Below are 84,833 nucleotides of genomic sequence, written 5' to 3'. Positions count from 1 at the left end.
AAGGTCGAATCTCCAACAGCAGGCGGCCGGCTTCCGCCGGCCACCCGCTGCATCCCGATCAGGCCAGCGACCGGAACAACCAGTAGAGCCCGCCCGCAAGTGCGATCGACGCCGGCAGCGTCAGCACCCACGCGAGTACGAGGCTGCGCACCGTGCTCCATTGCAACCCGGACCCGTTCGCCGCCATCGTGCCCGCGACGCCCGACGACAGCACGTGTGTCGTCGAAACGGGCAGCCCGTACACGTCGGCGGCGCCGATCGTCAGCATCGCGACGAGTTCGGCCGACGCGCCCTGTCCGTACGTCAAATGCTGCTTGCCGATTTTCTCGCCGACGGTCACGACGATCCGTTTCCAGCCGACCATCGTGCCGAGGCCCAGTGCGATCGCAACGGCAACTTTCACCCATGTCGGAATGAACTTGGTCGCGTGATCGAGTTGCTTGCGATAGTTGTCGATCGCGAGCTTGTCGTCAGCGGCAAGCGCGGGCTGGCCCGACTTCTCGATCAGGCGAATGGCTTCGGATACCAGATACATCGTGTTGCGCACGTTGTCGACGTCGCGCTGCGGCACGGCTGCCATCGAGCCCGACGCGCCGACCGCGGTCGCGAGCGACGTCGACAACTGCTGTACGGCCGGCAGCACGGCGGGCGTCAGTTCGCGACGCTGCACGTAGTGTTCGACGTCGGCGCGCGGGTTCGCGGACGGCGCGACGCCGTTCGTGTATTTCCCGAAGGTCGCGGCGGCCTGGTTCGCGACCGCAACGAAGGTCTGCGATTCGGCAGGCGTAACGGCCTTGTTCAGCGCATACGCGGTCGGCACCGTGCCGATCAGGATCAGCATGATGAGGCCCATCCCTTTCTGCCCGTCGTTCGAACCGTGCGCGAACGACACGCCCGTGCAGGTCAGGATCAGCAGGCAGCGAATCCAGAACGGCGGCGGCTGGTCCTTCGGCGGCTCCTTGTACAGCTCGGGAATCCGCACGACGGCCTTCAGCACGAGCAGCAGCAGCGACGCGCACAGGAAGCCGACGATCGGCGAGAGCAGCAGCGACTTGCCGACGCCGAGCGCCTGGCCCCAGTCGACGCCGCTCGTGCCCGACGGCCCGTGCATCAACTGGTTCATCAGCCCGACGCCGATGATCGAGCCGATCAGCGTATGCGAGCTCGACGAAGGCAACCCGAAATACCAGGTCGCGAGGTTCCAGACGATTGCGGCGATCAGCAGCGCGAACACCATCGCGAAGCCCGCGCCGCTGCCGACCTGCAGGATCAGCTCGACCGGCAGCAACTGCAGGATGCCGAACGCGACAGCGCCGCTCGAGACCATCACGCCGAGGAAGTTCCACATGCCGGACCAGATCACCGCGACGTTCGGCGTCAGCGAGTGCGTATAGATCACGGTGGCGACCGCGTTCGCGGTATCGTGGAAACCGTTGACGAATTCGAAGCCGAGCGCGATCAGCAGCGCGGCGCCGAGCATCAGGTACGGGAACAGCGATCCTTCGCGGACCGGCGACAGATCGGCGATCAGGTGCGTGGCGATATAGACGGCGCCGATCGCGAGCACCAGCAGGAAGAAGGCATAGCCGACCTGCCGGTTGCGCTCGACGGAGCCGCGATTGTTCGCGGCGGACGAAGCGGGTTGATTCATGGCGGCATCTCGTAAGGGAACCGCGTCCGATCCTAGCTGCGGCCAGCAGTCAGTTTGATGACAATCTAGACGACGAACGGTATGTCTTGCAGCGATGTAAGGTGAACGTCGGCATGCGACCGAGATGGGACACGTCGGCTCGCATCTCTGTCCACATAGTGAACACGACACGGCAGGGACTTACGCACCGGTGCCGCGCCGATCGTCGTTCGTCGTCAACGTCCAGCCGCGCGGCGATGCAACGAAGGTCGTGCACGACAGCGGCGCGACGTCGATGCGGGCTGCAGCGTAGGGAGCCATCCGCAGTGCGTGTGCGACGGCCGCGCGAACGATCGCCGCATGCGTGATCGCGACGATGTCGCGGCCAGGCGGCAGCGCGTTCAACCATGCGCCGACGCGGCGAGCGGCGGCTTCGAACGACTCTCCGCGATGCGGTGACGCAGACGGATCGGCGATCCATGCGCCCAGTTCGTCCGGCAGGTCGCGCGCGAGGTCGTGCAGCCGCTTGCCGCGCCAGTTTCCGTAGTCGATGTCGCGCAGCGCGTCATCAATGTCGGCAAGCAACCCGAGCGCATCGGCGGTCTGCCGCGCGCAGCGTGCGGGGCTGCACAGCACGAGCGAGCCGGCGACGCCTGCCCATCGGTTGCGCAGCGCGGCGGCGTCCGCGAGCCCGCGTGCATCGAGCGGATCGTCGTCGGGAAACGTGCCGGTGCGCATCGCTCGGGTCGATGCGTGTGCGATCAGGCGCAGCGAGGCATGCATGTTCATGTCGGTTTCCGGAGGGGCCGGAGCGGGTGCGCGGTCGTCCGCGGGCTTTCACTCCTTCAATACGCGGACGTTCGCGCGTACAATTCGCCCGATACGAAACGCGGAAGCCGGTGCAATCCCGGCGCGGTCGCGCCACTGTAACCGGGGAATCCCGATCCCGGAAGCCAGACCTGCCTTCGTACCCATCCAACATTTGCCGGGGCGCGATTCCCCTGAGGTGCATCCATGAGCGAAGCAGTGCTGAAGCCGGTTGTCGTGCCGGCACCCATCCCCGTCCGTGAACTGCTGCCGTGGGCCGTGTTCGCCGGCCTGATCCTGCTGCTCGCACTCTATTTCGTCGGCGCGGAACAAGGCGCGACGTCGCTCGTGCCGGGCATGGTCGTTCATGAATTCGTCCACGACGGCCGCCATCTGCTCGGCTTTCCCTGCCACTGACGCGGAGTACACGATGGTCGGAAAGCTGCTCATGCGCGGGATGCTCGCAGGCATCGCCGCGGGCCTCCTCACGTTCGGTTTCGCGAAAATCGTCGGCGAACCGCAAGTCGATCAGGCGATTTCCTTTGAAGAAAAGCTCGAGGCCGCCAAAGGCGACGTGCCGGAGCACGAGCACGAACTGGTCAGCCGCGACACGCAGGCCGGCCTCGGCCTGTTGACGGGTGTCGTGACCTACGGCGCGGCATTCGGCGGGCTGTTCTCGCTGGTCTTTGCGTATGCATACGGGCGAGGCGGCCGCCTTCCGGCACGGCCGCTGGCCGCGTGGCTTGCGCTGGCGGCATTCGTCGCGCTCGTGATCGTGCCGAACATCAAGTACCCGGCCAATCCGCCGTCGGTCGGCGATCCCGACACGATCGGCTATCGCACGGGCCTGTTCTTCCTGATGATCGCGATCTCGATCGCGACGATGGCGTTCTCGGTCAGCGTGCGCCGCCATCTGCTAGCGAAGCTCGGCCAATGGAATGCGTCGATCGTCGCGGGCCTCGTATTCATCGCGATCATCGCGGCCGTGCAGTTCGGACTGCCGTCGATCGACGAAGTGCCGGCCGCGTTCCCGGCCGCCGTGCTGTGGAAGTTCCGCGTCGCGGCCATCGGCATGCAGGCGATCATGTGGACGACGATCGGCCTGCTGTTCGGCGCATGGGTGGAACGCGACGAACGCATCGGCATGCGCGCCGCCTGACGCGCATTGCAACGGGCGTGCCTAGCGCAGCATGCGCGGCGCGCTCCACGTCGATTCGCGCGCCAGCGCGACGAACGCGGCCAGATAGTCGATCGATGCATCCGCTTCGCGGATGCCGAGGAAGATCTGCTTCGCGATCCCCTGCTTGCCGAGCTTGACCGGCACGACCGGCATCCGGTCCGCGTATTCGTCGGCGAGCCATCTCGGCAGCGCGGCCACGCCGCGCCCACTCGCAACCATCTGCAGCATGATGTCGGTCGTCTCGATCGACTTGTGGCGCCTCGGCACGATGCCGGCCGGCGTCAGGAACTGGTTGTAGATGTCGAGCCGGTCGGTTTCGACCGGGTACGTGATCAGGATCTCGTCGGTCAGTTGCTCGGGCGTCACGTAGTCGGCGTTGGCGAACCGGTGCGAGTCGGCGACCACCAGCACCTGCTCGTAGTCGAACACGGGATCGAAGCGCAGGCCCGGCTTGTTCAGCGGATCGGGCGTGACGAGCACGTCGATGTCGTAGCCGAACAGCGCACCGATGCCGCCGAACTGGAAGCGCTGCTTCACGTCCACGTCGACGTCGGGCCAGCGCGACAGATACGGCGACACGACCTTCAGCAGCCACTGGTAGCACGGGTGGCACTCCATCCCGATGCGCAGCGTGCCGCGCTCGCCCTTCGCGTACTGCCTCATCCGCTCCTCGGCGAGTTCGAACTGCGGCAGCAGCCGGTTCGCGAGCTTCAGCAGATATTGCCCGCCTTGCGTGAGCCGCAGGCCGCGGCCTTCACGATCCCAGATCGGCGTGCCGAGCTGCTGCTCGATTTTCCGGACGGTATGGCTGAGCGCCGACTGCGTGAGATGCAGCGCATTGGCGGCCGCGGTCAGCGAGCCCTGGCGCTCGACTTCACGAATGACGACGAGATGGAATCGTTCCAGCATGGATATCGCTCGCCCAACAGATGCATGAACAAATTTAATGGATGAATGAAATAATGCCATTTTATTTCATGGTTTGAAATCCCTATCATGGCTGCCGGACATTCACTACATCTGGACGGCAGCTTCATGGTCAGGACACACAACCTCGGTTTTCCGCGCATCGGCGCGAAGCGCGAACTCAAGTTCGGTCTCGAACGCTACTGGAAGGGCGAATCGTCGCGCGACGAGCTGAAGGCGCTCGGCGCCGAGCTGCGCCAGCGTCACTGGAACGACCAGCGCGATCTGGATCTGGCACCGATCGGCGATTTCGCGTTCTACGACCAGGTGCTCGACATGAGCTTCACGCTCGGCAACCTGCCGAAGCGCGTGCAGGGCTTCCACGGCGACGTGCTCGACAACTATTTCCGGGTTGCGCGCGGCCGTTCGGCGCAGTCGGCGCAAGAGCATGCGGCGTGCTGCGGCGGTGTCTCGGCCGGCGAAATGACGAAGTGGTTCGACACGAACTATCACTACATCGTGCCGGAATTCCACGCGGACACGAACTTCTCGCTCGACCCGTCGCGCCTGCTCCAGCAACTGGCCGAGGCGAAGGCGCAGGGTGTGAATGCCAAGCCGGTGATCATCGGCCCCGTCACGTACCTGTGGCTCGGCAAGGCGAAGGACGATTCCGATCGTCTCGCGCTGCTGCCGAAGCTGCTGCCCGTGTACGGCGCGCTGCTCGACACGCTGACCGCGCAGGGCGTCGAATGGGTGCAGATCGACGAACCGATTCTCGTCACCGAGCTCGACGCCGAATGGCGGCAGGCGTTCCGCACCGCGTATGCGGTGCTGGAGACGCGTCGCATCAAGCTGCTGCTTGCCACGTACTTCGGCCAGCTTCAGGACAACCTGACGCTCGCGAGCTCGCTGCCGGTCGACGGGCTGCATGTCGACGCGATCAATGCACGCGACGAAATCGACGCTCTGGTGCGCGAACTGCCGGCCGAGCGCGTGCTGTCGGTCGGCGCGATCAACGGCCGCAACATCTGGAAGACGGACCTGAGCGCGACGCTCGACTGGCTCGAACCGCTCGCGAAGCAACTGGGCGATCGCCTGTGGCTCGCGCCGTCGTGCTCGCTGTTGCACGTGCCGGTCGATCTCGCGAGCGAGGAGAAGCTCGACGCGGAGATTCGTTCGTGGCTCGCGTTCGCGCTGCAGAAGCTCGACGAGCTGAAGGTGCTCGCGACCGCGCTGAACGGCGGCCGCGACAAGGTGGCCGATGCGCTTGCCGCGAACGCCGCCGCGATCGACTCGCGCCGCCGCTCGCCGCGCGTGAACAACCCGGCGGTGAAGGCGGCGATCGCGCGCATCGACACGCAGCTCGGCAACCGCGTGAGCCCGTATACGCAGCGCGCGCCGAAGCAGTCGGCGCGACTGAACCTGCCGGCCTTCCCGACGACGACGATCGGCTCGTTCCCGCAGACCGCCGAAATCCGCCAGGCGCGCAGCCGGTTCAAGGCAGGTGCGCTCGATGAAGCCGGCTACCGCACGGCGATGAAGGCTGAAATCGAACGCAGCGTTCGCGAACAGGAGTCGCTCGGGCTCGACGTGCTCGTGCACGGCGAAGCCGAGCGCAACGACATGGTCGAATACTTCGGCGAGCAGCTCGACGGCTACGCGTTCAGCCAGTTTGGCTGGGTGCAGTCGTACGGTTCCCGCTGCGTGAAGCCGCCGATCCTGTTCGGCGACATCAGCCGCCCGAAGGCGATGACGGTCGAGTGGATCACGTATGCGCAGTCGCTGACGAACAAGCCGATGAAGGGCATGCTGACCGGCCCCGTGACGATCCTGAACTGGTCGTTCGTGCGCGACGACCAGCCGCGCTCGGTGTCGTGCTACCAGCTCGCGCTCGCGATCCGCGACGAAGTGCTCGATCTCGAGAAGGCCGGCGTGCGCGTGATCCAGATCGACGAGGCCGCGCTGCGCGAAGGGCTGCCGCTGCGCCGCGCGCAATGGAGCGAGTACCTGAAGTGGGCGGTCGAGTCGTTCCGGATCACCGCGAACGGCGTGCAGGACGATACGCAGATCCACACGCACATGTGCTATTCGGAGTTCAACGACATCATCGCGTCGATCGCCGACATGGACGCGGACGTGATCACGATCGAGACGTCGCGCTCGGACATGGAGCTGCTCGACGCGTTCGACAGCTTCAGGTATCCGAACGAGATCGGGCCGGGCGTGTATGACATCCATTCGCCGAACATCCCGACGCAGGATCACATCGTCGGCCTGATGAAGAAGGCGGCGGAACGGATTCCGGCGGAGCGTCTGTGGGTGAACCCGGATTGCGGCCTGAAGACGCGCCAGTGGGCGGAAGTGATTCCGGCGCTGACGAACATGGTCGCGGCGGCGAAGGCGCTGCGCAGCCAGGTGCAATAGCAAGCGCTGCGCCTGTCGCGACGACTGCATCCGTCCGCACGGCCGGTTCTGCAGCGTGTTCGGCGACAAGCGCAACGCGATGCTCACCGTGCGCTCGGCCTTTCGGCGGCGAAATGAAAAAGGGCGGCGTGGTTGCGCCGCCCCTTGCATGCGATGACCGGGCAGGCGAGTGAAGCAGCCTGTCCGTTGCGAACGTTACGCGGTGCGCGCGCCGCGCGGCAGCGGCTCGTTCGCCTTGCCGGGCGCACCGGCATCGTCGATGCCGACGCGGCGCGAGATCAGCCACACGCACAGCGACGACAGGATCGCGGCACTCGTGTACTGGATCGCGAGCGGCCACCATTGCGGTGCGGTGTTCTGCGCGATGATGGTCGCGACGAGCGGCGTGAGGCCGCCGGCGAGCGCGCCGCACACCTGGTATGCGATCGAGATCGCCGTATAGCGGATCCGCGCGACGAAGATGCCGCTGACGAAGCCCGCGACCACCGAGTAGTAGCCCGATTCCGCGAGCGTCGCGAGGCCGACGCCGACCGTGATCGACAGCGGCGTGCCCATGTGTACGAGCGGCAGCATCGCGAACGGGACGATCGCGGCCCATGCGCCGGTGATCAGCAGCACGCGCGTCGTGCCGAAGCGCTGCGCGAGGAACGCGGCCGCGAGCTGTACGACGAACTGCAGCACCGCGACGATCGCCATGCAATGCAGCACCATCGACCGGTCGAGCGACAGGAACTGCGTCGCGTAGCTGATCATGAAGATGTTGCTGAAATACACGCCGGCGATGCCGTACACGTTCGCGCCGATCGCGAGCAGCAGCAGCGGCCAGTACTTGAGCGCTTCGCGCACCGGGTTTTGCGCGGTGTTGCCGCTCTTCCTGACTTCCTCGAACTCGGGCGACTCGGACACGCTCGCGCGGATCACGAAGCCGACCACCAGCAGCACGGCGCTCGCGAGGAACGGCACGCGCCAGCCCCAGCTCATCATGTCGTCCTTCGACAGCGTGCTGATCGCGCCGAACGCGAGCATCGACAGGATCAGGCCGCTCGCGCTGCCGAGCTGCGCGAACGACGCGAAGAACGTGCGCTTGCCTTCGGGCGCATGCTCGCCGGCGAGCAGCACCGCGCCGCCCCATTCGCCGCCGACCGCGATGCCTTGCAACACGCGCATCAGCACGAGCAGGATCGGCGCGATCACACCGGCTTGCGCATGGGTCGGCAGCAGGCCGATCGCGACCGTCGACACGGCCATCAGCATCAGCGTCGCGAGCAGCGAGCGCTTGCGGCCGAAGCGGTCGCCGAGATAGCCGAACATCACGCCGCCGAGCGGCCGCGCGAAGAAGCCGACCGCGAACGAGCCGAACGACGCGAGCAGGCTGACGAAGCGGTTTTCGCCGGGAAAGAACAGCGGCCCGAACACGATGGCGGCGGCGGTCGCGTAGCTATAGAAGTCGTACCACTCGATCGTGGTGCCGACGAACGAAGCGAGCGCCGCTCGCTTCGGTTGCTTGACGGAAGTCCCCATCTTTATGTGTGCTCCTCTGGAATCCTCTGATTTGGAATAGGTGGCGGCGCGGGATCAGTCGCGGTACTTGACGCCCGGCAGCACGCACAGCAGCTCATACGCGAGATTCGCGCCGAGCAGCGCCGTGGTGCCGAACGGGTCGTACGGCGGCGCGACTTCAACGAGATCGCAGCCGACGATGTTCAGCCCCTTCGCGCCGCGGATGATCTCGAGCGCCTGCGGCACCGTGAGGCCCGCGATTTCCGGCGTGCCCGTGCCCGGCGCGTAGGCCGGATCGATGCCGTCGATGTCGAAGCTGATGTAGACGGGCGTGTCGCCGACGCGGGCGCGCACTTCTTCCATCAGCGGCGCGAGCGACTTGTTCCAGCATTCCTCGGCCTGGACGACGCGGAAGCCCTGCTCGCGGCACCAGTCGAAATCCTCGGCCGCGTAACCCGTGCCGCGCAGGCCGATCTGCGTGACCTTGTCGCCGTGCAGCAGGCCTTCCTCGACCGCGCGGCGGAACGGCGTGCCGTGGGCGATCTTTTCGCCCATCATCGTGTCGTTCACGTCGGCGTGTGCATCGACGTGGATCAATGCAACCTTGCCGTGCTTGCGGTGGATCGCGCGCAGGATCGGCAGCGCGATCGTATGGTCGCCGCCGAGCGTGATCGGCTTGCAGTCGTGCTCGAGGATCGCGTCGTACGCGGCTTCGATGCGCGCGATGGAATCGTGCAGGTTGTAGGGATTGATCGCGACGTCGCCGATGTCGGCGACCTGCAGCGAATCGAACGGCGCGGCGCGCGTGGCCATGTTGTACGGGCGCAGCAGCACGGATTCGGTGCGGATCTGGCGCGGGCCGAAGCGCGCGCCGGTGCGGTTGGACGTGCCGAGATCGAACGGCACGCCGACGAAGCACGCGTCGAGGCCTTCGGCGTTCGCCACGTGCGGCAGGCGCATCATCGTCGCGATGCCGCCGCAGCGCGGCATCTCATTGCCGCCGAGCGGCTGGAAATGGGGGTGGTCGTTCATGGGGCGCCTCTTCCGATGTGGGGTTGCCGTATCATTCGACGCGGCTTGGCGCACAGTTTTACGCGCTCCGCCGGGAAAGAAGAATGCGAAGATATCGACGTTAACATCGATTCCCATCGATGTATGGAAGGGGAAGAGCGTGCTGGGGAATCTGTCGACCCTCGATCTGCGGTTGATCCGCGTGTTTCTCGCGGTCACGGACGCGGGCGGCGTATCGGCCGCGCAGGCCGTGCTGAACGTCGGGCAGTCGACGATCAGCGCGCAGTTGGCGTCGCTGGAGACGCGGCTCGGCTACCGGCTCTGCGAGCGCGGCCGCAGCGGTTTCCGGCTCACGCCGAAGGGCGAACGGTTCCATGCGATGAGCCGCAAGCTGCTCGCGGCGCTCGACGAATTCGGGATGGCCGCGCGGCACATGGACCGCCAGCTGGTCGGCACGCTGAACATCGGCCTGATCGGCCATACGCCGGTGAGCCAGAACGCGCGGATCGCCGAGGCGATCGCCGCGTTTCGCACGCGCGACGAGGCCGTGCGCTTCTCGATCTCCGTGCGCGCGCCGGGCGATCTCGAGGAGAAGCTGCTGAGCGACGAGATCCAGATCGCGGTCGGTTATTTCTGGCACCGCGTGCCGTCGCTGCACTACACGCCGCTGTTCGTCGAGCGCCAGGTCGCGTACTGCGGGCGCGGCCATCCGCTGTTCGACGGCGCCGGCACGCTGACGCCGGCCGACGTCGCGGGCTTCGAATGGGCGTGGCGCTCGTATCCGCTGCCGGAAGCGCAGCTGTCGACGACGCCCGACCGCGTGACCGCGACCGCCGACAACATGGAGGCCGTCGCGCTGCTGATCCTGTCCGGCCACCACCTCGGCTACCTGCCGCAGCACTTCGCGGCGCCGTACGTCGCGCAGGGGCTGCTCGCGCCGCTCAATCCGGAGCAACTGCGCTACGACGTGACGTTCCACATGGTCGTCGCGCGCAACGGGCGCGGTAATCCGCTCGTGGAGGCGTTTCTCGAGGATCTCGAGCGCGCGCACCAGGCGCCGGACATCGCGTGACGCCAGCGCCGCCGGCAATGTGAACGAGCGTTACATCGGCGCGGGCCGCCGCGCGCGTCACGGCACCGGCAACCCCGCGTCGTGCTTCACCTCGCGCAGCGACAGCGCCGATTCGATCGACGTCACGCCGGGCAGCATCCGCAGCGAGTCGCGCAGGAACGTGCCGTAGTCGTCGAGGTCGCGCGCGACCACCTGCAGCAGGTAGTCGGCCGTGCCCGCGACGTTGTGGCACGCGAGGATTCGCTCGATGCCCAGCACTTCCCGTTCGAACCGGTCGGCGACCTTGCGGTCGTGCGTCGCGAACCGCACCAGCACGAACGCGACGACGCCGAAGCCGAGCGCCTGGCGCGACAGTTGCGCGCGGTAGCGCTCGATGTAGCCGTCGCTTTCGAGACGTTTGAGGCGCCGCGCGCAAGGCGTCTCGGACAGGCCGACGGATTCGGCGAGACGCGCGATCGGCAGGCGGCCGTCGCGCTGCACCGCAGCGAGGATCGCGCGATCGGTTTTGTCGAGTTCGGTCATATTGGTGGAATCCTTGTTCTGATTTAGAGATTGTGGCGGATTCCGCTATGGATCGCCAATTCAGCGATAAAGATGGCCAATAATCCCTCCTTCTTCAGCGGCAACATATCGTCATTGAAGGACGGGGGCAGAACATGATTTCCACGCATTTGCTGTTGATCTATCTCGCCGCGCTGGCGGCCATTTATGCGGTGCCGGGGCCCGACATGGCGCTCGTGCTGCAGACCAGCATCGGCCGCGGCGTGCGGCCGGGGATGGCGGCGGCGGCCGGCCTGTCGCTCGCGCGCACCGCGCACGTGACGCTGTCCGCATGCGGCGTTGCGGCGCTGATCCGCAGCGCGCCGTGGCTGTATGAGGTGATCCGCTACGGCGGCGCGCTCTATCTCGCGTATGTCGCGATCCAGGTGTTCCGCTCGCCGGTGTTCGCGCTCGGCGACGGCGACGCGGCGGCGGGCGAGCTGCGGCAGTCGTTCGTGAAGGGGCTGCTGACGAACCTGCTGAACCCGAAGGCGCTGCTGTTCTGCTCGGTGCTGCTGCCGCAGTTCGTGCGGCCCGAGGCCGGGCCGGTCGTCTGGCAGATGTTCGAACTCGGCGCGCTGCTGGTCGCGGCCGGCGTGTGCTTCGACCTCGCTTGCGTGTTCGGCGCGTCGCGCATCGCGGCGTGGATGCGCGCGCATCCGCTCGCGCAGACGGTGCAGCGCTGGACGTTTTCCGCGGCGCTGATCGGTTTCGCGCTGCGCCTGTCGATGGACTGAGCGCCGCCGCTGCGTTGCCGCCGCGCAGGTCGACGGGCCGCGCGGCGCCGCTGCGCCGATCGGCGAAGGCCGCGTGCAATGCCGGCCTTCGCGCGCATGCCCCGCCGCAGAAGGGCGCGCGCGCAAATCATCTGACTGTTCTAAACTCCTTTTAACTTCGCGCTGCTGCGAACCGACTGACCGAACGGAACCGACTTCCGCCGGCTATGTCCGATTTCCTGGCTGTTCCGTGCAACGCGGTACCAAGGAGGGTCTGAACATGGCAAGGCATCTTCACGCCGACCGTGAACCCCGAATCGTCGCCGAGTCCAAGTGCCTCGGCCCGTGCGATCCGGCAGAACGCATTCACGTCACGATCATGTTGCGGCGGCAGGAAGAAGGGCAACTCGATACGTTGGTCCACCAGCTCGCCACCGGCGACGCACAGGCGAAACCGCTGTCGCGCGATGCGTTCGCGCAGCGTTTCTCCGCCAATCCCGACGACATCCGCAAGACCGAGGACTTCGCGCGCCGTCACCAACTGACGGTCGATCGCGTCGATCCCGTCGAAAGCGTCGTCGTGCTGTCCGGCATGATCCAGCAGTTCGAAGCAGCGTTCGGCGTGAAGCTCGAGCGCTTCGAACATCGTTCGATCGGCCAGTATCGCGGTCGCTCGGGCCCGATCACGCTGCCCGACGATCTCGGCGACGCCGTCACGGCCGTGCTCGGCCTCGACAGCCGCCCGCAGGCGCGGCCGCACTTCCGGCTGCGCCCGCCGTTCAGGCCCGCGCGCGGCGGCATGGCGGGCGTCACGTTCACGCCGATCCAGCTCGCGTCGCTGTACGGCTTCCCGGCCGGCGACGGCGCCGGGCAGTGCATCGCGATCGTCGAACTCGGCGGCGGCTACCGTGCGGCCGACATCCGGCAGTATTTCAGCGGGCTCGGCATCAAGACGCCGCCGACGCTCGTCGACGTGAACGTCGGCACCGGCCGCAACGCGCCGTCCGGCGACCCGAACGGCCCGGACGGCGAAGTCGCGCTCGACATCGAGATCGCCGGTGCGATCGCGCCGGCCGCGAAGATCGCGGTCTACTTCGCACCGAACAGCGACGCGGGCTTCATCCAGGCCGTCAACGCGGCCGTCAACGACAAGACCAACAAGCCGTCGGTGATCTCGATCAGCTGGGGCGGCGCGGAAGCGGTCTGGCAGGCGCAGTCGGCGCAGGCGTTCAACCGCGTGCTGCAGGCGGCGGCGGCGCAGGGGATCACCGTGTGCGCAGCGTCGGGCGACAGCGGCTCGGGCGACGGGCTGCAGGACGGCGCCGATCACGTCGACTTCCCCGCATCGAGCCCGTACGTGCTCGGCTGCGGCGGCACGCAGCTCGACGCGCTGCCCGGGCAGGGCATCCGCAGCGAGGTCACGTGGAACGACGAGGCGTCGGGCGGCGGCGCGGGAGGCGGCGGCGTCAGTATGCTGTTCGACCTGCCAGCGTGGCAGCAGGGGCTCGCCGTCACGCGCGCCGACGGCAGCCGCACGCCGCTCGCGAAGCGCGGCGTGCCGGACGTCGCCGGCGATGCGTCGCCGCAGACGGGCTACGAGGTATCGGTCGCCGGCACGGCTACCGTGATGGGCGGCACGAGCGCGGTCGCGCCGCTGTGGGCCGCGCTGATCGCGCGGATCAATGCGGCGGCCGGCGCATCGGCCGGCTGGGTCAATCCGGTGCTGTACAAGAATCCGGGCGCGCTGCGCGATATCACGAAAGGATCGAACGGCACGTATGCGGCCGCGTCGGGCTGGGACGCATGCACGGGCCTCGGCAGCCCGGACGGCGCGCAGCTCGCCGCGATCCTTGCGCGCAAGCCGTCGAGCTGACGCGTCGGCACACGCCTTTCCGTTCGACGCGGGTTTCCTGCCCGCGTCTTTTTTCACCTCCAGGAGCAGCACGATGGGCATCGATTCCGCATCTTCCGGCGGCGTTTATCCGCTGCATCACGGCGACCACAATTCGCATGGCGTGCCGCCGACCATCAATCCGGTCGCGCTGAGCCACGGCCGCGACCAGCCGTTCTTCGATCCGGTTGCGTACGGCAACGGCCCCGACGATTCGGTGACCGACACGACCGAAGCGGCCGCGGTCACGCATCACTCGATCCTGATCGACGGGAAGCGCATCGCGTACACGGCGACGGTCGGCCACCTCGTGACGGTCGACCCGAGCAGTTCGCAGCCGGCCGCGAAGATTTTCTACGTTGCGTTCACGGCCGACGGCGCGAAGGAGGAAACACGGCCCGTGACGTTCTTCTACAACGGCGGGCCCGGTTCGTCGTCGGTGTTCGTGCTGCTCGGCTCGTTCGCGCCTAAGCGGATCAAGACGTCGATGCCGGGTTTCACGCCGCCCGCGCCGTACCAGATGGAAGACAACCCGGACAGCATGATCGACCACAGCGACCTGGTGTTCATCAACCCGGTGGGCACCGGCTATTCGGCGGCCGTCGCGCCGAACAAGAACCGCAACTTCTGGGGCGTCGACCAGGATGCGGATTCGCTGAAGCAGTTCATCAAGCGCTACCTGACGAAGAACAACCGCTGGAATTCGCCGAAATACCTGTTTGGCGAATCGTACGGCACCGCGCGCAGCTGCGTGCTCGCATACAAGCTGCACGAGGACGGCGTCGACCTGAACGGCGTCACGCTGCAATCGTCGATCCTCGACTACCGGCAGGCCGGCAACCCGGTCGGCGCGCTGCCGACCGCCGCGGCCGACGCGTGGTATCACAAGAAACTCGGCGTCACGCCGGCGCCGGCCGATCTCGGCGCGTTCGTCGAGGAAGTCGCGCAGTTCTCGCGCACCGACTACCTGAACGCGCTGCGCAAGGCTCCGCATGCAGACCCGGCCGCCGTGCAGAAACTGTCGCAATACACGGGCATCGACACGGCGACGCTGCAATCGTGGCGCCTCGACATCGCCGGCTACGACGCGCGCGGCAATTCGCTGTTCCTGACGACGCTGCTGCATGCGCAGGGGCTCTCGCTCGGTTCGTACGACGGCCGCGTGACCGCGATCTCGACGGGCATCGCCGGCAAGATCGACCCGAACTCGGGCGGCAACGATCCGACGATGACGGCCGTGACGGGCGTCTATACGGCGATGTGGAACAGCTACCTGAACGAGCAGTTGAAGTTCACGTCGAATTCCGCGTTCACGGACCTGAACGACCAGGCGTTCCGGAACTGGGATTTCAGCCACATCGACCCGACCGGCGCGCAGCAGGGCATCGATGCGCAGGGGAACGTGATCCTCTATACGGCCGGCGATCTCGCCGCGGTGATGGCGTTGAATGTCGACCTGAAGGTGCTGTCGGCGAACGGCTTGTACGATTTCGTCACGCCGTTCTACCAGACCGTGATCGACCTGCAGCAGATGCCGCTCGAGGATCAGAAGGTGCGGCAGAACCTGTCCGCGCGTTTCTATCCGTCGGGGCACATGGTGTATCTCGACGGCGGCTCGCGCACCGCGCTCAAGCGCGATCTCGCGACGATGTACGACACGACGGTCAGCGATACGGGCGCACGGATGCGGATTCGCGCGCTGCAGGCGAAGAAGACGGGCGGGCACGCATAGCGGTGCCCGTCGTTTGGTTGCCGCGCGTAGCCGCTACGGTGCGCGCGGCGGTCGGGTTCCGGCGCGGCCGGCCGGTCACGCGGCCGCAGCGCCGGATTGCGACGCGGCGGTATTTTCGCGCTGGTGGCCGGCTTGCGCGGTCGGCCAGTCGAACGGCGTGTACGGCAGCGCGCGCTTGTGGCGCGAACCGTCGTAGAAGCGCAGCACCGTTTCGTACACATGGTCGCTGACCGGCTTGCCTTCGAGGAAATCGTCGATCTCGTCGTAGCTGACGCCGTATGCGTGCTCGTCGGGGCGCAGCGGGCGCAGTTCCTCGAGATCGGCCGTTGGCACCTTCATCACGATCGTTTCCTCGCCGCCGAGCGCGCGGGCAACCGCGCGCACGCGGCGCTTGCTCAGGCCCGCGAGCGGCAGGATGTCCGCGCCGCCGTCGCCGAACTTCGTGAAGAAACCCATCAGCGATTCGGCCGCGTGATCGGTGCCGATCACGATGCCGCGCCGTGCGCCGGCCACCGCGTACTGCGCGATCATGCGCTCGCGCGCCTTGATGTTGCCGTGCACGAAATCCTGTTGTGCGGGCGTGTCGAACGCATGGCCGGACGCGACCAGCGAGCGGAGCATCGCATCGGCGGCCGGCTTCACGTCGACGGTCAGTTCCTCGTCCGCGCGCACGAACGCGAGCGCGCGCTGCGCATCGGCTTCGTCGTTCTGCACGCCGTTCGGCAAGCGCATCGCGATGAAGCGCGCATCGTAGCCGCCGGCGCGCAGGTGTTCGACCGCCAGTTGCGCGAGCCGCCCGGCCGTCGACGAATCGACGCCGCCGCTGATGCCGAGCACGTAGGTCCGCAGGCCGGTCGAACGAAGGTATTGCGCGAGGAAATCGACGCGACGGGCGATCTCGGCCTCGGCGTCGAAGTGCGGGGCGACGTTCAGTTCGGCAATGATCGCGCGTTGGCGGCTGGCGTAATCGGCGGATGTCATGAAGGTGGTTCCGGAACGAAATGCAAGGCGCTCATCATAAGCGCAATCGCGGCGGGGCGCCGCGCCGGGCGTGCGATCCGGCCGCCTTGCGTTGCTTCGGCGAGACGCGCTGCGTCGCCGTGGTGCATGGTGCGCCGGGCGGGTGCGGGATGCCGCGGGAAGGGGGCTGTGAGGCAGGTCTCGATGCGCTTGGAGGCAAGTGCCGGCGCGATCGCACGACCGCGCCGATGTGCGCCCGCGTCAGCGCCGCGCGAGCACGACGCCCGCCAGCGCGAGCGCGAAGCCGAATAACTGGATCGCCGCGAGCGTCTCGCCGAACAGCAGGTAGCCCTGCAGCGCGGCAAGCGGCGGCGCGAGGAACAGCAGCGACGTCGCGCGCGCCGCGTTGCCGCGCCGCAGCATCCACATCAGCATCGTGACCGCGCCGCCGGACAGGAACACGACGCCCCACACGAGCGATACCCACAGCGCCGGCGCGCCGATCCAGCGCGTTTCATGCAGCAGCGCGACGAAGATCGCCGCGACGATCGCCGCGCCGAAGTTCTGCACGGCGACCGCGGTGCGCAGGTCGCTCTGCGCGAGCTTGCCTTTCTGGTACAGCGAACCGGCGGTGATCGACCCGACCGCGAGCACCGATACGACGACCACGAACCACGCAGGCGCCGCGCCCGGCGGCGGCGCGACGCCGCCCGCGACCTTCGGCGCCAGCACGAGCGCGACGCCGGCGAGCCCGAGCGCCATCCCGAACCAGCCGCGCGCGGGCAGGCGCTCGTTGAACAGGGGGACGGCGAGCACGGCGGTGGCGAGCGGCTGCAGCGCGCCGAGCAGCGCCATCACGCCCGCGTTCAGCCCTTGCGCGACGGCCCAGTAGCTCGCGCCGAGATAGACGCCCTGCAGCAGCGCGCCCGCGATCAGGTGGCGCGGCCATTCGCGGCGGGCCGGCCACGGCGCGCGCGCGACGAGCGCAACCGCGCCGAACAGCGCGGCCGTGCCTGCGAAACGCGCGAGCAGGAACAGGTTGGGGTCGGCGTAGGGCTTGATTGCCCGTGCAACGATGAAGCCGGTGGACCACAGCGCGACGAAAGCGGCGGCAACGATCGAGGTAAGCATGCGAGGCGGGCCGCGACGCGGCCGGACGGAATCGTAAAGTCGGCCAGTATCGCGGGAAGCGGCACCGGCGTCTTGTCGAATCCTGCACTCGTACCGCGCATCGTGGGAATGCGCCGACGGTCGTTGGGTGCCGGGCATCCGGCTTCCGGCACGGGCCGGCTATCGGCGGGCGCGAGCGGGGCACGGACGGGAAGGGCGCCGCACCGCTCGCGGGGCGGGCAAGCGCGAAGCTGCGGAGATCAGTCGATCGAGAACGTGTCGAGCGGCTGGTTGGCGCGCGCGTCGGTCGCGAAGCGCGCGGCGAGCTGCTCGTAGAGCCGGCGCGCCTCGTCGAGCGTCAGGTCGATCCAGTACGGATCGCCGGCCGCATCGTTGAGTCGTTCGGGCGGAAACTGGATTTCGATCACGCTGCCTTTGCGATACATGGTGCGAGCCCCTTTGCTTGGTCTGTCGTTCGGCGAAGCGCAAAGTGTAGCAACCGGCGTCGTGCCGATTCGCGCGCGTCAGGCAATACAGAATTTCGCTTTCGGGGAATGCGGCCGGCCGCCCGGCCGCGTTTTGCGCCGCAGTCAAATACCGGTAAAGCGGCCGTAATACAATGGCCAGCTTACCCATTACCAGTCGCCCCGGGCGCACACGCGATGCTGGCGGAACAACGTCATCAATACATCCTGTCGGAGCTCGGACGGTCGGGCGCGTTGTCGGTCGCGGAACTCGTGCGCTCGCTCGACGTATCGCGCGAGACCGTGCGGCGCGACCTGAACGCGCTTGCCGCGCGCGGCCTGCTCGTGATGACGCACGGCGGCGCACTGGCCGCCGACCGCCGCGAACCGAGCCTGTCCGAGCGCGAAGCCGCGAACGCCGAAGCGAAGCGCACGATCGGGCGGCGCGCGGCCGAATTCGTGCCCGACGACGCATCGGTGCTGATCGATTCGGGCAGCACGCCGCATGCGGTTGCGCTTGCGCTCGCCGACCGGCACCGGCTGTCGATCTATACGAACGACTGGCGCACCGCGTTCGTGCTCGCGCGGCGCAACGGCAACCGCGTGACGCTGCTCGGCGGCGAACTGTCCGACGACGAGGACGCAACCTTCGGGCTCGACACGATCCACCAGCTCGCGCAATACCATGTCGATTTCGCGTTCGTCGGCGCCGGCGGCATCACGGCCGACGGCGAGTGCACCGACTACTCGCGGATCGCGGCCGAAGTGCGCAGCCGGATGATCGCGGCGGCAGGCACGGCGATCATCGTCGCCGACCATTCGAAATTCGGCCGCGTGACGCCAGTGCGGATCAACGGCGCGGCGGCCGCGCGCTATCTCGTGACCGAACGCGCACCCGACAAGGCCGTGCGCCGCGCGCTGACCACGCGCGGGATCGAGCTGCTCGTGTGCGACTGACGCGCGTCCGACATACAAGGTTCATCGAACCGTCATTCCGCGGGAAGAACCTCTGCCGACACTGACCCATTCATTTCGACCGGCCTCGCGGCCAGGGAGCAACGAATGTCCGTCAGCGTGCGCAGCTATCTTTCCCCCACTCTCGTCCTGCTGGCCTTCGACTGGGCCGATGCGCAGTCGCGCAACGATTTCCTCGGCTTCGCGATCCGGCGCACGCCGGGCTTCTGGTCGGCCGACGGCAAGACGCGCGCGCCGAACAGCTGGCTGCCGAACCGCCTGACGTTCGACGGCCCGGCCGCCGACACGCAGGGCGACGCGCCGACCGACCAGGCGCCGATCCAGAAATTCATGTGGTGGGACGCACGCATCGATCCACAGGACCGCGGCGCGTCGTTCCGCTACGACGTGTATCCGGTCGTCGGCACGCCCGACGACCTGCAGGTGCTCGACGCGCAAGCCGGCGTGTGCGACGTCGTGCTGCCCGAGCATATCGAGGACGGCATCGGCACCTGGTTCAACCGCGCGGTGGTCAGTTCGCAGGCGTTCGCGAAGCAGGTCGCGGCGCTGGGCCTCGCGCCGAATGCGGCACCGAGCGACGCGCAGGCGCTGAAGCTGCGCACGTGGCTCGCGAACGACATGGAGCAGGTGTTCGCGAAGATGCTCGACCCCGCGTCGCGCGCGGTGTCGGCCGTCTATCACCTGACCGACACGCTGTGGGCGCTGCCCGCGTTCGAAGCGTTCGGGCGCAAGCATGGCGACGCGTCGCTCGCGATCGTCTACGACGCGCACACGACGACGCGCAAGGGCAAGCCGCCGCTGCCTTCGCCGAACCAGCCGGCCGTCGACGCGTTGCAGGGGCTCGCGACGCTCGCGCCGCGCGACAGGACGCACATCATGCACGACAAGTTCATCGTGACCGACGCGCCGACGAACCCGGCGCCTGCACGCGTGTTGACCGGTTCCGCGAACTTCACGACCGAAGGGCTGACGGAGCAGGCCAACGTGCTGCATGCATTCGACTCGCCCACGCTTGCCGCGCTGTACAACGATCGCGCGCATGCGCTGGCCGGCAATCCGTCGATCGCGGAGACGGCGCGGCTGTCGCCGGGCTGGTCGGCGCCGATGACGATCGGCAGCGCACAGGTGAGGCTGGCGTTCTCGCCCGAACCGGCGGGGCAGCGCACCGAGATCGACACGATCGTCGCCGCGATCGCGGCCGCGAAGCATTCGGTGTCGTTCTGCCTGTTCATGCCGACCGACGCAGCGTTGCGCGACGCGTGCTTCGCGGCCGGCGACCGCGGACTGATGATGTTCGGGCTGGTAAACAAGATCAACATCGGCAGCGCGACGAAGGCCGACGCCGCGCGGCAGGCCGGCCAGTCGCTCGATGCGGCGACGCTCGCGAACCTCGAGCTGTATCACCGCAGCCGCGACAACCACGACGTGATCGACGCCGAGTACTTCTCGCCGGCGACGGTGCCGCAGGGTTTCGAGCCGGAAATGCGGCAGTTTCCGGGCGAACCGGCGCCGGCCTATCCGCCCGTCGTGATCCACCACAAGTTCATCGTGATCGATGCGGAAGGCGCGAATCCGGTCGTCTATACGGGTTCGGCGAACATGAGCCGCAATTCGGAGCAGTACAACGACGAGAATCTGCTCGAGATCCGCGACAAGCGGATCGCGGCGATCTATCTCGCGGAATTCCTGCGGCTCTACGAGCACTATCGCGCACGGGCGCTGGCGATCAGTGCGAAGCAGCGCGGCACGAGTACCGGCACGGGCGCGCATGCGCGGCTCGCGCTTGCGCCCGATTCGAGCTGGGCGAAGAAGTATTACGTGGCGGGAAGCCCGGAAGAGAAGGCGCGGATCGCGCTGGCGTCGACCGCGCCGACGGATTGAAGTGCTGACGCGCGAAGGGCACGAACGCTGCGTGCCCCCGGCGACTACCCAGCCGCCGCTTACGCGGCGACGTAGCGCAGCACGGCGTCGGCGATCGTGTCGCGATGCCGCGCGCGCAGGCGCGGCGCCGACGGATCGCGGCCGAACGCGGCGCCGAACGTGTAGCGGTTCGCCACGCGGTGGAAGCAGAACGAACTGATCAGCAGGTGCAGGTCGAACGCGTCGATGTCCTTGCGGAACGCGCCGCTTGCCGCGCCGCGCTCGACCAGTTCCTCGAGCGTCTTGATGATGCTGACGTTGCGGTTCTTGAACGACTTGAGCTGTTCGAGATACTTCGCGCCGTGGATGTTCTCGATCGACACGAGGCGGACGAAGTCGCGATGCTTGTCGTGATAGTCGAACGTGAATTCGACGAGGCGGCGCATGCCTTCGCGCGGCTCCATGTCGCCGACGTGCAGTTCCTGCTCGAGCGCGCGGATGTCGCCGTACACCTTCTCCAGCACGGCCTCGTACAGGCCTTCCTTGCTGTCGAAGTAGTAATAGAGCATCCGTTTCGTCGTGTTCGTGCGCTCGGCGATCGCGTCGACGCGCGCACCGGCGAGGCCCATCGCGGAAAATTCCTGCGTGGCGACATCGAGGATGTTGCGCTTGGTTTGCTCGGGATCGTATTTGCGCCGCGCGTCGGACGCAAGCGCGCGGCTTTCGGACATGGCGGCTTTGCTTCCTGCTTTCATGTGACTTTGTTGTGGGTTCGCGGCGGCTTGGAAAAGGCATTCTAGCATGTGGAAAATCCCCGCCCGGCCGACCCTCCGCTCTAATCGGCAGGGTCGTTTCGGCCGCCGCGGCCGCTCAGCGGCGGCAGGACGCGAGCGCGTCGCGGGCCTGATATGCCGTGTACGTGAGCTGCGCGGCGGCGAGGCCCGCCAGCCCGAACGTGCGCGTGAGCCCGAACGCGGCGAAGCCGTCCGGCACCGGCCGGCCTTCGGCCAGCGCGGCCGCGAGCGCTTCGCCGGCGACCGTGGTCGGCGCCATCCCGTGGCCGCCGAACGCGATCGCGTGCCACACGCCGTCCGCGTCGCGGCCGATCTGCGGCATCTTGTGGCGCGCGTAGCTCATCAGCCCGCCCCACGCGTAGTCGACCTTCACGTCTTCGAGTTGCGGATACACGCGCAGCAGGTCGCGCCGCAGCAGGCGTGCGATCGCGTCCGGGCCGCGGTCGAGCACCGAGATCCGGCCGCCCCACAGGATGCGCGTGTCCTTCAGCGGGCGGTAATAGTCGAACGCGAAACGCGTGTCGTAGATCGCGTACGGCGCGTCGATCGCGTCCGGCAGCCGCGCGCCGAGCGGTTCGGTCGCGATCACGTAGGTGGCGATCGGCAGCACCGCGCGTTCGATGCGCGGCGACACGCCGCGCGCGTAGCCGCCGCCGGCGAACACGACGTCCTTCGCGCGCACCGCGCCCTGCGCCGTGCGCACGACGTACCCGGCGCCTTCGCGCGCGATGCCGAGCGCGGCCGAGCGCTCGTACACGCGCGCGCCGCCGCGCGACGCGGCTGCGGCGACGCCGAGCACATACTTGAGCGGATGGAAGTGGAATGCGTTCGGCTCGAACAGGCCGCCGTAGTAGCGCTGCGTCTTCAGCCGCGTGCGCAGCGCGTCCGTCGACACGGGTTCCCAGTCGACGCCGAGTTCGCGCTTCATCAGCGTACGCACGCTGTCGAGCCGGGAAGGATCGTCGAACCAGTTCGCGAGCATCACGCCCTCATCGACGATGTCGCAGTCGATCCCGTAGCGCGCGATCCGCGCGCGGATCAGGTCGACCGCATCGACGGTGAGCCGGTACAGCCGGCGCCCTTCGTCGCGGCCGAGCGTGCGCAGCAGGTCGGCGTTGTCGAGGCTGTAGCCGCCGAATACGAAGCCGCCGTTGCGGCCCGATGCGCCGAAGCCGACCCGTTCGCTGTCGAGCACGACGACGTCGCGCACGCCACGCTCGACGAGGCCGAGCGCCGTGCACAGGCCGGCGAGGCCGCCGCCGACGATGCAGACCTGCGCATCGATCGTGCCGGTCAGTTGCGGGTAGGGCTGGCGGGTAACGGTGGCTTCGTAGAAGTTCTGCATGCGATTTCGTTGACTCGTAACGGCGGAAAAACGGACGGCGCGCGTCGATCTTGCCTGAACGCGCGCGCCGCGTCGAATGGGGGCGCAGGGCGCCGGCTGCCGCGGCCGGGCGGCGGCCGGCGCGAGGCGGGCCGTCAGGCGCCCGGCGCCGGGTTGGCCGGGCGCGCGACGTAGCCCGCGTAGCCGGTTTCGGCCTGCGGTGCCGCTTCGGGCGTCGCGTTGCGTTCGATCCACGGCGCGATCTCCATGTCCTCGTAGCGCACCAGGCGGCATTTGCGCACGAGCGCGTAGCCGAGCCAGATCGCGAGGAAGAACGGCAGGCCGATGTAGGTCGCGGCGATACTCGCCCAGTCGACCTTGTCGGCGAGGAAGGCCTGGTAATCCTGGCCGAGCGCGACGACCGCACACAGCGCGAACGCGAACAGCGGGCCGAACGGGAACCACTTCGACCGGTACGGCAGCTGGTCGAGCCGGTAGCCCTGCTTCAGGAAGCCCTTGCGGAACCGGTAGTGGCTGACCGCGATGCCGAGCCACGTGATGAAGCCGGCCATGCCCGACGTGTTCAGCAGCCACAGGTAGACCGTCTTGTCGCCATACAGCGACGTGAGGAAGCACAGTGCGCCGACGGCCGTCGTCGCATACAGCGCGTTGCGCGGCACGCCGCCCGGCGACAGCTTCGCGAACAGCCGCGGCGCGCGGCCTTCGACCGCGAGGTTGTAGAGCATCCGCGTCGACGCGTACATGCCCGAGTTGCCGGCCGACAGCACGGCCGTCAGGATCACCGCGTTCATCACGCCGGCCGCGAATGCAAGGCCCGCGTGGCGGAACACGAGCGTGAACGGGCTCACGCCGATGTCGGTCACGTCGCTCTTCAGCAGGCTCGGGTCGGTATAGGGAATCAGCACGCCGATCACGAAGATCGCGAACACATAGAACAGCAGGATGCGCCAGAAGATCTGCTTTACCGCGCGCGGGATCGTCGTGCGCGGGTGCTCCGATTCGCCAGCCGCGACGCCGATCATTTCGGTGCCCTGGAACGAGAAGCCCGCGATCATCGCGACGCCGAGCATCGTCGCCCAGCCGCCGGCGAACGGCGCGTCGCCGATCGTGAAGTTGCCCCAGCCCGCGCTCGGGCCGCCCTGCATGATCCCGAAGATCATCAGCAGGCCGACGCCGACGAACGCGAGCACCGTCAGCACCTTGATCAGCGCGAACCAGTATTCGGCTTCTCCGAAGCCGCGCACCGACAGCGCGTTGAGCGCGAAGATCAGCGTGAGGAACAGCGCGCTCCACCAGACGCCCGGCACATGCGGAAACCAGTAGTGCATCACGAGCTGCGCGGCGACGAGCTCCACCGCCAGCGTCACGGCCCAGCTATACCAATAGTTCCAGCCGAGCGCGAAGCCGAAGCCTTCGTCGACGAACTTCGCGCCGTAGGTCGCGAACGAACCCGACACGGGCATGAACGCGGCCATTTCGCCGAGGCTCGTCATCAGGAAATAGACCATCAGGCCGATCACCATGTACGCGAGCATCGCGCCGCCGGGGCCGGCCTGCGAGATCGACGCGCCGGACGCGACGAACAGGCCCGTGCCGATCGAGCCGCCGATCGCGATCATTCGCAGATGGCGGGCCTGCAGCGCGCGGTGGAGGGACGGCTTCGCGGGCGGCGAGCCGGACGGACGGGGCGAATCGGGGCGGGCATCTGAATGCATGGCGGGTGCTGGGCGCTGTCTCCGGGATTGTTTTTCGGCGACGAAGCGCGACGCGTTGCCGGCCGGGCAGCGGTGGTGCTTCGCGGAACGTGCCGGATGAACCGGGCCGCGATCCGTGTCGCGTTCGTCTGTCGTCCGGCTGCCGTAGTGGCGGCCGGCGGCGCGCCGGGTGCGTTGCACCTCGACGTCGCACCGATTGTGTGTGCCCGATGCACGGGCGGCAAACGATATTTCCGAACAGGGTGATGCGGCTTTGTCATCAACTTGCGTCGCGTCGGGACGCGTCTGGCCGCCCTGCTACGGGCTTTGGAAACGTCCCGTATCGGCACTAAAAAGCATCGGTTGGGGTCGCCGAGGTGTTGCGTTTTGGGAATGAAGTCGTGAGTTAATATCAATAGCGGCCCGACTTGTGGCCGCCGACAATGTGTTTCATGGATCGTGCCTCGCGAGGCTGGGGCGCGCCGTCCGGCCGGGCTTGTCGGCGGCGGCGCAGCGCGATGCGCCGTGCGGCGCACCGGGCCCGCCGAGCTGCGCATCCGCTTGCACAGGGCGCGCGAACGCGCTCCAATCGAATCACGCGGGCGGCGCTGCCGCCGCACCGATCAATCTGTCCCTGAAGAGGAAGTGATGCAATTCAACGACATTCTTGCCGCGCTCGATATCGATCTCGCCCAGTGGAAAGGCAATGCGCTGACCGCGCGTTCGCCGCTCGACGGCGCGACGCTCGCGACGCTGGCCGTCGACACGCCCGCCGACGCCGAGCGCAAGATCGACGCCGCGCACGACGCATTCCTCAAGTGGCGCACGGTGCCGGCGCCGGTGCGCGGCGAACTCGTGCGCGTGTTCGGCAACGTGCTGCGCGAGCACAAGGCCGCGCTTGGCCACCTCGTCACGCTCGAGGCCGGCAAGATCACGTCGGAAGGCCTCGGCGAAGTGCAGGAAATGATCGACATCTGCGATTTCGCGGTCGGCCTGTCGCGCCAGCTTTACGGCCTCACGATCGCGTCGGAGCGCCCGGGCCACCGGATGATGGAAACGTGGCACCCGATCGGCGTATGCGGCGTGATCTCGGCGTTCAACTTCCCGGTCGCGGTGTGGGCGTGGAATGCGGCGCTCGCGTTCGTGTGCGGCGACCCGGTCGTGTGGAAGCCGTCGGAGAAGACGCCGCTTACCGCGATCGCCTGCCACGTGCTGCTCGGGAAGGCGCTGCGCGAGTTCGGGAAGACGCATCCGGGCGTCGCGCCGGAAGGGCTGAGCCAGCTGGTGCTCGGCATGCGCGATGTCGGCGAGGTGCTGACGGCATCGAAGAAGGTGCCGGTCGTCAGCGCGACGGGCAGCGTGCGGATGGGCACGGAAGTCGCGAAGGTGCTGAGCCAGCGTCTCGCGCGCGGCATCCTCGAACTCGGCGGCAACAACGGGATGATCGTCGCGCCGAGCGCCGATCTCGACCTCGTCGTGCGCGCGGTCACGTTCGCGGCGGTCGGCACGGCCGGCCAGCGCTGCACGACGCTGCGCCGCCTGATCGTCCATCGCAGCATCGTCGATCAACTGCTGCCGCGCATCGAGAAGGCCTACACGTCGGTGAAGGTCGGCAGCCCGCTCGAGGAAGGCACGCTGGTCGGCCCGCTGGTCGATCGCGCGTCGTTCGACGCGATGCAGAAGGCGCTGGCCGATGCACGCGAGCAGGGCGGCGAAGTGAAGGGCGGCGAGCGCGTGGACATCGGTCACGCGGATGCGTACTACGTGCGTCCGGCCATCGTGCGGATGCCGAAGCAATCGGCGGTGGTCGAGCGCGAAACGTTCGCGCCGATCCTGTACGTGATGATCTATGACAACTTCGACGATGCGATCGAGCTGCACAACGCGGTGCCGCAAGGCCTGTCGTCGGCGATTTTCACGAACGACATGCGCGAGGCCGAGCAGTTCATGTCGGCAGCGGGCAGCGATTGCGGGATCGTCAACGTGAACATCGGCACGAGCGGCGCGGAGATCGGCGGCGCGTTCGGCGGCGAGAAGGAAACGGGCGGCGGGCGCGAGTCGGGTTCGGATGCGTGGAAGGCTTATATGCGTCGTGCGACGAATACGATCAATTACAGCCGGCAGCTGCCGCTGGCGCAGGGGGTGAAGTTCGACGTGTGATGTCGCGCGGCGCGCGTTGCGCCGCTTGACGATGAAACGGGCCGGTTGCCGCGATGCGGGTCCGGCCCGTTGTGTTTGGGGCTATGGGGGTATCGTGCGCATCGGCGTCGATCAGGATTCCTGACGCGGGCCGGCGACGAACGAGCGGTGTCCGGGGACGATGTCGTGAGCCTTCGCATCGAGCGCAGACAGCCTGTTCAAGTCGAATACGCGCTGGCGCGCAACGCCCGTTACTTTTCCACCGCCGGCATGTTCTGCACCACCAGCATCTGCGGGCTCGACAGCGTGATCCCCGCCGCGCGCAACTGCTTCAGGATCTCGAACAGCAGATCGCTCTTCGTCGAACTCGCGATCCGCGGGCTCGACACGTAACCCGTCACGCTCAGCGTGATCCCGTCCGGCGCGAGCTGGCTGAACGTCACCGACGGCGCCGGTTTCTCGAGAATCGCCTCATGCGTGCGGTACGCATCGAGCAGCAGGTCGCGCACCTGCTCGGGATCGGTGTTCAGCGGGAACGTCAACACCAGCGTCGCGACGCCCTGCGTGCTGTTGCCCATCGTCACGTTGCGCAGGTTCTGCGAGATCAGTTGCGAATTCGGCACGATCACGGTCGAGCGGTCGCTGAGCTGGATCTCGGTCGCGCGCACGTTGATGCGGCGGATGTCGCCTTCGACGCCCGCGATGCTGATCATGTCGCCCACCTTCACCGGCCGCTCGGTCAGCAGGATCAGCCCCGACACGAAATTCTTCACGATCTCCTGCAGGCCGAAGCCGATACCCACCGACAGCGCACTGACGATCCACGCGAGGTTGTTCCACCTGACGCCGAGCAGCCCGAGCGTCATCAGCACGAGCAGCACGTAGCCGACGTTGGTGAACAGCGTGATCAGCGACACGCGCATCCCCGTGTCCATGCCGAGCGCGGGCATGAACTCGCCGTCGAGCCAGCGGCGCAGCGAACGCAGCAGGTAGAAGCCGATCGCGAAGCCGATCACGGCGTTCAGGATCCGGTCGGGCATGATGTTCAGGCTCTGCAGCCGCTGGCTGCCGATCATCGCGACCGCGCTGTCGAGCAGGTCGCCCGGCGTCGTGCCGAAACCGCCCGTCAGTAGCGCGATGGCCGCGATCAGCATCAGCAGGCTCGTGCCGAAACCGGACAGGACCGTGCGGGCCTGGTCGAGGTGCCGGTCTTCGAGCGCGAACAGGTTCTTGATCTGCTGGCCCGTCGACAGGCTCGCGGAGAACAGGCTTTCGCTCGCATCGCGCGTCAACTGGATCAGGATGTAGGTGGCGCACAGCACGATCTCGAACCATACGAGCTCGTAAGTGATGAAGCGCGCGACCGTGACGTAGCCGATCAGGAGTGCAATCAGCGACACGACGATTGCCAGCGTGACGCCGGCGTGGATCAGCCCGGCGAGCGTCGAGCGCTGCTCGGGCGCCTCGCCGGCCGCCGCGAGCACGCTGCGCGCGCGGTTCGAACGCAGCAGCGACGCGCCGACCGTCAGCGCGACGACGAGCGATACGATGCCGCGGCCGAACAGCGTGACCGACAGGCTGGTGTCGACGATCCGGTTGATCGATTCGAGCGTGCCGGACATCAGCAGCAGCGCGGCCAGGATGCCGGGGAACGGCTTCATCGCGAGCGCGACGGGGTCGGCGAGCGCCGGCAGGCGCCACGACGGATGCTTGGTGCAGAGCAGCGCGCGGCCGAGCCCGGCGATCAGTGCGCAGGTCGCCGCGAGCTTCGCGAACTGGTCCCACAGATCGGTCAGCGCCGGCGTGAGCTCGTAGTGGCGCGCGACGGCGAGGTAGAGGATCTGAACGGCAAACGCGGTTGCCAGGAATGTCGACAGCGCGGTCGACAGCGCCAGCGCGCTGCGGCGCAAGCGGGTGGGCGGCAGGCGGTTCAGGCAGATCCACGCGAGCCCGCGCTCGATGAGCCGGCGGCCGCCGAGCCACATCGCGAACGAGGCGATCAGCAGCAGCGCGGTGATCGGCCGTTGTCCGGGTACCCACGACGAGCGCAGCATGTCGCGCAGTTCGTCGTTGAAATCCTCGAGCCGCTGGACGTCATCCGGCGGAAGGTGAAACAGCGGCAGCCAGAACTGCGCGCTGAAGATGCCGCCCGAACGGAATGCGAGCTGGTTCTTCAGCAGGCCGCGATGCAGCTTCGCGAACTGTTCGGTCAGGTTCGCGAGGTTGGTCTTCTGGTCGGCGGCCTGTTTCAGCGCCGCATCGAGCTGCGTCTTGCGCGCGGTCAGCGTCGCGCGCTGCTTCGCGACGGCCGGCGTTTCCGGCGCGGCGCCTTCGGCAGGCGCCGGGCCGAGCACGTCGAGTTGCGCCTGGACCTGCGCGCGCTGCGGAACGAGCTCGCTCTGCAGCTTCGCGACGTCGGTGCTCAGCTCCTGCGTCGCATCGCCGAGCGCGTCCAGTTCCTTGCTGTTGGACGCGGTCGAGGTCTGCTGCTTGATGCGATCCTGTTCGGCCTGCATCTGCTTGAGCTGCGCGACGGCGTCGTTCAGCGAGATGGCCGGCACGGACGCGTCGGTGCCGCTCGCGCCCGGGGCGGAAGCAGCCGCCGGAAACGCCGATGCGGTCGCGATCGCCGCGAACTGCAGCAGCGCAATCAGTGCGATCCGGCGGGCGTACGTGGATAGTCGTTGTATGAACATGGAATGCTTACGATTTGCCGACAATGCCGGTCGCCGAAAGGCGCCCGGAAGCCGGTAGTTGGCCCGGTAGCATGTTACCGGGGCGCGGAACGCGTGGTTGTACCGATTGCGTACCCCGTTTTCGGCGATCCCGACGGTGCGCGCCCGCGCGAAACGGCGCGGCAGGCCCGTACCGTCGGGCCGCCGCCGCCCGGACGCGGCGCGGGCGGCGCCGGATCGTCGTTCCGACGCGTTTTCCGTACCCGACAGACGGTTACGCAATTTACACATTGTCCGGCGCGAAATAGGGGTGTCCGAATCGGCTCGGTGCACGCAGCGCGGCCGGACCGCAGGACGGGTGTGCCGGTACAATGCAGCGATTCGCCCGACGGCGGCTCGACGGTCGCCGGACAACAACACACAACACGACACGATCAGGAGACGCGCCCAAGATGGCCTCAACGGACAGCCTTTCGCAGGCATCTTCCCAATCCCCATCCATCGACCCCGGCTCCATCTCGGCCCGCCTGGACCGCCTGCCGCCGACCCGCAGCGTCTGGAAACTCGTCGTACTGCTGAGCCTCGGCTTCTTCTTCGAACTCTACGATCTGCTGTACAGCGGCTACGTCGCGCCCGGCCTCGTGAAAAGCGGCATTCTTTCGGCGACGACGCACGGCTTGTTCGGCACCACCGGCGTCGCGAGCTTCATCGCCGCACTGTTCTCCGGGCTGTTCATCGGCACGATCGCGTGCGGCTTTCTCGCCGACCGCTTCGGCCGCCGTGCGATCTTCACGTGGTCGCTGCTGTGGTACACGGCCGCCAACGTCGTGATGGCGTTCCAGGACACCGCGGCCGGGCTGAACTTCTGGCGCTTCGTCGTCGGTCTCGGGCTCGGCGTCGAGATGGTGACGATCGGCACGTACATCTCCGAACTCGTGCCGAAACAGATCCGCGGCCGCGCATTCGCGTGCGAGCAGGCGGTCGGGTTCGTCGCGGTGCCGGTGGTCGCGTTCCTCGCGTATCTGCTCGTGCCGCATGCGCCGTTCGGCCTCGACGGCTGGCGCTGGGTCGTGCTGATCGGCGCGCACGGCGCGCTCTTCGTGTGGTGGATTCGCCGCGAACTGCCGGAAAGCCCGCGCTGGCTCGCGCAGCAGGGCCGGGTCGACGAAGCCGACCGCATCATGCGCGCGCTCGAGGCGAAGGTCGAAGCCGAATACGGGCGGCCGCTGCCGCCGCCCGCGCCGGCCGAGCCCGTGCCGCCGCGCGGCAGCTTCCGCGACATGTGGGTGCCGCCGTATCGCAGCCGCACGATCATGATGACGATCTTCAACGTGTTCCAGACGGTCGGCTTCTACGGCTTCGCGAACTGGGTGCCGACGCTGCTGATCAAGCAGGGCATCACGATCACGTCGAGCCTGATGTATTCGAGCGTGATCGCGCTCGCGGCGCCGATCGGCCCGCTGATCGGCCTCGTGATCGCCGACCGCTTCGAGCGTAAATCGGTGATCGTCGCGATGGCGGCGGCGATCGTCGTCTGCGGGCTGCTGTTCAGCCAGACGACGGTGGGCGCATTCCTGATCGCGCTCGGCATCGGCCTCACGCTCGCGAGCAACATCATGTCGTACAGCTTCCACGCGTATCAGGCCGAGTTGTTCCCGACGTCGATCCGCGCACGGGCCGTCGGTTTCGTCTATTCGTGGAGCCGCTTCTCGGCGATCTTCTCGTCGTTCGTGATCGCGGCCGTGCTGAAAGGCTTCGGCACCTTCGGCGTGTTCGCGTTCATTGCGGGCGCGATGGCGATCGTGATGACCGCGATCGGACTCATGGGGCCGCGCACGAAGGGCATCGCGCTCGAAACCATTTCGAAGTAGCCGGTGGTTGCGCCCGCGTGTCGCATGGTTCGTGCGGCATGCGTGCGATGCGGTTTTCTCGGGCGAGACTGCACGCCAAAATGATTTGGCGTGCGAATTTGTTTGGTGGAAAACATCGTTGCGGGCGGAACGCACCAACCTGCCGGGCGCATGCTTTGAAACGTCCGACTTATAAGGTTGCCACGCGACGAAGCCGCAAGCGGCAACGAGTTGAAACAAAGCGTGACGAAGCGAAAATTCGCCGCGAAACTGCGACTTTCGCCGCTGCCGATTCCTGCGCTGGCGCGTAGAATGAAGGGCCTGACGACTCATTAGCCGCCATCGGACCGCACGCGGTGCATCAGCGAACGGCTCCACCGCGAAGAGGCGTCGGCGCCGGGCGCACACGATGTGCCGGACGTGTCGATGGCTCGTGCGGAAGATGCGCCGCTCGCAACAGCAGCATGCGGCGGCCGGATCGGCCGATGGCTTCGAACGTATGATGCTTTCCAGCCTGACGCGGCGATTTGCGAAGCCGCGTTGCCGTACCCGCGTAGTTGCCGCGTATGTGTGGCTCGCTGCCGCGCTGCCGATTGCCGTTCTTGCCTGGCGGCCTGCCTTTGCGGCATCCGGCGCCCCGTCGTCCGCTGCTACGTCATCCTCATCGGTTGCGTCGCCGGCGTCGGCGGCTTCCCATGCGCATCCGGCTTCGTCCGCGCATGCGTCGTCGAGTGCGTCGTCCGCGCAGCCCGCGACTGCGGCATCGTATGTGCATCATGCGGAGCCTGCCGGCGCGGCATCGGGCGCATCGGCGGCTTCCGCCGCGTCCGCCGCAGCGCCTGCGTCGGCGGCTTCCGCTGCGTCCACCGCCGAACCTGCGTCGGCCGCATCCGCCGTACCGGCCAGCGAGGCCGAGCCGCCCGTGCCGACCCCGCCGCGCCGGCATCCGCCGCTGTCGGCCGACGAGGCGAAAAACGCGACGGCACGCGCGATCGACCTGCGCAAGCGCTTCACGCAGGAAGTCACGCGGCGCCTGAACGTACCCATCAGCGAGCAGCGCGCATACGGCGAGCGGCTCCAGAAGGCGCTCGCCGATGCGGACCTCGGCGACCTGGCCGGCGAATACGTCGCGATGGTCGATCGCGCGCCGAACGTGCAGGCGCTTTTCATTTACTTCCGCGCGACGCCGGCCAATGCGTGGCTGATGATCGGCGCATCGCCGGTCGGCACCGGGCTGCCGGGCAAGTACGATCATTTCGTGACGCCGCTCGGCGTGTTCCATCACTCGCCCGACAACATGGATTTCCGTGCGGAAGGCACGACGAACGACAACGGCATTCGCGGCTACGGCCGCCGCGACATGCGCATCTACGACTTCGGATGGGAGGACGGCGAGCGCGGCTGGGGCAAGGGCGGCGTGTCGCCGATGCGCTTCCAGATGCATGCGACCGACCCCGACCGCCTCGAACCGCTGCTCGGCATCCGGCACTCGAAGGGATGCGTGCGGATTCCCGCGTCGCTGAACCTGTTCTTCGACCGGCACGGCCTGCTCGACGACGACTACCAGGCGCGCGTCGAGGCCGGCAAGTCGCTGTGGGTGCTGCGGCGCGATCGCGACATCACGCCGATCGCGGGCCGCTACCTGGTCGTGATCGACAGCGCACGCAAGACGCGCCCGGCGTGGTCGCCGCTGCCGGGGCGCAACGCGTGGTCGAAGCTGCCGAAGGGCGGCGATACCGCCGATTGACAGCTGCTCCGGCGGGCGCGGGAGATGTGACGATGAGAATAAATCCGTTTTATTGATACATAAGAAAAGCAAACTTTTATTATCCGATCCGGGTTCGTATAGTCGAGGCCAGTTTCGCGGAACCCTGCCGCGCCTGGACCACCACCGATCACACGACCCGCATGAAAACTCTCTACAAGCTCGCTCCGCTCGCGATGCTCGGCGCCTTCGCGACCCATGCCGGTGCGCAAAGCAGCATCACGCTGTACGGTCTGATCTCGGCCGGCGTCGGGTTCGCGACGAACCAGGGCGGCAAGAACGCCTGGCAGGCGCTGTCCGGCACGAACCAGAACCCGCGCTGGGGGCTGAAGGGCAAGGAGGATCTCGGGCAGGGGCTGTCCGCGATCTTCCAGCTCGAGAACGGCTTCAACGTGATGACGGGCACGGCCGCGCAAAACGGCCGCGAGTTCGGGCGCATGGCCTACGTCGGCCTTGCCGACCGCACGTACGGCTCGCTGACGTTCGGCCGCCAGTACGACGCGATCCACGACTACATCGGGCCCGTGATCATCGCGAGCAACGGCGTGAACATCGGCGACAACGACAACGGCTACAACGACATCCGCGTGCAGAACTCGGTGAAGTACGTGAGCCCCGTCTACTACGGCCTGAAATTCACCGCGCTGTACGGCTTCAGCAACGCGACGGGCTTCGCGAACAACAGCGCATACAGCTTCGGGCTCGGCTACGAGCGCGGCCCGCTGCGCTGGAGCGCGGTCTACGCGCAGTACAACCATCCGTACAGCAGCACGAACCAGGACGGCGCGATCGCGAACGACTATGCGTCGCCGTTGCTGATCTTCAGCAAAAGCGCGATGACGCCGGCGGCGTACGCGAGCCGGCAGCGGATCGCGGGCACGGGCGGCTTCTACACGATCGGCCGCGCGCAGTTCGCGGCGATGTTTACCGACGTGCGCTACGATTACCTCGACAATTCGCACCTGCACCTGCAGAACCTCGGCGTGAACATCGTCTACACGATGACGCCGCAGCTCTTTCTCGGCGCCGCGTATGCGTTCACGAACGGCAGGTACGACGTGATCGACAAGCGTCCGAAGTGGCACCAGGTGAACCTGCAGGCCGACTACTTCCTGTCGAAACGCACCGACGTCGCGCTGACGGTGATCGCGCAGCAGGCGGCCGGCGACGCGGACCATGCGCAGATCTTCGCGTACGCGCGCTCGACCGGCACGCGCCAGATGATGGCGACGCTCGGCGTCCGGCACGTTTTCTGAATCCGACCATGACCCATCCGATCGCATCGCGCCGCACCTTCCTGAAACTGTCCGCCGCGCTGGCCGGCACCGCGCTGCTGCCCGAAACGGGGGCGTTCGCCGCCGGCGGCGACGCCGCGCGCCGCACGGTGATCATCGATACCGACCCGGGGCAGGACGACGCCATCGCGATCCTGTTCGCGCTCGGCGCGCAGGATCGGCTCGACGTGCGCGCGCTGACCGCCGTCGCGGGCAACGTGCCGCTCGACCTGACCGAACGCAATGCGCGGATCATCCGCGACTGGGCCGGACGCACGAAGACGCTGCCCGTCTACGCGGGCTGCCCGCGCCCGCTCGTGCGCGAGCTCGTGACGGCCGCGAACGTGCACGGCAAGACGGGGCTCGAAGGCGTCGAACTGCACGAGCCGCGCGCGCCGCTCGCGACCGGTCACGCGGTGTCGTACCTCGTCGATACGCTGAGCCGCGCGGCGCCCAACAGCGTGACGCTGTGCGGGCTCGGCCCGCTGACGAACATCGCGACCGCGCTGGTCGAAGCGCCGCAGATTCGCGGCGCACTGCGCGAGATCGTGCTGATGGGTGGCGCGTTCTTCGAGCGCGGCAACATCACGCCGGCCGCCGAGTTCAACATCTACGTCGATCCGCAGGCGGCGGAAGTGGTGTTCGGCAGCGGCGTGCCGATCGTCGTGCTGCCGCGCGACGTCGCGGTGAAGGCGCCGATCACGCCGGCGCGCGTCGCGCCGTTTCGCGCGCTCGGCAACCGCTGCGGCGCGATCGTCGCGGACATCATGACCGCCGAGCTCGCGTACAACAAGAAGCGGCGCGGCGTCGACGACGCGCCGATGTACGACCCGACCGCGGTCGGCTATCTCGTCGATCCGACGATGTTCAACGGACGCAAGGTGAATGTCGCGATCGAGACGACCGGGCAGTGGACGCTCGGCGAGACGATCGTCGACTGGAACGGGCGCAGCGGCCGCGCGGCGAACGCGACGTGGATCAACGAGGTCGACGCGGACCGCTTCTACGCGGCGCTCGTCGAGCGCATCGCGAAGCTGCCCTGAGCGCGTGACGTCGCGCGGCGAACGGAATCAGATGTGCTTCGCAATCCACTCGCGGCACGCGCGCACGTGCGGGCCGCGATCGTCGGCGGCGAGCGAGATCAGCGAGATCGCGCGCGTGACGCGCGGTTTGTCGACGCGCAGCGCGACGAGTTCGGGATCGTGCAGATGCATCGTGTAGAGGCTGGGCAGCACCGCGGTCGCGAGGCCGTTGCGTGCGAGCGCGTAGAGCGGCTCGGTGTATTCCATCCGGTACGTGACGTTCAGGCGCAGCTTCCCGGCGCCGCCGGTGCGGTGCAGCGATTCGCTGACGCTGCCGCGCACGAACACGGCCAGCTCGCGATCGACGAGCTTCGCCCACGTGATGCTCTTCGCGCGGGCGAGCGGATCGTCGTGCCGCACGACGATCACGATCTCGTCCTCGAAGAGCTGCCGGTAGCGCAGCGTGCCGTCGTCGCTGTCCGGTTCGAGCACGCCGATGCCGAGATCGGCGACGCCGTCGCGCACGGCTTCGACGAGTGCGCTGTTCGGCAGGTCGGTGAGTGTGAAGCGCAGCGTCGGATGCGTGCCGCGCAGTGTATTGAGCGCGGGCAGCAGGCGGCCCGCGACCGACGGGATGAACGCGATCCGCACGGTCTGGATGCGTTCGCCGATGAGCCGCGTCATGTCGTCGAAGGTGCCGCGCGCCTGGTTGAGCAGGCGTTCGGCGAGCGGCAGCACGGCAACGCCCGCGGACGTCAGCGTGAGCCGGTGCGCGGAACGCGCGAACAGGCGCCCGCCGAGCAGGAACTCGATCTGGCGGATCGACGCGGTGAGTGCTGGCTGCGTGAGCGACAGCGCCTGCGCGGCCTGCGTGAAGCTGCGTGCATGGGCGAGCACGACGAAGTGCTGGACCTGCCGCAGCGTGAGCGCGGGCAGCAGCGACGAGCGGTCGGACGACATCGGGCAATAACGGTCGGGGTGCGGTACGCGGCAGTATAAGACCGCGCTGCGTGAATCGGCACAGGACAATATTCGGAATCACAGGAGAACCACCATGTCAGCGACTGACACGATGCCGGCGCGAGCGCCGGCCAACTGGCTCGAACGCCGCTTCGCGCTCGCCGCGCGCGGCACGAGCGTGCGCACCGAGACGATCGCGGGTATCACGTCGTTTCTCGCGGCCGCGTACCTGCTCGTCGTGATCCCGTCGCTGCTCGCGACGGGCGGCATGGAGCGCGGCGCGGCGACGACCGCGACGATCGTCGTGTTCGTGCTGTTCACCACGCTGATGGGGCTCTACGCGAACCTGCCGTTCCTCGTCGGCCCCGGCATCGGCGGCTCGGTGATCGTCGGCGTGACGCTCGCGACGACGGAACACGTCGGCTGGCAGACGGGCCTCGGCATCGCGTGCGTGTCGGGCGTGCTGTTCTTCCTGCTGACGATCCTCGGCGCGCGCGGCGTCGTGGTGCGGCTGATTCCGGTGCAGATCAAGCTCGGGCTCGGCGCGTCGATCGGGCTGTTCGTGACGATGCTCGGGCTGCGCAATGCGGGGATGGTCGTCGCGAACGCGAAGACCAACGCGTTCGCGCTCGGCGACTTCTCGCGGCCGGGCGCGCTCGTCGCGCTGGTCGGCCTCGCGGTTGCGGTCGTGCTGCAGGCGCGCAAGGTGCCCGGCGCGATCCTGATCGCGATCCTCGCCGCGGCTGCGGCCGGCGTGCCGCTCGGCGTCACGCACCTGCCCGCGTCGTTCGTGTCGCTGCCGCACAGCATCGCGCCGATCGCGTTCAAGCTCGATATCGGCAGCGCGTTGAGCCTGGCGGCCGCGCCGTATCTGTTCGCGTTCTTCGCGGCGGAATTCTTCTCGACGCTCGGCACCGCGCTCGCGGTCGGCGCGAAGGCGAACCTGCTCGACGAACACGGCAACCTGCCGGACATCAACCGGCCGTTCCTCGTCGATTCGCTCGCCGCGACGATCGGGCCCGTGTTCGGCATCCCCGCGCTGACCGCGCTGATCGAATCGGCGGCGGGCGTCGAGGCCGGCGGCCGCAGCGGGCTGTCGTCGCTGGCCGCGGCCGTGCTGTTCGCCGCGATGCTGCTGTTCGTGCCGGTCGCGCTCGCGATCCCGAAGGAGGCGACCGCGCCCGCGCTGATCCTGATCGGGCTGTCGATGTTCGCGACGATCCGCCATACGCATTTCGACGACTTCACCGATGCGCTGCCCGTGATGTCGATGGTGCTGCTCACGCTGATGTCGAACAGCTTCGGCACCGGCATCGCGGGCGGGCTGCTGTGCTACGTGCTCGTCAAGCTGCTGGCCGGCCGCTGGCGCGACGTGTCGTGGGGGCTCGTCGTGCTCGCGATTCCGCTCGGTTATTACTTCTGGACCGTCGTGAAGCCGCACTGAGAGACGGCTTTCGCGACGTATCGGCATTACCCCAAAAGAGACTGACATGAAGGGAACACCAGGCAACGTCCCGGCCGCGCGCACGGGCATCGAGATCACGCCGGCCCATAGGGCCTTCTTCCACGCGCTGCCGAAGGTCGAGCTGCATTGTCACCTGCTCGGCGCGGTGCGGCACGACACGTTCGTCGCGCTCGCGGAACGCAGCGGCGCGCCGATCGAGCGCGCGGAGATCGACGCGTTCTATGCGCGCGGCGACAAGCCGGTCGGCGTGCTGCACGTGCTGCGCGCGCTCGACAAGTATCTGCTCGCGCAGCCTGACGATCTGCGAAGGATTGCATACGAGTATCTGGAGGATGCGGCCGCACACAACGTGCGGCATGCGGAATTCTTCTGGAATCCGACCGGCACTGTGCGCGTATCGGGCATCGCGTATGCGGACGCGCAGGCCGCGATCGTGACGGCGATCCGCGATGCCGCGCGTGATTTCGGGATCGGCGCACGCCTGATCCCGAGCATCGACCGCGAGCAGGATCCCGACGAGGCGGTAGCGATCGTCGAATGGATGAAGGCGAATCGCGCGGACGAAGTGGCGGGGCTCGGGATCGACTATCGCGAGAACGACCGGCCGCCGGAACTGTTCTGGAAGGCGTACCGCAACGCGCGCGCGGCCGGTTTCCGCACGACCGCGCATGCGGGCGAGTTCGGGATGCCGTGGCGCAACGTCGAGACGGCCGTCGACCTGCTGCAGGTCGACCGCGTCGATCACGGCTATACGATCGTCGACAACCCCGAGCTGTGCGCGCGCTATGCGGAACGCGGGATCGTCTTCACCGTCGTGCCGACGAATTCGTACTATCTGCGCACGCTGCCGCCGGAGCAGTGGGCGGAACGGCATCCGATGCGCAAGATGCCGGGCCTCGGGCTGAAGATCCATCCGAACACCGACGATCCGACGCTGCACAAGGTCGATCCAAGCGAGGCGTGGGAGCTGATGTTCAGCCATTTCGGCTTCACCGTTGCCGAGCTGAAGCAGTTCATGCTGAACGGGATCGACGGCGCGTGGGTGGACGACGCGACGAAGGCCGCGTGGCGTGCGGCGTGGACGCCGGAGTTCGATGCGCTGGCGGCCGCGCTCGCGGCGGGCTAAGCGCAGTTGTATGTATATGTTCCGCCGACGGCGCGCTCAGCGGAACAACTTCAGCCAGTCGAACAGGCCGGGATGCGGGCGCCGCCTCGGCGCCGGCGCGCTGCGCGGCCGGAAGTCGGGCGAGAACTGCGCACGCGGATCGATCGCACGCGCGCGCAGCGCCGCATCGTAGAAACTGCCGACGATCGGCAGCGCGCTGTGCGCGCCCGCGCCCCAGTAGTCGCTGCGAAGCGTCACGCTGCCGTCGTCGAAGCCGACCCATGCGCCGGCCACCAGTTGCGGATGCATCAGGATGAACCAGCCGTCCGTGTTGTCCTGCGTCGTGCCCGTTTTGCCGGCGACATCCACGCGAATCCCGTAGCGCGAGCGGATGTCGGCGCCGGTGCCGCGGTCGACGACATCGCGCATCACGTCGACGAGCGTCTGTGCGGCAGGCGCCGGCAACGCGCGTTCGGGCGGTGCGCTGCCGAATGCGGCGAGCACCTTGCCGTCGCGATCCTCGATGCGCGTGATCGTCTGCGGCGCGACGTACACGCCGCGGTTCGCGATCGTGCCGTATGCGGACACCATCTCCTTCAGCGTGACGGGGCTCGTGCCGAGCGCGAGCGACGGCACCGCGTCGAGCGGACTGTCGCGCACGCCCATCGCGCGCGCGAGCTGCGCGACCTTCGCGGCGCCTTCCTGCTGCATCACCTGCGCGGTGATGCGATTGCGCGACAGCGCGAGCGCGTCGCGCAGCGTCATCGGCTCGCCCGTCGGCGGCTCCTCGTCGGTCGGGCGCCAGACCGCGCGGCCGTCGATCGGGATCGCGACCGGGCGGTCGATGAACGTATCGCCCGGCCGCATGCCGTCCGCGAACGCGGCGCCATAGACGAACGGCTTGAACGTCGAGCCCGGCTGGCGCCGCGCCTGCGCGACGTGATCGAACGGCTCGCTGCCGAAATCGGGGCTGCCGACCCATGCCCTGATCGCACCGTTGCGCGGATCGATCGCGACGAAGCCGGCCTGCACCTGCGTCTTGCGTTCGCACAGCGCATGCATGAACCCGCGATTCGCGCCGAGCTGCTTCAGCGCCGCCGCATCGGCGAGCCCCGCTTCGCGGGCACTGCGATAGTCGGGTGTCTGGCGGATGAAGCCGCGGAACAGGTCGTTGCGCAGCCCGCAGCCGGACGGGCCGCGCCATGCGTTGTCGGCGATCGCCTGCAGCCGCTCGGTCTGCTGCGTCAGCGCCTGCGTCGCCATGTCCTGCAGCCGCGCATCGAGCGTCGTACGCACGACGAGGCCGTCCGAGTAGAGGTCGTAGTTGTTGCGGTCGGCCCACGCGATCAGCCACTTGCGAAGCTGCACCGCGAAGTGCGGCGCGAGGCCGGGCTGCGCCGTCTGCGGCTCGAAGTCGACGCGCAGCGGCTGGCGCTGCAATTTCGCGAGCTGCCGCGGCGACAGCATGCCCATCGTCGCCATCCGGTCGAGCACGATGTTGCGCCGCTGTACCGCGCGTTCCGGATTCAGCACCGGGTTGTAATAGCTGTTGCCCTTCAGCATCCCGACGAGCGTCGCGCTTTCGGCGATGTCGAGCTGGTTCGCCGATTTGCCGAAGTAGGTGCGCGCGGCCATTTCGACGCCGAACGCGTTGTACAGGAACGGCACGGTATTCAGGTAGGTTTCGAGGATCTCGTCCTTGCTGTACACCGTCTCGATCTTGAACGCGGTGATCAGCTCCTTCACCTTGCGCGTGAGCGTCAGCGAACGGCCGACTTCGTCCGGATACAGGTTGCGCGCGAGCTGCTGGGTGATCGTCGAGCCGCCCTGGCGCGCGCCCGAGAACGTATGCAGCCCGGCCGCGATCGTGCGGCGCCAGTCGATGCCGTGATGCGCGTAGAAGCGGTGATCCTCGGTCGCGATCAGCGCGTCGACCATGTGCGGCGAGATCTGCTTGAGCGGCACCCATTCGCGGTTGACGGGCCGGAACTCGGCGATCAGCTCGCCGTCGGCGGACAGCACGCGCGCGGGGCGGTCGATGCGCGCCTTGCGGATGTCGCCGATGCTCGGCGTGAACGGGACGAACGCAAGCAGGACCAGCAGGCCCAGCGCCGGTATCGCGGCGAGCGTCAGCGCCACGCCGCGCCGCGTCGGATGACGCAGGCGATGCAAGGCGCCTGCGCACAGCACGCGGGTGCGCGCACGGCAGGCGGCGGCGAGCGGTGCGACACGGGCGCGGCAACGGAGCCACGCGTCTCGAAGAAACGGCACGAAGCGATTCACGGCGGCAGGGGCGTGGACGGAAGAGGCGCGATCCTAGCAAATGGCGCACGCGTGCCGGCGGCCGAAACGGCCTTTTGCTTGCAGGAGTTACAGACGATTACGTTTGTTGCCCGCGGACAACCTTTTGCGGCGCGACCGGCCGTGATTCTCCCGACGAAACCACGTCCGCGAGCCGCTGCGCGGCCGCCTCCATCTGCGCGCGGCCGAAGCCGCCGAAGCCGAGCACGAGCCCCGGCCTGGCCGTGCCCGGCGCGAACATCGGCGACACCGCGCGCACCGCGACGCCGGCCTGCGCGGCGCGCGCGACCACGTCGAGATCGTCGATCCCTTCGGCGAGCCACAGCACGACGTGCATCCCTTGGTCGCCCGGCTGCACCCATGCGCGTTCGCGCGGCAGCCGCGCGCCGAGCGTGTCGATCAGCAGCGCGCGCTGCTCCGCGTACACGCCGCGCACGCGGCGGATGTGGCGGTCGAGATGGCCTTCCGCGATGAACGCGGCCAGCACGTGCTGGTCTGCCGTCGGCGCATGGCGATCCATCAGCACGCGCGCGCCGCAGAACGCGGGCACGAGATCGTCGGGGGCGATCACGTAGCCAAGCCGCAGCGACGGAAACAGGATCTTGCTGAACGTGCCGAGATAGATCACGCGGTCGGGCGCGAGCCCCTGCAGCGACGGGAACGGATAGCCTTCGTAGCGTAGTTCGCTGTCGTAGTCGTCCTCGACCACCCACGCGCGCCGTGCGCGTGCCCATGCAAGCAGCGCGTTGCGCCGCGCCATGCTCAGCGGCATGCCGAGCGGGTACTGGTGCGACGGCGTGACGAATGCGGCACGCGCATGCGGTGCCAGGCGGATGCCCGCGTCGACGTCGATGCCGTCGGCATCGACCGGCACGCGGACCATCGCGTCGCGCCGCCCGGTGCTTTCGAGCAGCGCGGTGATGCCGCGATAGGCCGGATTCTCGACCCACGCCTGGTCGTCCGCGCCGAGCAGCACCTGGCTCGCGAGATGCAGCCCCTGCTGTGTGCCGCTCGTGATCACGACCTGATCGGCCGTGCAGCGCACCGAGCGCGACCGGCGCACGTAGTCGGCGATCGCCTCGCGCAGCGGCAGCGCGCCTTGCGGATCGGCATAGCCGGACGGCGCGCCGGCGCCGCGTGCGCGCAGGCGGTTGCCGAGCCGGCGCCAGATGTCGTCGGGCGCGGTGAGGCCGACCGGTACCGAGATCGCGAACGGCAGCGCCGGCAGCGGACGGAATTCGCGGGCGATCCGTGCGAAGGTTGCGGCCGGCTCCGGCAGTCCGGCGTGGGCCGGGCGCCTGCGTTTGGCGGGCGGTTCGGGTTCGTCGGCGGGCGGCGGCTCGGCGAGCGCGTGCGCGACCCGCGTGCCCGCGCCGCCGCGCGATTCGAGGAAGCCTTCGGCGACAAGCTGCGCATACGCGTCGACGACGGTGCCGCGCGCGACTTGCAGCGCGGCCGCCAGCAGCCGCGTGGACGGCAGCGCATCGCCCGGACGGACGTCGCCGCGGCGCACGGCGTCGCGCAGCGCCTGCGCGAGCTGGCGACTCAGGTCGCCGGCCGCGCGGTCGAGCGCGCCGAGCGACGGGATTTCGACGTTCCGGGCCGTTCTTGCCACGATTCTGGTCTGCTAAAAATGTTCCAAACCGGCTCTACAGCATAAACCAGTTTGGGGTAACAATCTGCGCAAGACGGGCCCGCGCCCGAGCCATTTCAACCGCCGCACGACCGTGGAGCCGACATGTACGTCCCCGCCGATTTCAACGAGCCCAACCCCGATGCGCTGCGCGAGCTGATCGTGCAGCATCCGTTCGGCAGCCTGATCACGCACGGGAAGCACGGGCTCGACGCGAACCACCTCCCGTTCGAGCTGCTGCCCGGCGACGGCGGGCTCGGCGAGCTGCACGCGCACGTGGCGCGCGCGAATCCGGTCTGGCAGGACGTCGCGAACGGCGACGAGGTGCTCGTGATCTTCCGCGCCGGCGACGCGTACATCTCGCCGAACTGGTACCCGAGCAAGCACGTCGCGCACCGGCAGGTGCCGACCTGGAACTACGTGGTCGTGCATGCGCACGGCCGCATCACGGTGCGCGACGACGAGAAGTTCGTGCGCGGCGTGGTCGCGCGGCTGACGCGCACGCACGAGGCGTCGCAGCCGGTGCCGTGGAAGATGGGCGACGCGCCGGCCGATTATCTCGACACGATGCTGCAGGCGATCGTCGGGCTGCAGATCGAGATCACGCGGTTCGTCGGCAAGCGCAAGCTCGGGCAGAACAAGGCGGTCGAGGATATTCGCGGCGCCGGCGACGCGCTGATCGCCGATGGGAAGCTCGCGATCGGCGAAGCGATGCTGGCGGCGGCCGACGCGAAGCGCAAGTGAGCGCATGACGCACGCGCGAGGGCGGGTGCCGTGCCCGTGCGCCGGCCCGGTTACTGCGTGCGCGTCGTTCCCGCCATCCCTTCTCCCGCCTGCGCGAGCGCAGCGCGAATCGCCGCCTCGGTCTTGTCGTACCCGCCTTCGCCATAACGCGTATAGACGACCTTGCCGTTCGCATCGATCAGGTACAGCGCGGGCCAGTACTGGTTGCCGTACGCGCGCCACGTGTCGTAGCGGTTGTCCTGCGCGACCGGATACCGGATGCCGAAGCGCTTGATCGCATCGGCGACGTTGCCCGCGTCGCGCTCGAACGGATATTCGGGCGTATGCACGCCGACCACGACGAGCCCCTGGTCGCGATACTTCCGGTACCAGTCGTTTACGTACGGAATCGTATGAATGCAGTTGATGCACGAGTACGTCCAGAAATCGACCAGCACGACCTTGCCGCGCAACTGGTCGAGCTTGAGCGGCGCGCTGTTGTGCCAGCGGTCGATGCCGGTGAAATCGGGCGCCGGCGTGCCGGCCAGCGAGGTCGTCATGCCCGCGTCGTCGCGGGTGCCGGCGAAGGCGGCGAGCCCGGCCGTGGCGGCGAGGGCGATGACGAGGGCGGCGGTCTTGAGGCGGGGCAGCATGGCGTTCTCCTGATCGGGAGGCCGCCGCTCGGAGCGGCGGCCGGACGGGTTTCGACAGGCCCCATTAGGCTGCGCCGACGTATCTGCGATGTGTCCGGCGAGCCGCGCGTGTGCAATGTTGTGTGTCGTCGCGGCCGCGCGATACATTGGGATACAAACGCGTGTCCGCCGTGCGGTATAAATGCGGACATCGCCAGCCCGAACCACCCGACACCGACAGCGACACCGACTCATGGACAAGATCGACCACGTGCTGATCGTCGACGACGATCGCGCGATCCGCGAACTGATCGCGGGCTACCTGGAGAAGAACGGCATGCGCGTGTCGCTGGCCGCGAACGGCCGCGAGATGCGCAACGCGCTGGACGACGGCGCGCCCGACCTGATCGTGCTCGACCTGATGCTGCCGGGCGAGGACGGCCTCACGCTGTGCCGCGACCTGCGCGCCGGCAAGTTCCGCACGGTGCCCGTGCTGATGCTGACCGCGCGCGGCGAGGAAACCGACCGCATCATCGGCCTCGAGATGGGCGCCGACGACTACCTGGCCAAGCCGTTCGCGGTGCGCGAGCTGCTCGCACGGATTCGCTCGGTGCTGCGCCGCGCGCGCATGCTGCCGCCCGGCATGCAGGTGACGGAAACGGCCGAGCTGCTCGCGTTCGGCGAATGGCGGCTCGACACGACGGGGCGCCACCTGCTCGACGCCGAAGGCACGCTGGTCGCGCTGAGCGGCGCCGAATACCGGCTGCTGCGCGTGTTCCTCGACCATCCGCAGCGCGTGCTGACGCGCGACCAGCTGCTCAACCTCACGCAGGGGCGGCAGTCCGACCCGTTCGACCGGTCGATCGACCTGCTCGTGAGCCGGCTGCGCCAGCGGCTGCGCGACGGCGCGCGCGAACCGCGCTACATCAAGACGCTGCGCAACGAGGGCTACGTGTTCTCGTCGGCCGTGACCGCCGTCGACGGTACGTCATGAGCGCGCGCACGCTGTGGCACTGGCCGCGCTCGCTGTTCGCGCGGCTCGCGCTGATCCTGTGCGTGGGCCTCGCGCTCGCGCAGACGCTGTCGTTCTGGCTCACGGTGACCGAGCGCGACCAGGCGACCACCAACCTGATGATGGGCTACATCGAGCGCGAGGTCGCGAGCACGGTCGCGCTGCTCGATCACCTGCCGCCCGCCGAGCGCGCCGCGTGGCTGCCGCGCCTCGCGCGGCGCAGCTATACGTTCATCCTCGGGCCCGGCGAAACGGGCACCCCGCCGGAAGCGCGGCTGTCGGCGCGCGTCGAGCGGTCGATTTCCGACGGCATCGGCGGCGACTACCCGCTGACCGCGAACGCAATCCCCGGCGACCGCGAACATCTGCAGGTGCACCTGCGGCTGACCGACGGGTCGCCGCTGACGATCGACATTCATCCGATGTCGACGGTGCCGCTGTCGGGCTGGCTGCCGGTCGTGCTCGTGCTGCAGCTCGCGGTGCTGGCCGCGTGCTGCTGGCTCGCGGTGCGGCTCGCGACGCGTCCGCTCAAGCAGCTCGCGCAGGCCGCCGACGCGCTCGGCCCCGACCTGAAGGGCGAACGCCTGAACGAAGACGGGCCGTCCGAGGTCGCACGCGCCGCGCGTGCGTTCAACGCGATGCAGGATCGCATCGCGCAGTACATGGCCGAACGCATGCAGATCCTCGCGTCGATCTCGCACGACCTGCAGACGCCGATCACGCGGATGCGGCTGCGCGTCGACGTGATGGACGACGACGTGCAGGGCACGAAGCTGCGCCAGGACCTGCTCGAGATGGAGCATCTGGTGAAGGAGGGCGTCGCGTATGCGCGGACGCTGCACGGCACCGAGGAAGCCGCGCGCCGCATCGATCTCGATGCGCTGCTCGACAGCATCGTGTGCGACTACACGGATGCGGGGCAGGACGTCGCGCTGCACAGCCGCGCGCCGCTCGCGCTCGTCACGCGGCCGAAGGCGCTGCGCCGCATCGTCGGCAACCTCGTCGACAACGCGCTGAAGTTCGCGGGGGCGGCCGAGATCGACGTGCACGCCGCGCCGGATGGCGGCGCGGTCATCGCCGTGCTCGACCGCGGGCCCGGCATTCCGGACGATCAGCTCGACGCGGTGTTCGAGCCGTTCCGGCGCGTGGAGACGTCGCGCAACCGCGAGACGGGCGGCACGGGGCTCGGTCTTGCGATCGCACGGCAACTGGCGCTCGCGATGGGCGGCACGCTCACGCTGAACAACCGGCCGGACGGCGGCGGGCTGGAGGCGAGGCTGATGCTGAGGAATGCGGGGTGACGGGGTGGCGCGGGCGCGTCAGCACCGGCCGGTGCGCAGTGCGACGGCCCAGTCGTCGCGCCCGCGCGATGCCGCGGTGGCGGCGGCCGTGTGCCAGTCGTATTCGACCGCATGGAATTCGACGCTCCAGCCGGCCGCCGTGCGCGACACCGTTGCATAGCGCGCATGCGGCGAGCCGGTTTCGATCCGGTGCGGATGCGGCAGGTCGTCCGCGTACGCCTGCAGCCCGACGCTGCCCGGGTTGACGATCAGCCGGCCGTCGGCGAGCTTCGCGGTGCGCGGCACATGCGTGTGGCCGCACAGGATCAGCGACGCCGGCGCGTCGCCCGCGCGCTGCGCGATCTCGTCGGGCGTGGCCGCGCGGCAGCCGTCGGGCGTGACCGTTTCGAGGAAATAGACGAGGTCGCTGGCCGGCGTGCCGTGCACCATCAGCACGTCGTCGTCGAGCGTCACGCGTTCGGGCAGCGCGGCGAGCCAGTCGAGATGGTCGGCGCGCAGCGTGTCGTGCGCCCAGCGATCCGACAGCCCCATCGACTCGCGATCGCCGGCGAGCAGTTGCCGTTCGTGATTGCCCTTGATGGTCGGCAGGTCGAGCGCGATCAGGCGGTCGGCCGTTTCGGCCGGATGGAGCGCGCCCGACACGATGTCGCCGAGATTGACGATCACGTCGGCGCCGCGGCGGCGGACGTCGTCGAGCACAGCGTCGAGCGCGGCGAGATTGCCGTGGATGTCGGAGAGCGCGGCGATTTTCATGGCGGACCGTCGAGGCAGGGAACGGCGATTGTCGTCAATTCGGCGCGGGCTGTCCAATCGCGCCCGCGGTATAGCCCGGTGCGGCGCGTCAGTCGGTCGCGAGCCGCGCGTACATCGCGAAATCGCCCGGCGTGCCGCGCACCATCCGGTACGCGCGCAGCAGCCCTTCGTAGCGGTAGCCGCACTTCTGCAGCACGCGCGCGGAGCCGGCGTTGCTGGTCAGCACGACGCCCTGGACGCGCATGAAACCGCCGTCGGCGAATGCCCACGCTGTGACGGCTTCGCACACTGCACTCGCGATTCCGCGCCCCCAGTGCGCCGGCGCAAGGTCGTACGCGATTTCCGCCGAGCGGTTCGCGGTGGACACCGTATGCAGCCCGATCGTCCCGGCGAGCGCGCCCGATGCGGTGTCGACGATCGCAAGACGCCGGATCGAATCGGGGCCGGCCGATTCGATGTTGTCGAACAGCGGCAGCAGATCGTCGCGCGAGCGCAGGTTCCAGCTCGTGTGGCGGATCACGTCGGGGTTCGACAGGTGCGCGTACCACGCGTCGAGATCCGCGCGTTCGAGCTGCCTGAGCGACAGGCCCGGAAAGCCGGAGTGGGGCGGTGCGTCGACTCTCATCGGAACCCGCCCCTACGCGGCATGGCGCCGGTACAGCGCCAGCGAACCGGCGAGCGCGAGCAGCATCGCGCCGCATGTGCGCTCGAGCCACAGCGCGCCCGAGCGCTTCAGCAGCCGCACCGCGCGTGCGCCGAGCAGCGCATAGCCGAACATCACCGCGCCGTCGAGCAGCGCGAACGTGACCGCGAGCGCGACGTATTGCGGCGCGAGCGGCGCGGACGGATCGAGGAATTGTGGCAGGAACGCGGAGAAGAACAGATAGCCCTTCGGGTTCGTCACCGCGGTCAGGAAGCTCTTCGCGAAGATCGACGCGTTGCGCCCGGGCGCCGCGCCGCGATGCGCGGCGGCGACGTCGAGCGAACCCTTCGACGTCAGCAGCCGGATGCCGACATACGCGAGGTACGCCGCGCCGAGCCACTTCACCACCGAGAACCAGAACGCCGACGCCATCAGCAGCGCACCGAGGCCGAGCGCGACCGCGACGATCAGCACGAAGTCGGACAGCATCGCGCCGGCGAAACCGTACGCGGCGCGGCGCACGCCGTAGCGCGAGCCGTTGGTCAGCGCGAGCAGCACGGTCGGGCCGGGTGTCGCGATGCCGACGAACGCGACGGCGGCGAAGATCAGCAGGGTCGTTTCATTCATGAAGGAACTCCCGATGGAAGGCGTGCGTTCGATTATCGGGGGCGCGCACCCGCGCTGTACAGGCACGGCAGCCGTGCGGCCCGTCGCGCTTTCGACTATCTCGATTCTGGCAAGAAACTGTTTTCACTATTGCGCTTTAGTCCGGGACCGGTTCCATCTACCATGGCGGCCGCAGCGGGCCTGCCCGCCGCGACGCCGCGCGCGGACGCCGCCGGCCTCGCACTGCCGGCGGATCTCGCCGCCCGCGCGCCACTCGCAACATCAAGCCAGAACAACGGGTTCACCGCCCGGAGACACAGAACCATGAACAAGCAACTGATCGCAGCACCGCTGATGCTCTCGCTCGCGGGCAGCGTTTTCGCACAAAGCTCCGTCACGCTGTACGGCATCGTCGACGCGGGCGTGACCTATCGCAGCAACGAACGGGTCGGCTCGGCGGGTGCATACGCCGGGCATTCGAGCGTCGGGCTCACGACCGGCAACCTGTCCGGCAGCCGCTGGGGCATCAAGGGGTTCGAGGATCTCGGCGGCGGGATGCGCGCGCTGTTCGTCCTCGAGAACGGCTTCGACATCGCCAACGGCACGTCGGGCCAGGGCGGCCGCCAGTTCGGCCGGCAGGCGTTCGTCGGCATCGGCAGCGACCGCTACGGCTCGGTCACGCTCGGCCGCCAGTACACGTCGCTCGACGACTTCGTGAGCCCGGTCGGCCCGTCGTCGTTCATCGGCGGGTTCGGCGCGCACCCGGGCGACATCGACGATCTCGACCAGACCGCGCGCGTCGACAGCTCGATCAAGTACACGAGCGCCAATTACGCGGGCTTCACGTTCGGCGCGCTGTACGGCTTTGGCGGCCAGCCGGGCAGCATGAAGCAGCGCAACACGTGGAGCGTCGGCGCGGCGTACGCGGCGGGCCCGCTGCGTGTCGGCGTCGGCTACGAGCGCTCGGACAACAGCAAGACGGGCGCGACCGACCCGACGACGGGCAAGTGGCAGAGCACCGACGACGGCCTGTTCAACTCGTCGATCAACGAAGGCTATGCGAGCGCGCAATCGCAGCAGGTCATCGCGACGGGCGCGACGTACGACTTCGGCCCGGCCGTCGTCGGCGTGAACTACAGCAACGTGCAATACCGCAGCGGCGACCGTTCGCTGTTCGCCGGCCACGCGACGTTCAACGTCGCGGGCGTGTTCACGCGCTGGAACGTGCGGCCGCAGACGCAGCTGTTCGCCGGCTACAGCTACACGCGCGGCAGCGATGTCGATGGCGTCGACGACCGCGCGCAGTATCACAACGTCACGCTCGGTGCCGTCTACGACCTGTCGAAGCGCACCAGCGTGTATCTGCTCGGCGCGTACCAGCATGCGTCGGGCATGACGCTCGACGCGCTCGGCCGGCCGGTGGCCGCGACCGCGTCGGTGTCCGACAAGGCGAACGGCCATTCGTCGGACTCGCGGTCGCAGGCGATCGTCAGCCTCGGGTTGCGCCAGAAGTTCTGACGCGCAGCGGTCGTTGCGGCCGCAACGTCGTTCGTTGCCGGTGCGGGCGACGTTGCACGCCTGCTCCTGTACTGTCGCCTCCTTTCTTCGAGAAGACGACATGACCCGAACGCATTCCGTGCGCTGCCTGTGCGGTGCCGTCACCGTCACGCTGCGCGGCGAGCCGAACAGCCTGACCGCGCGTGCGCACGGCGGGCAACTGCCGGGCGACCTGCAGCCGACGATGCATCTGTTCTACCGGCAGCGCGTGATCGACGTCGTCGATGCGCTGCCGAAATACCTCGACGGTTGGGACGGCCCGACGCTCGACAACGCGAACTGAACGATCGCGACCGCGTGCCGGCACGGTCGGCGCGCGGCTTGTTCCGCCGCATCCTTCTTCAGCTTTCCTTCCTTCCTTTCTTCCGCCCGCCGCGTTCGCGGCACGCCCGATGCGCCAGTTTGCGAAATGCCGATTGCGCCGGATAATATTTTTTCTCTTTCATTTTAATTTCGATTTGTAATCATCGAGCCTCTTTCCGGCGGAATGAAAAAGGCAATGCGGGCATGTCAGAAAAAATGACGCATTCGCATTGAGCGACCCGGAAGAAAATGCCGGGGAAAAGCGCCGAAATCGCGCTGCCGGCGGGCCGTTGCGGTGTGGTGAGCGGGTTTGACCATCATTGACGAAAAAGCGCCGGACGGCATAAAGCACGCGGTGAATAATTCGGGATGACGGCGAATGCGCTTTTGCCTGAATCACCAAGATTTCATGCGTCGCAATTTACAGTGTCGACACACGATCGTCCGGGAGCATTATTCATGTCAATGAAACAAATTCGCGCGGCATTGCTGGGAATGTGCATGGCCGTGCTGGCGTCCGCGAGTCACGCGCAGGCGCAATACTCGACTGACTGGCTCGCGAACACGTTCGGTACGCTGGCCGCGCACGTGGGCAACGGCGCGCGCTCGATGTGGGTCGCGCCCGAGGGCGTGATCTACACGGCGTCGCGCTGGGACGAGAACGCGGGCGGCGTCGCGATCTACCAGAACGGCCAGCCGCTTGGCACGATCGGCATCCACGACGAATTCCAGGGCGGCGCGATCACCGGCAATTCGTCGTCGCTGTTCGTCGCGCTCGGCTACAACCGCACGTTCGGCAGCGGCTCGGTGGGCCGCTACAACCGCGGCACGAACCAGCGCGACCTGCGCATCCCGGTCAGTGTGTGGACGGGCGTCCAGTACGCGGACGTGATCACGGGCCTCGCGACGGCCGGCAACCTGCTGTACGTGAGCGACTTCTACGGCAACCGCGTGCGCGTCTATACGACGGACGGCGTCTGGCAGCGCGACATCGGCGTATCGGGGCCGGGCGCGCTGGCGCTCGACGCCGCCGGCAACCTGTGGGTCGCGCGCAAGAGCGCGGGCGTCGTCGCGCAGTTCAGCGCGACCGGCACGGCGATGAACACGATCCAGATGGCGGCCGGCGCGCGGCCGGCGTCGCTGTACTTCGATGCGTCGATGGGCCAGCTGATGGTGGGCGACGAAGGGCCCGACATGAACATCAAGGTCTACAGCGGGCTCCTCGGCCTGCCGGTCCAGGTCGGCACGTTCGGCGTGCAGGGCGGTTATCTCGACACGACGACGGGCATCAAGGGGCAGGTCGGCGACAAGCGCTTCACGCGCGTCGCCGCGCTCGGCAAGGATTCGGCCGGCAACCTGTACGTGCTGAACAACGCATGGGGCGGCGGCTGGGATCTCGGCCGCAACGGCAGCACCGACCTGCATTCGTACAGCCCGACGGGCGCGCTGCAATGGAAGCTGCAGGCGCTGAACTTCGAGGGGGTCGCCGCGCCCGATCCGGTGACGGACGGCGCGTTCTTCTACAGCGGCAACAACGTGTACACGGGTTCGGCGGGCGGCACGTTCGTCGCGAACACGGTCGACCCGTTCACCTATCCGAAGGACCCGCGCCTCGACATGAAAGACTATCAGCGCGGCCAGCACTTCGGCCAGCTCGTGATGGTCGGCGGCAAACGGATTCTCGTCGCGTCGGGCCAGAACCCGGGCAACTTCAACTTCTATTACTTCAACACGGCGAGCGGCTATATCGCGATTCCGGCCGGCTCGCTGCCCGGCAAGCCGTTCAACACGACGCTGCAGGTGACGGCCGGTTTCGCGATCGACGACAACGGCGACGTGTGGGCAGGGCTGGACGGATCCAACGCGATTTCCCGCTACCCGATGACGGGCTTCGACGCGACCGGCAAGCCATCCTGGGGCAAGCCGACGACGACGCCCGTGCCGAGCACCGTGTCGCCTGTCACGCGAATCATCTACCAGGCGGACAGCGACACGATGATCCTCGCACAGGGCCTCGCGGGCAATTGGGACTGGACCGCGATGAACGGGCACATCGAGGTCTATCACGGCTGGAAGAACGGCAACACGAGCGCGCCGAACCCGGTGATCAACCTGACGAGCGCGAATCCGAAATCGATCGCGGCGGCCGGCCACTACCTGTTCGTCGGCTATGTGCACACGGTGCCGAACATCGACGTATTCGACCTGAACACCGGTGCGCTCGTCACCACGCTGACGAATTCGAACACGTCGGCGATGGACGTCGGCAACGACGTCGACTCGATGTACGGCGTGCGTGCGTACCTGCGCTCGACCGGCGAGTACGTGATTACTAAGGACAACTACAACGGGTCGAGCATCGTCGTGTATCGCTGGCGTCCGTGATCGCGCCGGCGGGGCGTGTCGCGCCGCCCCGGCCGCCTGGTACGATCGTTCGTCAGAACGACACCGTCGTCGTCAGCGTGACGAGCCGCGGCTCGCCGACCGCAACGATCAGGTTGTTGTTGCTCGACGGGTAGTAGGTCTTGTCGAGCAGGTTCTTCACGTTGAGCTGGAAGCGCGTCGGGAACTTGCCGATCGTCGTTTCGTAGGCCGCGAACGCGTCGACGGTCACGTAGCCGGGCAGCGTGAAGCTGTTCGCGGTGTCGCCGGAGCGTGCGCCGACGAGGCGCGCGCCGCCGCCGAAGCGCCAGCGGCCGGGCAGGTTCGCGATCGCCGTGTCGTACACCGCGAACAGGCTGCCCGTGTGGCGCGCGACGTTGACGAGCGGCGTATTGCTGTCGCGATCGGTCGCGTTCGTATACGCATAGCTGCCGATCACGCTCAGGTGGCGCGTGATCTGCCCTGCGACGTCGAGTTCGATCCCGCGCGAGCGCGCGGTGCCGATCGTCGACGTGATGTCGCCGTTCGTGACCGCGACGTTGCGCTTGTCGATCTGGTAGACCGCGAGCGTGCCCGTGATCGCGGGCTTCACGCTGAACTTCAGCCCGGCCTCGAGCACGCGGCCGTATTCAGGCGCGAGCGGCGCGGCGACGTTCGTTGCGACGTTCGGCTTGAACGAACGGCTCACGTTCGCATACGCGGTCAGCGCCGGCGTGAGCGCATACGCGAGCCCGAACTGCGGCAGCCAGACATTGCCGCGCGAGCGGTCGGCGAACACGAACGGCCGCCCCATCCCCGATTCCTGCTGCCAGTTTTCCCAGCGCAGCCCGCCGACCGCGGTGAGACGCTCGGTGAGCTTCACCGAGTCCTGCACGACCATCGAATATGCATGCACCACCGAGCGCGAATCGCTTTGCTTCGGGTTGGGTATGCCGCCCGGTGCGAGCAGGCCGTACACGGGATCGTAGAGATTGAAGCCCGTCGTCGCCTTGCCGCGAATCGTGTCGCCGCGGAAGCTGCGCTGCCGCTCGTATTCGCCGCCGATGTAGATCGCGTGGTTCATCCCGGCAAGCGTCACGTTGCCGAGCAGGCCGAGCGTCGCGATCTGGTCGGAGTCGTTGCGCCCGAGGTTTGCATCGGACGAGCGCGTCAGCGCGCCGGTCCTGCTGTTGAACGCGGTGGCGCGGGTGATGGTCTGGTCGTAGCGGTCGCGGCCCCAGCCGTAGGTCGCGCGCACGCGCCACGCGTCGGAGAAGCGGTGCTCGATGCGCGCGCGCAGCGTTTCCTGGATGCCGCTGCTCTGCGACCACGCTTCCTCGTAGCGGCGATAGCGCAGCGCATCGTCGAGTTGGCCGTTCACGAGCACGGTGCCGCGATCGAACGGCGTCGTATAGTCGACGTACTGGTAGCTGACGTCGACCGACGTGTTTGCGTCGCGCCACGACAGCGCGGGCGCGATCAGCGCGTCGCGCTGGCGGCCGAAGCTGCGCCAGTAGCGGCTCGTATCGTATTCGCCGGTCAGCCGGAACGCGAGCGTGCCGCCGGCGACCTGGCCCGGCTTGCCGAGCGGGCCCGTGAGATCGAACAGCGCGCTGCTGCCGCCGTGGCTCGTGCGCGACGCGGAGATCGAGCCGCCGAACGTGTCTTCCGGCTTGCGCGTGACGAGGTTGATCACGCCGCCCGGGTCCTGCATCCCGTAGAGCAGCGAAGCGGGGCCCTTCAGCACTTCGACGCGGTCGATCGTCGCGAGATAGCTGTGCAGCACCGGCGTGCGCACGCCGTCGACGAGCACGGAGCCGTCGTTGTTCGATCCGAAGCCGCGCTTGGTGAACGCGTCGCGCGTGCCGCCGAGCGTGTTCGTCTGCGTGACGCCGCTGATGTTGCCGAGCACGTCGTCGAGCGAGCGCGCCTGCTGGTCCTGCATCACGCTGCTGCTGACCACCGCGACCGATTGCGGAATCTCCTTGATCGAACGGTTGTCGCCGCCCGCGATGCTGGTGGTGCGTGGCTGATAGCCGACCGTCGGATCGGCGGTTGCCGATGCGCTGACGCTGATGGCCGGCAGTTCGTGTTCGGCGGGCGTCGATGCGGGCGTGGAGGCGGATGCGGACGCAACGGGTTCGGCGGCGTCGGCATGCGCGCCGCTTGCGACGCAAAGAGTGATCAGGGCAGGCAGGCTCGTGCGCCACGGACGAAGGGTCCGGGCGCGGCGGGTTGTTCGACGGGATGGCATGAATCGATGCAGGACGGAGTGCTAAGGATCGTGTCGCGGGCCGCAGCACTGCGCCGCAACCGGGATGCGGATGATATATGTAATGAGAATTATTTGCAATTGTAATGAGGCGGTCGGCGGCGGGCGGGCCTTGGTTGCCGGGCCGTCGGCCGTCTGCTACCGTAGCGGCCAAAATCAGACGCAGTGAAATTCAATGAGAGCCGGGGGCCGCACCATGTCATTTTCCTGTCACGTCGCGTTCGGCGCGATGCAACGTACCGCACTCGACCTTGCGGGTGGTGAAGTGATCGCAGCCGTGTTCCGCCATTCGAACGATTAAAACGGAAGCGAATCCATCTGGCGTTATGCCGGGCAGCCGGCACCGCGCCGCTTTCAATCACTTCAACCACCAAGCCTGACGGGAGACCACCCAATGAAAAAGATTTCCGCGCCGTTCGCGGCGGCCGCGCTTGCTGCGTGCGCGATGCTGGCGGGCGTTCACCAGGACGCCTGCGCCGCACCGGCGGACGAGCCCGCGATCGATGCGCATTACAGTGCCGTGATCGAGGCCTATACGCAGGACATGGCCGCCGCGAAGACGAAATACGACGGCAAGCGCCTCGCGTTCGTCGGCGCGGTGATCCGGATGGGCAGCGATCCGGGCGGCACGTACTTCGGCGCGCTGACGACCGACGGCGGGCAGTTCGACACGCATTTCGATGCGGCCGACCAGGCCGCGCTGAAGCCGAAATTCCCCGGCGGCGAGATCAAGCCGTTCACGGCGTCCGCGAATTTCCGGTTCAGCTGCGTGAACGAAGGCTATATCGACGCGCCGGTGCTGCCGGGGTTGAAGCTCTCGCATTGCCGGCTCGCCGATTGAGGTAGTGCGGCGGCCGGCGTTCAGAACTTCTGCTGGATGCCGGCCATCACGCCGAGCTGATTCATCCCGGTGCCGACCGTCCCGCCGGCGGCGACCGCGTTCGCGGCCAGCGTGCTGTTGAACATGTAGCCCGCCGACGTATAAACGGTCGTCCGCTTCGACAGGAAATAGTTCGCGCGGCCGACGAGCAGCGTGGCGTTCGTGCCGCCTTCGCTGGTTTCGCGACGCTGCAGGTAGCGTACGCCCTGCAGGTCGAGCGCGAGGTAGGGCGTCGCGTAGTACGTGCCGCCGGCGAACACGATGTCGGCCTGCAGGTGTTGGGCCGCCGCGAGGTTGCGGCGGATCCACCCGGCGCCCAGTTTCGCGGGGCCGAACTTCACGTAGCCGGCGACGATGTCGCGCGTGTCGGTGTACGCCGGATTGTTCAGCGGCGCGAGCGCGCCGCCGCCGCCGCGCATCACGTCGTGCGATGCGGCCAGCCCGAAATTGCTCGCGTCGTAGGCGAGCATCGCCGTGTATTGACGACAGGCGACGATGTCGCCGGGCACCTGTCCGGCGCAGCCCGTCGCCGACGGTCCTGCCGGCCCGGCCGCGTCGCGACCGAAACTGTAGGTGGCGCCGAGCGTCACGCCGTGGAACGTGCCCTTGTAGCCGATTGCATTGTCGCTGCGCGCGTTCGGCAGATAGGAGTCGAAATTCGCCATCGAATGAATCGACGGACCGATCACGTCGGCATTGGTCAGCACGATCATCGACATGTTCATCTGGCGGCCGAGGGTCAGCGCGCCGAAGGGACTGTTCACGCCCACGTTCGCCTGCCGCCCGAACAGGCGCCCGCCGTAGTTCAGCGCGCCGGTGCCGGGCTGGAAGCCGTTTTCGAGCACGAAGAAGGCCTGGTAGCCGCCGCCGAGATCCTCCGTGCCTCTCAGGCCCCAGCGTGACGGCACCTCGCCGGTCAGCGTCGGCATCCCGGTGAACGACCCGCCGTGCGCGGCGTTGTTGTAGTAGGACACGCCGGTATCGATGATCCCGTACAGCGTGACGCTGCTTTGCGCGCAGGCCGGTCCGGCCAGCGCCATCGCCGTCGCGAGTGCGGCGCCCAGTTTCGTTTTCATGGCTGTCTCCAAACAGTATGTAGATATGCTTATCGATTTTTTTAGTACCCCGGACATGTCCGGGATACCGACGGGTATCGGCAAGACTGCGGGCGTCGCGCGTTACGGCATCGCTGGATCGCGTTGCCGGTGCGGTGCCGCGGCACGCGCGCCCGCCACGGCGACGGCGATCGCCGCGCCGATCATCGGTACGAGGAACGCGAGATAGAGATGAGGCACGGTCCAGCCGTCGTCCAGCAGCGCACCGACCGTCATCGGCGACAGGATCGCGCCGAGGCGGCCGATGCCGACCGCGAGGCCGATGCCGGTCGTGCGGATTTCGGCGGGATACGGCGTCGGCGACAGCGCATACATGCCGGCCACGCACGCATTGATCACGGCACCGAGGAGCACCGCGACGGTCATCCCGATGCCGAGGGCGCCCGTGTTCGCACCGAACACGACCATCAGCGCGCCGCCCAGCAGCAGCGTCGCGCCCAGCAGGTTGCGCAAGCCGAACCGCGTCGACAGCAGGCTGAAGAGCGAGGCGCCCGCAATGCCGCCGAGATTGAGCAGCACGCCGCCGGTCACGCCCTGCGACGCCGACAGTCCGGCCTGGACCAGCAGCTTCGGCGTCCAGCTCACGACGAAGTAGAAGCTGCCCATCACGAGAAAGAACGCGATCCACAGCGCGATCGTGCGGCGCGTGAGCGGTGCGCGCAGCACGGCCGTCCAGCTCGACGCGGGGTTCGCCGTGTCGATGGGAGCAGTCGCAGCCGGCAGCGTGTCGATCGGCGCGCGCTTCATTCTCGCGAGGATGCGGTTGATTTTCTGCAGCGCGTTGTCCGGACGCCTCGCCAGCAGGAAGTCGAGCGATTCCGGCAGCAGCGCGAGCACCATCGGGATCGCCATCAAGGTCAGGATGCCGCCGAACGCGAACACGCTGCGCCATCCCCACACCGACAGCAGATAGCCGGCGACGACGCCGCCGGCGGTGGCGCCGATCGCGTAGCCGGTCGACTGCATGCCGATCGCGGCGCTGCGCCATTTGTTCGATGCATACTCGCCGCTGATGACGGTCAGGCTCGCCAGCATGCCGCCGATGCCGAGCCCCGTATAGGCACGCGCGACCGCGAGTTGCAGCGTGCTGTGCGTGGCCGCGCAGGCGAGCATCCCGGTCGAGATCACGGCGAGGCAGAGCAGGATGATGCGGCGGCGGCCGACCCGGTCGGCCAGCGGCGCGATCAGCACCGAGCCGATGCCCATGCCGGCCAGCCCGGCACTCAGCAGCAGGCCGATTTCCTTGCCGCTCAGTTTCCATTCGGCCGCCAGGTGCGGCGCGGCAAACGCGATGGCGAGCACGTCGAACCCGTCGAGCATGTTCAGTACGACGCAGGCTGCGACAGCCGTCGTCTGGAACGCGCTCATCGGGGATTCGTCGAGCGTATTGCGGATATTTGCGTTCACGTCAAAGATCCTTCATAAAAAATAGTATGCCTAATTGAATAGGATGAAATCGAAGCCGGCAGTAGCGAATGGGACGAAAGCGAATGCGCGGGTTGACGGGCAACCAGGGAACGCCCGCCGCGACCGGCAGGCGTCGTTCGCGCGCCGGCGCGATGGTTACGCGGGTTCGGGTTGCAGCAGCAGCCGCTCGATCACGCGCCGTGCGCGATTGGGCCCCGCGTCGACGTGAATGTCGATCTGGTGGCGGCCCGGAAACCGCATCTGATTCCGGTATTGCGCTTCGATCACGGTCTTGTCCTCATCGAACGTCGCCGCGGATTGCTCGATGACCGTTTGCGCGACGCGTTCGACATCGTGTTGCGGATTGGTCGCAACGGTCCAGAAGTAGTGCGTCGTGGTGTCCGTCTCGGGCGTGATGCCGTGGAAGCCGCGCATGTGAAAGCCGCCGCGCGCCGGATCGAGCAGGTCGCCGGTGCCGGCGTCCATCGCGCCGGTCCAGATCCGGATGTGCGACACGTGGAATTCGATTTCCTGCCAGCGATCGACGCGGCCCGCGAACGGCCAGGCGGCGGTGTAGGTCGGTGGCGGGGCGGAATCCGGCATCCGGCGGACCAGCGTCACCGTGTCGCCGTCGGTGCTGACGCGGGTTTCCGCGCCCATGTGCAGCGACGCGTTGCCGCCGATCGTTTTCAGATGGACATAGCCGAGGTGGCTCAGGTCCATCAGGTTGTCGTGAATCAGCTGATACGGTGCGTCGTAATGGTAGTTGCCGCCGCCGAACCGGTATTGCGGATTCGTGTGGAACGCGTAGCGCGGCGGCGCGCAGGTCGGTTGGGCGTGCGCGTCGGCGCCGATCCAGATCCACACGATGGCGTCCTGTTCCTGCACCGGATACGACGATACGCACGCCTTCGACGGAATCCGGTCCTGGCCGGGAATCTCCACGCATGTGCCGCCGCGGTCGAACAGCAGCCCGTGGTAGCCGCAGCGCAGGCCGCGCGCTTCGAGCGAGCCGCACGACAGCGGCAGCGACTTGTGGCAGCAGCGATCCTCCAGCGCGCCGACTTCCCCGGACGGCAACCGGAACAGGACGACCGGGCGGCCGAGCAGGGTGCGGGCGACGGGTTTGTCCGTCAGTTCGGATGACAGCGCGGCGACCCACCATCGGTCGATCGGGAACTTGGCAGTATTGATCGGTGGTCGGGCATCTTGCTCCATTGATCGTCTCCGGTATTGTTGTTGGCCGCCGCGTGTCGGGCGGTCCGTCTACAGGTCGAGTACCAGCAGGTCGGTTCGGGATCGCGAACAGCACGGCATGAACTGGTCGCCGGCCGCTTGTTCCGCTTCCGTCAGATACGAATCGCGATGATCGGGCTCGCCTTGCAGCACGCGCGTCACGCAGGTCCCGCATACGCCTTGCTCGCACGACGTCAGCACGTCGACGCCGTTGGCCGCCAGCGCCGCGATGACCGTGCATTCGGCCGGCACGTCGATCACCTTGCCGCTGCTCGCGATCCGCACCTGGAACGCGCGATCCGCGCCGGACGTCGCAACCGCGCCGCCGAAGAACTCGTAGTGCAGCCGCTCGTCGGCCCAGTTGCGCTCGCGCGCTGCGTTCAGCACCGCATCCATGAAGCCGCGCGGGCCGCATACGTACAGGTGCGTGCCGTCAGGCGCGGCAGCGAGCACGGAGGCCAGGTCGAAGCGTTGCGCGGGGTCGCCGTCGTCGACATGAAAGCGGGCGCGGTCGTTGAACCCGGCTGCGTTGATCCGCTCGACGAAGGCCATGCGATCGGTCGAACGCGCGCAGTAGTGCATGTCGAATGGCATGCCGGACGAAAACAGCCGTTCCGCCATGCAGAGAATCGGCGTGACGCCGATCCCGCCCGCGAGCAACAGGTGGTGCGGTGCGTCGGGGGCGAGCGGGAATTGATTGCGCGGCATGCCGATCCGCACGGTGTCGCCTTGCCGGACTTCGTCGTGAATGGCGCGCGACCCGCCGCGGCCCTCGGCATCGCGCAGCACGGCGATCTGATAGCGATCGCCGTGTTCCGGGTGATTGCACAGCGAGTACTGGCGCACGAGCCCGCCCGGCAAATGCACGTCGATATGGGCGCCGGCGTCGAAGCGCGGCAATGGCGAACCGTCGTCGCTGACGAATTCGAAGCTGCAGATGTCGCGCGCTTCCTGCCACTTGCGGGCCACCCGGACCGTCAGCGTCGCGGCGCTCATGACGCCTCCTTGATGTGCGCGAGCGGAATCACGGGCCGCGGCGGGTTCGACGCGTTTTCATCGGCGAGCAGCCGTTCGATCACCTTGCGCGACAGCACGCCGCCGGCGTCGATGTTGAGCTTGAGCAGCTTGCGGTCCGGCCACTTCTCGAGATTGAGCTGCTGGCGCTCGAGCATCTCGAGATCCTCGGCGAAGATCTTGCCCTGGCCTTCGCGGATCTCGGCGGTCAGCGCGTGATCGTCGGGCCGGAAGTTGCGCGCCATCCCCCAGAAGTACCAGATCGAGGTGTCCGTCTCGGGCGTGATGAAGTCGACCACGATCGACGACGCCTTCAGGTCGGCCGGCGCGTCGTAGCCGCCGTGGCCCGCATGCGCGACGCCCACTTCGATCATCACGTGGCTCGGCGGCGTGAAGCGGCAGATCTGCCAGCGGTCGACCGGCACGTCGTCGGCGAGGCCGTTGCCGCGCAGCGCCATCTTCCAGAACGGCGGCGGCATCACGTTCTGCATGAAGCGGCTCGTGACGACTTCGTCGCCATGGCTGGTCGTCTTCGGCGGCGCTTCGTCGATTTCCTTCTGGCCGATGCTCGTCGCATGCACGTAGGTCTCGTGCGTGAGGTCCATCAGGTTGTCGATCATCAGCCGGTAGTCGCAACGGATGTGATACAGGCCGCCGCCGTGCGCCCAGGCCGGATCTTCGGCCCACGACAGCGCGGGCAGCTTGCCGGGATCGGCTTCGGACGCATCGCCCGGCCAGACCCAGACGAATCCGTACCGCTCGACTACCGGGAAGCTGCGGATCGACGGGAATCCGCCGACGCGCTGGCCCGGCATGCCGGCTGTCTTGCCGTTGCAGCCCATTTCCAGCCCGTGATAGCCGCACACGAGCACGCCGTCGCGCACGAATCCCAGCGACAGCGGCGCGCCGCGGTGCGGGCAGAAGTCCTCGAGCGCGGCGACCTGGCCGTCCGCCGCGCGGTAAAACACCATCGATTCGTTGCAAATCCTGCGGCCCAGCGGCTTGCCGTCGATTTCATCGGGCGTGCACGCCACATACCAAGCGTTCTTGAGAAACACGTTCATCGTCTCCTTCGGGGCGGCGCCGCTGGTACGCGGCAGTTATTCATTCAGTGTGCTGAATGAGATTCAGTGTACTCATCGAGATTGGCCGGGGCAAGGCGAGCGGTATACTGGTTTTCCCGGGAAATGGCGCGAGGCAGCGCCATGCCGTGAGCGCACGCAACAGCGTGCGCCGCCTATGTCATCGACTCATTCATGGAAAAAACGAATCCCGCCGACGCACCGGTTTTCCCGCTCGATCTGTACGACGAACCCGGGCACCTGATCCGGCGCGCGCATCAGATCGCGGTTGCGATGTTCTACGAGAAGCTGGGCCGGGACGTGACGCCGGTACAGTACGCGGTCCTGCGGATGCTGTACGAGTGTCCGGGGCTCGATCAGGTGACGCTCGCGCAGCGGGTGGCGCTCGACACGTCGACGACCGCGGACCTCGCGGTCCGGCTCGAAGCGAAAGGATTGATCGTCCGCGAAGTGCTGCCGCGGCGTCAGCGGCGCTTGCTGCTGACGCCGGCGGGCGTCGAACTGCTCACGCACCTGATTCCGTCGGTGAAGGAACTGCGTGCAGGCCTGCTCGACGGCATGGGCGAGGACGATTCGCAGGAACTGATGCGCCTGTTGCGCAAGTTCGTCCATTTGAACAACGAGCAGAGCCGCGCGCCGCTGCGGGTCGGCGAGGAGTCGTAGCGGCTGATTTCCGCCGATGGAAGAGCAGATGCGGCAAGGCGGCAGCAGCTTCGCGCCGCCTGCCTGCATTACGGGCGTGACGCTTCCCCTTCCAGCCGCCGCACCGCTTCCGCGACCTCGTTCCTGAAGCGCACGAGCGCCGCCTGTTCCGGCGCGGGCGGCTGCACGGCGGCCCACAGCATGTCGACCAGCTGCGTGGCCATCGTTTCCGTATCGAGCTTGCGGTGTCCGAGGATCGCATCCCACAGCACGTGCTCGATCGGCCCGAACACCATCGAGCGCAGCAGGCTCAGCGGCAGGTCCGCGCGAACCTGCCCGGCCGCCTGGCCGCGCGCGAGCACGTCCATCAGCGGCGCCGTATAGCGGCGCTGCAGCGCGGTGAGCTCGTCGCTCAGCGCATGCTGCTTCGCACGGCCTTCCGACAGCACCAGCGCGCACAGCCCCGTGCCGTTCACGAGCATCAGCCGCAGGTGGGTGCGCACGATGAACGCGAACTGCTGCTGCACCGACGCATCCTGCGGCATCCCGTGCTCGAACGCGGCGATGATTTCGTCATACCAATCCGCGATGACGCGCGCGCACAGCTCGCGCTTGCCGCGGAAGTAGCTGAACACCGTCGCCTCGGATACCCCGACGCGCTGCGCGATCTCGGCGGCCGTCGCATGCTCGTAGCCTTTTTCGGCAAACACTTCACGACCGGCGCGCAGGATGTCCTGCACGCGCTGCTGGGATTTGCGCCCGGCGGGCGCGCGCGGCGTGTCGGCGCGGTCGGCTTTGACGGTGGCGGTCATGGTGTCGGCGGTAGCGGCTGTCATGTCGGCATGATATCTGAGTGTCACTCAAAAAACTATTGACGCAGAACCGGGCGAGGCGCGAAACTGTGCAAAATTTCCGCTGTATTGGTCAATGAATCGACGCATTCATTCGATTTGAGCGAAACTCAGAAATCGGTGCGTGCGACACACTTTCTGGAGACGGAGGAGACATGATCAACCTGCCCGGCGTGCAATTCATGCTCGGTGAAGACATCGAGATGCTGCGCGATGCCGTCGCGACGTTCGCGGCGAAGGAAATCACGCCGCGCGCGGCGGAGGTCGACCGCACCGACCAGTTTCCGATGGATCTGTGGAAGAAGTTCGGCGATCTCGGCGTGCTCGGCATGACGGTCGCCGAGGAATACGGCGGCGCGAACATGGGCTACACCGCGCACATGGTCGCGATGGAGGAGATCTCGCGCGCATCGGCGTCGATCGGCCTGTCGTACGGCGCGCACTCGAACCTGTGCGTGAACCAGATTCACCGCAACGGCACCGAAGCGCAAAAGCAGAAATACCTGCCGAAGCTCGTGTCGGGCGAACACATCGGCGCGCTCGCGATGAGCGAACCGAATGCCGGCTCCGACGTCGTCAGCATGAAGCTGCGCGCCGACAAGCGCGGCGACCGCTACGTGCTGAACGGCACGAAGATGTGGATCACCAACGGCCCCGATTGCGACACGCTCGTCGTCTACGCGAAGACGGACGTCGAAGCGAATGCGCGCGGCATCACCGCGTTCATCGTCGAGAAGGGGATGAAGGGCTTCTCGGTCGCGCAGAAGCTCGACAAGCTCGGCATGCGCGGCTCGCACACGGGCGAGCTCGTGTTCCAGGACGTCGAGGTGCCGGAGGAGAACATCCTCGGCCAGCTCAACGGCGGCGTGAAGGTGCTGATGAGCGGCCTCGACTACGAGCGCGCGGTGCTGTCGGGCGGCCCGACGGGCATCATGGCCGCATGCCTCGACGCGGTCGTGCCGTATATCCACGACCGCAAGCAGTTCGGCCAGGCGATCGGCGAATTCCAGCTGATCCAGGGCAAGGTCGCCGACATGTACACCACGTTCCAGGCGTGCCGCGCGTATCTGTACGCGGTCGGCCGCCATCTCGACTCGGCGGGCAGCGACCACATCCGCCAGGTGCGCAAGGACTGCGCGGGCGTGATCCTCTATACGGCCGAGAAGGCGACGTGGATGGCCGGCGAGGCGATCCAGATCCTCGGCGGCAACGGCTACATCAACGAATACCCGGTCGGCCGCCTGTGGCGTGATGCGAAGCTCTATGAAATCGGCGCCGGCACGAGCGAGATCCGCCGGATGCTGATCGGCCGCGAGCTGTTCGCGGAAACGATGTAACGCCCCACGTCACGCGAACGGAGCCCCGTCGATGCCGATCATCGAATCCAGACTGAACCCGCGTTCGGAAGACTTCCGCGCGAACACCGCGGCGCTCGAGGCGGTTGTCGCCGACCTGCGCGCGAAGATCGAACGGCTCGCGCAGGGCGGTGGCCAGGCCGCGCGCGACAAGCACCTGTCGCGCGGCAAGCTGCTGCCGCGCGAGCGCATCGCGCAACTGCTCGATCCGGGCGCGCCGTTTCTCGAGCTGTCGCAGCTCGCGGCGAACGGCATGTACAACGACGACGCGCCGGGCGCGGGCGTCATCACCGGGATCGGCCGGATCGCGGGCCGCGAGTGCGTGATCGTGTGCAACGACGCGACGGTCAAGGGCGGCACCTACTACCCGATGACCGTGAAGAAGCACGTGCGCGCGCAGGAAATCGCCGCGGAAAACCGGCTGCCGTGCGTGTACCTCGTCGATTCGGGCGGCGCGAACCTGCCGAACCAGGACGACGTATTCCCCGATCGCGACCACTTCGGCCGCATCTTCTTCAACCAGGCGACGATGTCGGCCGCGGGAATCGCGCAGATCGCGGTCGTGATGGGCTCGTGCACGGCGGGCGGCGCGTATGTGCCCGCGATGAGCGACGAGTCGATCATCGTGAAGGATCAGGGCACGATTTTCCTCGGCGGGCCGCCGCTCGTGAAGGCCGCGACCGGCGAGGAAGTGAGCGCCGAGGATCTCGGCGGCGGCGACGTGCACACGCGCCTGTCGGGCGTGGCCGATCATCTCGCGCAGAACGACGCGCATGCGCTGTCGATCGCGCGCAACATCGTCGATCATCTCGCACCGAAGATCGCGTCGCCGGTGGCGCTGCGCGAGCCGAAGCCGCCGCGCTACGACGCGAAGAGCCTGTACGGCGTGATTCCCGTCGATACGCGCAAGCCGTTCGACGTGCGCGAGGTGATCGCGCGCATCGTCGACGATTCCGAGTTCGACGAATTCAAGGCGCGCTTCGGCACGACGCTCGTCACGGGCTTCGCGCACATCTGGGGCCATCCGGTCGGGATCGTCGCGAACAACGGCATCCTGTTTTCCGAATCGGCGGTGAAGGGCGCGCATTTCATCGAGCTGTGCTGCCAGCGCAAGATCCCGCTCGTGTTCCTGCAGAACATCACGGGCTTCATGGTCGGGCGCAAGTACGAAAATGAAGGCATCGCGCGGCACGGCGCGAAGATGGTGACGGCCGTGTCGAACGCGAAGGTGCCGAAGTTCACCGTGATCATCGGCGGCTCGTTCGGTGCCGGCAATTACGGGATGTGCGGCCGCGCATTCGGGCCGCGCTTCCTGTGGATGTGGCCGAACGCGCGCATCTCGGTGATGGGCGGCGAGCAGGCCGCGTCGGTGCTCGCGACCGTTCGCCGCGACGGCATCGAGGCGAAGGGCGGCGAGTGGTCGACCGACGAAGAGGAAGCGTTCAAGCAGCCGATCCGCGACCAGTACGAGCGCCAGGGCCATCCGTATTACGCGAGCGCGCGGCTGTGGGACGACGGCGTGATCGATCCCGCGCAGACACGCGACGTGCTCGGGCTCGGTCTTGCCGCATCGATGAACGCGCCGATCGACGATACGCGCTTCGGCGTGTTCCGGATGTAACGAGCAAGGAGCGGACGATGCGATACGAAACCATCAAGGTAGCCGAAGCAAACCGCGTCGCGACCGTCACGCTCGCGCGTCCCGACGTGCGCAACGCGTTCAACGAGACGACGATCGCCGAGCTGACCACCGCGTTCGAATGGCTCGATGCGCACGAAGGCGTGCGCGCGATCGTGCTCGCGGCGGAAGGCACCGCGTTCTGCGCGGGCGCGGACCTGAACTGGATGAAGAAGATGGCGGGTTACTCGGACGACGAGAACCGTGCCGATGCGCGCAAGCTCGCGCGGATGCTCGAGGCGATCCACCGCTGCGGCAAGCCGGTGATCGCGCGCGTGCATGGCGACGCGTACGCGGGCGGCGTGGGCCTCGTCGCGGCGGCCGATATTGCGATCGCCGCCGACGGCGTGAAGTTCTGCCTGTCCGAAGCGCGGCTCGGGCTGATTCCTGCGACGATCGCACCGTACGTCGTACGCGCGATGGGCGAGCGCGCGGCGCGCCGCTACTTCACGACGGCCGAGGTATTCGACAGCGCGCGCGCCGCATCGCTCGGCTTCATTCACGACGCGGTGCCGGCCAACGCGCTCGACGAAACGGTCGCGAAGCTGGCCGCGACGCTCGTCGCGAACGGCCCCGACGCGGTGCGTGCGTGCAAGCGGCTCGTCGCCGATGTCGCCGGCCGCGCGCTCGACGCGACGCTGATCGAGCAGACCGCCGACTGGATCGCGCGCACCCGCGCAGGCGCGGAAGCGCGCGAAGGGATCGCGGCCTTCCTCGAGAAACGCACGCCGTCGTGGCGTGAATGACGTCGTCGTGACCTACCCTTTCCGGACGAAACCGAAGCCATGTTCGACAAGATTCTGATCGCCAACCGCGGCGAAATCGCGTGCCGCGTCGCCGCGACGTGCAAACGTCTCGGGATCGCGAGCGTCGCCGTCTATTCCGACGCCGATGCGAACGCGAAGCACGTTGCCGCATGCGACGAAGCCGTGCATATCGGCGGCTCGGCGGCCGCGGACAGCTATCTGCGCATCGAGCGCATCATCGAAGCCGCGCGCGCGACCGGCGCGCAGGCGATCCACCCCGGCTACGGCTTCCTGTCGGAGAACGAAGATTTCGCGCATGCGTGCGAAGCGGCCGGCATCGCGTTCATCGGGCCGCCGGTCGACGCGATCGCGGCGATGGGGTCGAAGGCCGCCGCGAAGGCGCTGATGCACGCGGCCGCCGTGCCGCTCGTGCCCGGCTATCACGGCGACGACCAGGACGCGGGCAACCTGCATCGCGAAGCCGACGAGATCGGCTATCCGGTGCTGCTGAAGGCCAGCGCGGGCGGCGGCGGCAAGGGGATGCGCGTGGTCGAGCGCTCCGACGATTTTCCTGCGGCGCTCGCGTCGTGCCAGCGCGAGGCCGCGAGCAGTTTCGGCAACGACCGCGTGCTGATCGAGAAATACCTGACGCGCCCGCGCCACGTCGAAGTGCAGGTGTTCGGCGACACGCACGGCAATACCGTCTACCTGTTCGACCGCGACTGCTCGGTGCAGCGCCGTCATCAGAAGGTGCTCGAGGAAGCGCCGGCGCCGGGCCTGCACGACGACGTGCGCCGCGCGATGGGCGAGGCGGCCGTCGCGGCCGCGCGCGCGGTCGGTTATGTCGGCGCGGGCACCGTCGAATTCATCATGACGGGCGACGCGTTCTACTTCATGGAAATGAACACGCGCCTGCAGGTCGAGCATCCGGTCACCGAGATGGTCACCGGGCTCGATCTCGTCGAATGGCAACTGCGCGTCGCGTCCGGCGAGCCGCTGCCGCTGAAGCAGGACGAACTGCGCGTGCAGGGTCACGCGCTCGAGGCACGCCTTTACGCGGAGAACCCCGCGCGCGGCTTCCTGCCGTCCACGGGCACGCTGAAGCACCTGCGGCTGCCGGAGGGCGTCGAGTTCGACATCGGCGCAGCGGTGCGCGTCGACAGCGGCGTGCGCGAAGGCGATGCGATCACGCCGTTCTACGATCCGATGATCGCGAAGCTGATCGTCCATGGCGCGGACCGCACGGCAGCGCTGGGCCTGATGCTGCACGCGCTGCGCGCGTGCGAGGTGGTCGGCCTGCACACGAACGCCGCGTTCCTGCAGCGGATCGTCGCGTGCGAGCCGTTCGCGACGGCCGACCTCGATACGGGCCTGATCGAGCGCAACCACGACGCGCTGTTCGCACCGCAACAGCCGCCGCGCGCGACGCTCGCGCTCGCTTGCGCGGCGCTGCTCGCGCGCGAACGCGGCCCGGCCGCACCGGGTGCATCGCCATGGGGCGCGCTGCCGGACTGGCGACTGAACGGCGGTTATCGTCGCACGCTCGAATGGCATGCGGTCGATCGCGACGCTGACGTGACCGTCGCGTACGAAGACGACGGCGCCGTTGCGCGCATCGCGTCCGGCGACGCGGCCCCACAGCCGTTCGCGTGGACGCGCGGCGCAACGCCGCTCGATTTCGATGTGACGCTCGGCGGCGTGCGCAGCAGCGGCCGCGTGTATGCGGACGGCGACACGTTCCATGTGTTCACGCAGGGCGCGGCCGAGACGTTCGAATGGCGCAACCTGCTCGCGCATGCGGGCGACGCCGAACAGGGCGGCGGGCGTTTGACCGCGCCGATGCCCGGCAAGGTGATCGCGGTGCTGGTCGAACCGGGCCAGAAGGTCGAAGCCGGCACGCCGCTGATCGTGATGGAAGCGATGAAGATGGAGCACACGATCGGCGCGCCGGGCGCGGGCATTGTCGCGGAAGTGCTGTACGGCGTCGGCGACCAGGTCGCGGATGGCGCGCAGTTGCTGATGATGGCGGAAGGCTGATCGACGCTTTCGCTGTGCGCGGGCCGGCGGCTGCCGGCCCGTGAAAACCGCTTCGCGAATCACAGCACGCAGGTGGTTGCGACAGGTACTGCCTCGATTGCGTCGACACGCCGGCGCCGCACGAATCTTTCGATCGAATTACGTTTTGCCGGCGAAATCCATACTTCCGTCGAACGCGTGGCCCGTTGCGCCATACCCTCCCGCCGCACGTCCATCTCCACTCGACACCGTCGTGTAACAAGTCGAACATAGCATCTCGCCGTCGATATGACCGACGCGGGTTCGCGTCCGTGTCACTTCATCACGTCCACGGAGATACGTTATGCGAACGTCGGCCCTACGGCCTTTCGCGGTCGCCGGCCTGGTCGCGCTGATAGCACTCCTCAGCGCCTGCGGCGACGACCTGAATGCAGACCCTGCGCCCGTCGCGCAGCAGAAGGCCGCCTGCGGTGGCGCCGCCGTCGCCACCGCGCAGATGCGCTGCCCGCCGGGTTTCACCGCGCCCGCATCGTCGCCCGCTTCCTGATACCGGTCGTTCCAACCAGAAATCCAATCGAGAGCAACCAGCATGGCCACTCATTCGCGACGCGATTTTCTGAAGTTCTCCGCCGGCCTCGCCGGCGCGACCGCCGCCACCGCACTGCTTCCCGAATCGATCCGCAAGGCGCTCGCGATCGAGCCGAATACCGTGACGGGCACGATCCAGGATGTTCAGCACATCGTCGTGTTCATGCAGGAAAACCGCTCGTTCGACCACTACCTCGGGCACCTGAGCGGCGTGCGCGGCTATAACGACCGCTTCCCGGTCACGCTGCCGAACGGCAAGCCGGTCTGGTTCCAGCCGCGGCAGGAGGACAAGGCGGGCGTGATCGCGCCGTTCCGCTACGACACGACCAACCCGGGCGTGAACGCGCAGTGCATCGGCGGCCTGCCGCATACGTGGGCGACGACGCACGGCGCGATCGACAACGGCCGCGCGGACCAATGGGCGGTGCAGAAGTCCAACATGACGATGGGCTACCACGTCCGCGACGACATCCCGTTCCACTACGCGCTCGCGGATGCGTTCACGGTGTGCGACAACTACTTCTGCTCGATCCCGGGCAACACGCACCCGAACCGCATGTACCTGATGACGGGCATGGTCGATCCGCTCGGCACGGGCGGCGGCCCGCTGCTCGACAACACCGACTACATCGACAACCAGTTCGACAAGATCAAGTTGCCGCCCTTCAGTTGGACGACCTACCCGGAGCGGCTCGAACAGGCCGGCATCTCGTGGCAGGTCTACCAGCAGGGTACCGGGTTCGACAACTTCACCGGCAACTACGGCACGAACATGCTGGCGTGCTTCGACAACTTCGTGAATGCGCCGGCCGGTTCGTCGCTGCAGACGCGCGGAATGAGCACGCGCCCGATCACGCAACTGAAAGCCGACGTGCAGGCGAACGCGCTGCCGCAGGTATCGTGGCTGCTGCCGCCCGCCGCGTATTCGGAACACCCGAAGTTCACGCCGCTGTACGGCGCCTACTACCTGTCGACGATCCTCGACGCGCTGACGTCCAATCCGGACGTGTGGAGCAAGACCGTCCTGCTCGTCATGTACGACGAGAACGACGGCTTCTTCGACCATGTCGTGCCGCCGCAGGCGCCGACGCTGCCGGGCTCCGGCATGAGCACCGTGGACGTGTCGCTCGAGCGGCACAACGTCGTGACCTCGACGCAGACCGGCACGTATACCGCCGACAACCTTCCGTACGGCCTCGGCCCGCGCGTGCCGATGTTCGTCGTGTCGCCGTGGTCGAAGGGCGGCTTCGTCTGCTCGCAGGTCTTCGATCACACGTCGGTGCTGCAATTCATCGAGAAGCGCTTCGGCGTGATGGAAACGAACATCTCGCCGTGGCGCCGCGCGATCTGCGGCGACCTGACGTCGGCGCTCGACTTCTCGAAACCGGATGCGACGCTGCCGACCTTGCCGAGCACGCAGGCGTATGTCGCGCAGGCGGACCTGCAATGCTCGCGTGCGTCGTCGCAGACCGCGCCGGCCAGCACCGCGCAGCAGGTCGTGACCGCGCAGGAACCCGGCACGCGGCCGGCGCGCGCGCTGCCGTACGAACTGCACGTCACCGGCCAGCTCGGCGCGCAAGGCTACGCGCTGACGTTCGCGAATACCGGCACGCAAGGCGCGCACTTCTGGGTCTATACGGGCGACGCCACCGCGATGCCGCGCCGCTACACAGTCGAAGCGGGCAAGCAGTTGACCGATACGTGGGCGCTCGACGCGAACGGCAACTACCTGGTGAGCGTCTGGGGCCCGAACGGCTATTTCCGGCGCTTTGCGGGGTCCGCTGCCGCGGACGCCGCCGCGAAGCCTGAAATCACCGCGTGCTACGACGCCGCGAACGGCGACGTTTACGTGACGTTCGCCAATGCGGACAGCAGCGCGCTGACGGTCACGGCGACCGATGTCGCGTACGGCGGGGCGGCGCGCACGCTGACGATTCCAGCGGGGCAGCGCGTCGAGGCGCACTGGGATCTGTCGTGCAGCAGCCACTGGTACGACCTGCAGTTCGCGGTTGCGGGGAATGCAGGCTGGATGCGCCGCATCGCGGGGCACGTCGAAACCGGCAAGGCCAGCATCACCGATCCGGCCGCCGTGGCGCCGACGATCACGGCGATCTGACGGCAAGCGGCGTGCGCCGCCGGCCGGTTGAATCCGGCCGGCGCACGCACTTGCGATGTCGATGTCGAGGTGGTGGCGTCAGGGCAGCAGCCCGTCGTCGTGCGCCATCATCAGCGCGCGCATCGCGGACCACATCCCGTAGTAATGCACGATATGGCTGTCCGCGCGGCGAAACAACCAGGGCGTGTTGAAGCTGACGAAATCGGCCACGCCTTCGCCGTGCAACTGCCCGTCACGCTCCATCGCGCGAATGAAATGCAGCTGGTCGCCATCGCTGGCGTAGACGCTCGACCTGTCCTGCAGCGCGGCGATCGTAGCCATCATGTCGCGCAGCATCGCGTCGTTGCGTTCGGTGCGGCGGAACGCCATCACGCCCGAGTTGAACGCCCACTGGCCGATATCCTGCGCGAGCAGCCAGTCGCGCCCTTCGAGCAGCGGCTCCAGCGCCTTCTGCTGGTCCGCGATCAGCACGTCGGCGTCGAGCCACACGACCCATTCATGGTGCTGCAGGTACGCATGCAGCAGCCAGGGCTTGAACCAGTTACCGGTCGCGTTCAGTCCGATCTCGGCGGGGATGTCGCGATGCACGTAGAGCGTGTAGCCGTGCGCGTCGCAGTAGCGCCGGAAATTCCGTTCGGCGATGCGCGCATAGCTGCCGATGTTCGGTGTGTAGAGCGTCATCAACGCAATCGGGCGGCCGGGATTGTAGGTGCTGCGCTCGGCAGATTCGTCCGGTGCATCTGCTGCGTCGTGATCGAACGAGAACATCGGCCGGCCGGCGGCACGGCATCGATTGACGTATGCGACGAGCGTATCGCGGAAACGGGGCGTCGCGCCTTTCCGTTCGGGATCGTGCGGCGTGTCGTCGATGCTGATCGCGAACGTCGGTTCGCGGCTCCACATCGGATCGAGGTTGGGGCTGGCCGGCATGACCGGATACAGCCCGTCGATCTGCGTCATGTAGCGATGCGTGTCGAGATCCGCGAACAGCGCGGCCTCCGACGTCAGCCGCGGCTCGCTGCCGAGCTTGCACCGCTGCACGAGCCCCATCGCGATCGCGCGCACGGCTGCCGTGTTGCGCCAGATCTGCACGTCGACTTGCGGCAGCGGCGGTGCGAACGCGTCGACGAACAGCATGTCGCGCCCGGTCATCAGGCGATCCAGCGCGACGGGTTCGATGATCGCCGCGTCTTCGCTGAGCAGCAGCACGAGTTCGTCGGGCTGCGCGCCGCGCAGCACATGGAGCAGCGATTCGTAGCGATGCAGCGGCCGCAATGGCAGCGCCTGCGGCATCGCGGACGCGTCGACGAACTCGTGACGATACCCGTGCGTGTGCGCGTACTGCCAGTGATTCTCGAGGCTGGCGGGCGCGTCGTGACTGAAATGGCTGAGGACGATCATCGTGCGCTCCGACGCTCGGGACGTGGGTGACGACGCGTGATACACGGGGTGTTTTTCAGCGCCGAATCGCGGCCGGGCACGCTTTTCCGTGCGTGCCGCCTCGGTTCGTCATGGATTGCCCGGAAGGCTTGCGCGGCGTCGCGTTCCATTCTGTCAGCCTCTTTTCCAATAGCGTTGCGGCGAGGTCGTGTCTTGTCCGTTTGAGTGCCGGTACCCCCGACAACTCCGGTGGTGCGGCTGGTCGCCGGAGTATCGCATAACCGTTTCGCGGATTTGCGTGTTCCCAGTACTTTCCAAAACCGGTCTAACCATCCATGACAGTGTGCCTGCCGGCGATTCGCTAGAATGCCCGGTTGCCGCCTCAGCTTGACGTGGGCGGCGCTTCGCGCGCTACACTGCGTTCATTCCATTCCCATCCAACCTCCCATCCCGCCGACGATGACGTCTCCTGTCCTGAACGGCCTGCGCATCGGTATCACGATCGGATTGCGTGCCCCCGACGAAAGCCTGTGGATCAACGGCATCAAGCAGAACGCGCTGTTTCTCGCGAAGCTGCTGATGGCGTCGCCGCACGGCTACCGCGTGACGCTGGTCAACACGACCGACGTGCCGCTTACCGACGCGCTGCCGTGGGATCGCGCCGTGTACGATACCCGCGCGTTCGCCGACATGAAGGATTCTCTCGACGTGGTGATCGAGCTCGGCGGGCAGATCGACGGCGAGCAGACGGCCTACCTGAAAGCGCACGGTGCGAAGCTCGTCAGCTATTGCTGCGGCGTCGAGTACATCAACGCGATGGAGTCGATGCTGTTCGGCCGGCGGCTGTGGGATTCGCTCTTCATCAACCGCGGCTATGACGAAGTGTGGGCGATCCCGCAGATCGCGCCGTCGTCGCTGCCGTTCCTGCAGTCGCTGCGCCGCTGCCCGGGGCGCGTCGTGCCGTTCGTGTGGGATCCGATGTTCCTGAGCGCACGCGCGCAATCGCTGCCGGAGCACGGCGAATACCGGCCGCGCAGCGAGCCAGGCAAGCGACTGACGGTAATGGAGCCGAACCACAACGTCGTGAAGTTCTGCGTGTATCCGATGCTGATCATCGACGAGGCGTATCGCCGCGACCCCGATGCGATCTGCTTCACGCACGTGACGAACGCCGATCGCCTCGCGCACGACAGCCCCGAGTTCGTGATGCTGATGAATTACCTGGACATCGTGCGCGCGGGCAAGGCGAGCTTCGTCGGGCGCTTCGATACGCCGCTGTTCCTGGCCGACCTGACCGATATCGTCGTGTCGCATCAATGGTCGAACCCGCTCAACTATTTCTATTTCGACGTGTGCTGGCAGGGCTATCCGCTTGTGCACAACGCGAGCCTCGCGCCGGATCTCGGCTACTACTATCCGGACAACGACGTGCAGCAGGGCGCCGATGCGCTGCTGCGCGCGCTGCATACGCATGACGACGACTGGGAAGCGTACACGCGGCGCCAGCGCGACATCCTCGGCCGCTATACGTCGGCGAATCCCGCACTCGTCGCCGAATACGATGCGCTGCTCGCGAACCTGATCGGTGCGACGGCCGCATAAGGCCGTTTTTTTCGACGCGCTTGCCCGCTGCGCCGCGGGCCGCCACCGGCGGTTGTCCCACCCTGATGTCTGACGAATTAATGCTCTTAAAAAAGAAACCGTCGAACCCGTTCGGGTCGACGGTTTTTGAAGGCACGAATTTGACGGCTCCGAGGGAAGTCCGTCGAAAACAAGTTTATAGGTTAACAAGTCGGAAAGATTGTTAAATTTGTTTCGATATATAATCATCATATAATTAAAATTGATATTATTGATTCGAGGCGGTTTGATTCTGTTTTGAAATTAAATAATTTCGTCTGAAAATGGAAAATTGCATGTTGCGACGATCGAATGATCGCGCGGCGGCGGTTTTCAGCGGGTGATGGCCCGGACCACTGGCCACGGCGGTTGGCTTGGCATCGAGTGCGGGCGGCGCTTCATCGCACCGGCATTTATCTGATCAATTGAGCAATTCCCGATTTTAGAGGCTGGCATATCGCGGAAAATCGATTCGGATGAAGTTGTTTCGACGAAAAAGACAAGCGGTTTCCGGATTGGGTTTCCGTCATTTGCGTTGTGTAACCTGTCGCACTGTCGGTGTCGTGCGTACATGTTGTATTTCCAGTAGCTGAATATCATTGAAAATATCGAATTTGACGGCGCGCCGAAGCGATAAGTACGCTCCCGGAAAAGATCGACATAACAGGATGGGCCGGGTAGGCGGCGGAGCGCGTCATGGTCGGTTCGCTCCGCATGTTTGTTGAGGTCGAGCCGTCTTCGGCGGCTCGCCATTTGCCGGAGCGCCGGATGAATGCGGTCGAAGCTCGCCTGGAGGCGAATCGGGAAGCGAATCGTGACGAAATCGATCTCGTGTTCGGCGCCCCCGACGATCATCCCGACCTCGCGTCGGTACGCAGTTTCGTGGAAAGCCGGCTCGGGTTCGCGCACGAGCCGGTGTGCCGATCCGACCTGTCGGGCGGCGTGCTGTACCACGAATGCCTGGCTCGGTTGCGCTGGGGCGAGCGCGATGTGCTGCCGCCGGTCGCGTTCCTGCCGCGCCTCGAGGCGCTCGGGCTGATGCGCTGGTTCGACCGGCTCGTGGTGAGCCGGACGATCGACGGGCTGCGCGCCGATCCGGGCGCCGTCTACGGATGCAACGTCGCGGCGGCGAGCGCGGTCGTCGACGATGCGTGGCTCGCGATTTTCAGGCGGCTCGAGCGCGAGCCGTCGGTTGCGGCGCGGCTGGTGGTCGAGATCACGGAGACGGGGCCGCTGAATCCCGTCGCGGGCCGGTCGTTCGTGAACCGCTTCCGGCAGGCCGGATGCCGGATCGCGATCGACGATTTCGGCGTCGGCTTCAGCGCCTTGAACAATCTGGTGGTCGGCAATCCCGACATCGTGAAGCTCGACCGGTCGGTCCTGTCGATGATCAAGCGCAACGCGATCGGGCGCTACCAGTTCCGCAGGCTGATCGCGTTCGCGCATGAAGGCGCGCGGCACGTCGTCGTCGAAGGCGTGGAGAACGAGATCGACCGGCAGATCATCGTGGATGCCGGCGTCGCATGGGCGCAGGGCATTCGTTTTACATGGCGGCCGCCGGCCGCCGCGTGACGGCGCGGGAACAGGCGGGCGGCATGCGTGATGCGCGCCGGAGTCGGTTGGGGCCGGCGCGTAGCCGGGATGAATCGCAAAGGGACGTGGGCATGGCGGAGACGAAGACTGGAGGCGGAACGGGCACGCAGGCGACCGATGCGCGCGACCTGGTCGCGCTCGCCGAGCTGGCCGACATGCTGTGGCAACTGGGTGCCGAATCGACCGATGTGCCGATCGACGTTGCACCGTATCTCGACGGCCTGAAGGCGGTCGCGCGCCGCATTCGGCGGATGACGCCGCTCGACGCCAACGGCCGCGAGCTGGCGGCGCGGCACTATTACGCGGGCGTCATCGCGGGCGCGTGCGGCGACGATTCGGCGATCGCGCGCGGCGTGTCCGACAGTCTCGTGAAGCAATCCGGCGGCGCAAGCCGGCCGGCGGCCCGTTGCTTCGCCATGCTCGCTCGTACGGGGCGGCGGCATGGCCGCGCATTCGCCGCGCAAAGCGGCGCTCGGGTGCTGGTGTAGCGCATCCGGAGTGTGTACGGGCCGGCATGCGGCCGGCTTCGACATCGTCCGGGCGCGATCAGCCTGCCGCCCGGACGCTCAACAAATCGATCGATCCATTCCGACGCCGCCGAGCACGAGCGCCATCGCGCGGTCGATCGCGTCGTATGGGCAGGGGCGTGCGCGAATGCGGTCAGCCGGGCGCGCGGCCGGCGAACAACTGCTGGATCTGCGCGGAATACGCGCGGACGTTGTGTTCGGCGAGCGTGTCGACCTGGTGCAGGCAGCGGCGGGCGGCCGCCGCATAGTCGTCGAGCCGCGCGTCGTGCGTTTGCGCGGCGGTCGTGATCGCGCGCGCCGCGTCGAAGATCTCGAAGTCCGGATAGTAGTAGCCGACGTCGCGCAGGAACGGCGAGTTGTGCACGAGCGGGTAGTTGCCGTACAGCGCGTCGTACAGCAGGTAGTTGAGGCCGTTTTCCCAGTGATGCGACACGACGATGTCGGTGTGATGCGCGGCCCACGCGACGAACGGCGCGCGCACGTCGGCCGTCGCCTTGCCGTCGCGCACCATCTCGAGCCCGAGCGCGAGATGCTTGAAGGCGACGTTCTCCTTCTTGTCGAACGTGTTGGTCATGTACACGTGCTCGACGAGCTCCGGATGCTCGACGTAGCACGCGTTCGCGGCGAGCATCGGCACGATCGAACTCTTCACGACGTTCAGGTTCGGTTCGAAGAACGCGATGCGCTTTGCCGGGCCGCGATTCCGGTAGCCGAAGCGGGCCTTCAGTTCGGGGTCCGCGCCGAGGCTGCGCTCGATGAAATACGGCGACCAGATGTGCGGCAGCTCGATCACCGGCGCGCGATACACGGCCTGGAAATAGGCCGCGCAAGTATGCATGTGCTGCGGGTTGGTCCAGATCTCGTCGAACTGCACGCGGTGCGGGTTCGGCCGCCAGTCGTTCTTCTCGAAGTTGATCGTCTCGACCGCGATCACGTAGTCGTTGCCGAAGCGGTACGACACGCACTTGCCGCCGCGCCGGCGCACGACGTCCGTGTGCGACGGGTCGATGAACGCGTTCATCTCGATCAACAGGTCGGTCTGGTGGACGACCGACGACAGCGGCCGCAGCGCGTCGCCGAACGCGTCCATCATCAGCGCCTGCGGATAGTCGGTGACGCCGTCGTCGTGCGCGAGCCAGACCTCGCCGATCAGCGGCGACTGCTTCAGCAGCATGTACAGGTACACGCAATGCTGGTTCGCGCCGTTGTACCAGATCGACTGCGTCGCGTCGCGCTGCACGTTCATCGTTATCGCGACATTGAGTTTCATAGCGGCTCCGTGAGGCGGGCGGTGCGCGGCTTACTGCACGGCGCCTTGCGACTGGCGCGGCACGTAGCCCGTCAGATGCCAGCGGCCGTCGTCGTCGAGGCGAAAGCTCAGCTTCTCGTACACGGTTGCACCGCTCGTCAGCGTGGTTGCATAGTCGACGTTCGCGTAGATCCCGTCGGGCATCGCCGATGCGTTCGTGTAGCGGATGCGCGTGATCTGCGCCCAGCCGCGATGGCTGACCGCACCGACGGACTGGCGCGCATGCTGCATGTCGGCCGCGAACTGGTCCTGCTTGATGCGCGCCTTCACGAACGCGGCGGCGTCGCTCCACACCGCGCCGTACTGGCCGGCGTCGAGCTGCTTGAACACTGCGTCCGAGTCGCGAAGCAGCGAGTCGGCCGATTCGCCTGCGGATTGCGCGTGCGCGCCGATCGCGATCGAAGCGACGGCGCAGCCGATCATCCATTTGGCCCGGGTGAGGGGCGTGCGTGCGTTCATGTCGGGGTCCGGAAAGGGCGGCGCGTCATGCGTCGCGATAGAGGGTGGCGATCGCGTCCGTGTAGGCGGCGACGTTCTCGGGGTTATAGATGCTGACCGAGCTGAGCACGTGCTTCGATTGCTCGCGGTAGGCTTCCAGGTTCGCGTCATGCTCGGCAAATGCCTGCAGCAGCGCGCGGCCGCCGGCCTGGCAGTCGAAGTCCGGGTAGAAATACCCGGCCTTGCCGAGGAACGGCGAGTTGTGGATCAGCGGATAGTCGCCGTACAGCAGTTCGTAGTACAGGTAGTTCTGCGCGTTTTCCCACGTGTGCGACACCACCGCATCGCCGTACGCGGCCATGAACTCGTACACCGCATAGCGGCTTTCGAACGTCGTGATGCCATGGTTCACGATGTCGAGGCTCTTCGCGAAGTGGACGAAGGTTGCGTGCTCCTTGATGTGGATCGTGTTGCACACGCGCACGAACTCGAGGAATTTCGGATCGGCGCGGTATGCCTCTTCCGTGACCAGCATCGGGATGATGCTCGTCTTCACCATGCAGATGTTCGGCTCGAACATCGTCACGCGCCAGCGCGGCTTGCCGGGCCGATAGCCGTACGACAAACCGGCGCCGAGCGTCGCGCGCGCCTTGTCGAACAGCATCGGGTGCCAGATGTGCGGGACGATCGTGACCGGTGCACGCAGCCCCGTCTGGTAATAGTGCAGGCACGAGCGCTCGAATTCGGGAATCGTCCACACCGCGTCGTACGGCGCGCCCGAGAACAGGAAGCCCGACGGCTTGTTGAACATCGCGCGTTCGATGTCGATCACGTAGTCGTTGCCGACCCGCATCGTGACGACCTTGCCGCCGCGCTCGCGGAACGCGCGCAGGTAGTCCGCGCCGAACTGCGCGCTCATTTCGATCAGCACGTCGCAGCGTTGCAGTGCTTCGTCCATCGACAGCAGCGGCACGTCCCATTCGCCGAGCATCATCTGCGGATCGGCGACCTGTTCGCCGCCGTTCACCATCACGGCTTCCGCGACGAGCGGCGACTGGCGCAGCAGCAGGATCAGCAGCAGGCAGTTCTGGAAGATGCCGTTTTCCCACAGCGACTGGCCGGCGCCGCGCACGAACAGCGACACGCCGACGACGAGACGCTTGCCCTCGCCGGGCGCTTGACGGGCATTGGAGTCCGACATGCGTATGCTCCGGTTCAGGCGACCAGACGCGAGACGAACGCGTCGAGGTTCGCGGGGTTGTCGATCGAGACCGACTGCAGCAGCCGGCCGGCCTTCGCACGGTAGTCGTCGAGGCGTTCGTCGTGATGCAGCCACGCTTCGAGCAGCGCGCGGCCGCCCGCGGCCGAGTCGAAATCCGGGTAGTAATAGCCGGCGTCGCCGAGCAGCGTCGAGTTGTGGATCAGCGGATAGCCGCCGTGCAGCACGTCGTAATACAGGTAGTTCTGCCCGTTTTCCCAGTGGTGCGACACGACCGCGTCCGCATGGCGCGCCATGAAGCCCGGCAGGTCGATGCGCGGTTCGAAGGTCGCCTTGTGCTGGCGTACGAGATCGAGGCTGTTCGCGAAGTGCACGAAGGTCGGATGCTCCTTCATGTGCATCGCGTTGACGACGAACATGTGTTGCACCGCGTCCGGCCGCGCGCGGTAGAACTCGTCGCACGCGAGCATCGGGTAGTGGCAGGACTTGACGACCGAGATGTTCGGCTCGAGCATCGCCAGGCGCCACGGGCGGCGGCCGGGCCGATAGCCGAACGTCGCGCCTTCGCTCGCCAGCGCGGCGATGCGGCGATCGAGAAAGTACGGCGACCAGATGTGCGGCATCAGGTGCACCGGCGCGCGCAGGATGGTCTGCAGCATCGGCGCCGCGGTCTTGTCGTATTGCGGCAGCAGCCACACTTCGTCGAACGGCGCGCCGTTGAAGATATGCCCCGACGGTTTTTCGAAGATCGGGGTTTCGCACAGGCCGGCATACACGTGCCCGCAGAAGAACGCGGCGATTTTCTTGCCGAGCGCCTTCATGTGCCTGAGCCATTCGACCGGCAACTGCGCGCCCATTTCGATCACGACGTCGAGTTCGTGCGTGACGTCGGCGGGATTCACGAGCGGGATGTCGAGGCCGTCGAGTTCGAGGCCGGCCGGCAGTGCGTTGGCGTCGCCGCCGTTCAGGAAATAGACGGGGCCGACGCGATCCGAGCGCTTGAGCATCATCGCGAGGAACGCGATGTTCTGGTGAATGCCGTTTTCCCAGATCGCCTGGCCGTCCCGCGCAAACAGCGAGATGCCGACGGCCGGCCGTTGCTTGCGGGTGCCGCCCGAGGCGGCTTCATTGATGTCCGTCACCGGTTGGTTTCCTCTGCGGCGTCGTGCGTCCGGGCATGGCGTCGAGCGTCTGGCCCGGAAGCGGCGCGCCGTGGATTGTCATGGTTGCATTCGCGCCGGTGCGCCGCGGCACGCGAATCGGGCGACGTGGTTCGCGAGGGCGGCAGCCGGATTCCGGCGTGTCGTCGGGCACGCCTGGCACGGCGTGCGATTCGGGCAGGCTGCCCCGGCGACTGTCTGCGGCGATTGTGGCACGGAAATCGCCGGTTTGTGGAGGGACGTGACGAACTTTGACATAGCCGGCGGCCAGCGGAAACGGGGCGCCGGCGCAGCGGCGCCCGCGTTGATCGGCGGATGTCCGGCGCGGCGCTGGCGGCCTGCCGGATCGGCCGCCGCGCGCGGCGGTCGCCCGCTCAGTGCTGCAGCGTGATTTCGACGCGGCGGTTGCTGGCACGGCCTTCGGGCGTCGCGTTGGACGCGACCGGATCGGCCTTGCCGCGGCCCGTGACCGTCAGCGTGTCGGCCTTCAGCCCGTGCGCCTTCAGATAGGCGGCGACGGATTCGGCACGGCGCTTCGACAGCGCAAGGTTGTAGTCGTCGCTGCCCACCGTATCCGTAAAGCCGGTGATCGTCACCTGCGAGTACGTGCGGTCCGCGCGCTCGCTCAGCAGCCGGTCGAGCGATTCGCGCGCGGTCGGTGCGAGCGTCGCGTGGTCGGTCGCGAACAGCGCGTCGCCCGACAGGTTCACGCGTTCGACGGCGGCAGGTGCCGGTTCGGCGGCCGAGGCCGCAGCCGCTTCGGCCGGCGCGGCGCCGCACTGGAAGACCAGCGTCGCGGGATCGGATGTGTCGCGCAGCGCGCGGGCCGAGTCGACGGCACGCACCGGCTGGTCGCCGCAGATCTTGCGGGCGGCCTTCATGCAGGTCTGCGGGCCGGACAGCAGGCCGTGGCAGTCCACCTGGAACGTGCGCATGCCGTCGCGCGACTGCAGTTCGGAGGCGCTGAAGGTCGGGCCGGATGCGGTCGAGCACGCGGCGAGGGCCATTGCGGAAAGCGCGAGCGCAAAAGCGAGTTTGTTCACGGTTACGTCCTCAAAGCTTGAGTTGACAGAAGCCGGCCGCGGGCTGCGCGGCCGGCTCGTCCTGCCGTCGGGGCCGCCGCGGGCCGGCCGGCTGGCGAGCCGGGCGGCCTGGCGGCGCGACGCGTTATTTCCATTGGTACAGCATGCCGGCGCCGATCACCTTCTGACCGCCGCTGAAGCCGCCGTTGATCGACGCCTTCAGGTTCTCCGTGATGCGGGCCTGCATGTTGACCGCCATCGCCTTCTGGCCGAGGAAGGTCGACGTGCCGACACCCATGCCGAAGTTGGCGTCGCGATCGAGCTGCGGGATCGACGCCATCGCGCCGACGGCCGCGATACCCTGCTTCGCCATCTGGTCGGTCTGCTGCAGTTGCGAACCCAGCGAGTTGATCTGCGCCTGCTGGCCCGACAGAGCCGTCGACAGCGTCGTCTGCACCTGCGTCAGCTGGTTCACGTTCACTGCGTCGGTGCCTTGCGTACCCGGCGCGACGTTCACGATCTGGCGCTGCTGCGTGTCGCTGCCGACCGAGACGACGTTCTGGCGGCCGCCGTCCGTCGAATTCGAGCCGATCGCCACCGAGTTCGAGCCGGCGGTGACGGTCGGGTGATCGCTGCCGGTACCGTTCATGTCGGCGGCGATGCCGTTGTTGTTCACCGCACGCGTCTGGTTGTTGTTGATCGTCGTCGACAGCTGGTTCAACTGGTTGTTGATGTTCGTCACGCCGGTCGACAGCGAGGCCACGTTGCTGTTCGTCGTGCTCAGGCCGGTGGACAGCGAACCGATGCCGGTCGATGTCGACGTGGACAGCGACGACACGTTGCTGTTCGTCGCGCTGAGGCCTGTCGACAGCGAGCTGATCGCGGTCGAGGTCGACGTGGACAGCGACGTGAGGTTGCTGTTCGTCGAGCTGAGACCCGTGGACAGCGAGTTGATGCCGGTCGACAGCGACGCGACGTTCGACGCGGTGGACGTCGACAGCGCGGTGACCGCGTTGTTCGTCGCGTTGAGCTGGCTGCCGTTGATCGCGTCCGTGCTGCTGGCCGAGATCCGGCCGGCCGCGACGTTCGTGATCTGGCGCGTGGCGCCCGTGGTTGCGTCACCGACGCTGACCACGCCGACCGGCGAGCTGCCCGCGAAGAAGTACGTGGCGCCGCCGATCGTGGCGCTCGACGTCGGGTTCGCGGCACCCGTGACCGAGTTCGCACCGAGCGCGATCGAGTTGGCGACGTTGGCTTGCGCGTTCGTGCCGAAGGCGAGCGCGTCGGCGGCCGTGGCCTTGGCGCCCGAGCCGTAGGCTTGTGCGCCGGTGGCGCTGGCCGTGGACTGGTTGCCCAGCGCGATCGTGTTGTCCGCGGTGGCCTGGTTCGAGCTTCCGAGTGCGAGTGCGCTGGCGCCGTTTGCGGTGTTCGCGTTGCCGAGCGCCACTGCGCCGTTGCCGGTCGCCGTGTCGTTCGCGCCCATCGCTACCGCGCCGGTGCCGGTCGCGACGCTCGGATCGCCGATCGCTACCGCGCCGTCGCCGGTTGCGGTGTTGCCGGAGCCGATCGACACGGCCTTGCCGCCCGTTGCCGATGCGTTCTGGCCGATCGCGACCGCGCCTGCCGATTGCGCGTTCGAGCCGTCGCCGACCGCGACGCTGCTTGCGCCTGCCGCGCTGGCGTTGACACCTGCGGCGAGGGCGTTGGTGCCCGTCGCGCCGTCGTTGGCGTAGTTGCTTTGCTGCACGCCGTTGTCGTTGACGCTGTAGTAGTGCGTCTTCGCGGCGTTGATCGCGGTCGAGGTCGAGGTCGACAGCGACGACACCGAGCTGTTCGTCGAGCTCAGGCCGGTGGACAGCGAGCCGATGCCGGTCGACGTCGACGTGGACAGCGACAGGATCGTGCTGTCGGTCGAGCTCAGGCCGGTCGACAGCGAGGTGATGCCGGTCGAGGTCGAAGTGGACAGCGAAGTGATCGAGCTGTTGGCCGAGGACAGGCCGGTCGACGTGGAGGTCGACAGCGAAGTCACCGAGCTGTTGGTCGAGCTCAGGCCGGTGGACAGCGAGTTGATGCCCGTCGAAGTCGAAGTGGACAGTGACGTTATCGAGCTATTCGCCGAAGACAGGCCGGTCGAGGTCGAGGTGGACAGCGACGACACTGAGCTGTTGGTCGAGCTCAGGCCGGTCGACAGCGAGTTGATGCCCGTCGAAGTCGACGTGGACAGCGACGTGATCGAGCTATTTGCCGACGACAGACCCGTCGAAGTCGAGGTCGACAGCGACGTGATCGAGCTGTTAGCCGACGACAGGCCCGTCGAAGTCGAGGTCGACAGCGACGTGATCGAGCTATTGGCCGACGACAGACCCGTCGACGTGGAAGTCGACAGCGAATCGATCGAGCTGTTGGCCGATGAGAGGCCGGTCGAGGTCGAAGTTGACAGCGAGGTGATCGAGCTATTCGCGGACGACAGACCCGTTGACGTCGAAGTCGACAGCGACGTGATCGAGCTGTTGGCCGACGAGAGACCCGTCGAGGTCGAGGTGGACAGTGACGTGATCGAACTGTTAGCCGACGACAAGCCGGTCGAGGTCGAGGTGGACAACGACGTGATCGAGCTATTGGCCGACGAGAGGCCGGTCGACGTGGAGGTCGAAAGCGAAGTCACCGAGCTATTGGTCGAGCTGAGGCCGGTGGACAGCGAGTTGATGCCGGTCGAGGTCGAAGTGGACAACGACGTGATGGAGCTATTCGCCGACGACAGGCCCGTCGACGCGGAAGTCGACAGCGAAGTCACCGTGCTATCGGTCGAGCTGAGGCCGGTGGACAGCGAATTGATGCCGGTCGAGGTCGAAGTGGACAGCGACGTAATCGAGCTA

Annotated in this window: 68 protein-coding genes and 1 riboswitch; of the genes, 33 read left to right on the top strand and 35 right to left on the bottom strand. The window is 67.4% G+C overall.

Features of this window, described 5'->3' with window-relative positions; translation table 11 throughout:
• Positions 1 to 58: 58 nt before the first annotated feature.
• Positions 59 to 1,651, bottom strand: coding sequence for an inorganic phosphate transporter (locus AC3WLY_RS07325; protein WP_175962083.1), 1,593 nt, complete (start codon positions 1,649 to 1,651; stop codon positions 59 to 61).
• 180 nt (positions 1,652 to 1,831) lie between these two features.
• Positions 1,832 to 2,419, bottom strand: coding sequence for a histidine phosphatase family protein (locus AC3WLY_RS07320; protein WP_492309988.1), 588 nt, complete (start codon positions 2,417 to 2,419; stop codon positions 1,832 to 1,834).
• Positions 2,420 to 2,473: 54 nt separating this feature from the next.
• Positions 2,474 to 2,611: riboswitch (cobalamin riboswitch) on the top strand.
• Positions 2,612 to 2,644: 33 nt separating this feature from the next.
• Between AC3WLY_RS07320 and AC3WLY_RS07315 the strand changes: the two genes are divergently transcribed.
• Together AC3WLY_RS07315 and AC3WLY_RS07310 are read left to right on the top strand one after the other, a co-directional pair.
• A complete protein-coding gene (locus AC3WLY_RS07315) occupies positions 2,645 to 2,854 on the top strand; it encodes a CbtB domain-containing protein (protein ID WP_072443795.1) in 210 nt (69 codons plus the stop codon).
• A 13-nt stretch (positions 2,855 to 2,867) separates the two neighbouring features.
• Complete coding sequence (locus AC3WLY_RS07310; protein WP_175962085.1) at positions 2,868 to 3,596, top strand: CbtA family protein; 729 nt, start codon at positions 2,868 to 2,870, stop codon at positions 3,594 to 3,596.
• A gap of 21 nt (positions 3,597 to 3,617) precedes the next feature.
• Here AC3WLY_RS07310 and AC3WLY_RS07305 read toward each other — a convergent pair whose 3' ends face one another.
• Complete coding sequence (locus AC3WLY_RS07305) at positions 3,618 to 4,526, bottom strand: LysR family transcriptional regulator (RefSeq protein ID WP_310143527.1); 909 nt, start codon at positions 4,524 to 4,526, stop codon at positions 3,618 to 3,620.
• A gap of 126 nt (positions 4,527 to 4,652) precedes the next feature.
• Between AC3WLY_RS07305 and metE the strand changes: the two genes are divergently transcribed.
• Positions 4,653 to 6,947, top strand: coding sequence for a 5-methyltetrahydropteroyltriglutamate--homocysteine S-methyltransferase (gene metE, locus AC3WLY_RS07300; RefSeq protein ID WP_492309994.1), 2,295 nt, complete (start codon positions 4,653 to 4,655; stop codon positions 6,945 to 6,947).
• Between the two features lie 195 nt (positions 6,948 to 7,142).
• Here the strand turns inward: metE and AC3WLY_RS07295 are convergent, their stop codons facing one another.
• Entirely contained in the window at positions 7,143 to 8,468 is a 1,326-nt protein-coding gene (locus AC3WLY_RS07295; protein ID WP_492309987.1) for an MFS transporter, read from the bottom strand.
• A gap of 54 nt (positions 8,469 to 8,522) precedes the next feature.
• Positions 8,523 to 9,479 (bottom strand): agmatinase, encoded by a 957-nt coding sequence (gene speB, locus AC3WLY_RS07290; protein ID WP_492309986.1) that lies wholly within the window; start codon positions 9,477 to 9,479, stop codon positions 8,523 to 8,525.
• Between the two features lie 139 nt (positions 9,480 to 9,618).
• On the opposite strand from speB, the gene AC3WLY_RS07285 reads away from it, so the two are divergent.
• Positions 9,619 to 10,530 (top strand): LysR family transcriptional regulator, encoded by a 912-nt coding sequence (locus AC3WLY_RS07285; protein WP_175962089.1) that lies wholly within the window; start codon positions 9,619 to 9,621, stop codon positions 10,528 to 10,530.
• Positions 10,531 to 10,587: 57 nt separating this feature from the next.
• Here the strand turns inward: AC3WLY_RS07285 and AC3WLY_RS07280 are convergent, their stop codons facing one another.
• Positions 10,588 to 11,052 (bottom strand): Lrp/AsnC family transcriptional regulator, encoded by a 465-nt coding sequence (locus AC3WLY_RS07280; protein WP_059238912.1) that lies wholly within the window; start codon positions 11,050 to 11,052, stop codon positions 10,588 to 10,590.
• A gap of 134 nt (positions 11,053 to 11,186) precedes the next feature.
• Between AC3WLY_RS07280 and AC3WLY_RS07275 the strand changes: the two genes are divergently transcribed.
• The 3 genes from AC3WLY_RS07275 (at position 11,187) to AC3WLY_RS07265 (ending at position 15,409) form a co-directional block, all read left to right on the top strand.
• On the top strand, positions 11,187 to 11,807 hold the full coding sequence (locus AC3WLY_RS07275; RefSeq protein ID WP_006488495.1) for a LysE family translocator: 621 nt from the start codon (positions 11,187 to 11,189) through the stop codon (positions 11,805 to 11,807).
• 259 nt (positions 11,808 to 12,066) lie between these two features.
• On the top strand, positions 12,067 to 13,659 hold the full coding sequence (locus AC3WLY_RS07270) for a S53 family peptidase (protein WP_492309985.1): 1,593 nt from the start codon (positions 12,067 to 12,069) through the stop codon (positions 13,657 to 13,659).
• A 73-nt stretch (positions 13,660 to 13,732) separates the two neighbouring features.
• On the top strand, positions 13,733 to 15,409 hold the full coding sequence (locus AC3WLY_RS07265) for a S10 family peptidase (RefSeq protein ID WP_492309984.1): 1,677 nt from the start codon (positions 13,733 to 13,735) through the stop codon (positions 15,407 to 15,409).
• Positions 15,410 to 15,484: 75 nt separating this feature from the next.
• Here AC3WLY_RS07265 and nadE read toward each other — a convergent pair whose 3' ends face one another.
• The 3 genes from nadE to AC3WLY_RS07250 all read right to left on the bottom strand — a co-directional run bounded on the left by nadE (position 15,485) and on the right by AC3WLY_RS07250 (position 17,925).
• Positions 15,485 to 16,390, bottom strand: coding sequence for an NAD(+) synthase (gene nadE / locus AC3WLY_RS07260; RefSeq protein WP_492309983.1), 906 nt, complete (start codon positions 16,388 to 16,390; stop codon positions 15,485 to 15,487).
• A 240-nt stretch (positions 16,391 to 16,630) separates the two neighbouring features.
• Entirely contained in the window at positions 16,631 to 17,500 is an 870-nt protein-coding gene (locus AC3WLY_RS07255) for a DMT family transporter (protein ID WP_175962093.1), read from the bottom strand.
• Positions 17,501 to 17,739: 239 nt separating this feature from the next.
• Complete coding sequence (locus AC3WLY_RS07250; protein WP_006480515.1) at positions 17,740 to 17,925, bottom strand: hypothetical protein; 186 nt, start codon at positions 17,923 to 17,925, stop codon at positions 17,740 to 17,742.
• A gap of 216 nt (positions 17,926 to 18,141) precedes the next feature.
• On the opposite strand from AC3WLY_RS07250, the gene AC3WLY_RS07245 reads away from it, so the two are divergent.
• Both AC3WLY_RS07245 and AC3WLY_RS07240 read left to right on the top strand, forming a co-directional pair.
• Positions 18,142 to 18,900 carry a DeoR/GlpR family DNA-binding transcription regulator gene (locus tag AC3WLY_RS07245; RefSeq protein WP_310143508.1) on the top strand — a complete coding sequence of 253 codons (759 nt, stop codon included), beginning with the start codon at positions 18,142 to 18,144 and terminating at the stop codon, positions 18,898 to 18,900.
• 105 nt (positions 18,901 to 19,005) lie between these two features.
• Positions 19,006 to 20,799: a phospholipase D-like domain-containing protein gene (locus tag AC3WLY_RS07240; protein ID WP_492309982.1), complete on the top strand. Its 1,794-nt coding sequence runs from the start codon at positions 19,006 to 19,008 to the stop codon at positions 20,797 to 20,799.
• A gap of 59 nt (positions 20,800 to 20,858) precedes the next feature.
• Here the strand turns inward: AC3WLY_RS07240 and AC3WLY_RS07235 are convergent, their stop codons facing one another.
• The 3 genes from AC3WLY_RS07235 to AC3WLY_RS07225 form a co-directional block, all read right to left on the bottom strand.
• Positions 20,859 to 21,533 (bottom strand): TetR family transcriptional regulator, encoded by a 675-nt coding sequence (locus AC3WLY_RS07235; RefSeq protein WP_310143502.1) that lies wholly within the window; start codon positions 21,531 to 21,533, stop codon positions 20,859 to 20,861.
• Between the two features lie 115 nt (positions 21,534 to 21,648).
• Complete coding sequence (locus AC3WLY_RS07230; protein WP_175962096.1) at positions 21,649 to 22,917, bottom strand: NAD(P)/FAD-dependent oxidoreductase; 1,269 nt, start codon at positions 22,915 to 22,917, stop codon at positions 21,649 to 21,651.
• A 134-nt stretch (positions 22,918 to 23,051) separates the two neighbouring features.
• On the bottom strand, positions 23,052 to 24,632 hold the full coding sequence (locus tag AC3WLY_RS07225) for an amino acid permease (RefSeq protein ID WP_492309981.1): 1,581 nt from the start codon (positions 24,630 to 24,632) through the stop codon (positions 23,052 to 23,054).
• A gap of 627 nt (positions 24,633 to 25,259) precedes the next feature.
• Between AC3WLY_RS07225 and amaB the strand changes: the two genes are divergently transcribed.
• A complete protein-coding gene (gene amaB, locus AC3WLY_RS07220) occupies positions 25,260 to 26,771 on the top strand; it encodes an L-piperidine-6-carboxylate dehydrogenase (protein WP_310143492.1) in 1,512 nt (503 codons plus the stop codon).
• Between the two features lie 230 nt (positions 26,772 to 27,001).
• Here the strand turns inward: amaB and AC3WLY_RS07215 are convergent, their stop codons facing one another.
• Complete coding sequence (locus AC3WLY_RS07215) at positions 27,002 to 29,446, bottom strand: DUF3772 domain-containing protein (protein ID WP_175962099.1); 2,445 nt, start codon at positions 29,444 to 29,446, stop codon at positions 27,002 to 27,004.
• A 431-nt stretch (positions 29,447 to 29,877) separates the two neighbouring features.
• Here AC3WLY_RS07215 and AC3WLY_RS07210 point away from each other — a divergent pair, with 431 nt between their 5' ends.
• The 4 genes from AC3WLY_RS07210 (at position 29,878) to AC3WLY_RS07195 (ending at position 35,357) form a co-directional block, all read left to right on the top strand.
• Positions 29,878 to 31,296: an MFS transporter gene (locus AC3WLY_RS07210; RefSeq protein ID WP_492309980.1), complete on the top strand. Its 1,419-nt coding sequence runs from the start codon at positions 29,878 to 29,880 to the stop codon at positions 31,294 to 31,296.
• Between the two features lie 388 nt (positions 31,297 to 31,684).
• Positions 31,685 to 33,022 (top strand): hypothetical protein, encoded by a 1,338-nt coding sequence (locus tag AC3WLY_RS07205; RefSeq protein WP_492309979.1) that lies wholly within the window; start codon positions 31,685 to 31,687, stop codon positions 33,020 to 33,022.
• Between the two features lie 161 nt (positions 33,023 to 33,183).
• Positions 33,184 to 34,296, top strand: a complete 1,113-nt coding sequence (locus AC3WLY_RS07200; protein WP_072443748.1) for a porin — start codon at positions 33,184 to 33,186, stop codon at positions 34,294 to 34,296.
• Positions 34,297 to 34,304: 8 nt separating this feature from the next.
• A complete protein-coding gene (locus AC3WLY_RS07195; RefSeq protein ID WP_492309978.1) occupies positions 34,305 to 35,357 on the top strand; it encodes a nucleoside hydrolase in 1,053 nt (350 codons plus the stop codon).
• A 27-nt stretch (positions 35,358 to 35,384) separates the two neighbouring features.
• Here the strand turns inward: AC3WLY_RS07195 and AC3WLY_RS07190 are convergent, their stop codons facing one another.
• Entirely contained in the window at positions 35,385 to 36,296 is a 912-nt protein-coding gene (locus AC3WLY_RS07190) for a LysR family transcriptional regulator (protein ID WP_492309977.1), read from the bottom strand.
• A gap of 94 nt (positions 36,297 to 36,390) precedes the next feature.
• Between AC3WLY_RS07190 and AC3WLY_RS07185 the strand changes: the two genes are divergently transcribed.
• Both AC3WLY_RS07185 and add read left to right on the top strand, forming a co-directional pair.
• Positions 36,391 to 37,740, top strand: coding sequence for an NCS2 family permease (locus tag AC3WLY_RS07185; protein ID WP_492309976.1), 1,350 nt, complete (start codon positions 36,391 to 36,393; stop codon positions 37,738 to 37,740).
• A 46-nt stretch (positions 37,741 to 37,786) separates the two neighbouring features.
• Positions 37,787 to 38,887: an adenosine deaminase gene (add, locus tag AC3WLY_RS07180; RefSeq protein ID WP_492309975.1), complete on the top strand. Its 1,101-nt coding sequence runs from the start codon at positions 37,787 to 37,789 to the stop codon at positions 38,885 to 38,887.
• Between the two features lie 36 nt (positions 38,888 to 38,923).
• On the opposite strand, the gene AC3WLY_RS07175 is transcribed toward add, so the two are convergent.
• Together AC3WLY_RS07175 and pdxR are read right to left on the bottom strand one after the other, a co-directional pair.
• Complete coding sequence (locus AC3WLY_RS07175) at positions 38,924 to 41,149, bottom strand: penicillin-binding protein 1A (protein ID WP_492309974.1); 2,226 nt, start codon at positions 41,147 to 41,149, stop codon at positions 38,924 to 38,926.
• A gap of 97 nt (positions 41,150 to 41,246) precedes the next feature.
• Positions 41,247 to 42,782, bottom strand: coding sequence for a MocR-like pyridoxine biosynthesis transcription factor PdxR (gene pdxR / locus AC3WLY_RS07170; RefSeq protein WP_492309973.1), 1,536 nt, complete (start codon positions 42,780 to 42,782; stop codon positions 41,247 to 41,249).
• 123 nt (positions 42,783 to 42,905) lie between these two features.
• On the opposite strand from pdxR, the gene AC3WLY_RS07165 reads away from it, so the two are divergent.
• Complete coding sequence (locus tag AC3WLY_RS07165) at positions 42,906 to 43,544, top strand: FMN-binding negative transcriptional regulator (protein ID WP_425131737.1); 639 nt, start codon at positions 42,906 to 42,908, stop codon at positions 43,542 to 43,544.
• Positions 43,545 to 43,594: 50 nt separating this feature from the next.
• On the opposite strand, the gene AC3WLY_RS07160 is transcribed toward AC3WLY_RS07165, so the two are convergent.
• The gene (locus AC3WLY_RS07160; protein WP_492309972.1) at positions 43,595 to 44,176 is read right to left on the bottom strand and encodes a thioredoxin family protein; all 582 of its coding nucleotides are present in this window, start codon (positions 44,174 to 44,176) and stop codon (positions 43,595 to 43,597) included.
• Between the two features lie 232 nt (positions 44,177 to 44,408).
• Between AC3WLY_RS07160 and AC3WLY_RS07155 the strand changes: the two genes are divergently transcribed.
• Both AC3WLY_RS07155 and AC3WLY_RS07150 read left to right on the top strand, forming a co-directional pair.
• Entirely contained in the window at positions 44,409 to 45,149 is a 741-nt protein-coding gene (locus AC3WLY_RS07155) for a response regulator (RefSeq protein WP_111018914.1), read from the top strand.
• Positions 45,146 to 46,468, top strand: a complete 1,323-nt coding sequence (locus AC3WLY_RS07150; protein WP_492309971.1) for an ATP-binding protein — start codon at positions 45,146 to 45,148, stop codon at positions 46,466 to 46,468. The genes AC3WLY_RS07155 and AC3WLY_RS07150 overlap by 4 nt, the downstream gene beginning before the upstream one ends.
• Before the next feature lie 18 nt (positions 46,469 to 46,486).
• Here the strand turns inward: AC3WLY_RS07150 and AC3WLY_RS07145 are convergent, their stop codons facing one another.
• From AC3WLY_RS07145 to AC3WLY_RS07135, 3 genes are all read right to left on the bottom strand, one after another.
• The gene (locus AC3WLY_RS07145) at positions 46,487 to 47,221 is read right to left on the bottom strand and encodes a metallophosphoesterase family protein (RefSeq protein ID WP_492309970.1); all 735 of its coding nucleotides are present in this window, start codon (positions 47,219 to 47,221) and stop codon (positions 46,487 to 46,489) included.
• Positions 47,222 to 47,309: 88 nt separating this feature from the next.
• On the bottom strand, positions 47,310 to 47,846 hold the full coding sequence (locus AC3WLY_RS07140) for a GNAT family N-acetyltransferase (RefSeq protein ID WP_175962113.1): 537 nt from the start codon (positions 47,844 to 47,846) through the stop codon (positions 47,310 to 47,312).
• A 12-nt stretch (positions 47,847 to 47,858) separates the two neighbouring features.
• Positions 47,859 to 48,491: a LysE family translocator gene (locus tag AC3WLY_RS07135; protein ID WP_175962114.1), complete on the bottom strand. Its 633-nt coding sequence runs from the start codon at positions 48,489 to 48,491 to the stop codon at positions 47,859 to 47,861.
• A gap of 303 nt (positions 48,492 to 48,794) precedes the next feature.
• Here AC3WLY_RS07135 and AC3WLY_RS07130 point away from each other — a divergent pair, with 303 nt between their 5' ends.
• The 3 genes from AC3WLY_RS07130 to AC3WLY_RS07120 all read left to right on the top strand — a co-directional run bounded on the left by AC3WLY_RS07130 (position 48,795) and on the right by AC3WLY_RS07120 (position 52,715).
• The gene (locus AC3WLY_RS07130; protein WP_492309969.1) at positions 48,795 to 49,988 is read left to right on the top strand and encodes a porin; all 1,194 of its coding nucleotides are present in this window, start codon (positions 48,795 to 48,797) and stop codon (positions 49,986 to 49,988) included.
• 100 nt (positions 49,989 to 50,088) lie between these two features.
• Positions 50,089 to 50,310, top strand: coding sequence for a hypothetical protein (locus AC3WLY_RS07125; protein WP_492309968.1), 222 nt, complete (start codon positions 50,089 to 50,091; stop codon positions 50,308 to 50,310).
• Between the two features lie 479 nt (positions 50,311 to 50,789).
• Positions 50,790 to 52,715 carry an SMP-30/gluconolaconase/LRE-like region family protein gene (locus tag AC3WLY_RS07120; protein WP_310143438.1) on the top strand — a complete coding sequence of 642 codons (1,926 nt, stop codon included), beginning with the start codon at positions 50,790 to 50,792 and terminating at the stop codon, positions 52,713 to 52,715.
• A gap of 52 nt (positions 52,716 to 52,767) precedes the next feature.
• On the opposite strand, the gene AC3WLY_RS07115 is transcribed toward AC3WLY_RS07120, so the two are convergent.
• A complete protein-coding gene (locus AC3WLY_RS07115) occupies positions 52,768 to 54,945 on the bottom strand; it encodes a TonB-dependent siderophore receptor (protein WP_492309967.1) in 2,178 nt (725 codons plus the stop codon).
• Positions 54,946 to 55,357: 412 nt separating this feature from the next.
• Between AC3WLY_RS07115 and AC3WLY_RS07110 the strand changes: the two genes are divergently transcribed.
• Complete coding sequence (locus tag AC3WLY_RS07110; RefSeq protein ID WP_175962121.1) at positions 55,358 to 55,804, top strand: hypothetical protein; 447 nt, start codon at positions 55,358 to 55,360, stop codon at positions 55,802 to 55,804.
• Positions 55,805 to 55,824: 20 nt separating this feature from the next.
• Here AC3WLY_RS07110 and AC3WLY_RS07105 read toward each other — a convergent pair whose 3' ends face one another.
• The 5 genes from AC3WLY_RS07105 to AC3WLY_RS07085 form a co-directional block, all read right to left on the bottom strand.
• Positions 55,825 to 56,919: a porin gene (locus tag AC3WLY_RS07105; RefSeq protein ID WP_492309966.1), complete on the bottom strand. Its 1,095-nt coding sequence runs from the start codon at positions 56,917 to 56,919 to the stop codon at positions 55,825 to 55,827.
• Between the two features lie 102 nt (positions 56,920 to 57,021).
• A complete protein-coding gene (locus tag AC3WLY_RS07100; RefSeq protein ID WP_492309965.1) occupies positions 57,022 to 58,365 on the bottom strand; it encodes an MFS transporter in 1,344 nt (447 codons plus the stop codon).
• 156 nt (positions 58,366 to 58,521) lie between these two features.
• Positions 58,522 to 59,583 (bottom strand): Rieske 2Fe-2S domain-containing protein, encoded by a 1,062-nt coding sequence (locus tag AC3WLY_RS07095; RefSeq protein WP_492309964.1) that lies wholly within the window; start codon positions 59,581 to 59,583, stop codon positions 58,522 to 58,524.
• 48 nt (positions 59,584 to 59,631) lie between these two features.
• Positions 59,632 to 60,597, bottom strand: coding sequence for a PDR/VanB family oxidoreductase (locus tag AC3WLY_RS07090; protein ID WP_492309963.1), 966 nt, complete (start codon positions 60,595 to 60,597; stop codon positions 59,632 to 59,634).
• Positions 60,594 to 61,673: a Rieske 2Fe-2S domain-containing protein gene (locus tag AC3WLY_RS07085; RefSeq protein WP_492309993.1), complete on the bottom strand. Its 1,080-nt coding sequence runs from the start codon at positions 61,671 to 61,673 to the stop codon at positions 60,594 to 60,596. Before AC3WLY_RS07085 ends, AC3WLY_RS07090 begins: the two co-directional genes overlap by 4 nt.
• Before the next feature lie 198 nt (positions 61,674 to 61,871).
• Here AC3WLY_RS07085 and AC3WLY_RS07080 point away from each other — a divergent pair, with 198 nt between their 5' ends.
• On the top strand, positions 61,872 to 62,360 hold the full coding sequence (locus AC3WLY_RS07080; RefSeq protein ID WP_492309962.1) for a MarR family winged helix-turn-helix transcriptional regulator: 489 nt from the start codon (positions 61,872 to 61,874) through the stop codon (positions 62,358 to 62,360).
• 68 nt (positions 62,361 to 62,428) lie between these two features.
• Here the strand turns inward: AC3WLY_RS07080 and AC3WLY_RS07075 are convergent, their stop codons facing one another.
• Positions 62,429 to 63,175, bottom strand: coding sequence for a TetR/AcrR family transcriptional regulator (locus AC3WLY_RS07075; RefSeq protein WP_204421916.1), 747 nt, complete (start codon positions 63,173 to 63,175; stop codon positions 62,429 to 62,431).
• A gap of 170 nt (positions 63,176 to 63,345) precedes the next feature.
• Here AC3WLY_RS07075 and AC3WLY_RS07070 point away from each other — a divergent pair, with 170 nt between their 5' ends.
• The 6 genes from AC3WLY_RS07070 (at position 63,346) to AC3WLY_RS07045 (ending at position 71,689) form a co-directional block, all read left to right on the top strand.
• Complete coding sequence (locus AC3WLY_RS07070) at positions 63,346 to 64,527, top strand: isovaleryl-CoA dehydrogenase (protein ID WP_034180867.1); 1,182 nt, start codon at positions 63,346 to 63,348, stop codon at positions 64,525 to 64,527.
• 31 nt (positions 64,528 to 64,558) lie between these two features.
• Positions 64,559 to 66,166, top strand: coding sequence for a carboxyl transferase domain-containing protein (locus AC3WLY_RS07065; protein ID WP_492309961.1), 1,608 nt, complete (start codon positions 64,559 to 64,561; stop codon positions 66,164 to 66,166).
• Positions 66,167 to 66,183: 17 nt separating this feature from the next.
• On the top strand, positions 66,184 to 66,969 hold the full coding sequence (locus tag AC3WLY_RS07060; protein ID WP_492309960.1) for an enoyl-CoA hydratase/isomerase family protein: 786 nt from the start codon (positions 66,184 to 66,186) through the stop codon (positions 66,967 to 66,969).
• Positions 66,970 to 67,008: 39 nt separating this feature from the next.
• Positions 67,009 to 69,006 carry an acetyl/propionyl/methylcrotonyl-CoA carboxylase subunit alpha gene (locus tag AC3WLY_RS07055; RefSeq protein ID WP_492309959.1) on the top strand — a complete coding sequence of 666 codons (1,998 nt, stop codon included), beginning with the start codon at positions 67,009 to 67,011 and terminating at the stop codon, positions 69,004 to 69,006.
• A gap of 322 nt (positions 69,007 to 69,328) precedes the next feature.
• On the top strand, positions 69,329 to 69,532 hold the full coding sequence (locus AC3WLY_RS07050; RefSeq protein WP_034180863.1) for a hypothetical protein: 204 nt from the start codon (positions 69,329 to 69,331) through the stop codon (positions 69,530 to 69,532).
• A gap of 42 nt (positions 69,533 to 69,574) precedes the next feature.
• A complete protein-coding gene (locus tag AC3WLY_RS07045; RefSeq protein WP_492309958.1) occupies positions 69,575 to 71,689 on the top strand; it encodes a phosphocholine-specific phospholipase C in 2,115 nt (704 codons plus the stop codon).
• Positions 71,690 to 71,767: 78 nt separating this feature from the next.
• Here the strand turns inward: AC3WLY_RS07045 and AC3WLY_RS07040 are convergent, their stop codons facing one another.
• Positions 71,768 to 73,090 carry a glycosyltransferase family protein gene (locus tag AC3WLY_RS07040; protein ID WP_492309957.1) on the bottom strand — a complete coding sequence of 441 codons (1,323 nt, stop codon included), beginning with the start codon at positions 73,088 to 73,090 and terminating at the stop codon, positions 71,768 to 71,770.
• A 438-nt stretch (positions 73,091 to 73,528) separates the two neighbouring features.
• On the opposite strand from AC3WLY_RS07040, the gene AC3WLY_RS07035 reads away from it, so the two are divergent.
• Positions 73,529 to 74,671, top strand: a complete 1,143-nt coding sequence (locus tag AC3WLY_RS07035; protein ID WP_492309956.1) for a DUF2827 domain-containing protein — start codon at positions 73,529 to 73,531, stop codon at positions 74,669 to 74,671.
• Positions 74,672 to 75,022: 351 nt separating this feature from the next.
• Here the strand turns inward: AC3WLY_RS07035 and AC3WLY_RS07030 are convergent, their stop codons facing one another.
• Entirely contained in the window at positions 75,023 to 75,544 is a 522-nt protein-coding gene (locus AC3WLY_RS07030) for a hypothetical protein (RefSeq protein WP_492309995.1), read from the bottom strand.
• On the opposite strand from AC3WLY_RS07030, the gene AC3WLY_RS07025 reads away from it, so the two are divergent.
• Both AC3WLY_RS07025 and AC3WLY_RS07020 read left to right on the top strand, forming a co-directional pair.
• A complete protein-coding gene (locus tag AC3WLY_RS07025) occupies positions 75,458 to 76,261 on the top strand; it encodes an EAL domain-containing protein (RefSeq protein ID WP_175962134.1) in 804 nt (267 codons plus the stop codon). The genes AC3WLY_RS07030 and AC3WLY_RS07025 overlap by 87 nt on opposite strands.
• Before the next feature lie 92 nt (positions 76,262 to 76,353).
• A complete protein-coding gene (locus AC3WLY_RS07020) occupies positions 76,354 to 76,770 on the top strand; it encodes a hypothetical protein (RefSeq protein WP_492309992.1) in 417 nt (138 codons plus the stop codon).
• A gap of 172 nt (positions 76,771 to 76,942) precedes the next feature.
• On the opposite strand, the gene AC3WLY_RS07015 is transcribed toward AC3WLY_RS07020, so the two are convergent.
• From AC3WLY_RS07015 to AC3WLY_RS06990, 6 genes are all read right to left on the bottom strand, one after another.
• Entirely contained in the window at positions 76,943 to 78,079 is a 1,137-nt protein-coding gene (locus AC3WLY_RS07015) for a DUF2827 family protein (RefSeq protein ID WP_310143402.1), read from the bottom strand.
• A 30-nt stretch (positions 78,080 to 78,109) separates the two neighbouring features.
• Positions 78,110 to 78,577 carry a DUF4019 domain-containing protein gene (locus tag AC3WLY_RS07010; protein ID WP_492309955.1) on the bottom strand — a complete coding sequence of 156 codons (468 nt, stop codon included), beginning with the start codon at positions 78,575 to 78,577 and terminating at the stop codon, positions 78,110 to 78,112.
• 25 nt (positions 78,578 to 78,602) lie between these two features.
• Complete coding sequence (locus AC3WLY_RS07005) at positions 78,603 to 79,757, bottom strand: DUF2827 domain-containing protein (protein ID WP_492309954.1); 1,155 nt, start codon at positions 79,755 to 79,757, stop codon at positions 78,603 to 78,605.
• 14 nt (positions 79,758 to 79,771) lie between these two features.
• Positions 79,772 to 80,917: a DUF2827 domain-containing protein gene (locus AC3WLY_RS07000; protein WP_204421906.1), complete on the bottom strand. Its 1,146-nt coding sequence runs from the start codon at positions 80,915 to 80,917 to the stop codon at positions 79,772 to 79,774.
• Between the two features lie 392 nt (positions 80,918 to 81,309).
• Positions 81,310 to 81,978, bottom strand: coding sequence for an OmpA family protein (locus AC3WLY_RS06995; RefSeq protein ID WP_310132098.1), 669 nt, complete (start codon positions 81,976 to 81,978; stop codon positions 81,310 to 81,312).
• Between the two features lie 124 nt (positions 81,979 to 82,102).
• The coding region (locus AC3WLY_RS06990) for a YadA family autotransporter adhesin (RefSeq protein WP_492332655.1) at positions 82,103 to 84,833 on the bottom strand (2,731 nt) is incomplete at its 5' end.

This window comes from Burkholderia sp. FW306-1C-G01B (assembly GCF_058781685.1).
Note: the sequence above shows the minus strand (reverse complement) of the source record. Positions and strands in the feature narration are given on the sequence as shown.

Excerpts from the sequence above, each read along its gene's own strand:
- AC3WLY_RS07250 (WP_006480515.1), bottom strand. The coding sequence starts at position 17,925 with ATGTATCGCAAAGGCAGCGTGATCGAAATCCAGTTTCCGCCCGAACGA.
- AC3WLY_RS07310 (WP_175962085.1), top strand. The coding sequence starts at position 2,868 with ATGGTCGGAAAGCTGCTCATGCGCGGGATGCTCGCAGGCATCGCCGCG.
- AC3WLY_RS07045 (WP_492309958.1), top strand. The coding sequence starts at position 69,575 with ATGGCCACTCATTCGCGACGCGATTTTCTGAAGTTCTCCGCCGGCCTC.
- AC3WLY_RS07240 (WP_492309982.1), top strand. The coding sequence starts at position 19,006 with ATGTCCGTCAGCGTGCGCAGCTATCTTTCCCCCACTCTCGTCCTGCTG.
- AC3WLY_RS07135 (WP_175962114.1), bottom strand. The coding sequence starts at position 48,491 with ATGAATGAAACGACCCTGCTGATCTTCGCCGCCGTCGCGTTCGTCGGC.
- AC3WLY_RS07195 (WP_492309978.1), top strand. The coding sequence starts at position 34,305 with ATGACCCATCCGATCGCATCGCGCCGCACCTTCCTGAAACTGTCCGCC.
- AC3WLY_RS07025 (WP_175962134.1), top strand. The coding sequence starts at position 75,458 with ATGAATGCGGTCGAAGCTCGCCTGGAGGCGAATCGGGAAGCGAATCGT.
- AC3WLY_RS07210 (WP_492309980.1), top strand. The coding sequence starts at position 29,878 with ATGGCCTCAACGGACAGCCTTTCGCAGGCATCTTCCCAATCCCCATCC.
- AC3WLY_RS07230 (WP_175962096.1), bottom strand. The coding sequence starts at position 22,917 with ATGCAGAACTTCTACGAAGCCACCGTTACCCGCCAGCCCTACCCGCAA.
- AC3WLY_RS07070 (WP_034180867.1), top strand. The coding sequence starts at position 63,346 with ATGATCAACCTGCCCGGCGTGCAATTCATGCTCGGTGAAGACATCGAG.
- AC3WLY_RS07145 (WP_492309970.1), bottom strand. The coding sequence starts at position 47,221 with ATGAAAATCGCCGCGCTCTCCGACATCCACGGCAATCTCGCCGCGCTC.
- AC3WLY_RS07035 (WP_492309956.1), top strand. The coding sequence starts at position 73,529 with ATGACGTCTCCTGTCCTGAACGGCCTGCGCATCGGTATCACGATCGGA.
- AC3WLY_RS07205 (WP_492309979.1), top strand. The coding sequence starts at position 31,685 with ATGTGCCGGACGTGTCGATGGCTCGTGCGGAAGATGCGCCGCTCGCAA.
- AC3WLY_RS07120 (WP_310143438.1), top strand. The coding sequence starts at position 50,790 with ATGTCAATGAAACAAATTCGCGCGGCATTGCTGGGAATGTGCATGGCC.
- AC3WLY_RS07030 (WP_492309995.1), bottom strand. The coding sequence starts at position 75,544 with ATGATCGTCGGGGGCGCCGAACACGAGATCGATTTCGTCACGATTCGC.
- AC3WLY_RS07150 (WP_492309971.1), top strand. The coding sequence starts at position 45,146 with ATGAGCGCGCGCACGCTGTGGCACTGGCCGCGCTCGCTGTTCGCGCGG.
- AC3WLY_RS07010 (WP_492309955.1), bottom strand. The coding sequence starts at position 78,577 with ATGAACGCACGCACGCCCCTCACCCGGGCCAAATGGATGATCGGCTGC.
- AC3WLY_RS07020 (WP_492309992.1), top strand. The coding sequence starts at position 76,354 with ATGGCGGAGACGAAGACTGGAGGCGGAACGGGCACGCAGGCGACCGAT.
- AC3WLY_RS07320 (WP_492309988.1), bottom strand. The coding sequence starts at position 2,419 with ATGAACATGCATGCCTCGCTGCGCCTGATCGCACACGCATCGACCCGA.
- AC3WLY_RS07280 (WP_059238912.1), bottom strand. The coding sequence starts at position 11,052 with ATGACCGAACTCGACAAAACCGATCGCGCGATCCTCGCTGCGGTGCAG.
- AC3WLY_RS07105 (WP_492309966.1), bottom strand. The coding sequence starts at position 56,919 with ATGAAAACGAAACTGGGCGCCGCACTCGCGACGGCGATGGCGCTGGCC.
- AC3WLY_RS07295 (WP_492309987.1), bottom strand. The coding sequence starts at position 8,468 with ATGGGGACTTCCGTCAAGCAACCGAAGCGAGCGGCGCTCGCTTCGTTC.
- AC3WLY_RS07130 (WP_492309969.1), top strand. The coding sequence starts at position 48,795 with ATGAACAAGCAACTGATCGCAGCACCGCTGATGCTCTCGCTCGCGGGC.
- AC3WLY_RS07325 (WP_175962083.1), bottom strand. The coding sequence starts at position 1,651 with ATGAATCAACCCGCTTCGTCCGCCGCGAACAATCGCGGCTCCGTCGAG.
- nadE (WP_492309983.1), bottom strand. The coding sequence starts at position 16,390 with ATGACATCCGCCGATTACGCCAGCCGCCAACGCGCGATCATTGCCGAA.
- AC3WLY_RS07015 (WP_310143402.1), bottom strand. The coding sequence starts at position 78,079 with ATGAAACTCAATGTCGCGATAACGATGAACGTGCAGCGCGACGCGACG.
- AC3WLY_RS07140 (WP_175962113.1), bottom strand. The coding sequence starts at position 47,846 with ATGAGAGTCGACGCACCGCCCCACTCCGGCTTTCCGGGCCTGTCGCTC.
- AC3WLY_RS07235 (WP_310143502.1), bottom strand. The coding sequence starts at position 21,533 with ATGAAAGCAGGAAGCAAAGCCGCCATGTCCGAAAGCCGCGCGCTTGCG.
- AC3WLY_RS07050 (WP_034180863.1), top strand. The coding sequence starts at position 69,329 with ATGCGAACGTCGGCCCTACGGCCTTTCGCGGTCGCCGGCCTGGTCGCG.
- AC3WLY_RS07090 (WP_492309963.1), bottom strand. The coding sequence starts at position 60,597 with ATGAGCGCCGCGACGCTGACGGTCCGGGTGGCCCGCAAGTGGCAGGAA.
- add (WP_492309975.1), top strand. The coding sequence starts at position 37,787 with ATGAAGGGAACACCAGGCAACGTCCCGGCCGCGCGCACGGGCATCGAG.
- AC3WLY_RS07225 (WP_492309981.1), bottom strand. The coding sequence starts at position 24,632 with ATGCATTCAGATGCCCGCCCCGATTCGCCCCGTCCGTCCGGCTCGCCG.
- AC3WLY_RS07265 (WP_492309984.1), top strand. The coding sequence starts at position 13,733 with ATGGGCATCGATTCCGCATCTTCCGGCGGCGTTTATCCGCTGCATCAC.
- AC3WLY_RS07160 (WP_492309972.1), bottom strand. The coding sequence starts at position 44,176 with ATGCTGCCCCGCCTCAAGACCGCCGCCCTCGTCATCGCCCTCGCCGCC.
- AC3WLY_RS07215 (WP_175962099.1), bottom strand. The coding sequence starts at position 29,446 with ATGTTCATACAACGACTATCCACGTACGCCCGCCGGATCGCACTGATT.
- AC3WLY_RS07080 (WP_492309962.1), top strand. The coding sequence starts at position 61,872 with ATGGAAAAAACGAATCCCGCCGACGCACCGGTTTTCCCGCTCGATCTG.
- AC3WLY_RS07190 (WP_492309977.1), bottom strand. The coding sequence starts at position 36,296 with ATGTCGTCCGACCGCTCGTCGCTGCTGCCCGCGCTCACGCTGCGGCAG.
- AC3WLY_RS07075 (WP_204421916.1), bottom strand. The coding sequence starts at position 63,175 with ATGACAGCCGCTACCGCCGACACCATGACCGCCACCGTCAAAGCCGAC.
- AC3WLY_RS07055 (WP_492309959.1), top strand. The coding sequence starts at position 67,009 with ATGTTCGACAAGATTCTGATCGCCAACCGCGGCGAAATCGCGTGCCGC.
- speB (WP_492309986.1), bottom strand. The coding sequence starts at position 9,479 with ATGAACGACCACCCCCATTTCCAGCCGCTCGGCGGCAATGAGATGCCG.
- AC3WLY_RS07165 (WP_425131737.1), top strand. The coding sequence starts at position 42,906 with ATGTACGTCCCCGCCGATTTCAACGAGCCCAACCCCGATGCGCTGCGC.
- AC3WLY_RS07115 (WP_492309967.1), bottom strand. The coding sequence starts at position 54,945 with ATGCCATCCCGTCGAACAACCCGCCGCGCCCGGACCCTTCGTCCGTGG.
- AC3WLY_RS07200 (WP_072443748.1), top strand. The coding sequence starts at position 33,184 with ATGAAAACTCTCTACAAGCTCGCTCCGCTCGCGATGCTCGGCGCCTTC.
- AC3WLY_RS07155 (WP_111018914.1), top strand. The coding sequence starts at position 44,409 with ATGGACAAGATCGACCACGTGCTGATCGTCGACGACGATCGCGCGATC.
- amaB (WP_310143492.1), top strand. The coding sequence starts at position 25,260 with ATGCAATTCAACGACATTCTTGCCGCGCTCGATATCGATCTCGCCCAG.
- AC3WLY_RS07005 (WP_492309954.1), bottom strand. The coding sequence starts at position 79,757 with ATGTCGGACTCCAATGCCCGTCAAGCGCCCGGCGAGGGCAAGCGTCTC.
- AC3WLY_RS07185 (WP_492309976.1), top strand. The coding sequence starts at position 36,391 with ATGTCAGCGACTGACACGATGCCGGCGCGAGCGCCGGCCAACTGGCTC.
- AC3WLY_RS07275 (WP_006488495.1), top strand. The coding sequence starts at position 11,187 with ATGATTTCCACGCATTTGCTGTTGATCTATCTCGCCGCGCTGGCGGCC.
- metE (WP_492309994.1), top strand. The coding sequence starts at position 4,653 with ATGGTCAGGACACACAACCTCGGTTTTCCGCGCATCGGCGCGAAGCGC.
- AC3WLY_RS07065 (WP_492309961.1), top strand. The coding sequence starts at position 64,559 with ATGCCGATCATCGAATCCAGACTGAACCCGCGTTCGGAAGACTTCCGC.
- AC3WLY_RS07315 (WP_072443795.1), top strand. The coding sequence starts at position 2,645 with ATGAGCGAAGCAGTGCTGAAGCCGGTTGTCGTGCCGGCACCCATCCCC.
- AC3WLY_RS07040 (WP_492309957.1), bottom strand. The coding sequence starts at position 73,090 with ATGATCGTCCTCAGCCATTTCAGTCACGACGCGCCCGCCAGCCTCGAG.
- AC3WLY_RS07255 (WP_175962093.1), bottom strand. The coding sequence starts at position 17,500 with ATGCTTACCTCGATCGTTGCCGCCGCTTTCGTCGCGCTGTGGTCCACC.
- AC3WLY_RS07125 (WP_492309968.1), top strand. The coding sequence starts at position 50,089 with ATGACCCGAACGCATTCCGTGCGCTGCCTGTGCGGTGCCGTCACCGTC.
- AC3WLY_RS07270 (WP_492309985.1), top strand. The coding sequence starts at position 12,067 with ATGGCAAGGCATCTTCACGCCGACCGTGAACCCCGAATCGTCGCCGAG.
- AC3WLY_RS07095 (WP_492309964.1), bottom strand. The coding sequence starts at position 59,583 with ATGGAGCAAGATGCCCGACCACCGATCAATACTGCCAAGTTCCCGATC.
- AC3WLY_RS07110 (WP_175962121.1), top strand. The coding sequence starts at position 55,358 with ATGAAAAAGATTTCCGCGCCGTTCGCGGCGGCCGCGCTTGCTGCGTGC.
- AC3WLY_RS07305 (WP_310143527.1), bottom strand. The coding sequence starts at position 4,526 with ATGCTGGAACGATTCCATCTCGTCGTCATTCGTGAAGTCGAGCGCCAG.
- AC3WLY_RS07060 (WP_492309960.1), top strand. The coding sequence starts at position 66,184 with ATGCGATACGAAACCATCAAGGTAGCCGAAGCAAACCGCGTCGCGACC.
- AC3WLY_RS07245 (WP_310143508.1), top strand. The coding sequence starts at position 18,142 with ATGCTGGCGGAACAACGTCATCAATACATCCTGTCGGAGCTCGGACGG.